At 67.6% G+C, this 108769-nt stretch carries 122 protein-coding genes and 4 tRNA genes; 48 read left to right on the top strand and 78 right to left on the bottom strand.

The annotated features are described in order from the left end of the window. The first annotated feature begins 16 nt into the window (after nt 1–16). Together F6W70_RS13790 and F6W70_RS13785 are read left to right on the top strand one after the other, a co-directional pair. Nucleotides 17–316: a hypothetical protein gene (locus tag F6W70_RS13790; RefSeq protein ID WP_151487030.1), complete on the top strand. Its 300-nt coding sequence runs from the start codon at nt 17–19 to the stop codon at nt 314–316. 105 nt (nt 317–421) lie between these two features. Beyond that, on the top strand, nt 422–1246 hold the full coding sequence (locus F6W70_RS13785) for a CPBP family intramembrane glutamic endopeptidase (protein ID WP_151487029.1): 825 nt from the start codon (nt 422–424) through the stop codon (nt 1244–1246). A gap of 32 nt (nt 1247–1278) precedes the next feature. Here the strand turns inward: F6W70_RS13785 and F6W70_RS13780 are convergent, their stop codons facing one another. Further along, complete coding sequence (locus F6W70_RS13780; protein WP_235563395.1) at nt 1279–2343, bottom strand: zinc-binding alcohol dehydrogenase family protein; 1065 nt, start codon at nt 2341–2343, stop codon at nt 1279–1281. Between the two features lie 80 nt (nt 2344–2423). Next, nucleotides 2424–2759, bottom strand: a complete 336-nt coding sequence (locus F6W70_RS13775; RefSeq protein ID WP_151487028.1) for an L-rhamnose mutarotase — start codon at nt 2757–2759, stop codon at nt 2424–2426. 139 nt (nt 2760–2898) lie between these two features. Between F6W70_RS13775 and F6W70_RS13770 the strand changes: the two genes are divergently transcribed. Continuing rightward, nucleotides 2899–3111, top strand: coding sequence for a hypothetical protein (locus F6W70_RS13770; protein ID WP_151487027.1), 213 nt, complete (start codon nt 2899–2901; stop codon nt 3109–3111). A gap of 67 nt (nt 3112–3178) precedes the next feature. Here the strand turns inward: F6W70_RS13770 and F6W70_RS13765 are convergent. Beyond that, nucleotides 3179–3264 (bottom strand) — tRNA-Leu (locus F6W70_RS13765). 353 nt (nt 3265–3617) lie between these two features. On the opposite strand from F6W70_RS13765, the gene F6W70_RS13760 reads away from it, so the two are divergent. Next, the gene (locus F6W70_RS13760; RefSeq protein WP_318278904.1) at nt 3618–4016 is read left to right on the top strand and encodes a phage antirepressor KilAC domain-containing protein; all 399 of its coding nucleotides are present in this window, start codon (nt 3618–3620) and stop codon (nt 4014–4016) included. A 7-nt stretch (nt 4017–4023) separates the two neighbouring features. Here F6W70_RS13760 and F6W70_RS13755 read toward each other — a convergent pair whose 3' ends face one another. The 4 genes from F6W70_RS13755 to F6W70_RS13740 form a co-directional block, all read right to left on the bottom strand. After that, nucleotides 4024–4362, bottom strand: coding sequence for a hypothetical protein (locus tag F6W70_RS13755; RefSeq protein ID WP_151487025.1), 339 nt, complete (start codon nt 4360–4362; stop codon nt 4024–4026). Nucleotides 4363–4393: 31 nt separating this feature from the next. Further along, nucleotides 4394–4639 (bottom strand): hypothetical protein, encoded by a 246-nt coding sequence (locus tag F6W70_RS13750; protein WP_151487024.1) that lies wholly within the window; start codon nt 4637–4639, stop codon nt 4394–4396. A gap of 54 nt (nt 4640–4693) precedes the next feature. Further along, nucleotides 4694–5188 carry a hypothetical protein gene (locus F6W70_RS13745; protein ID WP_170287918.1) on the bottom strand — a complete coding sequence of 165 codons (495 nt, stop codon included), beginning with the start codon at nt 5186–5188 and terminating at the stop codon, nt 4694–4696. 74 nt (nt 5189–5262) lie between these two features. Further along, nucleotides 5263–5460 carry a hypothetical protein gene (locus F6W70_RS13740; RefSeq protein ID WP_151487022.1) on the bottom strand — a complete coding sequence of 66 codons (198 nt, stop codon included), beginning with the start codon at nt 5458–5460 and terminating at the stop codon, nt 5263–5265. A 26-nt stretch (nt 5461–5486) separates the two neighbouring features. Here F6W70_RS13740 and F6W70_RS13735 point away from each other — a divergent pair, with 26 nt between their 5' ends. From F6W70_RS13735 to F6W70_RS13700, 8 genes are all read left to right on the top strand, one after another. Further along, the gene (locus F6W70_RS13735) at nt 5487–5801 is read left to right on the top strand and encodes a hypothetical protein (RefSeq protein ID WP_151487021.1); all 315 of its coding nucleotides are present in this window, start codon (nt 5487–5489) and stop codon (nt 5799–5801) included. Further along, a complete protein-coding gene (locus F6W70_RS13730; protein ID WP_151487020.1) occupies nt 5798–6100 on the top strand; it encodes a hypothetical protein in 303 nt (100 codons plus the stop codon). The genes F6W70_RS13735 and F6W70_RS13730 overlap by 4 nt, the downstream gene beginning before the upstream one ends. Continuing rightward, the gene (locus F6W70_RS13725) at nt 6097–6351 is read left to right on the top strand and encodes a hypothetical protein (protein WP_151487019.1); all 255 of its coding nucleotides are present in this window, start codon (nt 6097–6099) and stop codon (nt 6349–6351) included. Before F6W70_RS13730 ends, F6W70_RS13725 begins: the two co-directional genes overlap by 4 nt. Before the next feature lie 133 nt (nt 6352–6484). Then, entirely contained in the window at nt 6485–6889 is a 405-nt protein-coding gene (locus tag F6W70_RS13720; protein WP_151487018.1) for an HNH endonuclease, read from the top strand. Between the two features lie 26 nt (nt 6890–6915). Continuing rightward, on the top strand, nt 6916–7260 hold the full coding sequence (locus tag F6W70_RS13715; RefSeq protein ID WP_151487017.1) for a hypothetical protein: 345 nt from the start codon (nt 6916–6918) through the stop codon (nt 7258–7260). A gap of 187 nt (nt 7261–7447) precedes the next feature. Beyond that, on the top strand, nt 7448–7789 hold the full coding sequence (locus F6W70_RS13710) for a hypothetical protein (RefSeq protein ID WP_151487016.1): 342 nt from the start codon (nt 7448–7450) through the stop codon (nt 7787–7789). Beyond that, nucleotides 7786–7986: a hypothetical protein gene (locus F6W70_RS13705; protein ID WP_151487015.1), complete on the top strand. Its 201-nt coding sequence runs from the start codon at nt 7786–7788 to the stop codon at nt 7984–7986. Before F6W70_RS13710 ends, F6W70_RS13705 begins: the two co-directional genes overlap by 4 nt. Continuing rightward, on the top strand, nt 7986–8474 hold the full coding sequence (locus F6W70_RS13700; RefSeq protein WP_151487014.1) for a single-stranded DNA-binding protein: 489 nt from the start codon (nt 7986–7988) through the stop codon (nt 8472–8474). Before F6W70_RS13705 ends, F6W70_RS13700 begins: the two co-directional genes overlap by 1 nt. 12 nt (nt 8475–8486) lie before the next feature. Here the strand turns inward: F6W70_RS13700 and F6W70_RS17845 are convergent, their stop codons facing one another. Then, the gene (locus tag F6W70_RS17845; RefSeq protein ID WP_170287917.1) at nt 8487–8645 is read right to left on the bottom strand and encodes a hypothetical protein; all 159 of its coding nucleotides are present in this window, start codon (nt 8643–8645) and stop codon (nt 8487–8489) included. Nucleotides 8646–8723: 78 nt separating this feature from the next. Between F6W70_RS17845 and F6W70_RS13695 the strand changes: the two genes are divergently transcribed. Continuing rightward, nucleotides 8724–8924: a hypothetical protein gene (locus F6W70_RS13695; RefSeq protein WP_151487013.1), complete on the top strand. Its 201-nt coding sequence runs from the start codon at nt 8724–8726 to the stop codon at nt 8922–8924. Then, the gene (locus F6W70_RS13690; RefSeq protein ID WP_151487012.1) at nt 8912–9529 is read left to right on the top strand and encodes a hypothetical protein; all 618 of its coding nucleotides are present in this window, start codon (nt 8912–8914) and stop codon (nt 9527–9529) included. The genes F6W70_RS13695 and F6W70_RS13690 overlap by 13 nt, the downstream gene beginning before the upstream one ends. 24 nt (nt 9530–9553) lie before the next feature. Here F6W70_RS13690 and F6W70_RS13685 read toward each other — a convergent pair whose 3' ends face one another. The 3 genes from F6W70_RS13685 to F6W70_RS17840 form a co-directional block, all read right to left on the bottom strand. Then, nucleotides 9554–10054 (bottom strand): hypothetical protein, encoded by a 501-nt coding sequence (locus tag F6W70_RS13685; RefSeq protein ID WP_151487011.1) that lies wholly within the window; start codon nt 10052–10054, stop codon nt 9554–9556. A gap of 678 nt (nt 10055–10732) precedes the next feature. After that, the gene (locus F6W70_RS13680) at nt 10733–11467 is read right to left on the bottom strand and encodes a hypothetical protein (protein WP_151487010.1); all 735 of its coding nucleotides are present in this window, start codon (nt 11465–11467) and stop codon (nt 10733–10735) included. A gap of 144 nt (nt 11468–11611) precedes the next feature. Beyond that, entirely contained in the window at nt 11612–11785 is a 174-nt protein-coding gene (locus tag F6W70_RS17840) for a hypothetical protein (RefSeq protein WP_170287916.1), read from the bottom strand. A gap of 105 nt (nt 11786–11890) precedes the next feature. On the opposite strand from F6W70_RS17840, the gene F6W70_RS13675 reads away from it, so the two are divergent. From F6W70_RS13675 to F6W70_RS13660, 4 genes are read left to right on the top strand one after another with little or no spacing between them, the layout of a single operon-like run. Beyond that, nucleotides 11891–12397 carry a helix-turn-helix domain-containing protein gene (locus F6W70_RS13675; RefSeq protein WP_151487009.1) on the top strand — a complete coding sequence of 169 codons (507 nt, stop codon included), beginning with the start codon at nt 11891–11893 and terminating at the stop codon, nt 12395–12397. Next, nucleotides 12387–12662: a hypothetical protein gene (locus tag F6W70_RS13670; protein WP_151487008.1), complete on the top strand. Its 276-nt coding sequence runs from the start codon at nt 12387–12389 to the stop codon at nt 12660–12662. The genes F6W70_RS13675 and F6W70_RS13670 overlap by 11 nt, the downstream gene beginning before the upstream one ends. A gap of 34 nt (nt 12663–12696) precedes the next feature. Continuing rightward, entirely contained in the window at nt 12697–12948 is a 252-nt protein-coding gene (locus tag F6W70_RS13665) for a hypothetical protein (protein ID WP_318278903.1), read from the top strand. An 11-nt stretch (nt 12949–12959) separates the two neighbouring features. Next, a complete protein-coding gene (locus tag F6W70_RS13660) occupies nt 12960–13376 on the top strand; it encodes a hypothetical protein (protein ID WP_151487007.1) in 417 nt (138 codons plus the stop codon). Nucleotides 13377–13424: 48 nt separating this feature from the next. Here the strand turns inward: F6W70_RS13660 and F6W70_RS13655 are convergent, their stop codons facing one another. Beyond that, nucleotides 13425–14222, bottom strand: a complete 798-nt coding sequence (locus F6W70_RS13655; RefSeq protein ID WP_170287915.1) for a M23 family metallopeptidase — start codon at nt 14220–14222, stop codon at nt 13425–13427. A gap of 242 nt (nt 14223–14464) precedes the next feature. Here F6W70_RS13655 and F6W70_RS13650 point away from each other — a divergent pair, with 242 nt between their 5' ends. Next, nucleotides 14465–14707, top strand: a complete 243-nt coding sequence (locus F6W70_RS13650; protein WP_318278902.1) for a hypothetical protein — start codon at nt 14465–14467, stop codon at nt 14705–14707. Nucleotides 14708–15185: 478 nt separating this feature from the next. Here F6W70_RS13650 and F6W70_RS13640 read toward each other — a convergent pair whose 3' ends face one another. The 10 genes from F6W70_RS13640 to F6W70_RS13595 form a co-directional block, all read right to left on the bottom strand. After that, nucleotides 15186–15905 carry a RelA/SpoT-related domain-containing protein gene (locus F6W70_RS13640; RefSeq protein ID WP_170287914.1) on the bottom strand — a complete coding sequence of 240 codons (720 nt, stop codon included), beginning with the start codon at nt 15903–15905 and terminating at the stop codon, nt 15186–15188. 143 nt (nt 15906–16048) lie between these two features. Continuing rightward, nucleotides 16049–16366, bottom strand: a complete 318-nt coding sequence (locus tag F6W70_RS13635; protein WP_151487003.1) for a hypothetical protein — start codon at nt 16364–16366, stop codon at nt 16049–16051. 144 nt (nt 16367–16510) lie between these two features. After that, nucleotides 16511–17116 carry a hypothetical protein gene (locus F6W70_RS13630; RefSeq protein WP_151487002.1) on the bottom strand — a complete coding sequence of 202 codons (606 nt, stop codon included), beginning with the start codon at nt 17114–17116 and terminating at the stop codon, nt 16511–16513. Nucleotides 17117–17345: 229 nt separating this feature from the next. After that, nucleotides 17346–17419, bottom strand: a tRNA-Met gene (locus tag F6W70_RS13625). A gap of 35 nt (nt 17420–17454) precedes the next feature. Further along, nucleotides 17455–17526 (bottom strand) — tRNA-Thr (locus tag F6W70_RS13620). A 68-nt stretch (nt 17527–17594) separates the two neighbouring features. Then, nucleotides 17595–18893, bottom strand: a complete 1299-nt coding sequence (locus tag F6W70_RS13615; RefSeq protein WP_151487001.1) for a peptidoglycan DD-metalloendopeptidase family protein — start codon at nt 18891–18893, stop codon at nt 17595–17597. 121 nt (nt 18894–19014) lie between these two features. Beyond that, entirely contained in the window at nt 19015–19809 is a 795-nt protein-coding gene (locus F6W70_RS13610) for an inositol monophosphatase family protein (protein WP_151487000.1), read from the bottom strand. After that, entirely contained in the window at nt 19806–20825 is a 1020-nt protein-coding gene (locus F6W70_RS13605) for a hypothetical protein (protein WP_170287913.1), read from the bottom strand. The genes F6W70_RS13610 and F6W70_RS13605 overlap by 4 nt, the downstream gene beginning before the upstream one ends. Nucleotides 20826–20944: 119 nt before the next feature. After that, nucleotides 20945–21745, bottom strand: a complete 801-nt coding sequence (locus F6W70_RS13600; protein WP_055877198.1) for an enoyl-CoA hydratase/isomerase family protein — start codon at nt 21743–21745, stop codon at nt 20945–20947. Between the two features lie 46 nt (nt 21746–21791). Beyond that, nucleotides 21792–22283 carry an FBP domain-containing protein gene (locus tag F6W70_RS13595; RefSeq protein ID WP_055870154.1) on the bottom strand — a complete coding sequence of 164 codons (492 nt, stop codon included), beginning with the start codon at nt 22281–22283 and terminating at the stop codon, nt 21792–21794. Between the two features lie 528 nt (nt 22284–22811). Here F6W70_RS13595 and F6W70_RS13590 point away from each other — a divergent pair. Genes F6W70_RS13590 through F6W70_RS13580 form a run of 3 tightly spaced genes read left to right on the top strand, consistent with a single transcriptional unit; the run spans nt 22812 to nt 24903 of the window. Beyond that, nucleotides 22812–23273 carry a hypothetical protein gene (locus tag F6W70_RS13590; RefSeq protein ID WP_055870151.1) on the top strand — a complete coding sequence of 154 codons (462 nt, stop codon included), beginning with the start codon at nt 22812–22814 and terminating at the stop codon, nt 23271–23273. Nucleotides 23274–23302: 29 nt separating this feature from the next. Then, the gene (locus F6W70_RS13585; protein WP_151486998.1) at nt 23303–23920 is read left to right on the top strand and encodes an RNA polymerase sigma factor; all 618 of its coding nucleotides are present in this window, start codon (nt 23303–23305) and stop codon (nt 23918–23920) included. Continuing rightward, nucleotides 23917–24903 (top strand): hypothetical protein, encoded by a 987-nt coding sequence (locus tag F6W70_RS13580; RefSeq protein ID WP_055870145.1) that lies wholly within the window; start codon nt 23917–23919, stop codon nt 24901–24903. Before F6W70_RS13585 ends, F6W70_RS13580 begins: the two co-directional genes overlap by 4 nt. A 24-nt stretch (nt 24904–24927) precedes the next feature. On the opposite strand, the gene F6W70_RS13575 is transcribed toward F6W70_RS13580, so the two are convergent. The 8 genes from F6W70_RS13575 to F6W70_RS13540 all read right to left on the bottom strand — a co-directional run bounded on the left by F6W70_RS13575 (nt 24928) and on the right by F6W70_RS13540 (nt 31202). Further along, nucleotides 24928–26112, bottom strand: coding sequence for an ABC transporter permease (locus F6W70_RS13575; RefSeq protein ID WP_055870142.1), 1185 nt, complete (start codon nt 26110–26112; stop codon nt 24928–24930). Further along, a complete protein-coding gene (locus F6W70_RS13570) occupies nt 26109–26783 on the bottom strand; it encodes an ABC transporter ATP-binding protein (RefSeq protein ID WP_055870139.1) in 675 nt (224 codons plus the stop codon). The genes F6W70_RS13575 and F6W70_RS13570 overlap by 4 nt, the downstream gene beginning before the upstream one ends. Then, nucleotides 26780–27637 (bottom strand): efflux RND transporter periplasmic adaptor subunit, encoded by an 858-nt coding sequence (locus F6W70_RS13565; protein ID WP_151486997.1) that lies wholly within the window; start codon nt 27635–27637, stop codon nt 26780–26782. Before F6W70_RS13565 ends, F6W70_RS13570 begins: the two co-directional genes overlap by 4 nt. A 233-nt stretch (nt 27638–27870) precedes the next feature. Further along, nucleotides 27871–28848 carry a hypothetical protein gene (locus F6W70_RS13560; protein ID WP_151486996.1) on the bottom strand — a complete coding sequence of 326 codons (978 nt, stop codon included), beginning with the start codon at nt 28846–28848 and terminating at the stop codon, nt 27871–27873. A gap of 77 nt (nt 28849–28925) precedes the next feature. Beyond that, nucleotides 28926–29318 (bottom strand): hypothetical protein, encoded by a 393-nt coding sequence (locus F6W70_RS13555; protein WP_055870130.1) that lies wholly within the window; start codon nt 29316–29318, stop codon nt 28926–28928. A 418-nt stretch (nt 29319–29736) separates the two neighbouring features. Next, nucleotides 29737–29961, bottom strand: a complete 225-nt coding sequence (locus F6W70_RS18050; protein ID WP_170287912.1) for a DUF2510 domain-containing protein — start codon at nt 29959–29961, stop codon at nt 29737–29739. Nucleotides 29962–30101: 140 nt separating this feature from the next. Beyond that, nucleotides 30102–30186: transfer RNA gene (locus F6W70_RS13545), tRNA-Tyr, on the bottom strand. An 86-nt stretch (nt 30187–30272) separates the two neighbouring features. Continuing rightward, nucleotides 30273–31202 carry a PfkB family carbohydrate kinase gene (locus tag F6W70_RS13540; protein ID WP_151486994.1) on the bottom strand — a complete coding sequence of 310 codons (930 nt, stop codon included), beginning with the start codon at nt 31200–31202 and terminating at the stop codon, nt 30273–30275. Between the two features lie 86 nt (nt 31203–31288). Here F6W70_RS13540 and F6W70_RS13535 point away from each other — a divergent pair, with 86 nt between their 5' ends. Further along, a complete protein-coding gene (locus tag F6W70_RS13535; protein ID WP_151486993.1) occupies nt 31289–31876 on the top strand; it encodes a hypothetical protein in 588 nt (195 codons plus the stop codon). A 98-nt stretch (nt 31877–31974) separates the two neighbouring features. Here F6W70_RS13535 and rpoC read toward each other — a convergent pair whose 3' ends face one another. The 6 genes from rpoC to F6W70_RS13505 form a co-directional block, all read right to left on the bottom strand. Further along, nucleotides 31975–35850, bottom strand: coding sequence for a DNA-directed RNA polymerase subunit beta' (gene rpoC, locus F6W70_RS13530; RefSeq protein ID WP_055870118.1), 3876 nt, complete (start codon nt 35848–35850; stop codon nt 31975–31977). Nucleotides 35851–35930: 80 nt separating this feature from the next. Then, entirely contained in the window at nt 35931–39434 is a 3504-nt protein-coding gene (rpoB, locus tag F6W70_RS13525) for a DNA-directed RNA polymerase subunit beta (RefSeq protein ID WP_055870115.1), read from the bottom strand. 301 nt (nt 39435–39735) lie between these two features. After that, nucleotides 39736–41442: an ABC transporter ATP-binding protein gene (locus F6W70_RS13520; protein WP_082524382.1), complete on the bottom strand. Its 1707-nt coding sequence runs from the start codon at nt 41440–41442 to the stop codon at nt 39736–39738. Further along, the gene (locus F6W70_RS13515) at nt 41439–42404 is read right to left on the bottom strand and encodes an ABC transporter permease (RefSeq protein ID WP_151486992.1); all 966 of its coding nucleotides are present in this window, start codon (nt 42402–42404) and stop codon (nt 41439–41441) included. The genes F6W70_RS13520 and F6W70_RS13515 overlap by 4 nt, the downstream gene beginning before the upstream one ends. Before the next feature lie 34 nt (nt 42405–42438). Next, nucleotides 42439–43443, bottom strand: coding sequence for an ABC transporter permease (locus F6W70_RS13510; RefSeq protein ID WP_017828176.1), 1005 nt, complete (start codon nt 43441–43443; stop codon nt 42439–42441). Nucleotides 43444–43530: 87 nt separating this feature from the next. Next, nucleotides 43531–45204 carry an ABC transporter substrate-binding protein gene (locus F6W70_RS13505; RefSeq protein WP_151486991.1) on the bottom strand — a complete coding sequence of 558 codons (1674 nt, stop codon included), beginning with the start codon at nt 45202–45204 and terminating at the stop codon, nt 43531–43533. Nucleotides 45205–45367: 163 nt separating this feature from the next. Between F6W70_RS13505 and F6W70_RS13500 the strand changes: the two genes are divergently transcribed. Beyond that, nucleotides 45368–46288 (top strand): sugar kinase, encoded by a 921-nt coding sequence (locus tag F6W70_RS13500; protein ID WP_151486990.1) that lies wholly within the window; start codon nt 45368–45370, stop codon nt 46286–46288. 29 nt (nt 46289–46317) lie between these two features. Here F6W70_RS13500 and F6W70_RS13495 read toward each other — a convergent pair whose 3' ends face one another. The 5 genes from F6W70_RS13495 to F6W70_RS13475 are packed head-to-tail and all read right to left on the bottom strand — an operon-like array spanning nt 46318 to nt 51822. Next, nucleotides 46318–47184 carry a MurR/RpiR family transcriptional regulator gene (locus tag F6W70_RS13495; protein WP_055870098.1) on the bottom strand — a complete coding sequence of 289 codons (867 nt, stop codon included), beginning with the start codon at nt 47182–47184 and terminating at the stop codon, nt 46318–46320. A 14-nt stretch (nt 47185–47198) separates the two neighbouring features. Then, nucleotides 47199–48716 carry a glycoside hydrolase family 3 protein gene (locus F6W70_RS13490; RefSeq protein ID WP_151486989.1) on the bottom strand — a complete coding sequence of 506 codons (1518 nt, stop codon included), beginning with the start codon at nt 48714–48716 and terminating at the stop codon, nt 47199–47201. Then, nucleotides 48713–49546: a carbohydrate ABC transporter permease gene (locus F6W70_RS13485; RefSeq protein ID WP_017828171.1), complete on the bottom strand. Its 834-nt coding sequence runs from the start codon at nt 49544–49546 to the stop codon at nt 48713–48715. Before F6W70_RS13485 ends, F6W70_RS13490 begins: the two co-directional genes overlap by 4 nt. Next, entirely contained in the window at nt 49543–50517 is a 975-nt protein-coding gene (locus F6W70_RS13480; RefSeq protein ID WP_017828170.1) for a carbohydrate ABC transporter permease, read from the bottom strand. The genes F6W70_RS13485 and F6W70_RS13480 overlap by 4 nt, the downstream gene beginning before the upstream one ends. 15 nt (nt 50518–50532) lie before the next feature. Then, nucleotides 50533–51822: a sugar ABC transporter substrate-binding protein gene (locus F6W70_RS13475; protein WP_151486988.1), complete on the bottom strand. Its 1290-nt coding sequence runs from the start codon at nt 51820–51822 to the stop codon at nt 50533–50535. 150 nt (nt 51823–51972) lie between these two features. On the opposite strand from F6W70_RS13475, the gene F6W70_RS13470 reads away from it, so the two are divergent. The 4 genes from F6W70_RS13470 (at nt 51973) to F6W70_RS13455 (ending at nt 55343) form a co-directional block, all read left to right on the top strand. Continuing rightward, the gene (locus F6W70_RS13470; protein ID WP_151486987.1) at nt 51973–53241 is read left to right on the top strand and encodes an LCP family protein; all 1269 of its coding nucleotides are present in this window, start codon (nt 51973–51975) and stop codon (nt 53239–53241) included. A gap of 31 nt (nt 53242–53272) precedes the next feature. Continuing rightward, on the top strand, nt 53273–54133 hold the full coding sequence (locus F6W70_RS13465) for a spermidine synthase (RefSeq protein ID WP_151486986.1): 861 nt from the start codon (nt 53273–53275) through the stop codon (nt 54131–54133). A 149-nt stretch (nt 54134–54282) separates the two neighbouring features. Beyond that, nucleotides 54283–54810, top strand: coding sequence for a hypothetical protein (locus F6W70_RS13460; RefSeq protein WP_017828166.1), 528 nt, complete (start codon nt 54283–54285; stop codon nt 54808–54810). A 44-nt stretch (nt 54811–54854) separates the two neighbouring features. After that, nucleotides 54855–55343, top strand: a complete 489-nt coding sequence (locus F6W70_RS13455; RefSeq protein ID WP_017828165.1) for a SprT-like domain-containing protein — start codon at nt 54855–54857, stop codon at nt 55341–55343. Nucleotides 55344–55350: 7 nt separating this feature from the next. Here F6W70_RS13455 and F6W70_RS13450 read toward each other — a convergent pair whose 3' ends face one another. From F6W70_RS13450 to F6W70_RS13400, 11 genes are all read right to left on the bottom strand, one after another. Further along, a complete protein-coding gene (locus F6W70_RS13450) occupies nt 55351–55764 on the bottom strand; it encodes a DUF3054 domain-containing protein (protein ID WP_055870080.1) in 414 nt (137 codons plus the stop codon). A 79-nt stretch (nt 55765–55843) separates the two neighbouring features. Beyond that, on the bottom strand, nt 55844–56503 hold the full coding sequence (locus F6W70_RS13445; protein WP_055877159.1) for a 2-phosphosulfolactate phosphatase: 660 nt from the start codon (nt 56501–56503) through the stop codon (nt 55844–55846). An 18-nt stretch (nt 56504–56521) separates the two neighbouring features. After that, the gene (locus F6W70_RS13440; RefSeq protein ID WP_055870073.1) at nt 56522–57982 is read right to left on the bottom strand and encodes an ABC transporter permease; all 1461 of its coding nucleotides are present in this window, start codon (nt 57980–57982) and stop codon (nt 56522–56524) included. Continuing rightward, entirely contained in the window at nt 57979–58740 is a 762-nt protein-coding gene (locus tag F6W70_RS13435; protein ID WP_017828161.1) for an ABC transporter ATP-binding protein, read from the bottom strand. The genes F6W70_RS13440 and F6W70_RS13435 overlap by 4 nt, the downstream gene beginning before the upstream one ends. 105 nt (nt 58741–58845) lie before the next feature. After that, nucleotides 58846–59481 (bottom strand): response regulator, encoded by a 636-nt coding sequence (locus tag F6W70_RS13430; RefSeq protein ID WP_055870070.1) that lies wholly within the window; start codon nt 59479–59481, stop codon nt 58846–58848. Continuing rightward, nucleotides 59478–60656 (bottom strand): sensor histidine kinase, encoded by a 1179-nt coding sequence (locus tag F6W70_RS13425; protein WP_055870067.1) that lies wholly within the window; start codon nt 60654–60656, stop codon nt 59478–59480. Before F6W70_RS13425 ends, F6W70_RS13430 begins: the two co-directional genes overlap by 4 nt. 61 nt (nt 60657–60717) lie before the next feature. Then, a complete protein-coding gene (locus F6W70_RS13420) occupies nt 60718–61509 on the bottom strand; it encodes a class I SAM-dependent methyltransferase (RefSeq protein ID WP_141386842.1) in 792 nt (263 codons plus the stop codon). Nucleotides 61510–61535: 26 nt separating this feature from the next. After that, nucleotides 61536–62690, bottom strand: coding sequence for an AMP-binding protein (locus F6W70_RS13415; protein ID WP_151486985.1), 1155 nt, complete (start codon nt 62688–62690; stop codon nt 61536–61538). Nucleotides 62691–62703: 13 nt separating this feature from the next. Further along, a complete protein-coding gene (locus F6W70_RS13410) occupies nt 62704–63624 on the bottom strand; it encodes a 1,4-dihydroxy-2-naphthoyl-CoA synthase (protein ID WP_151486984.1) in 921 nt (306 codons plus the stop codon). Between the two features lie 10 nt (nt 63625–63634). Beyond that, nucleotides 63635–64603 carry a permease prefix domain 1-containing protein gene (locus tag F6W70_RS13405; protein ID WP_127481904.1) on the bottom strand — a complete coding sequence of 323 codons (969 nt, stop codon included), beginning with the start codon at nt 64601–64603 and terminating at the stop codon, nt 63635–63637. 1 nt (nt 64604) lies between these two features. Beyond that, on the bottom strand, nt 64605–64937 hold the full coding sequence (locus F6W70_RS13400; RefSeq protein ID WP_055870057.1) for a PadR family transcriptional regulator: 333 nt from the start codon (nt 64935–64937) through the stop codon (nt 64605–64607). Nucleotides 64938–65029: 92 nt separating this feature from the next. On the opposite strand from F6W70_RS13400, the gene F6W70_RS13395 reads away from it, so the two are divergent. Together F6W70_RS13395 and F6W70_RS13390 are read left to right on the top strand one after the other, a co-directional pair. Continuing rightward, a complete protein-coding gene (locus F6W70_RS13395; RefSeq protein ID WP_151486983.1) occupies nt 65030–66049 on the top strand; it encodes a GNAT family N-acetyltransferase in 1020 nt (339 codons plus the stop codon). Nucleotides 66050–66089: 40 nt separating this feature from the next. Then, nucleotides 66090–67073: an o-succinylbenzoate synthase gene (locus F6W70_RS13390; protein ID WP_151486982.1), complete on the top strand. Its 984-nt coding sequence runs from the start codon at nt 66090–66092 to the stop codon at nt 67071–67073. A 33-nt stretch (nt 67074–67106) separates the two neighbouring features. On the opposite strand, the gene F6W70_RS13385 is transcribed toward F6W70_RS13390, so the two are convergent. Beyond that, complete coding sequence (locus tag F6W70_RS13385; protein ID WP_141386849.1) at nt 67107–67727, bottom strand: helix-turn-helix domain-containing protein; 621 nt, start codon at nt 67725–67727, stop codon at nt 67107–67109. 84 nt (nt 67728–67811) lie between these two features. Between F6W70_RS13385 and F6W70_RS13380 the strand changes: the two genes are divergently transcribed. Further along, nucleotides 67812–69230: an MFS transporter gene (locus F6W70_RS13380; protein WP_318278901.1), complete on the top strand. Its 1419-nt coding sequence runs from the start codon at nt 67812–67814 to the stop codon at nt 69228–69230. On the opposite strand, the gene F6W70_RS13375 is transcribed toward F6W70_RS13380, so the two are convergent. After that, a complete protein-coding gene (locus F6W70_RS13375) occupies nt 69217–69840 on the bottom strand; it encodes a TetR/AcrR family transcriptional regulator (protein WP_055870043.1) in 624 nt (207 codons plus the stop codon). The genes F6W70_RS13380 and F6W70_RS13375 overlap by 14 nt on opposite strands. A 131-nt stretch (nt 69841–69971) precedes the next feature. On the opposite strand from F6W70_RS13375, the gene F6W70_RS13370 reads away from it, so the two are divergent. From F6W70_RS13370 to F6W70_RS13360, 3 genes are all read left to right on the top strand, one after another. Further along, complete coding sequence (locus F6W70_RS13370) at nt 69972–72773, top strand: MMPL family transporter (RefSeq protein ID WP_151486980.1); 2802 nt, start codon at nt 69972–69974, stop codon at nt 72771–72773. Next, on the top strand, nt 72770–74743 hold the full coding sequence (locus F6W70_RS13365) for a YhgE/Pip domain-containing protein (protein ID WP_151486979.1): 1974 nt from the start codon (nt 72770–72772) through the stop codon (nt 74741–74743). The genes F6W70_RS13370 and F6W70_RS13365 overlap by 4 nt, the downstream gene beginning before the upstream one ends. A gap of 120 nt (nt 74744–74863) precedes the next feature. Beyond that, nucleotides 74864–75454 carry a 2'-5' RNA ligase family protein gene (locus F6W70_RS13360; RefSeq protein WP_318278900.1) on the top strand — a complete coding sequence of 197 codons (591 nt, stop codon included), beginning with the start codon at nt 74864–74866 and terminating at the stop codon, nt 75452–75454. A gap of 82 nt (nt 75455–75536) precedes the next feature. On the opposite strand, the gene ccsB is transcribed toward F6W70_RS13360, so the two are convergent. The 5 genes from ccsB to F6W70_RS13335 all read right to left on the bottom strand — a co-directional run bounded on the left by ccsB (nt 75537) and on the right by F6W70_RS13335 (nt 80308). Continuing rightward, entirely contained in the window at nt 75537–76511 is a 975-nt protein-coding gene (gene ccsB / locus F6W70_RS13355; protein WP_141386854.1) for a c-type cytochrome biogenesis protein CcsB, read from the bottom strand. 4 nt (nt 76512–76515) lie between these two features. After that, nucleotides 76516–78300, bottom strand: coding sequence for a cytochrome c biogenesis protein ResB (gene resB, locus F6W70_RS13350; RefSeq protein ID WP_151486978.1), 1785 nt, complete (start codon nt 78298–78300; stop codon nt 76516–76518). Between the two features lie 82 nt (nt 78301–78382). Beyond that, nucleotides 78383–79168: a cytochrome c biogenesis CcdA family protein gene (locus tag F6W70_RS13345; RefSeq protein WP_017828142.1), complete on the bottom strand. Its 786-nt coding sequence runs from the start codon at nt 79166–79168 to the stop codon at nt 78383–78385. A 16-nt stretch (nt 79169–79184) separates the two neighbouring features. After that, on the bottom strand, nt 79185–79841 hold the full coding sequence (locus tag F6W70_RS13340; protein WP_082531512.1) for a TlpA family protein disulfide reductase: 657 nt from the start codon (nt 79839–79841) through the stop codon (nt 79185–79187). A gap of 62 nt (nt 79842–79903) precedes the next feature. Next, complete coding sequence (locus tag F6W70_RS13335) at nt 79904–80308, bottom strand: MerR family transcriptional regulator (RefSeq protein WP_055870033.1); 405 nt, start codon at nt 80306–80308, stop codon at nt 79904–79906. A gap of 6 nt (nt 80309–80314) precedes the next feature. On the opposite strand from F6W70_RS13335, the gene F6W70_RS13330 reads away from it, so the two are divergent. Further along, nucleotides 80315–81271, top strand: a complete 957-nt coding sequence (locus tag F6W70_RS13330; protein WP_318278899.1) for an NAD(P)/FAD-dependent oxidoreductase — start codon at nt 80315–80317, stop codon at nt 81269–81271. A 24-nt stretch (nt 81272–81295) separates the two neighbouring features. Here the strand turns inward: F6W70_RS13330 and F6W70_RS13325 are convergent, their stop codons facing one another. Both F6W70_RS13325 and F6W70_RS13320 read right to left on the bottom strand, forming a co-directional pair. Next, nucleotides 81296–81925, bottom strand: a complete 630-nt coding sequence (locus F6W70_RS13325; RefSeq protein ID WP_151486977.1) for a histidine phosphatase family protein — start codon at nt 81923–81925, stop codon at nt 81296–81298. 1 nt (nt 81926) lies between these two features. Beyond that, a complete protein-coding gene (locus tag F6W70_RS13320) occupies nt 81927–82301 on the bottom strand; it encodes a DUF5684 domain-containing protein (protein WP_017828137.1) in 375 nt (124 codons plus the stop codon). Between the two features lie 143 nt (nt 82302–82444). Between F6W70_RS13320 and aspS the strand changes: the two genes are divergently transcribed. Beyond that, complete coding sequence (gene aspS / locus F6W70_RS13315) at nt 82445–84226, top strand: aspartate--tRNA ligase (RefSeq protein WP_017828136.1); 1782 nt, start codon at nt 82445–82447, stop codon at nt 84224–84226. Between the two features lie 76 nt (nt 84227–84302). Here the strand turns inward: aspS and F6W70_RS13310 are convergent, their stop codons facing one another. Next, on the bottom strand, nt 84303–85085 hold the full coding sequence (locus tag F6W70_RS13310; protein ID WP_055871151.1) for a sulfite exporter TauE/SafE family protein: 783 nt from the start codon (nt 85083–85085) through the stop codon (nt 84303–84305). A 111-nt stretch (nt 85086–85196) separates the two neighbouring features. On the opposite strand from F6W70_RS13310, the gene F6W70_RS13305 reads away from it, so the two are divergent. The 6 genes from F6W70_RS13305 to F6W70_RS13280 all read left to right on the top strand — a co-directional run bounded on the left by F6W70_RS13305 (nt 85197) and on the right by F6W70_RS13280 (nt 90068). Next, entirely contained in the window at nt 85197–85712 is a 516-nt protein-coding gene (locus tag F6W70_RS13305; protein ID WP_151487252.1) for a GNAT family N-acetyltransferase, read from the top strand. A 135-nt stretch (nt 85713–85847) separates the two neighbouring features. Beyond that, nucleotides 85848–86987 carry an ABC transporter substrate-binding protein gene (locus tag F6W70_RS13300; RefSeq protein WP_017828133.1) on the top strand — a complete coding sequence of 380 codons (1140 nt, stop codon included), beginning with the start codon at nt 85848–85850 and terminating at the stop codon, nt 86985–86987. Further along, nucleotides 86984–87922: an ABC transporter permease gene (locus F6W70_RS13295; RefSeq protein ID WP_373695315.1), complete on the top strand. Its 939-nt coding sequence runs from the start codon at nt 86984–86986 to the stop codon at nt 87920–87922. The genes F6W70_RS13300 and F6W70_RS13295 overlap by 4 nt, the downstream gene beginning before the upstream one ends. Next, on the top strand, nt 87919–88713 hold the full coding sequence (locus F6W70_RS13290) for an ABC transporter permease (protein ID WP_055877902.1): 795 nt from the start codon (nt 87919–87921) through the stop codon (nt 88711–88713). The genes F6W70_RS13295 and F6W70_RS13290 overlap by 4 nt, the downstream gene beginning before the upstream one ends. Then, nucleotides 88710–89801 (top strand): ABC transporter ATP-binding protein, encoded by a 1092-nt coding sequence (locus F6W70_RS13285; protein WP_055877102.1) that lies wholly within the window; start codon nt 88710–88712, stop codon nt 89799–89801. Before F6W70_RS13290 ends, F6W70_RS13285 begins: the two co-directional genes overlap by 4 nt. An 87-nt stretch (nt 89802–89888) precedes the next feature. Further along, nucleotides 89889–90068: a YegP family protein gene (locus F6W70_RS13280; RefSeq protein ID WP_021198051.1), complete on the top strand. Its 180-nt coding sequence runs from the start codon at nt 89889–89891 to the stop codon at nt 90066–90068. A 71-nt stretch (nt 90069–90139) separates the two neighbouring features. Here F6W70_RS13280 and F6W70_RS13275 read toward each other — a convergent pair whose 3' ends face one another. The 10 genes from F6W70_RS13275 to F6W70_RS13230 all read right to left on the bottom strand — a co-directional run bounded on the left by F6W70_RS13275 (nt 90140) and on the right by F6W70_RS13230 (nt 95589). After that, nucleotides 90140–90895 carry an amino acid ABC transporter ATP-binding protein gene (locus F6W70_RS13275; RefSeq protein WP_017828128.1) on the bottom strand — a complete coding sequence of 252 codons (756 nt, stop codon included), beginning with the start codon at nt 90893–90895 and terminating at the stop codon, nt 90140–90142. Next, complete coding sequence (locus tag F6W70_RS13270; RefSeq protein WP_055870022.1) at nt 90892–91689, bottom strand: amino acid ABC transporter permease; 798 nt, start codon at nt 91687–91689, stop codon at nt 90892–90894. The genes F6W70_RS13275 and F6W70_RS13270 overlap by 4 nt, the downstream gene beginning before the upstream one ends. A 34-nt stretch (nt 91690–91723) precedes the next feature. Continuing rightward, nucleotides 91724–92542, bottom strand: a complete 819-nt coding sequence (locus tag F6W70_RS13265; RefSeq protein ID WP_151486976.1) for a basic amino acid ABC transporter substrate-binding protein — start codon at nt 92540–92542, stop codon at nt 91724–91726. Between the two features lie 172 nt (nt 92543–92714). Further along, a complete protein-coding gene (locus tag F6W70_RS13260) occupies nt 92715–93017 on the bottom strand; it encodes a Dabb family protein (RefSeq protein WP_151486975.1) in 303 nt (100 codons plus the stop codon). After that, nucleotides 93014–93310, bottom strand: a complete 297-nt coding sequence (locus F6W70_RS13255) for a glutaredoxin family protein (RefSeq protein ID WP_151486974.1) — start codon at nt 93308–93310, stop codon at nt 93014–93016. Before F6W70_RS13255 ends, F6W70_RS13260 begins: the two co-directional genes overlap by 4 nt. Next, the gene (locus F6W70_RS13250) at nt 93307–93609 is read right to left on the bottom strand and encodes a rhodanese-like domain-containing protein (protein ID WP_017828123.1); all 303 of its coding nucleotides are present in this window, start codon (nt 93607–93609) and stop codon (nt 93307–93309) included. The genes F6W70_RS13255 and F6W70_RS13250 overlap by 4 nt, the downstream gene beginning before the upstream one ends. A gap of 78 nt (nt 93610–93687) precedes the next feature. Continuing rightward, nucleotides 93688–93786: a 30S ribosomal protein bS22 gene (locus F6W70_RS13245; RefSeq protein ID WP_003792170.1), complete on the bottom strand. Its 99-nt coding sequence runs from the start codon at nt 93784–93786 to the stop codon at nt 93688–93690. A 153-nt stretch (nt 93787–93939) separates the two neighbouring features. Next, nucleotides 93940–94131: a helix-turn-helix domain-containing protein gene (locus tag F6W70_RS13240; protein ID WP_017204627.1), complete on the bottom strand. Its 192-nt coding sequence runs from the start codon at nt 94129–94131 to the stop codon at nt 93940–93942. A 261-nt stretch (nt 94132–94392) separates the two neighbouring features. Beyond that, nucleotides 94393–95103, bottom strand: coding sequence for a DUF2071 domain-containing protein (locus F6W70_RS13235; RefSeq protein ID WP_151486973.1), 711 nt, complete (start codon nt 95101–95103; stop codon nt 94393–94395). A 69-nt stretch (nt 95104–95172) separates the two neighbouring features. Continuing rightward, entirely contained in the window at nt 95173–95589 is a 417-nt protein-coding gene (locus tag F6W70_RS13230; RefSeq protein WP_055871149.1) for an ArsR/SmtB family transcription factor, read from the bottom strand. A gap of 106 nt (nt 95590–95695) precedes the next feature. Here F6W70_RS13230 and F6W70_RS13225 point away from each other — a divergent pair, with 106 nt between their 5' ends. The 4 genes from F6W70_RS13225 to F6W70_RS13210 all read left to right on the top strand — a co-directional run bounded on the left by F6W70_RS13225 (nt 95696) and on the right by F6W70_RS13210 (nt 100218). Then, nucleotides 95696–97126, top strand: coding sequence for a TrkH family potassium uptake protein (locus F6W70_RS13225; RefSeq protein WP_017828120.1), 1431 nt, complete (start codon nt 95696–95698; stop codon nt 97124–97126). Continuing rightward, the gene (locus tag F6W70_RS13220; protein WP_017828119.1) at nt 97119–97790 is read left to right on the top strand and encodes a potassium channel family protein; all 672 of its coding nucleotides are present in this window, start codon (nt 97119–97121) and stop codon (nt 97788–97790) included. Before F6W70_RS13225 ends, F6W70_RS13220 begins: the two co-directional genes overlap by 8 nt. Nucleotides 97791–97867: 77 nt before the next feature. Next, complete coding sequence (locus tag F6W70_RS13215) at nt 97868–98644, top strand: ABC transporter ATP-binding protein (RefSeq protein ID WP_055871145.1); 777 nt, start codon at nt 97868–97870, stop codon at nt 98642–98644. Further along, a complete protein-coding gene (locus F6W70_RS13210; protein ID WP_151486972.1) occupies nt 98626–100218 on the top strand; it encodes a hypothetical protein in 1593 nt (530 codons plus the stop codon). The genes F6W70_RS13215 and F6W70_RS13210 overlap by 19 nt, the downstream gene beginning before the upstream one ends. Before the next feature lie 15 nt (nt 100219–100233). On the opposite strand, the gene F6W70_RS13205 is transcribed toward F6W70_RS13210, so the two are convergent. Together F6W70_RS13205 and proC are read right to left on the bottom strand one after the other, a co-directional pair. After that, nucleotides 100234–100521 carry a DUF1905 domain-containing protein gene (locus tag F6W70_RS13205; protein WP_151486971.1) on the bottom strand — a complete coding sequence of 96 codons (288 nt, stop codon included), beginning with the start codon at nt 100519–100521 and terminating at the stop codon, nt 100234–100236. Nucleotides 100522–100524: 3 nt separating this feature from the next. Continuing rightward, the gene (proC, locus tag F6W70_RS13200) at nt 100525–101364 is read right to left on the bottom strand and encodes a pyrroline-5-carboxylate reductase (protein ID WP_151486970.1); all 840 of its coding nucleotides are present in this window, start codon (nt 101362–101364) and stop codon (nt 100525–100527) included. Between the two features lie 59 nt (nt 101365–101423). Here proC and F6W70_RS13195 point away from each other — a divergent pair, with 59 nt between their 5' ends. Continuing rightward, on the top strand, nt 101424–102395 hold the full coding sequence (locus F6W70_RS13195) for a cation diffusion facilitator family transporter (protein ID WP_055870002.1): 972 nt from the start codon (nt 101424–101426) through the stop codon (nt 102393–102395). 12 nt (nt 102396–102407) lie between these two features. On the opposite strand, the gene tadA is transcribed toward F6W70_RS13195, so the two are convergent. Next, complete coding sequence (gene tadA / locus F6W70_RS13190; protein ID WP_055870000.1) at nt 102408–102863, bottom strand: tRNA adenosine(34) deaminase TadA; 456 nt, start codon at nt 102861–102863, stop codon at nt 102408–102410. A gap of 81 nt (nt 102864–102944) precedes the next feature. Between tadA and upp the strand changes: the two genes are divergently transcribed. Beyond that, a complete protein-coding gene (upp, locus tag F6W70_RS13185; protein WP_017828113.1) occupies nt 102945–103577 on the top strand; it encodes a uracil phosphoribosyltransferase in 633 nt (210 codons plus the stop codon). 7 nt (nt 103578–103584) lie between these two features. On the opposite strand, the gene F6W70_RS13180 is transcribed toward upp, so the two are convergent. From F6W70_RS13180 to nadE, 3 genes are all read right to left on the bottom strand, one after another. After that, entirely contained in the window at nt 103585–104364 is a 780-nt protein-coding gene (locus F6W70_RS13180) for a hypothetical protein (protein WP_055877096.1), read from the bottom strand. Further along, nucleotides 104361–107831, bottom strand: coding sequence for a TM0106 family RecB-like putative nuclease (locus F6W70_RS13175; RefSeq protein WP_151486969.1), 3471 nt, complete (start codon nt 107829–107831; stop codon nt 104361–104363). The genes F6W70_RS13180 and F6W70_RS13175 overlap by 4 nt, the downstream gene beginning before the upstream one ends. A gap of 84 nt (nt 107832–107915) precedes the next feature. Then, nucleotides 107916–108734: an NAD(+) synthase gene (nadE, locus tag F6W70_RS13170; protein WP_017828110.1), complete on the bottom strand. Its 819-nt coding sequence runs from the start codon at nt 108732–108734 to the stop codon at nt 107916–107918. Nucleotides 108735–108769 lie beyond the last annotated feature (35 nt).

The following is a 108769-nucleotide window of genomic DNA, read 5'->3' as shown; positions in this document are numbered from 1 at the left end:
GACAGCGAGGAGAATGATGGAGCACGATCCTGATCGCAGGTTCACGCTGGTCGAGGTCAGCGCGACCGACTGGACCATCCACGATCTGCAGTACCCGGAGAACGACCACCGTCGCGTCGTCTGCACGATCTTCGAAGACGCCCCGACCGAGGTCGAGGTCCTGTGGCGACGCGACCTGCCGCTCGCGTTGCGCTATTCCACGGCTGCCGACGTTCTCGAGGCCGTGCGCAGATTCCAGGACACCTCACGCGCCACACGTCCGATCCCGATCCCGCATATGCCTCCGGCGCGTGACCCGAGGGGGTTCCGCGGGTGAGCCGTCCGACACCCGCCGGATTCTCCGGATGGACGCTGACCGACGTCGTGCGACAAACTGACCGTTAGTCGGCCGCCCCCACGCGCCGACGGTCTGGAGCATCCCATGTCGACCCCCACGGACGCGTCCCCCTGGAAGAGGTTCTGGGAGAAGGGCGGCTGGTGGCGTGCGCTCGTCCTCGCTGCCGTGTACTTCGTGCTCTACGACCTGCTCTCGCTCGCGTTCACGCCCCTCGCCCTTCAGCTCGACGATCCGACCGGTGCCGCTGCGGTCGTCGTCTACTACGTCCTGCCGCTCGTCGTCGGCGGCCTGCTGCTCGTCGGCTTCATCGCGTCGGTCGGGTGGTGGCGCGACGTCTTCGGTCCGCAGCCGATCCGAGGACGGGGATGGATGTGGATCGCGATCGTCGTCGTGCTCCTGTTCAACATCCTGCGCTTCGCCACGATCGACTACGGCGACGTCGGATTCGACGTCGTGGCCAGCTGGCTGCTGGCCGGACTCCTCATCGGGTTCGCCGAAGAGGTGCTCACCCGGGGGCTGGTCGTCAACCTCGCCCGCAAGGCCGGATACCGCGAGATCGTGGCCGCGGTGCTCTCCGCCGCCGTGTTCGCCGGCCTGCACGCCGGGAACCTCCTGAGCGGACAGTCGGTGTTCGCGACCGCGTTCCAGCTCGTGTACACCTTCGCGTTCGGCATCCTGATGTACCTCGCGCTCCGGGTCACCGGGACGATCCTCGCGCCGATCCTGCTGCACGCCAGCACCGATCCGAGCATCTTCCTCCAGACCGCGCACCCTGCCGAAGGCGCTCTCACCGCGTTCGCCGGCTTCGGGAACATCGTCGTCATCGCCGCTGCGGCCGCGCTGATCTTCTTCATCCGCGGCCGCGTGGGCGACGCCGCCCCCTCCTTCACCGAGGACCGCGCCGCCTGACGGATGCCGAGCGGCCGCGGTCCCCTCGATCCTCAGGCTGATCGATCCCCCTCCGGCCAGTCGGTGACGACGACCTTGCCGATCGTGCGCGACGCCTCGACGATCTCGTGCGCCTGACGCATGGTCGCCGCATCCAGCGGCGTGAGGTGGGTCGTCACGGTGGTGCGCAGCGTGCCGTCGTCCACAAGCGCGGCGACGGCCTCCAGCAGATCGTGCTGGTAGTGGTCTGCGGGGTCGGTGACGGGCCTGGTGAACATGAGCTCCCAGTGCCAGGTCACGCTCTTCGCCTTGAGCGCGTCGATACTGCCACCGGTCTCGTCGATGGAGACCACCTGCCCGCGTGGACGGATGACGTCGGCGATCGCCCGGACGTTGCCAGGAGTGAACGACGTGAACACGTAGTCGACGCCGGCGGGAGCAATCGCCGAGACCTCGGAGACGAAGTCGCGACCCACGACGTGGTCGGCCCCCATCTGCCGCACCCACTCCGCGGTCTCAGGGCGGGAGGCCACCGCGATCACCTCGAGACGCGTGAGCGCCTTCGCGAGCTGGATGATGAGCGAGCCGACGCCGCCTGCGGCCCCGATCACGAGGAGCACGCCCTCGCTCTCCTGGGTGAGCGCGAGCCGGTCGAAGAGACTCTCCCACGCGGTGATGACGGTGAGGGGCAGAGCGGCCGTCTCGGCGACCGAGAGTGTGCGTGGGGCATGCCCGACGATGTTCTCGTTCACGAGGTGGAACCGGGCGTTGGTGCCGGGGCGGTCGATCTGACCCGCGTAGTACACGCGGTCCCCCACCGCGAAGCGCGTGGCCTCGTCGCCGACGGCCACCACGACTCCTGCCGCGTCGTACCCGAGGACCCGAGGCGCCCCGGTGGTGGCGGCTCCCGCACGCACCTTCACGTCGACGGGGTTCACCGAGACGCCCTGCACCTCGACGAGCACATCCCGTCCGGCAGGTCTCGGCACGGGAAGGAAGATGTCGCTGAGAGCGTCGGGGGCCGACACGGGACGCCTGCCGCGGGCGCCGATCGCGGGCATCCGCTCAGGGAGGGACAGCGGGGTGGAAGAGGATTCCGGAAGGTTCGTGGTTGCCATGCGCGCCACGCTATCCGAAGCCCTCTAGTTACCCGCAAGCGCTCCTAGTATCCAAAAGATACCGATCGCTGGCGCAGATCTCAACCTTCGTAGCTCCGCTGCGTCGACAGCGCCCACACCTGCTCGATCGGAGTGAACCCGTCCTCCCCGTCGGGCCCGTGGAACCCCTCGACGAAACGGCCGATGTCGGCCTGCCACGCATCGTTCGCCGGCGAGGCGTTGACCACCCGCATCGCCGCGTCGAAGTCCTCGCACTCGACGATGTGGAACAGGTTGCGACCGGAGCGCCAGATGGTCCAATCCTCGATCCCGGCGACCCCGAACAGGTCCCGCAGCCCATCGGGGACGCGGGCGTGGTGGGTCCGGTAGTCGTCGATCGCACCTGCTGCGATCACCGAGTGCAGTGCGATGCGCATGCCGCTCCTTGTTCGTTCTCAATCGATTCCCCTGCCACGATAGGCCCCCGGGCCGGTCTGCCGCGGGCGGGCGCGCGACACCACCGACACGCCCCGGCACTTGCGGGGGGTGTCGGAACACCGACGTAGCCGCGAGGGCATGACTGTCGAGTACCTCGGGACCGTCGTGTCGTCCATGTGGCTGACCGTCGCCATCCTCGCCGGAGGATTCGCCCGGACGCGCAACAGGTCCGCGTGGGCGTGGTTCCTTCTGACGCTCCTGTTCGGCCCGATCGCCGCTTTTCTGCTCGTCGTGTGGCCTCCCGTCGCGAGAGCGCCCAGGGTGCAGCCCTCGCACTCGCCCGCGGAATAGGTCGCAGGTCGCCGGGAAAGTACCGCCGGAAAGCAGAAAAACCCCGGCGAACCGGGGTTTTCATCTGTAGCAGGAGCGGGGCTTGAACCCGCGACCTCACGAATCTGAACCGGTGTTCTTCGTCATTCCGCAGTGACATCGAACTATCCCGCTTGCCCTACTCCCGACCGGCCTGGTGGTTGTCGTCGTTCTGCAGTGATCGGCACTACTCCGCGTGTATTCCGCTGGGTATTCGCTGGCGAATCTCCCATCGGGTCCAGCTGTGCACGGACGTCCGGCGCGAGCGTCACCCGCGGCAGATAATGCGTCTTGGTGACGCGCTCGTCAGCGTACCCAAGGAGGCCCGCCGCCAATGCAGGATCTTTCACGAGGGCTGCCGCCGTCTTCCGGAACACGTGCGGGTGCACCCACTCGTAGCCGTTCGCCTTCTTGAATTCATCCCACCCCATGCGGAAGTTGTTCGGGTCGCGCTCCTTGCCCCGGGCCGACGGGAACACGAGCACCGGATGCCAGTTCGGATCGTCGGCGCGCTCCCGGAGCGCGATCAGCAGGTCGCCGAGCTGACGCCGCGCGCTGAGGCGTGGGACGAGCTCGCATCGGCCGAGGGCGACTACTCGGTCGCGGACGCCGCGAAGATCCTCGCCCGCGCTGGAGTGAAGACCGGCCCGCAGCGCCTCTTCGAGCAGCTCGCCGGCATCCGGTGGGTGCACCGCGCGCACGACGGGAAGTGGCGCGCGTACGCGACCGCCGTCGACAACGGCTACCTCACCGAGAAGCCGCAATCGCACCACCACCCGCGCACCGGAGACCTCGTTCTCGATGCTCCGCAGGTGCGCGTCACCGTCCGGGGCATTGAGCGGCTGCGCCAGCGTCTCGGAACGATTGAGACAGGAGTAGCAGCGTGAGCGGTGACTACAACCTCACGAGTTCCAGCGGAGTGCGCACCCCATCCGCGTACACCTCTACCGCAAGCGTTGGCTTGTCAAGCAGGACCGCGACCAGCCCGGGACCGGCAGCGAACTGCTGCGGACGGCCCGCGATCGCCACCGCGAAGTCCCGGCCCTCGACCTCGTCCGGCTTGAACACAGCGACTGTGGAGAACCCGTTCCAATACTCCGCGAGCTGCAACGCGAGCCAGCCATCCGGCTCGCGCTCCCTTCGGGCACGGAGGTCATCGAGGCGCTTCTCTGCATCCATCTTCGCGGTGCCGATGTACGGTTCGAAGGGTTCCATGGTCGATTCGTCGGTCATGCCACGCACTCTATCGGGGACGCCTGCCTGTTCAGCGGAAGAAGTCGTTCAGCCCGCTCCATTCGCTAACTGTGCTCGGCGCGCCCGATGGTCCGTTGGTCTGCACAACATCGAACGCTCCGGCCACGTTCGCGCTTCGAGTGATGTAGGTCTCGACGCCCGGCGCCCCCTCGACGATCCATTCGCTGTCATTGATGGTGCGCCAAATGTATGTGATGTTCGCCCCTCGGAAGGTCAGATTGGGCGAGCCAGCAGGAGGCGGTGTCGTAGGAATCATGCCCGCACTCTATCGGTGTGCGGCATCGCGAGCTTGCCGATCTGGAGTGCACCGCTAACGGTCGTCTGTACCAGCGTCAGTTGTCTTGGTGAGCAGCTCGCGTTCCGAACGAACCGCCTCCGCGTACTTCCTGGGGAGATCGTTCGCGCTGATCTCCTCGCGCGCCCATTCGAGCAAAACGGCCTGCAGCGCACGGATCTTTACGGCGGGCGGTACTCCATCCGTAGTGGCCAGCGGAACTGGCGCCGTGTTGTCGATGACATTGCTGAGGATCACCCGCTCATGTGGTGGAAGTTCAAGCAAGAGCTGCACCGCAGCGCGCGACCGCGCTTGCACGGCGGCAAGCGTCCGGTCATTGTCCTGGATCGCGAAGGCGAACCCAAGCGCGCTGTTCGCCTCCAGGAGGCTCACGACAGCATCATGGCGTCGGACTGTTGCGGCTCTGGCCCGCGCGCGCTGGCCCTCGAGTGCGTCCCGAACCCAGGGAACAATAGAGGATCCGATCAACGCGATCACAGCGCCGAGAATGACGGCCCACCCAGAGTTCATCCCCGCACTCTATCGAGGGTGACCCGATGAGCGCGCGCGTCTCTAGCGCGTCCCGTTGCGGACGAGGCGGTCTCTCAGGATGCGGCGTTGAGTCGCGCTTCGAGCTTCTCGATTGCATCGGCGATCTGCTCGATTGCGGTGATCGGGTCCGGGGCGCCGTTGGTTGCCAGAACTTTCAGGCTCGCATACAGATGGGCGGTCACGTCGAACCCCTCGACGCTTGCCTGCTGCTCGCGGGCCAGATAGTAGTCATGTTTCTCGTTCGTCGTCATGCCCGCACTCTATCGGGGGTCACCGGATGAGCGGCGTGCAGGCGTTCCGACGCCGCGCTGCCGAGCCGGAGCGCACGGTCGACGCCGCGGTCGCCGCGGTGAAGGCAGAGCGTGCTGCGGAGTTCGAAGCGTCCAAGCGCGAGCACGCTGCGCGGGAGACCGCTCGTCGCAGGTTCACGCGCGAGGACGTCGTCGGAGCCGCTTTCATCCACGACGGCTTCCAGTGGCGGACGGTAGTCCGTGTCAACAAGGCCAACGTCTCAGTGAAGACCGACTACTCCTGGGTCGATCGGGCGCCGTTCGAGAAGATCCATGCCGTCCGCATGGAAGTGACGCAATGAGCATCATCAGCGAGGCGTTCAACGCGTGGCGGGAGTGTCGCGCCGAGTACGACGACACGCTCTATGCACAGTACGAGGCTGCGGAGGCGGCGACGAATGGCGCGATGCTGAACGCTCGCGGCCGGCAGAAGGGCATCGACCCGTTCTCGCTGTTCATGGGAAACGAGCGCCGCGCGCTCGCTTACGCCTCGGAGGAGCTCGTCGAGCACTGGCAGTCGCACCCGAGGGTGACGTTCGAGAAGTTCGAGAAGCAGTGGCAGGCGCAGCGCGAGGCCGAGCTCATGGAGGACGCGGCATGATCGCGACGCTCGAGGCGAACATCGCCCGTTCTCTCGCGGCCGCCGAGGAGAAGGTGTGGGTGCCGAACCGTGAGGTGACGCTCGAGCGGCTCCGCATCGTCGACATGGTCCATGAGGGCAAGCCGCAATGCCGCCTGTGCGGGCAGGTCGTGAACCGCCTGGACGCGTTCGGCCTGTGCTCGAAGACGTCCGAATCGCACCGGCAGCGCCGCGGCGACTTCAACCCGGCGAAGAAGGGGAAGCGGTCATGAAGAACCTGCCCCCGGGCGCCTCCCCCGACACCCAGCCGCACGAGATCAGGAAGCCCTGCCGTCCGTCGTGCTGCAAGACCCCGTACATGTGCGCCCGGAAGAGGGCGTGCACCTGCCACAGAGAGGAGAAGCGATGATCGGGCCGAAGATCCCGAAGCCGTCCCCGGCGGACGAGAAGCGCGCCTATGAGGCAATGACGTTCCGCGATCAGAACCGCTGCACGCGGTGTCTCGCATACGGGGTGCAGCGCGATCACCGTCAGAACCGCCAGTCGGGGAACACGGTCGTCTCGAACCTGCAGGGACTGTGCCCCGCCTGCCACCAGTGGAAGACGGAGAACCCGTCGGCTGCGATCCTCGAAGGCTTCGCGGTCCCCCGCTGGGCGGACTGGGGGTTCTGGCCGGCATGGCGTGAGGACGTCCGATCGTGGGTGCTCTATTACGACGCCCCCGATTCTGAGGGCCGTTGGTGGTCGGAGATCACCGAGACGGTCGCGGACATGTTGATGCGCGGGACCGCGCTGGAAGAGGGGACCTGATGGCTACCGGATTGCCGTGGGTGCGGATGGATACCGACACCCACGAGAACCCGAAGATCCTCGACTTCATCGAGGAGCACGGGCAGCGTGCGCTTGCAGCGATTGCGGTGTGGAAGTTCGCGATCGGGTACGCCGGCGGGCACGGAACGGACGGAGAAATCACTCGCGCCGCACTGAAACAGGTCCACGGCACACCCGCTCACGCACGACTTCTGGTCGAGGCGGGGTTCTTTGAGCTCACTGAGAAGGGGTGGCAGATCGCGGGCTACGAGACGCATCAGCCGTCGCGGGCGATGACTGATCAGCTCAGGGAGCAACTGTCGGAGGCCGGAAAGAAGGGCGCTGCGGCGCGTTGGGGGAAGGAATCGTGATGGCGCACGCATGGCCTACCCCTATGGCCTGGCCTATGGCCCACCCCAATGGCGTGGCCGAATGCTACGAAACGGGACGGTACGAGACGGAACGAGAGAGCTACCAAGACCCCGATGAAGTTCCTTCTGTTCCTGATGCGTCGGGGGCTGTGGATAAGGGTCTGATCGATCGATTCGAGGTGGCGTGATGGACGGCTATCTGCCCGTGAGGGTGAACGTCCCCCTCGAGGACTACCGGCGCCTGAACGCCGAGGCGGAGGCCCGGGGCATCACGATCGCCGAGCGCATCGCCCAGACGCTCACCCCGCCGAAGCATGGCGGCGCACGCCCGAACTCGGGTCGCCGCAGCGGGTACACCACCCGCGCCGGCGAGGAGATCAGCGCTGGCCGTCGCTTCAACCAGTCGTGGGCCGAGATCAGCCGACACCTCGGGATCTCCGAGCACACCGCCCGCACTTGGGCGGCGAAGTACGCAACCGAAGTCAGAGAACAGAACATGCGCGATCGCGCAGGAAGGACAGCATCATGAGCACCAAGACGGTGTACCTGCATCTGAGGAAGGCGGGGTGGAGCGGGTTCTCGGTCGTGAAGCTCGCGAAGACCCGGGACGCGGCGACTCGCGACGGCGACGTTGTCATGCCGCTCGAGATTGAGCTGCCGCACGACTTCTTCGAGCGCGCCGCGATCCGGGTGCACGTCGAGCCGATGACGGGTGAGAAGCGCTGATGGCCGGCGAGACCGTGATCACCGTGGCGGGAAACCTGACGGCGGATCCCGAGCTGAGCTACACGCAGAACGGGCTGCCGGTGGCGAACTTCACCATCGCATCGACGCCTCGGAACTTCGACCGTGCCGCGAATGAGTGGAAGGACGGCGACGCGCTGTTCCTCCGCGCATCCGTCTGGCGCGAGTTCGCCGAGCACGTGGCGGGTTCGCTGACGAAGGGCATGCGCGTCATCGCGCAGGGCCGTCTGCGTCAGCGCTCCTACCAGGACCGCGAGGGCAACCAGCGCACCGCGATCGAGCTGGAGGTCGACGAGATCGGCCCCTCGCTCCGGTACGCGACCGCGCACGTCACCCGCGCCGCCGCGTCCGGTGGGGCTCAGGGCGCGAACGCGACCCCGGCGACATCGGAGGAGCCGTGGCAGAGGCCAGGCGCTCAGACGGACGCGTGGGCAGCGGCGGGAGGGGTCGGCGATGGCACACCGTTCTGAGCGCCCCTTCCGCTACAACAGCCCAAAGGCGCGGAGGAAGGCCTCGACCACCATCGGGTTCAGCGTCCCGAGCTTGGCTAGCACGCCGAACGCAGCGAGCGTTGCGGCATGCCCGGTCACCACGGCGGCGAGGAAGGCCTGGCCGTTCGTGAGCTGTCTCTTCGGTTCCATGAGGGTCCTGCTTTCTCTGAGGCGACGGTCACCCAGCTGGTCCCTCTATGCGGGCTGCCCAAAGTCGCGAGGTGTGGCGTGACATTCCGGGCGAAGTACAACGGCGTCTGCGGGAACGACTGCGGCGACCGTATCCACGAGGGCGACGAGGTCGAGTACGTCGAGAACGTACTCGCCCACGGCCACTGCCAGCCGTCCGACGAGGACGACCCTGAACCCCGGCCCGTCTGCACGACGTGCTGGACGACCATCGCACTGAACGGAGCATGCCTGTGCTGAACCAGATCCTCTGCGTCGCCGCCTGGCCCGGCGTCCCCTCGGTCGCACCGTGCAAGCAGTCCGACGTGCACCTCGATACGTGCCAGAACGACGACTGCCGCGGGTGTTTCCCTCGGCAGGCGGAGCGCGGGTTCCTGTGCGCGTCGCACTTCGACCGCGTCGAGCATGCGCTCGCCCGCTGGTCGGAGTTCGCGATCCGTGCCGGTCGCCTCGGTCTGACGAAGGCCGTCCAGCGCGACAACGCCGGGGTACGCACCACTGCCGACGGTCACGTGAACCTCACAGGCGTCTACCTCGCCCTCGACGAGTGCTACGGCTTCCTCGGCTTCCGCCGCGGTCGCACCGCCGAAATGTGGGTACAGACCGAGGCGGGCGCCGGCGACGCGATCCAGTTCGCGGCAGCCGCCGAACGCGCCTACCGGTCCCACGAGGTCGAAGAACGCCCCCACCGAGTCCGCCGGGTCCGGTGCCCCGAAAGCCAGCAGCAGATGATCTGGCACCCGCCCGCCTGGTTCGAGGGCCATGTGACCGTGAAGTGCTCGAACGACGAGTGCCGGCATGTGCTGAACCAAGACGAATACGAAGAACTGGAGCACGCATCATGACCAACCATCCTCGAGAAGTGCGGGTTAGCAGCCCCCTCGGACGCCAGACACGTATTCAATCGCCTCGCGCTCAGCCTCGGCCGCAGCGACCTTCTGGGCTTTCCGCAGACGACGTTCCTCGATCAGGTTGTTCGGCCAATGGTGCTTCCCGTCCACCATGTTGCCGAGCCAGAGCATGGTCGCCAGGTGCGCCCTCGCGCCTGTTCCGCCCCAGGCCATCAGGAACCCCTCGCGGCCATGATCAAGCAACCGGCGGTTGTGAAGGTATTGACTCACGTCCTCCCGAAACTCGAAGTCCATCTCGAGCTTCGCCGCGACAGGAGCGAGATCCGCCGGCGGTGTGGAACCACTGTCCCACCACGCCATGAAGTACCCGTCACCTGTTTGTATGGCGCTCCTGATGGCGTCGTACAGGCCAGCGGCCACCCTGCCTGTTGGCGCTCCACGCTCGTACTCGGCCACCCTCGTCGCGAGGTTCTCGACCGTCGCTTTCAATAGCAAATGAGTGCGAGAGAGCTCGCTCAAGATCTCGAACCCTGGAACGAGCCGCGACCCAACACCGCTAGGCACCCCGCTGACTAGGGAACTCACCGACTCCATCCGGCTGCCCGCCGGAACAAGCGAATCTGCTCCGACCCCGGCGTAAACGAAAGACGGACTCAACAACTGAGCTGCGGTCTCCGCGGCCCGGGTCTGCTGATCCGATAGCGCCGTTCGCCGGGAACGACTACCACGCCACCACTCAAATGCGGAGAGAAGAACTCCAATCATGAGACCAGTTCCGGCACCGACAATCATGTCCGGCCAAAACGACGACATGTCCCACCATCCGCCACCAGACGTCCCACTAGAACCGGCAGCAATCACGGAATCCCACATGAGAGAACCCAACCACAAACACGCGCTCGACCAAGAAGGATGGCCAGTTGATGTACGACGCCGCTGTGCGCATGAACCATGCGAACCGCTTCGGAACAGCAGGGAGGAGCGGAGTTGCCTGAGCCGAAGGAGTGGGTGACCGCGAAGGAAGCCGCCGTGCTGATCGGCCGCCACGTGTCCCAGGTGTACCGGTGGATCGATGCCGGCAGGCTTGCCACCCGCACGAACACGGAAGGCGTCACTCAGGTGATGTCGAAGGCCGTCCTTCGCATTGAGCCCTCGGTAAGGAGGGGTAGGCCCCGCCGCACCGCTCGAACCCGTTAGTCAGCCACCTGTCGTGATCTGCAGCAGATCGGCGGCCGCTCCGATCGTCCCCGCGCCAACCTTCGCACCAAACGAGGCGTACGGGACGATCCGTCGGGCGGCGTCCTTGATCTTCTTTGCAAGCTTGCTCGTCTGCGGATCTTTCGCGAGCGTCTCAGCCAGCAGCGACATCACGCCGAGAAGCTCATGTACGCGACCGAGCAGATCAACTGAGCCGAGCACGGTGGACTCTTCGAAGACTCGACGAACTGACGCGATCAGCTCGTACACGTACCGGCGCTCCGCCTCCCTGAGATGCACGGACGGGTCAGATAGTGCTTCAAGGAGTGCGTCCACTGCTGCGAGGCCATCAATCGTCATCTCAGGCGACAGAGACACGCTCAGCTGGGACGAATCCATGATGTCGCCAAGAGCACGCAGCACGTCGATGCTCCCCTGGTCCACGACGCCGCGGGCGCTGCCTGTCACCGCGTCGGACCACAGCATGTCCGGTGCGACCAGGGCCTTCGCCCACTGCGGATAGGCGCGCAAGTAATGGTCGACGTTCCTTCCCCCGAGCTGCGCCGAGGCCAGGTAGCTGTCCACCTCATGGAGAAGGCCGAATGCGCGGACCTGCCCTCGCCACTCATCTGGGGAATCGGCGTGCAGGCTGCGTAGAGTACGGATCGAATTGCCCTTCGAGACGACCCGCCAACCATCGAGTATGTCGGCGAGCTCTTGGGCGGCGTTGGTCATTCCCCGATCGTACCGAGATCCACCGATCTGGCCGTGCATTAATTCGCGAAACCCGCAACGATAGAAGGTAGATGGTGGAGCACTCCGCCCAGAGCGAAGCCCCGGCCCTCAGGGAAGACACCGGGGCTTCGCCCATGCGGTCAATCACTCACCAGCGCCGCTGCCAGGCTGAGGACCACCCGCCGCGTACCGGTAGGCCAGGGCAAGGTCATGCACGACCTTGACCCGAGAGCCAAGCGCGCTCAGTTTGCTCACGTCCGCAAGCTCCGCCTCGATCGCCGCGAACAGCGCGGCTTTGGTGCTTTCCCGATCTGCCACGATCGTTCCCTTCTTCGCCGAGCCCCATGCTCAGCACTTCTCCCCAACGTACGGCCCAACGCCGACACCGCACAGGGCAAGAGGCCCGAGTCGAGGTGATCCGTCATGGCGCAAGCAACATTCGACGCTGAACGCGCTCGGGAGCTCTACGACCAGCAGTTATCTTGCAACGCGATCGCCCGCGAGCTCGGGTGCGCTGCTTCGACGGTGTCGCGGTGGGCGAAAGCTGCGGGTCTGTCGTTCGATCGGTCGAAGACGGCAGCTGCGGTCGCGGCTCACACCGTCGACCTCGCTGCTGGGCGGATCCGTCTGGCGGAGAAGATGCTCGCCGCGTCGGAGGACATGCTCGACGTGATTGATGGCCCGTACGAGGTGTACAACTTCGGCGGGAAGGACAACACGTTCGAGTCGCGCGTGCTGGACTCTGCCCCGGTGGAGGTGCGCCGCAACGTCATCACGACGGCCGGGATCACGTTCGACAAGCTGACTCGCATCGTCGAGCGCGAGAACGGTGGGCTCGAGCAGGCGATCGGTGTGATCGACACTCTCGCTGTCGGGTTCGCTGCTGCCGCTGATCGACTTCGAGCGGAGACGCCGGCTGATGAGGCTTGATGAGCTCGAGCGCATGGTGTCCCCGGCGCAGCTGCTCTCTCTCGTCGACGCGATGAAGTTCAAGCTCGCCCTGTGGTTCGGTGCTGTGTCGTCTGGGAAGACGGTCATCAGCCTGCTCGCTTTTCTGCTCGCCGTGCGTCTCGCGCCGCGTACGGGGATCATCGTGATCGTCGGTCGTACGCTGCAGACGGTGTACCAGAATGTGTTCGTCCTGTTCCAGAACACCGCGATCTTCGGCACCGTCATCTCCTCACAGATCATCTAGACGCCGGGCGCATCGTCAGCGCGAATCCTCGGCCGTGAGGTCATGGTCATTGGTCGCCGAGGTCGTCGCCGAGACCTCGGCGCAGGACAAGCTCATCGACCAACTGCAGGAAGAACTCTCGCGCTACCGCGACGACAACGACCGCAGAATCGGCCGCCTCGAGGACGCGGTCGACGAGCTCACATCCGAGAACCGCGCCTACCGCGCATTCATCGGCGTGCAGCGCGACCACATGGCCGCGCACGGCATCCCACTCCCGCCCTGGCCGGAAGGCCTCCCGAGATAGATCGGAACACCATGAACAAGATCTGGTTCCCGCTGCAGCGGGCCATCCGCACAGCCGTGCAGGTCATCATCGCCGCGGCCGCCATCCTCGCGACCATAGTCGTCATCGCCCCGCAGATCCTCACCGCGATCCAGGACGTGCTCCCGGGCCCCTTCGTCGCGTGGCTCACCGGAGCGATCGCCGTCCTCGCCGGCATCAGCGCCGCAGTCGCGCGGGTGATGGCAATCCCCGCCGTCGACGAATGGCTCCGCAAGTTCGGCGCCGGCTCGGCCCCCTCCGGTGCTGTCGTGGCTCAGATCGACGGCAACACCACCGGACTCACCCGACGACAGTGGCGCGCGCTGCTCGACGGCGCAGACACCGGCACCGACGAGACGGCACAGCTTCCCACCACGATCTCTGAACACAACGACCGCCTCGGACTCTGAACACAGAAGACCCCACCCTGCCCGACGCAGGGTGGGGTCTTCTGTGCTTCACGGGGTGGTTGCTGCCGGATAGATCTGCTGATACCGCGCCGATGTGATCGGCGCTTGAAGTCCGACGACTTCTCGGTATCCGACAGTCTTCAAGTACTCGTACTCGCCCCCGTCGATGTTCCGCTTGGTTCCCGCGGCGGGGTCGATGATCCAGCGGTAGACGCCGGCGTCGGCGTTGGTTCCGTTGATGGGGGTGATGCACAGGAAGGTCATGTCAGCGATTCCAATCGGTTCGTAGCCGGGGTCAGGGTTGGGGTTCGTCACGGGCGGAGATGAGTTGCCCGCCAAGAATGCGAGGGGGCTGACGAAGGCACCGTTCACGAGGATCTCGAAGTGCAGGTGCACTCCCATCGCAGAGTTGCGTGGTCCTCGTTGGCTGTTGCCCATATAGCCGAGCGTCTGCCCCTGTGCGACCGTCGCGCCTCGCGCGACGATGGGTGCCCCTTCGAAGTGGGCATACCGGCTCACCACACTGTTGCCATGGTCGACGACGATGTGGTTCCCCCACCCGTGGGGATCGCTGGGCGTGGACTCCCAGTCGCCTCCGGATACATATCCACCTGCGATTGCGAGGACCGGCATGCCACGGTACCCCCAGGTGTCCAGCCCCATATGGCGTCGCGTGCCCTCACGCGGTGCGTTGAACTGTCCAGCTGCCTCGGTGGATGCTTTGAACGGGTCGGTGGGGTAGATGTATCCGTTCGTGGCGGGGACAGCTGCGGACGCCGATTCACCGGTCAGGATGCCGCGCCCGACGAGCGCTACGCCTGCGGTAATGCCGGTGGCCGCGAGCATGGTCCGACGCGATACGGGGCGATGCGCGAAGCTCGCACCCAGCGGATGTGGTTCTTGAGGAGGACTCATACGCACAACGTATTGAAGAACACGCGCCCCACGCTGTCCCCTCTTTGGCCTACAGACACCCGAGCTCAGACCTCGATACGTTGAGAGACCCCCCACGTGGTTTCGGCCGAGTGGAGGTCTTCTGCCGTTTCAGACGCGGAGTCGCGTCTGCACCCTGCGCCAGGGGTCATGGGATGATCACCACCACGAGCATGGACGGCTGGTGGGCAAACCTCCCCCATGAAACGCGGGAATGGCTGATCGCTCACAACGGCGAGCCGCTGCCCGACAACGTCGCGTCCACCGTCCGCGACGCCGGCACGACGTTCGACTACGCAGCGGGGTGGGACGACAGCGGAACTACGATCACCCTTACGGATCGCGCAATCGACTGGATTGAAGCCGTCGCCAACGACGAGGATCCCACCGCGCCGTGACCTTGCTCGCGCGCGATCGCCCAGATGCGATCGATCTTTCGCGAGCCGACGTTTCGACGCCCCCCCGCTCAGCGCGACCGTCATCGGAGTGGCGACCGCCCGCAAGACGAGGATGGTCTTCACTCCAACCGCGCACCAGGCGGCTGCTCGGCTGATTCGTCCGCGTCCACTCTCGCCACCGACATGGCCACCTGCATGAAAAGACCCCGTCCGGCCGCGGCTGGATGGGGTCTTCTTCGCTGTTGTGCCCCTAGGCGCTCAGGAGCTCCCGCCCCTGGAAGTAGCGACGGTGAGTGCGCTGGAGCATGTCGAGCGATTGGGAGTTCAGAGAGGCAATCTCCCAGTTTCCGTCGACACGCTCGCGTTCGAGAGCGAGTCGATACTGCAACGCTTCGCGGTGACCGTTCTCGCCGGGGAACTCGGTGACCCGCCGGTCCCCGCTTGGCCGGTGATATTCGATGACAAATCCAGGCATCGCTTAGTCCCTTCCTAGCCTTGCGCGCTCGAACGCTGCTTGAACCTCCGAGAGAAGAGCCTGCAGCTCCCGCTCATTGGTCCCATTGCGGCGCCTGAGCAACGCCAGTCTACGCCGCAACCATAGCGGAGGCTCTGCACCGCCTCGCCGAACCGTATCCTCCACTTGAGACTCAAGGTTTGAGATCTCGTTACGGTCACGCTCGATCTTCGATACCCGAAAGAGAGAGATCTCCCGCAGCTCCGTCACGATCCCCGCCTGGATTTCATCGTCAGGAAGGGCATCGTCGTAGCGAATCTCTCGGCCGTAGATGTCTGCGGCGAGTTCGTAGGCGTTCGCCCAGTGCCCCTGCAGATGTGTCCGCACCTGAATCTCAACTCGAGCAGGTAGCTTCAACCAGATGTGCACGGCGCGATAGCCGGAGTGCGGCTTCCCCCTCATGTCACGAACGGCAGATTCGAGGTCATGACCGTACAGGCCGCAGATCGCGTTGACAACACCATCCTGCTCGTCGAGTGACATTTCCGCTTCAAACCGGACACCAGCGATGTCCTGCACGCTCAACAGAGGCGTGCCCGTGTCCCGCCGGAGCTTGTCTCGGAGTGTGTCGATAGTCTTCGGACGCGACGTCACTTCGAACGGTCGCCCTCGAAGCAGCGGCTCCCAAGCGAGCGACGCAATCTCCCGTTGCACCTGCGCCGCGAGGTCGTTGTACCAGACCATCACCTCGCTGTATGACGGGTCCCCCGGTGTCAGCGGGGCGCCGTCACGGATGTGGTTACTGAGCCTCCGCAGCTGCGCGTTGGTCCAGGGGCATCGCAGCATGCCCGAATCCTAGCCGAGGCCCCGGCGAGCGTGGTGGATTCTCAGGCGACCTCGTCGAGTTGCACGGCGTTGCCCCATACCCAGCATCGGAATGTCTGTTCGCCGGCGCAAAACTCGATGCCGGCGGCGAGCGGGGTGGAGCGTACGATCTTCGCGTCGACGCGCACCGCCTCGGGCCCGAACCGCACCCACGCACGGACGCGCTTCGGTCGCGGGTAGATCGTCATCGGCTGCTCGCGCACGTCCATCTCACGATCGGTGAGCGACTGCAGCGGGCCGTGCTTCGCAGCCTCCAGGATCGATCGTTCCTGTGACTGCTTATTCCGGTACGCGGAGAGCGTCGATCCAGGGTTCCCCATAGCCGGTGATTCCTTCCTCCGGCCGAGGAGACGATTCTACGTCGAGGGCTACGACGTTCGACAGGACGGTCGAGCGCGCAAGATCCTCACGATTTCTCCGCTGGCAACTGCCCCGCATGCCTGCACGTGGAAGGGCGGTGAAATCTAGAAAGACCATTCCCAGGAAAGCCCGGGTTCCGGCTCCCAGACCATGACTCCGTGCGCAGTAGGAACGTCGAGGATCACAGCTCCCGCGACGCGTTCCCCAGGACCTACGATGCTCGGGAACCTTTCGGCGTCGTTCTGGCAGCTGATCGCTGCAATGCTCCACGGATCGCCGTTGAACGTAGTGCCGTTCTCGGCTATGGCTGTCCAGGTCCCACCGGCGAAGTAGAGGTCACCGGGGAGCTCGGCGGTCGTTTCGCCTTCGATCGCGAGTCGCACGAAGTGCCCGTGTTCGGGCGCCGTTGCGAACTCTGCAGCGCACACAGGGTCGACGTCAATCGCGGTGACGACGAAATCAGCGACGGAAGCGCCGTCGGTACCGCCACCGAGACCAAAGGTCTCCCCAACCGTCTTGATGAGGTTCCCTCTCTCACTCGTGGCGGGAGCGGCGCTCGTCGGCGTCGGCGAGGAGCTCGACGTCGGCCCGGCCTCCTCGACCGTGGGGGCCGGCGCAGGTGATGCAGTCTCGGCGCATCCGGCGAGCAGGAGAACGGCGATCAGAAGCGGCGCAGCCGTTCTCGCTTTGTTAGTCATGATCGTGAGCATAGCGTCGGAGACCGATGTAGGAAGGCATCGTCATGATGATGGCATGGACGAAAACACTCAACCGAAGGATGGGGTCGGAGTATCCCGACCTCCCACCAGGCAAGAGTGTCTGATCGAGCTGGTCGACTTCCTCATCGCGATTGCGGATGAGCCGGACAGCTCCGCATTTGTTTCCGCTGGGTAAACGCTGGCCCGCGAGGTGAGATTCACCCGCGGGCCTAGTGTTTTGTAGCAGGAGCGGGGCTTGAACCCGCGACCTCACGATTATGAGTCGTGCGCTCTAACCAGCTGAGCTACCCTGCCGCGAGGCATCCGTCCGCGTGAGAAGAATGCTTGCGAGCCCCGAGTCAGGATTGAACTGACGACCCCTTCCTTACCATGGAAGTGCTCTGCCACTGAGCTATCGGGGCGTGCTGCCCCTCGCGGGGCAACCGTACGAGAATACCATCACTGTGGCGTCCTCATGAAATCGAGCCGGTCAGTACGACGTTCGACCGGCATTCTCCTTGAGCCACGGCATCGGGTCGATGGTCGATCCGTTGACGATGAGCTCGAAGTGCAGGTGCGCGCCGTAGGAACGGCCCGTGTTGCCGGTCTTGCCGACGACGGTGCCGACCTTCACCGTGTCGCCGGCCTTGACGTTGAGGGAGCCGTACTGCATGTGCGAGTAGTGGCTCGTGATGACCTGGCCGTCGATGACGTGGTCGATGTAGACGGTCACACCGTAGGCGCCGCCCTGCTCGGTCGCGATGCGGACCGTGCCGTCGGCGATGGCCTGGATGGGGGCCCCGTCGCCGGGCACGAAGTCGATGCCTTCGTGGAGGCGGCCGCTGCGCATGCCGTACCCGTAGCTCATGCCCACGCCGACGAGGAACGGCCACTGGATGGCGGCGTCCGGGTCGTTCGTGAAGATCTCACCCGAGTAGTTGATGCCCTGTTCTGCCGCGACCTCGGCGAGCGAGACCGTGCTGAAGTCATCGGCGCGAGTGAGCGATTCGCTCTCGACACCGGACGGGGCGACGAAAGCCTGGATCTCGTCGTCGGCGGCGTCCTTCGCGGCGGCCGCGGAGGAGGAGACCAACGACATCGATGCCGCCGAGGCTCCCTGAACGCCGGCAACGGCCTCAGCGGGGAGCGTCATGGACACCGCGAGGAGACCGGCGAGGCTCATCACACCGACGGTCGCGCCGAAGGTGACGGCCTTGCGGATGCTGCGAGGACGACGAGGCGCCACGTGCGCGGAAGCGACAGGCTCGTCACTCGACCCCTGCTCCGGCTGCGACGGGTCGGCGGCGGCGGAAACCGTCGGCACCGAACCGGTGACACGGAAGGCGCGGGATGCGCGCTCGAAAGCATCGACCTCGTCGTCATTCCCGGAAACGGGATACGGGGCTTCTTCGGGAGAGGCTGAGGGTTCGATCGACTCGGGAGCCTCTTCGGCTTCGACGTCGACGTCGACGTCGACGTCGACGAGCTCGATGGTCTCGTCGACGTTCTCGGCCGCGACGGGCACGGCGGGAACATCGGCGATGATCGGCTCGGGGCTCGCCGCCGTGAAGGGCTCGATCAGCGCTTCGGCTGCGACGTCGTCGGGCGCCTGGCGCTGGCGGGCGGCGCGTCGGGAAGGAGGAGCGACGGCAGCGAGGGCGATAGCGGTGGACTCCGCGGCAGAAATGGGTGCCGTCGGTCCCGCCGCGGGGGCCTCAGAGGCCGCAGTGCGGAGTCGGCTGGACCGGCGCGTGGGCGCAGAGGCAGCCTGGGAATTCTCGAAGGGCAAAACGTTTCTCTCGGTCGTGCGTCAAGCTCGGGGGGCGCAAACTTTGACTTTCACCTTCGGGTGGCGAAAGTAACGATCCCGTAAACCCTACCCTGACCAGGCTGGGAATGCCATGAATCGTTCACGCTTTCTCGTCGAGGATCGCGAGCAGTCGGGCGTGCACATCGGGTCCACCCGCGATCAGCATCGGACGCGGGGAGTCGACGTCGATTCGCGAAACGACGCCACCCGCCTCCTCGACCAGGAGGGCGCCGGCGGCGAAGTCCCAGGGGCGGAGTCCTCGTTCGAAGTACCCGTCGAGTCGTCCGGCCGCGACGAAGGCGAGGTCGAGCGCCGCAGCGCCCATGCGACGGAGGTCACGGGCCATCGGCATGACTCGGGCCACGGTCGCGATGTCCCCCTCGTGGGTGGTGGGGTCATAGCCGAACCCCGTCGCGAGCAGAGCGCCTGCCGGGGTCGCGGCGGTCACCGCGAGCCGGCTCCCGTTCACCCACGCGCCATGGCCGCGGGCAGCCGTGAACGTCTCGCCCAGTGCCGGCGCGTTGACGGCCCCGGCGAGCGCTTCCCACGTCGCCGGGTCGGGTTCACCCCGGACGGCGGCGATGCTCACGTTGTACGCCGGGATGCCGTAGGCGTAGTTGACGGTGCCGTCGATCGGATCGACGACCCAGGTGATCCCACTGCTGCCGACCTCGGCGCCCGACTCCTCGCCGAGGAAACCATCGTCGGCTCGTGCTGCGCGAAGACGTGCGCGGATCAGCGCCTCGACCTCTCGGTCGGCTTCGGTGACGATGTCGGCCAGGGACGATTTGGTGGCCGCCAGGCGCACACCCTCCTGTCGACGTGTGCGCGCGAGTCGTCCGGCCTCCTCAGCGATCTCGGTGGCGAGTTCGCGGAGTTCGAGTTCGAGCGTCACCGTGCAGGCTGCTGCGGGGCGGGCGGAGGCGGCGGGAAGGCCGGCGACGGCTCCTGAGGAGAAGCCGTCGACTGCGCGGCGGTCGGTGCCGGCGGTACCGGGTGCTCTCCGGAAGCGACGGGTGCGGGCACGACAGGCTGCGCGAACTGCGGGGCGGCCGGGAGCGGCGGGGCAGGCTGCGGGGGCAGGGGCTGGGGCGCGACAGGGAAGGCCGATGCGGGCACCTGACCGAGAGCCTGCTGCGGCGCGACGGTCGGATACCCGGTGTAGTAGGCGTTCCAATCCGGAGTCGCGTCGGGGAGGGCAGGGAGCGGCGTGATGCCGTCTGCGTAGGTGGGCCACGCCGGCGCCGCCGCCACCGCACGATCGGCAGGCGTCTTCTTCTTCGGTGCGAAGAGCGCGTTCAGCAGCGGGATCAGAGTCGTGCCGACAGCCACGAGGATCGTGAGCGCGACCACGATGCGCCAGTACAGCTCGCCGTAGTCGAACGTGTTCGGGAAGGCGAGGAAGAACACGAGCATGCCGACCAGGCCGACGAGGAACGTGACGGTGACGATGTAGATGATGCGCGTGAACGTCGTGACATGTCTCTGCGCGGCCGGAGTGAACAGGCGCACATGCAGCAGGGCGAGCTGGAGGATTCCGATGACGAGGAGCAACTGGAAGAACCGCTCCGCGCCGAAGTAGAAGCCATCCTCCGGCAGCCAGATCTTCACGGCGCCGACGAGGAGAGCGACGATCCAGCTCACCATGCTCGCCAGCTGCAGCCAGTCGGGGCGATTCGGCGCCAGCCCTGCTTCGAGGATCGCGATCCCCGCGAAAGCCGCCAGCAGGAGGATCGTGAGGAAGGCCCGACCGATCAGACCGTCCTGATCACCGATGAGCACCCAGACCACGCACACGAGAGCCGCAGCGATCAGAGCCCCGATGGCGATCCACAGAGAGCCCCTGATGAGCAGCGACATGTTCTTCTTCTCACCCTGCGTCTGATGCGTGGTGATGTCCGGATGGGACATGGCGATCCTCTCGTCGAGCGGCGATGCCTTCATCCTGCCACGCGCGTCGACGGTTGCCACGGCTCCCGCCCCATCCCGAGGAAGCTCACTCCTCCCCTGCGCCTGGGCAGGAGAGGTCGTCAGCCCGCCTTCTTCGCCGACGCCGCGGCGAAGGCTGCGACCCTGGCCTGCGCGTCGGGCGTCTCCAGAGCCGCACCGATCGAACGCGCCTCTTCACTCAGCTGCTCGACGAAGGAGCGCTCGGGCTGGGAGCGCACCAACCGCTTCGCCTGACCGTAGGCCTCGGCCGCTCCTGCCAGCCAGAACCGCGCGATCTCCTCACCGCGTGCTCGCACGCTCTCCGCCTCGGAGACGGCATCCGCGCCCTCGACGGCTTCGGCGACGAGCCCCCATTCCACGGCCTCCGCCGACGAGAGCAGTCGGTCCTGCAGCACGAGCTGCAGGGCGCGGCGCTGGCCCACGGCGCGGGCGAGTTGAGCGGAGACGGACAGATCCGGAGTCAGACCGATGTTCGCGTAGAGGCTGCCGAGCTTCGACCGTGAGCCGACGACGGCGTAGTCGCTGCACAGCAGGATGCCGAGACCGCCGCCTGCGGTCGTGCCGTGGGCAGCCGCGACGACGGGCACCGCAGACTCCGTGAGCGAGCGGATACCGGCGTTGATCACCTCGGCGAGCGCGGTGATCTGCCCACCGGACGCCCCCATCGTCGTCGCCATGTCGATCACGTCGCCGCCGGCGCAGAACGCGGGGCCGGCGGCATCGATGAGAATCGCCTTCACGTCGGCCCTAGAGGTCGCCTCGGCCGTCGCATCCTTCCAGGCGTGCGCCAGGTCGGCATTGAAGGCGTTCAGGCGAGCGGGGCGGTTCAGCGTCAGCCGGGCCATTCCCTCTTCGACGGCGAACAGGATGGCATCACTCATGGCTTCTCCTTCGAGCGCAGGACGTGTGGGACCAGCGTAACCGCGATCAGACCCGCTCCCAGACCTGCGAGACGAAGCTCTCCATCCGCCGACGGGTGCCGTCGAGGCGGAAGTCGACCTGCCCCGGAGTGCGCACCTCGTTGGGCGCGAGCGGGTGGGCGAGGCGCACATTCTCGTGGCAGGAGAGGTCGGCGCACATGTAGGTGCCGAACGAGTCCCCACGCGTGCCCGCTTCACCGGCCCGACGTGCGGAGAGGAGCGCGACCTGGTTGCCGGGCTGCATCGTGTGGCAGATGTTGCACATGCCCGAACGGGCGCGGCCGGGCTCCGTCGCGCGCAGCACGATGCCGACCACCTCGTCGTCGTGAGGGATCACCACGTAGCCTCGACGGCTCGCACCCGGATCCTGCCAGGCGAAGAAGTCGAGGTAGTCCCAGTCGACGAGCAGGAAGTCGTGCGGCATCTCCATGAGGCGCAGTTCGTCAGCATCCGCATTGACGAACGATGCGCGGACGTCGGCTTCGGTGAGCGGTCGCATCGCTCCAGTCTATGAATCGTTCGCGGTCCCGGGGCCACGTCACATCTGCCGCGTCGTAACCATCCAGAACACGGTCTCGAACGTCTGGGCGACGAACACGGATGCCCAGACGGCTGTCGCACCCTTGTCGTCGACATACCAACCCGCGGGCGCGGTCACGAACGATCTCGGAGGTCGGTGCGAGCACACGTCGTCGTGACCACGCTATTCATGGTGAGGGCCACGGTGACGAGAGAACGCCCCCGCCCAATCTTCTCGGTGGGAGTCACCCATCGCGCGACCACGAAAGTGAGACCTGACACCACGAGCACGTCGCGCGAAGACAGCTGTGAACTTAGCTGGGCTCAGTCATCGAACAGGTGTGTCAGGAATCGCCCTCAGCCGCAAAGAAGGAGCGGATGGGACCGCTATCCCGCGCGGATACTGAAATCGGAGGGCACCCGTACTGAGATCGGAGGCCATTCGCGCCCCTCGGCGGGGTGCTCGGTTGGCCCCCGGGTTCCCTCGCATCCTGAGCCTGGGGGCAACATGAAACGCACCATCACCACCATCGCGGCGCTCGTCCTCGCACTGGTTCTCACACCTGCCACAGCCAACGCAGACTCCGACGAACTCCACCCGGATGTCGAGTACGCCTTGGAGGCGTTGCCCGGCGGCTTCGCCGTGAACGACACCACCGCCGTCTGGCCGGCACTCGGGATGATCCTCGAAGCGGGGTCGGAGTCCGCGTCGCTGCGCGCTGTCGGCAGTTGCGCCACCGGGACATACTGCGCATACGCCTCGCCCAATCTTCAAGGCTCGAAGTTGACGTTCACCATCTGCACCACCGTCAGCACAGCCGCATTGCAGTCCGTCGGATCCATCGCCAACGGCCGCTCCTTCGGCAGCGTTCGCGCGCGCAACTCCTCAGGCACAACGCTCGCGACGGCCGGGGCGAACGGTTCCGCGAACGTCGGCGCTGGCACCACCAACTTGCTCTGCACGCTCTGAGCACCCGATAACCTGAGGAGACGAGCGAGATGAGCGGGGCGTCTTCGATGGTGAGGCTGGGGCTATTCGATACCGTCCGCGTCGTTCTTGCCGGAGCTGAGAGCTTTCCCCTTCCGGCTGAGGCGCATTCCAGCACCTCGACGAGCGCCCCGGCTCTCAACAAGGCCGTCGTCTTCCGCCGATTGTTCGATGAGTATTGGCCTCTCGTGCACCACCACCTGTCGGGTTTCCTCGACAACCAGGAAGAAGTCGACGAGATCACTGCGGAGGTGTTCGTCGTCGCATGGAGGAAACTGCGTCCGGAGACGCCGATGGGCTTGCGCTGGTTCATCCGCACCGCAGACAACAAGGTCCGCGATGTCGACCGAAGTGCCCGTTCGCGAGGGAGGGCGCTTGACGCGATGAGCCGGGGCTTGGAGAACGCCGCGGAGCGGCTTCATCCGCTGGAGGCGCTCGCGCTGCGTCAGGCTATGAAGAAGTTGAACGCCCGTGAGCGTCAAGTGGTGGTACTCACATACTGGGACGAACTCACCGCCGGTGAGGTCGCGGCTGTGCTGCGTTGCAGTTCTGCGGCGGTATGGACCACACTCACCCGCGCGAGGACGAAGCTGCGTATCCAGCTTGAGGTGAAGGAGGACGGGCGATGAACGTCTCCGACGAGGAGCTGGACCAGCTGTTCCGAGCAGTGAGCCCTGCGCCGGGCGCACGCTTCGCTCCGCTCACCGCGCGCGACATCGCTATCCGCGAGGGCATCATCCGCGGGACGTTCGAACTATCACCGGAGCCTCGCCGTCGCGCAGGGCGGGTCTGGGGCGGCGTGACCGCCGTGGTGGCATCCATCGCTGCGGTCACCATCATCGCGGTCAACGTACTGGGTCCGACGCAATCCGCTGTCGCGCTCACGCCCCCGCCACTGCAATACGCAAACGCGCAGCCGCTGTCTGCCGTCGTCACAGCCGCTGAGCTGAAACTCGATCTGCCAGACGACGTCGTCCAGGAGTCGCGGGTGCAGACGCTGAGCTGGGGGTGGAACATCGACATGGCGAAGGGGCGGGTGGAGGTCGTGCCGCAAAAAACAACCTTCGACTGGTCGCCGGAGACTGGCTCCATCAGCACGGTCGTCGCCGCCGAATCGTATTGGTCTGGCGATGCGCGGCCTGAGGGCATCGCTGAGAGTCCGTATCGACCTGGTGACATCATCAGCGAACTCACGACCAGCGCCGCAGACCTCGACATCCCGCCCGGGGTTGTGAGCCTGAAGGGGTCGAGTCGCGAGGAACTGTTTGCAGCGCTGGGAGAGCTTGGCGCGTCAGCCGACTCTTCATCCGGAGACCTCCTCGTGGCCATCAGCCAACTGCTGAGCTACTGGACCTTGACCGACGAACAGCACGCGACCTTAATCCACATGCTCGTCGATGCAGGCGATGTCACGGTTCTCGGCGAATCGACCGACCGACTGGGACGAGCGGTCGTCGGGCTCCGCACAACCATCGACGACCGCGGTTATCAGAACACACTCCTCATCTCTCGGGATACGGGGCGGATAGTCGGTACCGAGAACGAACTGACCAAGGCGATGGAGTTCATTCCTGCTGGTGTCGTCGGGTACACGCTGTGGGACGTCAAGTGAGACAGAACGAAATCGAATAGACGTTCATCGACGGAACGCCTCTACCGGTTCGATCCTCGTGGCTCGAATCGCCGGATAGAGCCCCGCGATCGATCCGATGGCCACACCCATGACCGGCCCCATGATGAGCGACCATGGTTCGATGACGGCCGTCCACTGCTGACTCACTGCGATGGCGGTCACGGCTGCCATCGCCAACGCCGTACCCACAAGCCCACCCAGGAGCCCGCGCACGACTGACTCTCCGAGGAACTGCATCGCTATATGTCTGGGCAAGGCGCCGAGCGAACGCCGAAGTGCGATCTCTCGCGTGCGGGCGATGACGCCGAGCAATGACACGTTGGCGATTCCGACACCACTGACGAGAACGCAGATGCCTGCGAGTGCGAAGAAGAGCGCCTGCGTCGACGTGTTGACCCGGTCTTTCACGACCGTCGGCTTCGGAGGTGGGACGATCTGAAACGCGGTGAGTTCCGCGGGGTTCAAGGCGACCGCGAGCTGGTCGGCGACAACCTCCGATGCCCCCACCTCGGTGGCTACGACCATCGTCTCCCGCTGTCCTGGTGCAGTGAAGTGTGTCCGAGCGAACCCGTCGGGGATGATGACGCTTGTCAGCGCAGCGCTCGAGCCGGTCGTGTCATCGATGACGCCGATGACAGTGACCCGAAGATCGTTGAGCACGATGACGGGTTGATCAGCGATGTCGCTGATACGGAGGTCGCCGGCCAGCTTGTCTCCGATGACCGCAACCGGCTGATCCTCATGGAACTCATCGAATGTGCGGCCGCTGGACACCTCAGCGCCGACGAGATCGAAGTACCCCGGTGTCGCTGCCAGCAACGAAGGTTGGGAGGAGCCGGGGTCGATCGACGGAGGATTTACGCTGATGGTGACGCCGGGGACGTTCCACCATCGTCCGGTCGCGGTGACCCCGTCGATCTGACCGACACGGCGGTCGGCGTCCGTAGCGAAGAGAGGTTCGGTCCCGGTTCCCCCAGTGCGGGGAGTCACCGTGATCTGGGTGGCTTCGACTCTCAGGAACTCGTCACTGATCTGTCCGTTGGCGCTGGCGGTCACGCCGAGCACCGCCACGAAGGACGCGACGCCGATCGCGATTCCGACAATCGTCATCCCCGAGCGAGACGAGCGTTGCACAACACCGGCCATCGCCTCGTTGAGCAACCGCCTGCGCACCGGGTGACGGGTCATGACTCCTCGCTCAACGCGCCATCAAGCATGTGCAGTGTTCGATTGCCGTGGCGGGCGACGTCGGCGTCGTGGGTGATGAGCACGACCGTGCGGCCGACGGCGTTGAGGTCGTCGAAGAGGGTGAGGATGGCCGATGCGGTTACGCTATCCAGGTTTCCGGTCGGTTCATCGCACAACAGCACCGCGGGGTCGGATGCCAACGCTCGGGCGATGGCTACTCGTTGTTGCTGTCCGCCCGAGAGTTCGGTCGGCAGCCGGCGGTCGAAAGCCCCGAGTCCGACTGCCTCCAACGCCTCGTATGCGCGAGCGCGAGACTCTCGCTCCGTCGTTCCGTTGTACAGGTCGCTGAGCATCACGTTCTCTAAGCAGGTGCGTTGTTCGAGCAGGTGGAAGGACTGGAAGACGAACCCGATGTCGGTGCCCCGCACACGCGCCCGCTCGTTTTCCGAAAGCGGCGTGACGTCCTGGCCTCTCAACGCGTAGGTTCCCGCCGTCGGCTTGTCGAGAAGGCCGAGAAGGTTCAGAAGAGTCGATTTCCCAGAGCCGGACGGGCCGACGATGGTGACGAAATCGCCTTCATCGATGGTGACGGAGGACGTTACCAGCGCGTGCACCTCGGGTGGCCCAGGGTAGACACGCGAGACGTCTCGCAGTTCGACGACAGCTGTCATTGCACGCCCAGCACGACCAGGTCACCGACAGCGAGATCTCCGTCGCTGGCGGTCACTCGCGCCTGTCCGCCTCCCGTCTCTTCGACAGTCACCATGACGCGATGAGGGTTCTCCCCGTGCACGTGCAGTACATATGTTCCGCCGGTCGCGTTCGAGCGGATAGCGGAGAGCGGAACGATGAGACCGACCTCAGCGTCCGCGCCGGTCAAGACGGTGATCTCCACCTTTCGGTCAATAGCCGCGGCTGGCAACGCAACATCCGGCTGGACTGTGACGGTGGCCCGGCTGACTCCATCGTCTCCCGTGACCAAGCCGCCCACCGCGGTGATCGTGCCGTCCTGCGCACCGCCGATGGCACTGCCTGTCACGGATACGCGGTCACCGATGTGAACAAGCTGCGACGTCGCATCGGCGACTTCTGCTGTCACTGTCGGATCGGATGTGGTCGCCCGAATCAGCGGACTCTCGACCGCTCCTCCGAGCGGGGACGCGACGCTGAGAACCGTAGCCGTGGCCGCGGCGCCGAATACGAGCTCCGCCTGGAGAGCGGCGCTGTCCACAGGAGCCACATACCCTGCAGCTTTGTAGAGGGCCTGCAGAGCACGGGTCGTCGCCGTCCCCCACGTGCCATCGGGCTCGCCGCTCAGCCACGGACGCAGCCCTTCCTGCAGGCGCCGAACATCCTCACCCTTGTCCCCGGGGCGCAGGTCCCGCAGCAGCGGTATAGAGCCTTGCAGGTAGATCACGGGCCTGTCGTTCACCTCGGCGATGACGGTACCGGCGGTGAACTGCGCTCCGAGGGCTACCGGCAGACCTGTGACAACACCTCCCCCGTTTGGCGTGAGGTCGGTCACGCTGCCGAGAGCAACGACTCCGGACAGGAGAAGCGGGTCGGTGATAGTGCCCTCTTCGACGGCAACGGTCAGCTCACTGTGCGCGGGCGGGGCAGCATCCGCCGCAACTTGTGCGGGCGAGCGCACGAAGAAGCCGGCCGCACCCCCGATGGCCGCAGATACGAGAGCTGTGACGAGGATCAGGGTGCCTACTCGACGTGTCGGCGTCATCCGGGGCTTGTCGTCCATCGTCTCTATTTGCCCAGGAGTGTGTTCACGGCCTCGAGTCGCTTCCGCTCTCCGTCCAGCGCTGATTGGAACGTGTCCGGCTGCTTGTCTATCGCTTGCTGCTCGTAGTCGGCGAGGACGTAGTAGAAAGTGTCCGGCCAGCGGCTTTCCTTCGTGCACTCGACATCTGCCAAGGCCACGGCGATAGTGTCCGCGCTGATCGCGCCCGCATTCGCAGTCGGAGCTTCCTCGAAGCGTGCGTAATCGAAGCCGGCATCCTTCATGCATGCCGACCAGGCGCTGGCTTTCTCTTTCACCGCATCGTGACTGAACGTGAGGCCGTAGACGTCGGACGTCAGGTCGCGGAGGTCGACGAACGGAACTCCGATCTCGTCTTCGACGACTCCGTAGCACCCCTTCGCGGATGGCGCATTGCCTTCGACGTCTGTCGGGATGAGCTCTGAGGAAAGTACCTGGTCATCGCCCCCCTCGCCGGGGATCCTTCCTTGCTCGGGGCCGTACATCACCGCCGCCAGCTGCGCGGCCTCCGTCGGATCGCTCGGCATAACCGGGTTCAAGTTCTCCGCGCTGGACAGGTAGATGCCGGCCCCATTCGACCACTCGCCTCCGGGAGGTGCTGCGTAGCCGTACTCTTCGGCCTGGTCACGCGGGAGAGTACCGAGCCTGCCTCCCCATTGGTAGATGAGAGGCACGTCCGGATCTTCACTCAGCTGCTGGATGTAGTCGCCGCTGAACGTCGCAGAGAGACCGAAGTCGGCGATGCACCGGTTCAGTAGAGCGGCCGTGCCCTGTTGCAGCTGCTCACGTTCGGAGTTGCTCATCGCGAACGAATCGAACGGCAACGCTGCGAGCGCCTGCGTCGCGGAGAGTTCTGCAGGAAGGTCCGGGGTGGTCCATCCCTCTTCCGACGACGCGTTGGAGCATCCCGAGATGACGAGTGCGGCAATGGCGAGCAGGGGCAGTGTGGGCGCGAGGCGTTTCATGGGTTCGGGGCGTTCCTAATCTCGAGACGGTGGGGACGTGAGACCGGGCACGCAGTAGGCCCGGTCTCACGCGTGGGTCAGACTCCCGAGAAGCCCGACCAGGACCCGCAGCCGAGCTGCGTGCCGTTGTTGATGGAGCACGCCTGGACGCGGAACTCCCAGCCAGGAAGCACCCACAGGGTGCGCGACTCGGTCGTGCCGGCGCCCTTGATGTTGTCAACGTACTGGTTGCTGGTATTGCCACGGAGGTTGTACGCGGTGCGGGAGCCCCACCCGTCGTTGTAACGGTCGGTGCTGGACATCGTGTCCGAGGATGCATTCCAGTACGCGGTGGCGCGCGCCTGGCCGCCTGTCGTGTACGTCGCCGTGGCGTCGGCCATCGCCGCAACCGACGGCGTGACGATCAGGGCGGCGGACACTGCCGTCGCGGCGGCGAACTTCGCCAAGCGCTTCTTCGTGCTCAACTTCATTTTCTCTCCTCATGGATGCGAGGCCTGGATCAGTATTGACCAGTTTCACCTCGGTTCCCCCTGAGTGTGAAAGACAGCGTTTCGGAGTGTCTGTCCCCCTTTCGGAGGACACGGTGGTGGCCTTTTGCAGGCACAAGGAACACCTGACACACATCTTTCCTGCCCTCACTTCGGCGTATTCCTGCGGCCAAATGCGGACGATGAGCGGGCGCCGTGCTGCCGTCGCCGCAGCCGCCGTCACCGCTTCTCTTTGCGCCTGTCGCGTCGATCAGAAAAATGTCTGTCAGGATTTTCCGTCTCGCGCAAACACCACTCCATCGACGTATGCCGCTCAGCGGGGCTCGAGAGTCTGACATCCGAGCAGTGAGTTCTTCTCCACCGACACCACCCAGTCGCGCAGCGGGAGCTTGCCGCGCGTCTATCCGACTCGCCGTGCGGCCGACGGATCTCGCAATTGCGCGACTGGATCCGTGAAGCCAGCGACACCCGGCCACACCCACACCGTGGTCGTGCTCGTCCCCTCCGGGACCGAGGGGAACTCCGTCGATGGCGCTGCGACCGAAGAGTCCTCACCCCACCGGGAACCGTCCCACCACCGGGTCGCACCCTTATCGTCGACATACCAACCCGCGGGCGCGCTCACGAACGATCTCGGAGGTCGGGGCGAGCGCAAGTCTTCGGTGGCATGTGGCCACCCGATTCTGGTGAGGGCCACGGTGACGAGAGAAGGCCCCCGCGGTAATCGCGTGGGCCTTCGAGTTCCGCGGCGTTCCGCGGATGTGGTGGTGGCGAGTGAGGGATTCGAACCCCCGAATGCTGAGCAGTCTGATTTACAGTCAGATCCCTTTGGCCGCTTGGGTAACTCGCCAGAGCGCACCCGTCCGACTTGGACAGCCAACCGGGGGCACGAGAGACAAGCATACCTGCCGGAGGCGGGTGCAAGAAATCGAACGGTCAGCTGCCGTTCGCGCCGCGCCTGGAGTCCTCCAGCGACTCGGGTGTCCGCAGCAGACCACCCTCGGCGCGACAGGTCGCGGCGGCGACGTCCATCGCGCGCAGCAGCAGTGCACGCCACTCCCCCAGGTCGGACGGAGACGCTGTGACCAGGCCCTCCGAAACCGCCGCGAGAGTCGCGTCCCCCGCGCCGACGGTGTCGATCACGACACCGGGAAGCTGCGCGATGGGAGCCGAGACGATGCCGGCATCCGCATCGATGGTGGCGCCGTCGGCACCCGCGGTCGCGAGGACGGCAGCAGCGCCGAGGGCCCGCAGACGGGCGCGCAGGGCGTCGAGGTCGCCGTCGTAGAGGATCGTCGCGTCATCCGCGCCGACCTTGACGATGGCGGCCGAAGCCGCGAGCCGCTCGAAGCCGCGGACGAACTCCTCACGGTCGCTGAGCATTCCGGTGCGCGGGTTGGGGTCGACGGCAACGCGCGCGTCCCCCAGGGCATCGGTCAGGGCGTCGACCTCGACCGGCACGTCGAAGGGGAAGCAGCTGATCGCGACGAGCCCAGCGTCGGCGATCGCCTGTCGAGCCTCGTCGGAGTACCGGATGCTGCGCTTCTGTGCGGCATCGTTGAAGACGTACTGCGGCTCACCGTTCGCCGCCCGCTGCACGATCGCCCGAGAGGAACCGAGCGGCGCCTCGCTCCCGATGAGCCGCACGCCGTGGTCGGAAAGGTACTCGCGGATGTGCGCGCCGGCCTCGTCATCTCCCACCATCGCGATCAGCGTCGTCACGACTCCCAGGCGCCGCAGTCCGACGGCGACGTTGAGTGCGGCACCGCCGACGAGCTCGCGCACCCCCGAATCGTCGCGGATCTCATCGATCAAGGCATCGCCGATCACGACCACGGAACCGGCGGAAGAAGTCTGGTTGCTCACCCGCCGACACTATCGCGGCACGGGGAGCCGACGGCAACACCGCGATCCTCTGCCATCCCGACACCGATGCGCAGTACGGTGTGGCCATGAAGCCCCGACTCACCGGCGCTGCCGCGGCACTCCTCCTCCTCGTCGCACTGACCGCCTGCACCCCGCAGACGGGCGGCGCGAGCGCTTCGCCGAGCCCGGCAGGGAGCGAGACGGCCGACCCCGAGCAGACCGGCTCGCCGTCGCCCAGCCCCACGCCGACCAGCGCACCCGTCGCGCTCCCGACCGACTGCCGTGCGATCCTGTCGGACGCCGTCCTGGCCGAACTCGGGGAGACACCGCTCAACGACGCCGCCTTCGGCCCTTCCGGTGTGGGCTCCGACGGCACTCTGACGTGCATCTGGGCCGACCCGGGCGCCGACACGACCGGTCTCACGACCACGATCTCCCGGATGAACCGCGGACCCGCGCTCGACATGTTGAACGCTCTCGCGAACGATGAGGGCTTCTCCTGCTTCACCCCGGACGGCGGCACGCGCTGCGAGAAGACCTGGCCCAATGCGCAGTACCCGGTGACCGACGGCCGCACCCTCTTCTGGCGGGAGGATGTGCTCATCGACACGCGCTACTCGAACCTGGCGCCGAGCGGGTACACCTCGAGCATCGTGGAGCACATCTTCGGCTGACCTCGTCCACCGCGCGGCTGCCAGGCACCACGCGACTGCACCAGGGCACGAAGAAGGCCCCAGGCGAATCGCCTGGGGCCTTCTCAGTCACTCAGCACTCAGTTATAAGTGCCGGGGGTGATGTCGTCCGTCGAGAACGCGTCGAAGTCGACGTAGCCGAAGTCACCGTCAGCGTACGCGCCGTCGGATGCGAAGATCCGGTTCGGGTAGCGCTCGCTCTTGGCTTCCTCGGTGGCCTCGACCGTGACGTCGCGGTACTTCGAGAGACCGGTTCCGGCCGGGATGAGCTTACCGATGATGACGTTCTCCTTGAGACCGACCAGCGGGTCACGCTTGCCCTGCATCGCAGCCTCGGTGAGCACGCGGGTCGTCTCCTGGAAGGAGGCGGCCGACAGCCACGACTCGGTCGCGAGCGACGCCTTCGTGATACCCATCAGCTCCGGACGGCCCGACGCGGGGCGCTTGCCCTCTGCCACTGTCTCGCGGTTGATCGACTGGTAGCGCTTGAGATCGACCATCTCACCCGGCAGCAGGTTCGTGTCGGCGTGATCGACGACGGTGACCTTGCGGAGCATCTGACGGACGATGACCTCGATGTGCTTGTCGTGGATCGGCACACCCTGCGAGCGGTACACGCCCTGGACGCCGCCGACGAGGTAACGCTGCACCTCGCGAGCACCCATGACGCGCATGATCTCCTTGGGGTCGAGCGTGCCCACCAGGATCGGCTGACCGACCGTGACGTGCTGCCCGTCCTCGACGAGAAGCGTCGCACGCTTCAGCACCGGGTAGATGACCGGCTCGTCACCGCTGTCGGGCGTGAGGATGACCTTCTTGCCCTTGTCGGTCTCGTCGATCGTGATGCGGCCATCAGCCTCGGCGATCGGCGACGCGCCCTTGGGGGTACGCGCCTCGAAGAGCTCCTGCACACGGGGAAGACCCTGCGTGATGTCATCCGCCGATGCCGAACCACCCGTGTGGAAGGTACGCATCGTCAGCTGGGTACCGGGCTCACCGATCGACTGGGCCGCGATGATGCCGACGGCCTCTCCGATGTCGACCGTCTTGCCGGTCGCGAGCGAACGGCCGTAGCACTGCGCGCAGACACCGACAGCGGAGTCGCAGGTCAGGACCGAGCGCACCTTGATGCTCTCGACACCGAGTCCGACGAGCTTGTCGATCAGCACATCACCCACGTCGTCGCCGGCCGAGGCGAGAACCTCGCCCGACTCGTTCACGACGTCGGAGGCCAGCGTACGAGCGAACACCGAGTTCTCGACGTTCGCGTCGCGCACGAGCTCACCCTGCGAGTTCGGAGCGGCGATCGGGAGCTCGAGGCCCTTCGACGTGCCACAGTCCTCTTCGCGGATGATGACGTCCTGCGAGACGTCCACCAGACGACGGGTCAGGTAACCCGAGTCGGCGGTACGCAGAGCGGTGTCGGCCAGACCCTTACGGGTACCGTGCGTCGCGATGAAGTACTCCGCAACCGACAGACCCTCGCGGTACGAGGAGATGATCGGACGCGGGATGATCTCACCCTTGGGGTTGTTCACCAGACCACGCATACCGGCGATGTTCCGGATCTGCAGCCAGTTACCACGAGCACCCGACGACACCATGCGGTTGATGGTGTTGTCCTCGGGGAAGTTCGCCTTCATGGCGGCCTGAACCTCGTCGGTCGCCTCGGTCCAGATCTTGATGAGCTCCTGGCGACGCTCGGAGTCGGTCGTCAGACCCTTTTCGTACTGCGACTGGACCTTCGCGGCCTGCTTCTCGTAGCCGGCGACGATCTCCGCCTTGTTCGGCGGGGTGAGGATGTCGCTCAGGGCGACGGTCACACCGGAGCGCGTGGCCCAGTAGAAACCGGCGTCCTTGATGCGGTCCAGCGACGCAGCCGTCTCGACCTTGGGGTACTCCTCGGCCAGCTTGTTGACGATCTGCGACAGCTTGTTCTTGTCAGCCTGCTCGCGGACGAACGGGTAGCCCTTGGGCAGCGTGTCGTTGAAGATCGCCTGACCCAGCGAGGCGTCGACGAGACCGTGACGCTCGTAGCCCTCGGGAGCTTCGCCCTCGAGGAAGGTCAGACCGGGGATGCGGATGCGGATCTTCGCCTGCAGGTCGAGGGAACCCTCGTCCTTGGCCAGGATCGCCTCGCCCACAGAACCGAACGCACGTCCCTCACCGGCTGCACCCTCCTTGACCGTGGTCAGGTGGTGGAGGCCGATGATCATGTCCTGCGAAGGCAGGGTGACCGGACGACCGTCAGACGGCTTCAGGATGTTGTTCGACGCGAGCATCAGCACGCGGGCCTCGGCCTGAGCCTCGACCGACAGCGGCAGGTGGACAGCCATCTGGTCACCGTCGAAGTCGGCGTTGAACGCCGCGCAGACGAGCGGGTGCAGCTGAATGGCCTTGCCCTCGACGAGCTGAGGCTCGAACGCCTGGATGCCCAGACGGTGCAGGGTGGGTGCACGGTTGAGCAGAACCGGACGCTCGCGGATGATCTCCTCGAGCACGTCCCAGACCTCGGGACGGGTGCGCTCGACGGCGCGCTTGGCCGCCTTGATGTTCTGCGAGTGACCGAGGTCGATCAGGCGCTTGATGACGAACGGCTTGAAGAGCTCCAGAGCCATCTGCTTGGGCAGACCGCACTGGTGCAGCTTCAGCTGCGGGCCGACGATGATGACCGAACGGCCAGAGTAGTCGACACGCTTTCCGAGCAGGTTCTGGCGGAAACGACCCTGCTTACCCTTCAGCATGTCGCTGAGGGACTTCAGGGCACGGTTGCCGGTACCGGTGACGGGGCGACCACGGCGACCGTTGTCGAACAGTGCGTCGACGGCCTCCTGCAGCATGCGCTTCTCGTTGTTGACGATGATCTCGGGGGCACCGAGGTCGATCAGACGACGAAGACGGTTGTTGCGGTTGATCACGCGACGGTACAGGTCGTTCAGGTCACTGGTCGCGAAGCGTCCACCGTCGAGCTGGACCATCGGGCGCAGCTCCGGGGGGATCACCGGGACGACGTCGAGGACCATCGCGGCCGGGCTCATGCCGGTCTCGAGGAACGAGCTGACGACCTTGAGGCGCTTGATCGCACGGATCTTGCGCTGGCCCTTGCCCTCGGAGATCTGCAGACGCAGGTTCTCCGCCTCGGCGACGAGGTCGAAGGCCGCAAGGCGGCGCTGGATCGACTCGGCACCCATGTAGGCCTCGAAGTACTGTCCGAACCGGTCCTGCAGCTCGTGGAAGACGTCGTCCTCCGGGCGCAGGGCGCCGACCTCGAGGGTGCGGAAGTCCTCCCACACGCGCTCCAGCTTCAGGATCGCCTCGTCGGCACCCTTGCGGATGAGCGACATCTCCTTCTCGGCGGCGTCCTTGACCTTCTTCTTGGCGTCGGCCTTGGCACCCTCCGCCTCGAGAGCGGCGAGCTCCTCCTCCAGCTTGGCCAGGCGCTCCGCGATCTTGGAATCGCGGCGGTCGCCGAGCGTCTTCAGCTCGAGACGGATGTTGTTCTCCTGCGTGCCCAGGTCACGGTGACGAGCTTCCTCGTCGACCGAGATGACCATGTAGGCGGCGAAGTAGATGACCTTCTCGAGGTCCTTCGGCGCCATGTCGAGCAGGTAGCCCAGACGCGAGGGCACGCCCTTGAAGTACCAGATGTGGGTGACGGGAGCGGCGAGCTCGATGTGACCCATGCGCTCACGACGGACGGAGCTCTTGGTGACCTCCACGCCGCAGCGCTCGCAGACGATGCCCTTGAAGCGGACACGCTTGTACTTGCCGCAGGCGCACTCCCAGTCGCGGGACGGGCCGAAGATCTGCTCTCCGAAGAGACCATCCTTCTCCGGCTTCAGGGTGCGGTAGTTGATGGTTTCGGGCTTCTTGACCTCGCCGTAGGACCACGCGCGGATGTGGTCTGCGGTCGCCAGGCCGATGCGAAGCTCATCGAAAGTTGTGGACTCGAGCACTAGTTCTCCTGTGTCGGAAATTCTTTTTGAGAAGTCTGCTGGGGTGTGCCCGGGAGTTGGATCCCGGGCACACCTGCGGATTAGATCTCGTCGATCGAGGCGGCCTCGAAGCGGCTGGAGATGTTGATACCGAGCTCTTCTGCGGCGCGGAACGCCTCATCGTCGGTGTCGCGGAGGTTCACCAGCGTGCCGTCGGCCGAGAGGACCTCGACGTTCAGGCAGAGCGACTGCATCTCCTTCATGAGCACCTTGAAGGACTCGGGGATGCCGGGCTCCTGGATGTTCTCGCCCTTGACGATCGCCTCGTACACCTTGACGCGGCCGAGGATGTCGTCGGACTTGATCGTGAGGAGCTCCTGGAGCGCGTATGCGGCGCCGTAGGCCTCGAGGGCCCACACCTCCATCTCACCGAAGCGCTGTCCACCGAACTGCGCCTTACCACCGAGCGGCTGCTGGGTGATCATCGAGTACGGACCCGTGGAGCGTGCGTGGATCTTGTCGTCGACCAGGTGGTGCAGCTTCAGGATGTACATGTAGCCCACCGAGATCGGCGCCGGGAACGGCTCGCCGGAGCGGCCGTCGAACATCTGGGCCTTTCCGGTGGAGTCGATCAGACGCACACCGTCGCGGGTCGGGATGGTCGCGTCGAGGAGACCTGCGATCTCCTCCTCGCTCGCACCGTCGAACACCGGGGTGGCGACCTTCGTGCCGGGAGCTGCCTCGAAGGCCTGCTCCGGCAGACGGGATGCCCACTCCGGGGTGCCCTCGACCTTCCAGCCCTGCTTCGCGATCCACCCGAGGTGGGTCTCGAGGACCTGACCGAAGTTCATTCGACCGGGGATACCGAGCGGGTTGAGCACGATGTCGACCGGGGTGCCGTCCGCCATGAACGGCATGTCCTCGATCGGGAGGATCTTCGCGATGACACCCTTGTTGCCGTGACGGCCGGCGAGCTTGTCACCCTCGGTGATCTTGCGCTTCTGAGCGATGTAGACCACGACGCGGCGGTTGACGCCAGAGCCGAGCTCGTCGTCGCCGTCCTCGGCGTTGAACTCCTTGACCGCGATGATCGTTCCCTGCTCGCCGTGAGGCACCTTCAGGGACGTGTCGCGGACCTCGCGGCTCTTCTCGTTGAAGATCGCGCGGAGCAGACGCTCCTCGGCCGACAGCTCGGTCTCACCCTTCGGCGTGACCTTGCCGACGAGGATGTCGCCGGGGCGGACCTCGGCACCGATGCGGATGATGCCGCGCTCGTCGAGGTCCTTCAGCAGCTCCGGGCTGACGTTGGGGAGGTCACGGGTGATCTCCTCCTTGCCGAGCTTGGTGTCGCGAGCATCGACCTCGTACTCCTCGATGTGGATCGAGGAGAGGGTGTCGTCCTTCACCAGGTCCTGGCTCAGGATGATCGCGTCCTCGAAGTTGTAGCCCTCCCACGTCATGAAGGCGACGAGGAGGTTCTTTCCGAGGGCCAGCTCACCGTTCTCGGTGGCGGGGCCATCGGCGATGACCTCTCCGACCTCGACGCGCTCACCGGCGTTGACGACGACCTTCTGGTTGTAAGACGTGCCCTGGTTCGAGCGGTCGAACTTGCGGAGGTGGTACTCCTGCGTTCCGCCCTCGTCGAGCATGACGACGACGCGGTCTGCGGAGACCTCGGAGACGACACCGGCCTTCTCGGCGGTGATGACGTCACCGGCGTCGATGGCCGTGTAGCCCTCCATACCGGTTCCGACGAGCGGCGAGTCGCTGCGCAGCAGCGGCACAGCCTGACGCTGCATGTTGGCACCCATGAGGGCGCGCTGTGCGTCGTCGTGCTCGAGGAAGGGCACGAGCGAGGTCGCGACCGACACCATCTGGCGCGGCGAGACGTCGATGTAGCCGATGTCCTCCGGGAGGAACATGTCGACCTCACCGCTACCGCCCTTGGGACGGGCCAGGACGTGGCTCTCGATGAAGCGACCCTTGGCATCGAGCGGGGCGTTGGCCTGCGCGATGTTGAAGTCGACCTCTTCGGAAGCGGTCAGGTAGTCGATCTGGTCGGTGACGACGCCACCCTCGACCTTGCGGTACGGGGTCTCGATGAAACCGAACGAGTTGATGCGCGCGAAGGTCGCGAGAGCACCGATCAGACCGATGTTCGGGCCTTCAGGAGTCTCGATCGGGCACATGCGGCCGTAGTGCGAGGGGTGGACGTCACGGACCTCGACGCCGGCGCGGTCACGCGAGAGACCACCGGGGCCGAGCGCGGACAGACGACGCTTGTTCGTCAGACCCGCGAGCGGGTTGTTCTGGTCCATGAACTGCGACAGCTGCGACGTTCCGAAGAACTCCTTGATCGCGGCGACGACGGGGCGCACGTTGATCAGGGTCTGCGGGGTGATCGCCTCGATGTCCTGCGTGGTCATGCGCTCGCGGACGACGCGCTCCATGCGGGACAGACCGGTGCGGACCTGGTTCTGGATCAGCTCGCCGACCGCGCGGATGCGACGGTTGCCGAAGTTGTCGATGTCGTCGGTCGCGAGACGGATCTCGGCCTTCTTGCCACCGCGGATGCCCGTGAAGGTCTCCTCGGTACCGGCGTGCAGACGCACGAGGTACTTGATCGTGGCCACGATGTCCTCGACGGTCAGCACCGAAGAGTTCAGCGGCTGGTCCAGGCCCAGCTTGTGGTTGATCTTGTAGCGACCGACCTTGGCCAGGTCGTAGCGCTTCGGGTTGAAGTAGAAGTTGTCCAGCAGCGCGCGCGCGGCCTCGGCAGCGACCTGCTCGCCCGGACGGAGCTTGCGGTAGATGTCGCGGAGCGCATCTTCCTTGGTGACGATCGTGTCCTTCGCGAGCGTCTCCTCGATCGAGGTGTAGCCGGCGAACTCGGCGAGGATCTCCTCGCTGGTCATGCCCAGCGCCTTGAGGAAGACCGTGACCGACTGCTTGCGCTTGCGGTCGACGCGCACGCCCACCTGGTCGCGCTTGTCGATCTCGAACTCGAGCCATGCTCCACGGCTCGGGATGACGCGAGCCGACACGATGTCCTTGTCACTCGTCTTGTCGGGGGTCTTGTCGAAGTAGACACCCGGCGAGCGCACGAGCTGCGACACGACGACTCGCTCAGAGCCGTTGATGATGAACGTGCCCTTGTCGGTCTGCAGCGGGAAGTCGCCCATGAAGACCGTCTGGGTCTTGATCTCACCCGTGAGGTGGTTCATGAACTCGGCCTCGACGTACAGCGGAGCGGCGTAGGTCTTGCCACGCTCCTTGCACTCCTCGATCGAGTACTTCTCCGGCTCGAGGTAGGGGTTCGTGAACGACAGCTGCATCGTCTCGCCGAGGTCCTCGATAGGAGAGATCTCCTCGAAGATCTCGCCCAGACCGCTGTTCTCGTTGACGTCGGTGCGACCCTGCTTCTTGGCCTCGGCCACGCGCGCCTTCCAGGCGTCGTTGCCGACCAGCCAACCGAAGGATTCGGTCTGCAGGGCGAGAAGGTCAGGGACCGTCAGCGTGTCGGAGATCTTGGCGAACGAAAGACGGGATGCTCCGCGTCCGTTCTTGGTGGTGGTGGATGTGGATGCGTTGCGAGCAGCAGCCAAGGGAATAACCTCCGTGAGCCCCGCAGGGCTTCTCGATTCCTTTGTCGTCAGGTGGAGTGTGCGCCCGGGAACTCAACAGATGCCGACCACCATATGAGGGCAGGGAGAAGCGAGCGCAACTACCTACTATACGCACGATTCTGCGACATGGCAAGCGCAGTCCTTGACCAATCTCGGAAGCTGCGGTATGAGTGCCCCTGCGGGGACGCCGAGACCCACCTTCTGTGTCGAGACCCACCCCCGCAGACGACTGCGGAGATGGGTCTCGACGAGCGGGGTGGGTCTCGGCGGACGACCGTCGTCAGGAGGCGATGCCCAGCTCGTTGCCGGGAATCGACGCCAGCAGACGCCGGGTGTACGGGTCGCGGGGGTTCGTGAAGATCTCCTCCGAGGTGGCGGCCTCGACGAGCTTGCCGTCCTTCATCACGCACACGTAGTCGCTGATCAGTCGCACCACCGCGAGGTCGTGCGAGATGAACAGATAGCTCAACCCGTACTCGCTCTGCAGGTCGCCGAGCAGCTTCAGGATCTGGTCCTGCACGAGCACATCGAGCGCCGACACCGGTTCGTCGCACACGATCAGATCGGGCGAGAGGGCGAGGGCACGGGCGATCGCGACGCGCTGCCGCTGCCCACCGGACAGCTCGGACGGGTACCGACGCAGCATCGACTGCGGCAGAGCCACGTCATCCAGCAGCTGACGCACGCGCCTGCGTCGGTCGGCGCCACTTCCCCTCTTGTAGAACTCCAACGGTTCGGCGATCAGGCGCTCGATCGTGAACATCGGGTTCAGGCTCGAGTACGGATCCTGGAAGATCGGCTGCACCTGCTGCCGGAACTCCTTCGTCTCCGCCCGAGTCAGCGACGCGATGTCCTTGCCCTCGTAGCGGATCAGCCCGCTGGTCGGCTCGATCACCTTGAGCAGCATCCGTGCCGTCGTGGTCTTGCCCGAGCCGGACTCGCCCACGATCGCCACGGTCTCGCCGCGCGGGATCACCAGCGACACGTCGTCGACGGCCACGAAGTCCTCCCCGCGTCCGCGCACCGGATACACCTTGGTGAGGTTCTCGATCTCGACGATGTTGTCGGCGGGAGCCGTCTCGGCGACGGTGCTCGCCTCCGCTGCCCTCTCCTGCACGCGGAACGCCTCCGGCTGCAGGCGGGCCGCGGCGACCGAGGGGGCCGCCTTCACGAGCGACTGCGTGTACGGATGCTGCGGGTCCTCCAGGATCTGCCGGGCATCGCCCTGCTCGACCACCTTGCCGCGATGCATAACGATCACACGCTCCGCACGCTCTGCCGCGAGCCCCAGGTCGTGTGTGATGAGCAGCACGGCCGTTCCCAGCTCGCGAGTCATCTGCCCGATCTGGTCGAGGATCGTCTGCTGCACCGTGACGTCGAGGGCGCTCGTGGGCTCGTCGGCGATCAGCAGTCGGGGCTTGCACGCCAGCCCGATCGCGATGAGCGCGCGCTGACGCATGCCGCCGGAGAACTCGTGCGGATACTGCTTCGCACGTCGCGCCGGGTCGGGAAGGCCCGCGGCGGTCAGGGCCTCGACCACCTTGGTCTGCACGTTCTGCCGTGTGGCGAGGCCGTGCGCGAGCAGCGTCTCCGCCACCTGGGTGCCGATCTTCGCGACCGGGTTCAGGTTGGACATCGGGTCCTGCGGCACGAGACCGATGTCACGACCGCGGATCGCGCGCATCTCATGCTCCGACGCGCGCGAGATCTCCTTCCCGTCGAGGCGGATGCTGCCGGAGGCGATCTTGCCGCCCCCGGCGAGCAGTCCGATGATCGCCATCGCGGTGGTGGACTTGCCCGAGCCGGACTCCCCCACGATCGCGACGGTCTCGCCGGGGCGGATCTCGAGGTCCACGCCCTCCACGGCGTGCACGACACCGTCCATGGTGGCGAAGTCCACGGCCAGCCCCTGGACCGACAACAGCGGTTCGGTCGACATCTGCTTCTCCTTCGCGGCGCTCACGGCGCCGTCTTCCCGCGCGTTCATCGTGCCCTCGTCCGGGGATCCATCGCCTCGCGCAGCGCCTCACCCAGCAGGGTGAAGCCGAGCGCGGTGACCGCGATGCAGATACCGGGGAGGAAGGCGAGCCACGGCGCGATGGCCAGCTCGGACTGCGCGTAGGTGAGCATGCGGCCCCACTCCGCCGTCTCCGGGCGTCCGCCGCCGAGACCGAGGAACGACAGGGCCGCCGCATCGATGACGGCGGTGGCCAGCGTCAGGGTCCCCTGCACGATCACCGGACCGATGGCGTTGGGCAGCACATGCGACATGGTGATCTTGCCGCGACCGAGACCGAGGGTCTGCGCGGAGAGCACGTAGTCGCTCGAACGCTGCTGCAGCATCGACGCGCGCAGCAGGCGAGCGAAGATCGGCACCTGCGATGCCCCGATCGCGATCATGATCGCGAACGGGGTCTGACCGAGGATCGCGGCGATCGACACCGCGAGCAGAAGATTCGGCACCGACAGGATGATGTCGACGATGCGCATGATGAGGGTGTCCACCCATCCGCCGAACGTGCCGGCGAGCAGGCCAAGGATCATGCCCCCGACCAGACCCATCGCGGTGGAGATGACGCCGATCATGAGCGACGCCTGCGCGCCCCAGATGAGCTTGGACAGCACGTCGCCGCCGAAGCGGTCCAGGCCCAGAGGGAACTGCGGCAGCTCTCCCGGACCCGGGATGTAGGTGGGCGTGATGTACTTCGCACCCGGCAGCGCCGTCTCCGGATAGGGAGCGAGCAGGGGCGCGAGGGCTGCGATGAGCAGGAAGGCCACGACGATGGCCGCGCCGATCCACGCTGTCGGATTGCGACGGAGGCGACGGAACACGTCCCGCCAGAATCCGCCGGAACCGTTCTTCAGATCGGCCTGGGCGATCGCGACGGTGTCGATGCTGCCGACGCTCTCTGCCGAAGGGCCCTGGGCGGGCGGGAGGGCGATGCTCATACGACCGCCTCCTTTCGCACGGTGGGGAGTGACATCACTGCACCCTCACTCTCGGATCGATGAAGCTGTAGGAGACGTCCACCGCCAGGTTGATCAACGCGTAGGCGATCGCGATGAAGATGATGAACCCTTGGAGGACGGGGAAGTCCCTGGTGAAGATGGCTCTCGCCAGGAACGAGCCGATGCCCGGGAAGGCGAACACCGTCTCGGTGAGCACCGCCCCCGAGATCAGCAGCCCCGTCTGCAGGCCGATCGTGGTGATCACCGGGAGCATGGCGTTTCGCAGGATGAAGCGGTTGCGCAGCGTCGGCGACCCGACGCCCTTCGCCCGACCCGTGCGCACGTAGTCCGCGTTCTGCACCTCCAGGACACTCGCCCTGGTGATGCGGACGATGATCGCAAGTGGGATGGTGCCCAGCGCGAGCGCCGGCAGGATCAGATGCAGGATCGCATCCCATGCGGCATCGAACTCTCCGGTGATGATGCCGTCCCACACATAGAACCCGGTGGGATGGGTGGCATCTATTCGTGGATTCTGGCGTCCGTCCGAAGGCAGCCATCCCAGCTGCACCGCGAAGACGTACTTCAGGATGAACGCGAGGAAGAACACCGGGATGGTGATGCCGATCAGGCTCAGCACGACCGAGGCGTGGTCGGTGAACTTGCCGTGACGGCGAGCCGCCCAGTACCCGAGCGGGATGCCGATGCCGACGGCGAAGATGAGCGCCATGACGCTCAGCTCCAGCGTCGCGGGGAACCGGCGGAGGAACTCCTCCGTCACCGGCCTGTTGGTCTGGATCGAGGTGCCGAAGTCTCCCTGGAGAAGGCGTCCGATCCAGATGAAGTACTGCTCGATGAGGGGCTTGTCGAAGCCGTAGAGCTCGTTGACTCTCGCGACAGCCTCTGGCGTGGCCTTCTCGCCGAGCAGGGCGACCGCGGGGCCGCCGGGGAGGGCCCTGACCCAGGCGAACAGCAGGATGCTGAGCCCGAACAGGGTGGGAATGAGGAACAGCAGTCGCCTGCCGATGGTGCGCAGCACGAAGATCTCCGTCGATCAGAAGGTACGCCGTTCCCCCGGTCCCGCCGAATGCGCGGGACCGGGGGTCGACATATCAAGTGGTCAGGCCTACTTGGTGAGGACGATGTCCGTGAAGACCTCGTCGTTCACCGGGCTGGCGGGGTAGCTCTTCACGCGCGGGTCGAACGCCAGGGTCGGCGCCGGGTGCGCGAGCGGGACTCCAGGGATGAACTGGGCGACCATCTCGTTGATCTCCTCGTACAGCGCCGTCTGCTCCTCGAGGTTGGAGACGCCGCGCGCCTCGTTCAGCTTCTGGAACAGCTCGGGGTTGTCGAAGCCCCACTCGGAGCTCTGCTGGCCGAAGAAGACGCCGACGAAGTTGTCGGTGTCGTTGTAGTCGCCGGTCCAGCCGAGCAGGTGGATGCCGTGATCCGCGGTGCCGGTGGTGCGGTCGAGGTATTCGACCCACTCCTCCGAGACCGGGGTGGTCTCGACGCCGACCTCGGACAGCTGGGACGAGAGCACCGTGAAGATCTGCTCGGGGTCCGGCATGTAGGGACGCGAGACGTTGACCGGGTAGTTGAAGGTGAGCTTCAACGGGTTCGCCTCGGTGTACCCGGCCTCGGCCAGCAGCGCCTTGGCCTTCTCCGGGTCGTAGTCGTAGGTCGTGACATCGGGGTTGTAGCCGTTGACGGCCTCGGGCACGAACTCGATCGCCTTCTGGGTGCCCTCAGGGAGCACCTGGCTGATCAGCGCGTCCTTGTCGACCGCGTAGGACAGAGCCTCACGGACCTTCGGGTCCTGCAGCTCCGGGACCGCCTGGTTGAAGGCGAGGTAGAGGATCGTGAACGGCGGGCGCGACACCATCGTGAAGCCGTCGTCTTCGAGGGCCTTGGTGTCGGCCGGTCCGACAAGGTCGTACCCGTCGATCGAGCCGGATTCGAGCGCCTGACGGCGAGCGGTCGGGTCGTCGATCGTGCGGAAGATGATCTCGTCGATCTGTCCGGCGTCGCCCCAGTAGCCGTCGTAGGCCTTGAGCGTGACCTGCTCGCCCGGTGCCCACTCGTCGAACGCGTAGGGACCGGTACCGACCGGGTGACCCATCGCGTACTCGGACAGCTGCGGGGACTCCGCCGAGCCGCTGACCTCGTCCGCACCGAACTCCTGCATCGCCGAAGGGCTCTGCATCGAGAAGGACGGGAGCGAGAGGGAGGCGACGAAGCCGGCGAACGGCTTGTTGAGGTCGATCGTGACCGAGTAGTCGCCGTCAGGGGTGCAGGACTTGTACACGGCGTCGGCCGGGTTGGAGGCGTACCCCTTGAAGAGCTTGTTGTAGTAGTAGCCGAACGCCTCGGACGCGGCGAGGCCGGTCCAGTTGAACCAGCGGTCGAAGTTCACGCAGACGGCTTCGGCGTTGAACGGCGTTCCGTCCTGGAACGTGACGTCCTCCTTCAGCGCGAAGGTGTGGGACATGCCGTCCTCCGACGACTCCCACGACTCGGCGAGCAGCGGCGCAGGGTCCGCGGTGCCGGGTTCGGTGCCGACGAGGCCTTCGAAGATCTGACGCGAGACGCGGAAGCTCTCGCCGTCCTGAGCGAAGGCGGGGTCGAGGCTCGCCGGGTCGGAGGAGGCGGCGAAGACGAATGTCCCGTCGACGTCGCCCGAGCCTTCGGACCCTTCATCGCCACGCTCGCTGGCGACGCAGCCCGCGAGGGCGAGCGCCGCGATCGTGGCTCCGGTTACGGCGATGAGTCCTCGCCGACGCTTGACTGATTGGTGCATTGTGTGACCTTCCCTGTCGGGCGCTTCATTGCGCGTCCCGAGGCTTCTTCGCCTCGGGGACGGTGATGACTCGACGGTACCCAGCAGATCCTCAGATGCCAAACGCATCCAGGTTGCAATCCGATATCGGCGCGACAGACATCGATCCGGTAGTGTCCAGATCGTGCCCGACACCACCCCGCTCGCCGTCTGCTTCGGCGAGGGCATGGTCGCCCTCGTCGCCGCCACCGCCGGTCCTCTCGAGGGATGCCGGACCTTCCACCGCTCCCTGGCAGGGGCCGAGTGGAACACCGCGATCGCCCTGGCATCGGCGGGCATCCGCACCTCGGTCCTCTCCCGGGTGGGAGACGACGGCTTCGGACGCTTCCTCACCGCCGAGCTGCGCGACCACGGCGTCGACGACTCCGCGGTCGAGGTCGACGGAGATGCGCCCACCGGCCTGTATGTGAAGGAGCTCTCGGCTCGAGACGACGGCGCGGTCGACGGAACCATGCACTACTACCGCGCCGGCTCGGCCGCTGCGGCGATCTCGCCGCAGACCTTGACCACGCCCGTGGCATCCGCTCTTCTCGCCGAAGCGGCGCTCGTGCACACCTCGGGGATCACCCCCGCGCTGTCTGCCTCGGCGCTCGCTGCGCAGGAGGCCCTGTTCACGCAACGGCACCCCGACCGGCTGCTCAGCTTCGACCTGAACTGGCGACCCGCGCTCTGGCGAGGCCGCGAAGAGGAGGGTCGGACGATCGTCTCCGATTTCGCTGGTCGCGCGGACATCGTGTTCTGCACCCGCACCGATGCGGAGGTCGTCTTCGGAACGAGCGACCCGCACCGGCTGCGCTCGCTGTTCCCCCGGCCACGGTACCTGCTCGTGACCGACCCGAATGGTGCGGTCGCCTTCGACGGCACGGAGACCGCCGACAGCGACGCCCTCGACGCCCCCGTGGTGGAGACGATCGGAGCAGGAGACGCCTTCGCGGCCGGCTTCCTCGCCGGCATCCTCACCGGCCTGTCGCTCACGGGAAGCCTCGCGCGCGGGCACCGCATCGCGACGCGCGCGCTGGTCAGCACCCGCGACCACGTCGACTGACGCCCCGGCCGGACGGAGAATCCGGAAGGTCAGGTGCGGCGGCGCGCGGGGACCGCGTCGTGGGTCCGTTGCAGCGAGACCGCGACCGGCTCGCCGCGGTGCTGCACGACGCGCACGAACAGCACGTCGACGAGGGCGAGCTGAGCGATGCGGCTCGACATCGCGGCCATCCGGAACGGGGATTCGTGCGCATGCGTGAGCAGCACGACATCCGCCGCCAGCGCCAACGGCGAGTCGGGGGCGCTGGTGACCGCCACTGCGAGGGCGCCGGCATCGCGGGCGACCTCGAGCGCGCGCAGAGTCTCGGCCGTCTCGCCGCCGTGGGAGAACGCGATCGCCACATCGTCCGCAGTGCGCAGCGAGGCCGTGGTGACCGCGAGGTGCGGGTCCGACGAGTGCGAGACCGAGCAGCCGATGCGCGACAGCTTCAGCAGCAGATCCTGAGCCGTCAGTGATGACGCCGCCTGTCCGAAGAGATCGATGTGACGGGCGTCGACCACCGCACGCGCGACCCTGTCGAGGGCGACCGCATCGAGGGCGAGCGCCGTCTTCTCGATCGCGTCGATCTCCTGCGCGGCGAGCTTGGCGGCGATCGCCGTCGGACCGTCGTCGGGGTCGATCGCCGTGGTGTCGAGACCGAACCGGGCCTGCTGCGCCTGTTCCAGCGTGACCGCACGTGCCACAGCCACCCGCAGCTCGCGGTATCCGCTGTACCCGAGTGACTGGGCATAGCGGGCGACCGTCGAGAGCGAGGTGTGGCAGAGCTGGGCGAGATCGTTGATGGCCAGATCGACGACGAGTGTCGGGTCTCCCAGGATCGTCTCCGCGACGCGCGCCTCGGCAGCGCTCACCTTGGGGAGCGAGCGTCGCACCCGAGCGAGAACGTCATCGTCCATGAGGGATCCCTGTCTCAGCCGGCGCTGGTCATCCTCTGCTGCACAGTGAAGCACCCCAGGAGTGCTTCACGCGCCGTCTGCGCACCGAGCCTACTGGCTGCGGCGACCTCCACGGTCGGCAGCGGCAACGGACTCACAGTGGGAAGACCCACGTTGACGACGACGGCGCGGGGATCACGCACAGCAGCGCGTTCGACGAGCGCACGCTGCGCGGCATCCGTGTCGGGCCGATCGATCAGGAGCACGGTGGTCCCTGCCCCTGCCGTGACCTCGTCGAGCACACGATCCTGTTCGGACTCCGGTGCGGATGCCACGTCGAGGCGCACGCGCAGCCCCTCCTCCGCGAGCGCGCTCGCGACGTAGGAACCGGCGCTGTCGACGGCGAGCGTCGATCGGCGACGCGCATCGATCACGGCGAGCTCGGATGCCGTCTCGAGGGCGCCGCCGGAGATCGTCACCACACGGCGCACGATCTCGGCCGCGTCGAAGTCGTCCGTCGGCTCCTCCTCGTCGGCGGCAGCGGCTGCCGCACGGAGCTTGGTCGCGAGAGCCGCGACCCGGCCGGCGGCCTCCTCGACGCGCGCCCGGGAGAGCGAACCGTCACGCAGCGCGGCGATGATGCCGTCTCTGGCCGCACGGAAGTCCTGCTCATCCTGATCGGGAAGAGCGGCATCACCGGGGTTGGTGGGGTTCCCGATGCAGAGGAGGTCTGCTCCGGCTGCGAGTGCCAGGGCTGCTCCCCCACCGAGTCCCACCGTCTCTCGGATCGCGGCCATGTCGAGCGCGTCGGTGATGATGACGCCGTCGTAGCCCCAGTCGCGCAGCATGCCGAGCACCCGCGGGTTGAGCGTCGCGGGCTGCTCCCCCCACGCCGGGACGACGATGTGCGCGGTCATGACGGCGTCCACTCCGGCGTCGATCGCCGCGCGGAAGGGCTCCAGGTGCACCCGCTCGAACTCCTCGAGATCGAGCGTGATCTCGGGGAGCGAGTGATGCGAATCCATGTGGGTGTCGCCGTGGCCGGGGAAGTGCTTGACGCAGGCGGCGACCGCCCCGTCCTGGATGCCGTCGATCGTCGCGACCACGTGCCGGGAGACCAGCGCCTCGTCATCGCCGAACGCCCGCACGCCGATCACCGGGTTGCGGGGGTCGGTGTTGACGTCGGCGACCGGACCGAGCACCACATTGGCGCCGACCGCCCGCACACGTCTGGCCAGCTCCGCACCGGTCTTCTCGGAGGCGACGAGGTCGTCGAGCAGACCGAGCTGGGCGGCTCCGGGGACGGTCGATCCGGTGGCCGACTCGAGCCGGGTGACGCTGCCGCCCTCTTCGTCGATGCCGATCAGTGCGTCGGGGTTCGCGTCGAGGATCGCGGCGCTGAGAGCCGGAAGCCCCTCGCCGACGTTCTGCCCGAAGTACACGACTCCGGCCAGGCCCTCACGCAGTTCGTCACGCAGCCACTGGGGCGCTTCCGTGCCGAAGAAGCCCGGCCACAGCACGCCGTTGGCGAGACGTTCGAGGTCGTCGGTCATCCCTTCACCGCTCCTGCCACCATGCCGGAGGCGAGCTTGCGCTGCACCAGCACGAAGAAGATCATGACGGGGACGGTGATGATGGTCGACGCGGCCATGATGCTGCCCCAGTCGTTGGAGTGCAGTCCGAAGAACGACTTCAGACCGATCGAGACCGTGTACTGGTCGGTCTGAGCGCCGAGGATCGTCATCGCGAAGATGAACTCGTTCCACGCCGTGATGAAGCTGAAGATGCTGGTCGCCACGAGGCCGGGCATGACGAGCGGCAGCAGCACCGAGCGGAACATGCGCCACCAGCTCGCACCGTCGATGTACGCGGCCTCTTCGAGCTCGACCGGGACGGCGGCCACGAAGCCGCGCAGCATCCAGATCCCGAAGGCGAGCGACAGTGCGACGTAGACGACCATCAGGCCGAGGATGCTGTTGAGCAGCCCCAGGCTCTTGACCTGCAGGAACAGCGGGATGACGAGCGCCTCGAGCGGCACCATCTGCACGATCAGGATCATCATCAGGATCGTGGTGCGGAACTTGAACTTGAACCGTGCGACGGCGACGGCGGCGAGCAGACACACGAGCGCACTCACGAGCACGGTGACCAGCGCCACGATCGCCGAGTTGCGCAGGTACGTGCCGAATCCGCCGTCGGTGAGCACGAACGCGAAGTTGTCCCACGTGAACTCCTGCGGGAGCAGCGACTGCCCACCGCTGGAGGCCTTGCCGTCGAAGGCACTGGAGACCATCCAGTAGACGGGGAACAGCGTGAAGATCAGGACCGCGGCGACCGCGATTCCGATTCCGATGCGGGAGCGGAGCCTCGGGCGCGGGTTCACAGCTCGTCCTCCTTCATGAGGGAGCGGATGTAGACGATCGTGATGCCGATCAGGACGAGCGTGAGCAGCACGGCGAGCGCCGCGCCGAAGCCGTAGCGGTTCTGACCGAAGGACTCCACGTACGACCAGACGCCGAGGTTCAGCACCTGACGGTTGCCACCGCCGCCGCCGGGCATCAGGTACACCTGGGCGAAGACCTTGAAGTCCCAGATCGTCGACAGGATGATCACGACCGAGAAGACGGGCTTGAGCGTGGGGAAGATGATCTTCCAGAATCGGCGCCAGGCGCCGGCGCCGTCGAGGGCTGCAGCCTCGAGCATCTCCTTCGAGACGCCGAGCAGTCCCGCGAGCACGGTGATGGCGACGAACGGGAATCCGTGGTGCACCACGTTCAGGAGCACGATGGCGTAGAACGACCACTGGTTCGTGAACCAGTTGACCGGGTCGTCCATGAGACCGAGGTCACGCAGCACGGCGTTGAAGATGCCGCGGTCGGCATCGAAGATGAATGTCCAGACGTAGGTGCCGGTCACGGCGGGCATCGCCCAGGCGACCATGATGCAGCTGGAGACGATGACGCGCCAGGTGGTGCCCAGACGCGCGAGCAGCAGAGCCACGAGCGTGCCCACGGCGACGGTGACGAACACCGCCACGGCGGCGAAGCCGACCGTGTTGGGCAGCACCACCGTCCAGAGAGTCGGGTTGGTGAGCGCCTCGACGTAGTTGTCGAGACCGATCCAGTTGTTCTCCCCGGTGTTGATCTCGCGCAGGCCGTAGTCCTGCAGCGAGTAGATGAACACCTGGATGAGCGGCCAGAGCATGAGCACCGCGAGGATGGCCAGCCCGGGCGCGAGAAGGAGCCAGGGGCGGGCCGCGACGATCGAGAGACCGCGTCGCTTCCGGCCGCCGGCCACGGAGGCGGAGGTGGACTCCGCCTTCGTGGCCGGCAGTGGCGCTTGCACCATCGACATGGAAGGAGTGCTTCCTTACTTCTGGTTGAGCAGTTCGGTCATCTCGGCTGCGGCGTCCTTCGTCGCGGTCGCGACGTCCTTCTGCCCGCTGAGGATGGCCTGGATCATGGAGTTGGTCGTCTTCTTCGCCTGCACGGCGCCGAAGTTCGGGGTGACCGGGACGGATGCGCCGCCATCGACCATCTGCTCGGCGAACGGTGCGACCAGCGGGTCGGTCGAGGCCAGTGCCTCTTCCATCGCGGACTGGACGCCCGGGAAGTACCCGGTCTCGTTCGACCACTGCTCGGCGAGGTCGCCCGTGGTCACCAGCTTGACGAACTCCCACGCCAGGTCGGCGTTCTTGGTCGTGTTGAAGATCGAGAGGTGCGATCCGCCGAGCACGGAGGGAGCGATGCCGCCGTCTTCACCCGGGATGACTGCTGCACCGATCTTGCCCTCGAGGTCGGGGTTGGTCTCGATGAGCTTGTTCGGCGTCCAGGAGCCGGAGAGCATCATCGCGACATTGCCCTGGGTGAACGCGTCGCTGAGGTCGGTCTCCTTCCAGGTGGTGGCACCTGCGGAGGAGAAGCCGTGCTCGGTGGCCAGGCCCGTGTAGAACTCGATGCCCGCCTGCGATTCCTTGCTGTCGAGCTCGCTCGTCCAGGTCTTGCCGTCCTTCGTGGCGATCTCGCCGCCCGCGCCCCAGACCCAGGGGTAGACCTGGAACTCGGCGTCACCGGGGACGGGGAAGGGGAGCATGTCGGGCTTGGCGGCCTTGATGGCCTCACCCGCTGCGACGATGTCGTCCCACGTCTTCGGAGCCTCGAGTCCGAGCTCCTCGAACACGTCGGCGCGGTACACGAGCGAGCGGACGCCGGCGTACCACGGCATGCCGTACAGCTCTCCGTCGTAGGTGCCGGCGACTTCGAGACCCTCGACGAGGTCGCCGCGGAGGCCCTTCTCGGCGTCGACGTACTCGTCGATCGGCAGCAGCGCGCCGGCATCGGCGAACTCGGCGGTCCAGGTGGTTCCGGTCTCGGCGATGTCGGGAGTCGTGCCACCGGCGATGGAGGTCACGAAGCGGTCGTGGGCGTCTGCCCACTGGATCTCCTCGATCTTGACCGTCGCGCCGGTCTCCTCCTCGAAGGCGTCGGACACCTTGTCGTAGAAGGCGGAGGCGTCGGGGTTGGTGCCCTTCATGATCCAGACGGTGAGCTCCTGGCCCTTGCCGTCGGTGGAGGCGGCGTCGGTGCCGCCGGCGCAGCCGGCGAGGGCGAGCGTGGCCACGGCGCCGAGCGCCACGGCCGAGAGAATGCGCTTGTGCATTGCGGGGATCTCCTCTTTGAAAAGTCCTGGCAAGCATCGGGTACTCACCGGGGGTTAGGAAAAAGTATCCACGACTAACTAATTACCTGCAAGTTCCTCTCACAATCGTCATGCGGCCGTAACATCAGGTTCCCCCGGTAGGCTCCCCGGATGGTTCGCCGCACCCCTGACAAGGACCGTTCGACGGTCGCCCGCCACGCGACGCTCCCCTCCCCCGGGCCTGCCAGAGGATTCCTCAAGATCGCCGGGATCACGCTGGGTGTCGTGCTGGTCTCCGCGATCGCTGTCGCCGCGTTCGTCGTGACCGACTACTTCAACCGCTTCAACGAGGGCGCCGTCACGCTGGAAGACGCTCCCGAGGTCGAACCCCCCTCCATCAGCGCCTTCCCCGGCGAGTTCAGCGTGCTGCTGATCGGCACCGACGAGTGCGGCGAAGTGTCGACGGGCCTGCTGGGCGAGCGCTGCTCGGAAGCGGACGGCGGGATCCTCAATGACGTGAACCTGCTCGTGCATGTGTCGGCGGAACCGCGCAAGGTCACCGTGATCTCGTTCCCCCGCGACCTGATGCTCGAGACCCCCGAGTGCACCCTGCCCGACGGCTCCGTCGCCTCGGCGACGCGCAAGACCCAGATCAACTCGGTCTTCCAGCGGGCGGGCATCTCATGCGTGGCGAAGACCATCACCGACCTCACCGGTGTGGAGATCCCCTTCGCCGCCAAGATCGACTTCGACGGGGTGATCGACGTCACCGACGCCATCGGCGGGGTCGAGGTGTGCATCGGTGGCGAGGGCATCCGCGACGACCAGACGGCCATCGACTGGGAGCCGGGACCGCGCACGGTCTCGGGCTACGAGGCGCTCCAGTTCATCCGCACGCGGCACGGCGTCGGCGACGAGAGCGACATGGCACGGGTGTCGAACCAGCAGCAGTACATGTCTCGTCTGGTGAAGAAGATCATGAGCGACGAGGTGCTCTCCGACCCGGGCAAGGTGCTGGGGCTCGCGAACACCGTCGTCGACAACATCGACCCGAGCGACAAGCTGGCCAACCCGGTCCGGCTCGCCCAGCTCGCACTGTCGGTCAAGGATGTGCCGTTCTCGGAGTTCGTCTTCCTGCAGTACCCGGTGTTCGCCGACCCCGACGATTCCGACCGCGTGATCCCGAACCGCGACGCCGCGGCCACCATCTGGGACGCCCTGAAGGCGGGCCAGCCCGTGCAGCTCACCGGCGATGTCAGCAACAACGGAGGCGTCGAGCTCGTCGAACCGGCACCGGGCGCCGAGGCGGAAGTTCCGGCGACGGATCCCGCGACCGACGCCCCCGCAACGGAGGCTCCGGTGCCGCGCGCGACGCTCGACTCCGCCATCTCCGGGCAGACGGCCGAGCAGGAGACCTGCGCGAACGGCAGGCAGCGCTGACGCTCTCCCCCCAGCGCGTAGGCTCGTGCCCATGGGCCGGACGAGATCGCGAGACACCGAGCACCCCCAGACCCGACTCGATCACGGCGGCATCGCCAGCATCATTCCGTCGGAGTTCACGAGCGGTTTCGAGCTGATCGTCGACGGCACCCCGCAGTCGCACGTCGACCTGGACGACCCGACGCACCTGCACTTCGAGTACATCGTGCGCATGGGAGCGGTGATCGACCAGCTCGCACCGGGTGCGCTGACGGCCGTGCACCTCGGTGCCGGTGCGCTGACGATCCCCCGCTATATCGAGGCCACGCGCCCGGGCTCGCGTCAGCAGGTCATCGAACTCGAAGCCCCGCTCGCGCAGCTGGTGCGGGAGCACCTCCCGCTGCCCAAGGGCGCACCGATCCGGATCAGGATCGGCGATGCCCGCGAGGGAGTCGCGAAGCTGCCGAGCGCGCTGCGGGCGCAGTGCGACCTCGTCGTCTCCGACGTGTATTCGGGGGCGCAGACGCCGGCCCACCTCACCAGCGTCGAGTTCTACCGCGAGCTGGCGGAGCTGCTGTCGACCGACGGTGTGCTCCTCGTCAACGTCGCCGACGGTCCCGGGCTCGCGTTCGCCCGCCGGCAGGCCGCGACGATCGCGCACGTACTCCCCGAGATCGGCATCCTCGCCGACACCCAGGTGCTCAAGGGGCGACGCTTCGGGAACCTCGTCATCGCCGCTTCGGCCACTCCCCTGCCGACGGAGTGGCTGCCGCGCATCCTGGCCGCGGGTCCCCACCCCGCGAAGATCGCGCAGGGCGCAGAGGTCGACGCGTTCGTTCAGGGCGCACGGATCGTCACCGACGTCGACGCCGTCGCCTCCCCTCGGCCGGACGCTTCGCTCTTCCTGCGCTGAGCCACGACGCGGTCATCTGGCACCCCGGGAAGAACCGACGCAGCGGGGCGACGGCGTGTCGAGGACAGGATGCCGCGACCAGGGCGCGCCGCCCCCACGAGCCCACGACCGGAAGGCAGACTGGTAGGGGACGCTGCGGAAGGAGAGCAATGAGTTTCATCCGGGGATACGACCAGGAGACCCTCCGCGAAAAGGTCGATCTCGATGAGTGCGAGACACGTCTCGCGGAGATCGATTCGCAGCGCAGCCTGCCCGCTCTGCTGGAGCGCGTGTGGCTGCTGAAGGTGCTCGACCGCCTCGACGAGGCGCTCGATCTGGCAGATGAGACGGTGCGCCAAGCACGCATGGCCGGCACTCGCAAGGACGTTCTGCGCGCCCGCGTGCTGCACGCGACGATCCTGCAGTACCGTGGCGCGCATGCCGCGGCCGAACAGGAGCTCTCGACCTGCGCGACCGAGGCGGAAGGGCAGCGTTGGCTGTCGATCGCTGCCTTCGCCTATCAGCACCACGGCAAGAACGCCTACGACGCGGGCGACTACGAGACCGCCAGGGAGAGCTTCAAGCAGTCGCTGTTCCTTCGCCGTGAGTCCGGCGCGCAGGACAGCGAGCTCGAGACCGCGCTCCTGGCCATCGAGGCCGTCGAGCGGCGTCGCCCGCCGCAGCTCATCGCGGGCTGACCCCGTGCCGCGACGATGTCGGCGGCATGGCTTAGCCTGATCGCATGGCGGAACTTGACCGTGTGCGCGTCTGGGGCGAAGCACTGATCACGCTGCATCTCGACGACAGCTGGTCCTTCGGCTTCGACAATGCCAAGCGTCGGGCCGGCCAATGCGACTACACGAAGAAGCGCATCACCGTGTCGCGCTACCTCGCCGCACGCTTCGAAGACGACGACATCCACCAGGTGCTGCTGCACGAGGTCGCGCACGCCCTCGCCGGCCACGCGGCAGCGCATGGACCGGTATGGAAGCGCGTCGCCCGCGACCTCGGCTACGTCGGCGGCACGACCCACCACGGTGAGACGGCCGTGGAGCTCGCGCCCTGGGTGGGCAGCTGCCCCGCGGGGCACGTGACCTACCGGCACCGTCGCCCCACGAGACCCACATCGTGCGCGCGCTGCTCGCGGACGTTCGATTCCCGGCATCTGTTCGCCTGGACCCGACGCGAGATCTCGACCGACGTGCGCCTCGCTGCGCAGATGCCGCGCTGACGGCGACTCAGTCGTTCGGCTCGTCGAGGCTTTCGGACCGCGTGGCCTCCGCCGCATCGGGGGAATTGCGCCGGCGACGCAGCAGCGCGGTGATCGCGCGCCAGCCGACCAGGAAGGCCCCGAGCACGAGGGTCGCCACGATGATGAACGGCACCTCGGCGGTGTCGCCGCTGAGCACGCGGATGAGCATTCCTCCCGCGACCGTCACGATCCAGACCACGGCACCCCACAGCACGGACCAGGGGCGGCGTGGCCGACCGGGCAGCAGCGCGGCGAGGAGATGCCCGATGAGCAGGGCGATCAGGAAGGGCCACGCCGTGAGCAGGAAACCGGCAGGGTTCTCGTCATGGGAGGCGCGGCCGATCGCGGCGAAGATCAGCACGAGCACGACATCGACGACGACAGCGGGAAGGTACCTCATGCCACGACCCTACGTGCCTCGAACCGAAGCAGCGCCCGCCCCGCGGCATCCGGCGGAATAACCGCACCCGAAGCGGGCGTCACTCGAAACGGGTGAACGATCCGTCGCGCAGCACCGGTACGAGATCGACCGCGTCGAGCACGGCGGCGTCCGCCACCGATGTCGGCACCAGTCCCGACGCTTCGATGCGGGCGGTAGCGATGACTCCGTCGGCGAGCTCGCGGCCGGAACCGCTCGCACCGACCATGTGCCGCACGGCGCCGCGGAGAGCATGGAAGCCCTCCGCGGCCACCGCAGCATCCGGAGCCGTGTGATCGATGCCCCGAGCAGAGAGCGCCGACACGATCGCTCCGGCTCCGAGCTGGTCCTCGACCGCAAACCGCAACGTCCCCGCGGAGTCGAGCTCACCCGCCGCGATGACGGCGACCGAAGTGCGTGCCTGCCGTCGTTCCTGGATGGTCTGCACCGCCCGCGCGACAGCCGCCGCGTTGCGGATGCCTCCCACGAGCACCGTCGAGTCCGTGGAGGCCGCGGCGACCACGGCTGCACCGTTGCGGGACCAGCGCTGCGCCTCTTCCAGTGCGACGGTGACGCCCGAGGCCGTGGCATCGATGACCGTAGAGGAGAACCGCAGCACATCGACGACCACGACGACATCGGCGGTGGCGAGACGGGCGAGACCCGCAGTGCCCCAGTCGAGGCGGACCTGGTACGTGGACTGATCGAACGGCGACGGCATCCGACCAGCCTAGAGGCGTCAATCCGCTGCGAGCGCCTCGACCGGAGCCACCCTGGTGGCCAACCTCGTGGGCGTCGCCGCCGCCACCAGCGTGAGCACCGCCGTCGCGACGACGATGATGGCGACCGGGATCCACGGGATCTGCGGAGCCACGAGCCCCGCCGGGGTGAACTCCGGCAGCGTCGGCACCGAGCCCAGCAGCGACTGCGCGGCGATCCAGCCGTACGCGACGCCCAGCACGAGCCCCGTCAGAGTCGCCGCGACCGTGATGTGCGTGGCTTCGAGCAGCACCATCCGTCGCACCTGGCGGTTGGACAGACCGATCGAGCGCAGCAGTCCCAGCTCCCGGCGCCGCTGCACCACCCCGATCGTGAGCAGGTTCACCAGACCGACCGCGGCGATCACGGCCGAGACGGCGACCAGCACCATCATCACCGCAGCGAACGCATCCATCGGGGCGAAGAACTCCTCCGGGACCTCGCCCGTGACCTGGCTCATCATCAGACGCTTGGCCGATTCGAGGGCCACGGCGAACATCGTCACCAGGGTCACCCCCATCACCACGCCGATCGCCATCCGCGACGAGCGCTCCGGGTAGCGCAGCGCGTTCTCGGCGGCGAGGCGCGCGGTCGCACTCGACCCGAACATGCGTCCCACCAAGCGCAGGACCGGCGGCATGAACAGGACGGATCCGAGAGCGAGGCCCGTGAACGAGAGCACGCCCCCGAAGAAGGCGACCACGACGCCGAGCGGCGTGAGGAGTCCGACCAGCACGCCCCCCACCAGGAGCGCGGCGCCGGCGATCAGCAGCACCCAGGCGCCGATGTGCCGCCCCGCCTTGCCGGAGACCTCGTCGTGCGTGCGCTCGACCGAACCGCCGAGTGCCTGCAGCGGGGTCACCGACAGCACGCGCCGGGAGCCCGCCCACGCCGCCGCCCAGGTGGTGAGGGCGACACCGATCGCCGGCAGCGCCACGAACGGCTGGGCGAGCGAGAAGTCGGAGGGGGCGTTGTCGATCAGCTGCCCTCCGATCTGCACCCCGATCACCGCGAGCAGGAGGCCGGCGAGCAGACCGATCGCCGCGCCGAGAAGCCCGACGACGAGTCCCTGCTTTCCGACCTCTGACCGCTGCGAACGCGCAGTCGCCCCGATCAGACGCATGAGCGCGATCTGACGGGTGCGTCCGGCGATGATCGTCGAGAAGGTGTTCGCGGTGACGATGGCGGCGACATACATCGCGACCACGGTCAGCAGCACCGACAGCAGGGCCACCACGAAGGCGAGCGTCCCGCTGTCACCGATGAAGGGGTCGGCCTGCAGCACGGCGCCGATGTAGGCGGTGATCTCGACGAGGAGCACACCGAACGCGGCAGACAACGCAGCGACCAGGATGCTCGCGCCCATCCCCCGATCGCGCAGCCACGCCAGCCGGGGGCCGGTCGCCCGCGATTCGGGGACGACCGTGGCGACGGCGGTCATGCCGCCACCTCGGCGGCGAGCATGTAGGCCGAGATCTCCTCGGCGCTCTGGCGCGGGTGGTCGGCGACGATGCGGCCGTCGCCGAGGTAGAGCACGCGGTCGGCGTGGCTCGCGGCGATCGCGTCGTGCGTGACCATCGCGATGGACTGGCCGTGCTCGCGGCTCGCAGTGGCGAGCAGTCGCAGCACCTCGCGCCCGGTCTTCGAGTCGAGGTTTCCGGTGGGCTCGTCGGCGAAGACCAGATCCGGTGCGGTGGCGAGGGCGCGGGCGATCGCCACGCGCTGCTGCTGACCGCCGGACAGCTGGTGCGGACGATGAGCGAGCCGCGAACCGAGCCCGAGCGTCTCGACAAGTCCGTCGATGCGCGCCCGCTCGATCGCACTCGGCCGACGACCGTCGAGCTCGAACGGAAGCATGATGTTGCCGAGCGCATCGAGCGTCGGGACCAGGTTGAACGCCTGGAAGATGAAGCCGACGCGTCGACGCCGCAGGATCGTGAGGTCGATGTCACCGAGGCCGGTGATCTCGGTGTCTCCGATCCAGGCACGTCCTTCGGTGGGACTGTCGAGTCCCGCCATGATGTGCATCAGGGTGGACTTGCCGGAACCGGACGGCCCCATGATCGCGGTGAACTGCCCACGGCGGATGCCGACGCTCACATCGTCCAGCGCACGGACGGTGCCCTCGCCGGAGCCGTAGGTCTTCTTCAGGTGCTGGACGCGGGCGGCGAGCCCCAGGTCGGTGGTCGTGATCTCCATGACTCCGACGCTATTTCCGCGGCCCCGCGCGGGTCATCGCTCCCGGGGACCCTTCCGCATACATCGCAAGGATGATCTGCGGGGCCCGCCGGAGCGCGCGGGGGATCAGGCGAGGCCGTGCTCGAAGGCGAAGACCACCAGCTGCACGCGGTCGCGCAGCGCGAGTTTGCTGAGGATGCGACTGATGTGCGTCTTCACGGTCGCCTCGCTCAGATACTCGCGAGCGGCGATCTCGGAGTTCGAGAGCCCGCGGGCGGCGAGCGCGAAGATCTCCCGCTCACGGTCCGTGAGGTCGGTGTACTGCGCGGGCACGGGCTTGGGTGCCTCGGCGAAGTGCTCGAACAGGTCGCGCGTCGCCGAGGCGGCGATCACACTCGACCCCGAGTGCACGGTGCGGATCGCGGCGAGCAGGAACTCGGGGTCGGCGTCCTTGAGGAGGAAGCCGCTCGCCCCCTGGCGGATGGCCCGCGCCGCCGCCTCGTCGAGGTCGAACGTGGTGAGCATGACGATGCGCGGCGGCTCCGGGCGTGCCAGGATCTCGGCGGTCGCGGTGAGCCCGTCCATGACGGGCATCCGGATGTCCATCAGCACCACGTCCGGGCGGGTCATGCGGACGACGTCGAGCGCCTCCTTCCCGTCGCCGGCTTCCCCCACCACTTCGAGGTCGGGCTGGGAGGCGACGAGCATCCGGATGCCGGCACGGAAGAGCGCCTGGTCGTCGACGAGCACGACTCTGATCATTCGGAGACTCCGATCGGGAGCGTGGCGTGGACGACGAACTGTGTCCCTCGGCGCTCGGCTTGCAGACTACCGCCGACGAGCTGCGCGCGTTCACGCATGCCGATGACTCCGTGTCCGCCCGGCGCGACGGTCGCCTCGCCCGTGACCGTGTTGCGCACGTCCACGTCGACGCGATCCGGCAGCCAGGCGAGGTTCACGTCGACCGCGCCGTCGCCGTGTCGGATCGCGTTCGTGAGTGCTTCCTGCAGGATGCGGTAGACCGCGAGCTGGATGGCGGCGGGCGGCTCCCCCGGCGGCGTCGGATCGACCGTGACCCGCGGTTCGATGCCCGCCTGTCGCACCTGCGCGAACAGCGCTTCGAGATCGGCGAGCGTGGGCTGCGGACCGTCGCCCTGCCGGTGCCGCAGCTGCGTGAGGAGCATCCGCACGTCGCTCAGAGCGCCGCGTGCCGTCTGGGCGATGGTCCCGAGTGCCTCGGTCGCGACCTCGGGTTTCACGGCGGCGGCGTATCGGGCGCCATCGGCCTGCGCGATCACGACCGCGAGCGAGTGCGCGACCACGTCGTGCATGTCGCGCGCGATGCGCACGCGCTCCTGCTCCTCCGCGGCGAGCGCCTCCGCCTGCAGCTGAGCCGACCTGGTGCCGCGAGCGCGCAGCACCACACGCCACAGCAGTCCGCACACCCAGGCGAACCCGAGCGCCATGACCGAGACGACGAGGAGGAGCGTGCCCGCGGTGACCTTCTCCCAGCCGGACCCGGTTCCGAAGGCGACGCCGTTCACGATGATCATGAAGACGGCCGCGACGAACCCTCCGAACAACGCGGATCCGAAGCCCCACCAGAGCACGCGGCGCGTGCCCCACGCCGAGGTGGCGTAGAGCACGAGCAGGATCGCGAAGTTCACCGGGAGCGGCCCGAAGCCGGACAGCATCTGCAGCACGGCACCGGCCCACGCAGCGGCGAGGGCCCACCCCGGGGCGAGCCGGCCGATCGCGACGCCACCGCACATCAGCACGCTCGCGATGAAGACACCCACGACCGCGAACCCCCCGATCGCGTCGTTGCCCGTCCCCGGCCCGTAGAACACGAGCGAGGTCGGCACGAGCACGAGGAACAGCAGCGCCGCCCCGACGATGTCGAGGATCAGCGCGGTGCGGGAGAGCGGGCGGATCACTCCCCCACGCTACGCGAGGGCCTGGCAGCGGGCATCCGTCGCGGGATGTATCTCCGCCGTGTCAGGCCCGGGCGATGATCTCGCCGTGCGGCACCAGGTACCACCCGTCGCCGTCGTCGGCCCAGCGCTTCCAGGCGTCGCTGATCTCCTGCAGATCGGCCCGCGTCGCCATGTCGCTGTCGACGAGCTGCCGCGCGAGCGCCGACTCGAGGATGCGGTCGGCCCACATGCCGCCCCACCAGGCCCGCTCGGCGGGAGACGCGTAGCACCAGGTGGATGCCGTCGCGGTGATGTCCGTGAATCCCGCGGCGCGCGCCCAGGACAGCAGCCGGCGTCCCGCATCCGGCTCCCCGCCGTTGGCCCGTGCCGCCGCACGGTACAGGGTGAGCCAGCGATCGAGCTCCGGCAGTTCCGGGAAGCAGAGGAAGCCCGCGTAGTCCGCGTCTCGCGCGGCGACGATCCCCCCGGGAACGGCGACGCGGCGCATCTCGCGCAGGGCCGTCACCGGGTCGCCGACGTGCTGGAGCACCTGGTGCGCGTGCACGACATCGAACGAGTCGTCGGGAAAGCTCAGCGCGTGCACGTCCTCGATCGAGAACGAGAGGTTGGTGAGCCCGCGCTCTGCCACGAGTCCCTGCGAGAGCGACAGGGCGCTCTCATCGATCTCGGTGGCCGTGACGTGGGCGACGATGCCGGCGAAGTCGGCCGTGATACTGCCCGGCCCCGCACCCACGTCGAGAAGACGGGTCGTAGCGGTGAGGTGCGGGCGAAGGTACTCGGCGGAGTTCGCGATGTCGCGCACGTTGTGGGAGCGGAGGACGGATTCGTGATGTCCATGCGTGTACGAGGCCATGCGGCCCAGTCTGGCAGAGCGTGCGCTCAGTGCAGGTCGGCGACCATACGACGGATGGCCTCGCGGTCGGGCTTGCCCGAGGAGAGCACCTCGATCTCGTCCACCATGATCAGCCGGACGGGACGGGCGTGCTTGCCGAGTTCGTCCTCGACGGCGTCGCGAGCGTGCGCGAGCTGCTCCGACTCGCTGCGGCGGAGCACCTCGCCCCGAGCCGCGACGATCACGGACGCCTCGCCCCAGCGCTCATCCTCCACGCCGACGACCACGGCCTCATGAAGGCCCGCGATCCGGCGGACGATCCGCTCCACACGGTCGAGGGAGATGTTGATCCCCCCGGACACGATCACGTTGTCGGCGCGGCCGTGCACACGGACGACACCGTCTTCGACGAGGCCGAGATCGCCCGTGCGGTACCAGCGGATGCCGTGCTCATCGCGCACGAACGTGCGGGCGGTCAGCGACCCGTCGCCGAGATACCCCTCGGCGAGCATGGGACCGGCGATGCGCAGCTCACCGTCGACCGTCCGCACGCCGACCGTGTCGAGGGGCACACCGTCGTAGACGCATCCCCCACTGGTCTCGGTCGAACCGTAGGTGCGCACCAGTCGCACACCGAGGTCGGCCGCCCGTTCCCGCAGCGGCTCCGGGAGGGCCTGGCCGCCCACCAGGATCGCCCGATAGGCCTGCAGTGCCGCCCGCACGGCGGTGTCATCCGCCGCGTCGAGCAGGGTCGCGACCTGAGCGGGGACGAGGGAGGTGTACAGGTCGGGGATCCCCGCGTTCGACGCAGGCCGCAGCATCTCGAGAGTCGCCTCGGCGAACGACACCGGCGAGAACCGGCCCTCTATCCGTGCCGGTCGCGTGTCGGCGAGGATCGACCGCACCAGCACCTGAAGCCCCGCGACATAGCCGGCCGGCAGCGCGAGCAGCCAGCGTCCGCTGCCGATGCGCGCCGCCGTGGCCTCGGCACTCGCCCGCAGGGCCTCCCCGCTCAGGGCGACCCGCTTCGGGATGCCGCTCGATCCCGACGTCGCGATCACGGCGGCGAGGCCGTCCGCCACGTTCTCCGGGGCGCCGTCCACCATCCCGAGTCCCAGAGCAGGGCCCCCGTCGAGCGCACGCCGCAGGGCTTCCCGCAGCAGAACCGGATCTTCGGCATCCGTGGGGATCAGGGCGGTCATGCGGGTCTCCGACTCAGTAGTGCCAGGGGAAGGAGGACCAGTCGGGGTCGCGCTTCTCGAGGAACGAGTCGCGACCCTCGACGGCTTCGTCGGTGCCGTAGGCGAGGCGGGTGGCCTCTCCCGCGAAGACCTGCTGACCGACCAGCCCGTCGTCGACGGCGTTGAAGGCGAACTTCAGCATGCGGATCGCCGTCGGCGACTTGGTCAGCACCGTGCGCGCCATCTTCAGCGCCTCGCGCTCGAGCTCGGCATGCGGCACCACGCGGTTCACCGCACCCATCTCGTACGCACGCTGGGCGGAGTACTCCTCGGCGAGGAAGAACACCTCGCGGGCGAACTTCTGCCCCGTCTGGCGGGCCATGTAGGCGGAGCCGTAGCCGGCGTCGAAGCTGCCCACGTCGGTGTCCGTCTGCTTGAAACGCGCCTCTTCCGCGGAGGCGATCGTGAGGTCGCAGACCACGTGCAGGGAGTGTCCGCCGCCGGCCGCCCATCCGGGCACGACCGCGATGACGACCTTCGGCATGAAGCGGATGAGCCGCTGCACCTCGAGGATGTGCAGACGGCCGACGGCGGCACGGCCCGCGCCGTCGACGATCGCGGTCTCCGTGTCGGAGTACTTGTAGCCGTCGCGACCGCGGATGCGCTGGTCACCGCCCGAGCAGAACGCCCAGCCGCCATCCTTCGGGCTCGGGCCGTTGCCCGTGAGCAGCACCGCACCGATGTGCGCATCCTGCCGAGCGATGTCGAGCGCGCGGTAGAGCTCATCCACGGTGTGCGGACGGAACGCGTTGCGCACCTCCGGCCGGTTGAACGCGATGCGTGCGACTCCGCCGTCACGTGAGACGTGCGCGGTGATGTCGGTGTAGTCCTCAGCACCGGGCGCGAGCACCCATTCGGCCGGGTCGAAGAGGTCGGAGACGAATGCGGTGGTCACAGCATCCAGCCTATTCCTCGCGCCCGCGGCGAGCGCGCCAGGCCTTCATCCAGCCGTCGATGATGGTCCAGGTCTGGACGGCGATGATGCCGACTCCGGTGATTACCGCGAGGATGCGCAACGTGTCGGCGTCCACCCCGTTGTCGGCGAACACGAACTGCACGAACTCCGGGTTCAGCAGCTCGTCCCGCACGAGAAGTGTCACCGCCCAGGTGGCGAACGCGATCGAGAGCGCCGTGTTGACGACGGCGAGACCGACCGTCCACCGGCGTCGGCGGTACACGGCGACAGCCAGGACGGCGTCGGCGAGCATGATGGCGAGGAGCACGGTCATCCCCCACGGCCAGAGCCCGGAGTTCAGGATCGGGATCGGATCGCCGCCGGTCGGGAAGAACCCGCGGGTCGCATCCCACACCACCGCGGCGACGCCGATGCCGAGGAAGACGAGAGTGGCGATCATGTCGCTGCGCGCGGCGCCGTTCTCGGTCGGCACGGGCAGCTGGTCGACGTCCCACTTCTCCCCCGTGTCGGCACCGGTGCGCTCGAGCACGACGAACACCAGCGTCACCCAGAAGCACACGTGAACGACGACCGAGAGGGTGACGGCGACGATTGCGCCGATCACGTCTCCGACCGGTGCCCCCTCGATCAACTTCGCGATCGCGACACCCACGGCGGCGCAGGCCGGAACGATGATCAGCAGCAGCTTGAGCAGCCGCCACCAGGTCAGGTAGTAACGGGGGCCGATGAGGTGCAGAGGGCGATCCGCATACCCGGCAGCCAACACCCCGGGGTCGCCGAGATCGGTGAGGACCGCGCGCTCGGCGGCCTCTGGCGCCTCACCCTGCTCGACTCGCGCCTCGACCGCATCGGTGATGGAGGCTTCGAGCTCGGCGCGGACATCGTCCTGCGCATCCGGCCGAAGACTACGGATCGTGGCACTGATGTACCGCTCGGTGAGCGTGGCGGTGGTGGTCATGTCAGTTCTCCTCTGCAGTGAGGGACGCGATCGCCGTGGTGAGCGATCGCCATTCGTCGGTGAGGGTGTCGGCGAGGCGGATGCCGGCGTCCGAGGTGCGGTAGAACTTGCGCGGCCTCGCCTCCTCGGTGTTCCACTCGCTCGTGAGGTACTCCTGCTTCTCCAGGCGGCGCAGCAGCGGATACAGGGTGTTCGCATCCGTCGCGAAGCCGCGCTTCTCGAGCTGGTCGAGCAGCGAATAGCCGTAGCCCGGCGTGCGCAGCAGCTGCAGGCAGGCCAGCACCACGGTGCCGCGCCGCAGCTCCTGCAGGTGCGTGTCGAGCGTCTCGTTCATGCAGCCCACATTACTGTGTGTCACACACTATTGTCCAGCGTACGTCTCGGACAGTCCCGGGGCGGACGGGAAGGGGGAAGTAGCGTGGAGTCATGACGCTCGAGATCACGCGCATCGACCCGTTCGACGCCGCGGAGGTGGACGCCTGGTGGGATGCCTATGCAGCCGCCGAACGTGCCGACCGCGGATCCGACATCCCGGTCTGGTCCCGCGAGGAGACGCGCAACGCGATGCAGCAGCAGTCCCAGACTCTCGAGCGACGCCCCCTCCTGCTGCGCGACGACGGCACTGTCGTCGGCGCAGCGGGCCTCGCACTCCCCCTCAAGGACAACACACACGTCGCGCACCTTGCCGTCCACGTGCCGCCGGCGCATCGACGGCGCGGAGTCGGCAGCACCGCCCTGGCCTTCCTCGAGGCAGAAGCCGCCGAGGCCGGACGCACCACCGCGCAGGGCGACACCTCGTGGCCGTACGAGCTCGGATCCGACGGCAAGGGCGCACCCGGTCGCGAGTTCGCCCGCCGCCACGGCTACGCGCTCGCGCTCGGGGACGTGCAGAACCGGCTCGCACTCCCGCTCGACCTCGAGGTGCTCGACCGGATCGACTCCGACATCGCTGCGGCGACCCGGGGCTACTCGGTCCGGAGCTGGATCGGACCGGTGCCGGACGACGTCGTCGAAGGCTGGGCGATCCTCGACGCCTCGATCGATACCGAAGCCCCCAGCGGCGATCTCGACATCGCACCCGCGAAGCCCGACGTGGAGAGCATCCGCGAGCAGGAGGAGCTCCTCGTCAGGCAGAACCGTCTTCCGATCGGCACCGTCGCGCTGACGCCGGAGGGCCAGGTCGCCGCCTACACCCAGCTCGTCGTGTCGGGCGACGACGGCAATGCGTACCAATGGGGCACGCTCGTGCGCCGGGCCGACCGCGGCCACCGCCTCGGCACGGCGGTGAAGATCGCGAACCTCCGCCTGTTGCAGCACCGAGCTCCTCATGCACCTGCCGTCTACACGTACAACGCGGAATCGAACGCACACATGCTCGCCGTGAACACGCTTCTCGGGTTCATTCCCACCGAGCGGATGGGCGAGCTGCAGAAACACCTGGCCTGACGTGCAGCGGTCGCAGGCCTCCCGGGGACAGAATGGGCACATGATCCCGCCGCTCTCAGACCTGCTCGACTCGGCCAGGGTCGTCGCCCTCCCGATGCACAGTCGCTTCCGCGGCGTCGACGTGCGGGAGGCACTGCTCTTCGAGGGACCGGAGGGGTGGGCGGAGTTCTCACCGTTCGTGGAGTACGAAGACGCGGAGGCGGCCACATGGCTCGCGGCCGCGATCGACTTCGCCTGGCGCGAGCAGCCGGAGCCGCTACGGGATCGGATCGGCGTGAACGCCACGGTGCCCGCGATCGAGGCGTCGCGCGTGCCCGAGCTGCTGGCGCGATTCCCCGGCTGCCGCACGGCGAAGGTCAAGGTCGCCGAGCCGGGGCAGACCCTCTCCGACGACGTGGCGCGCGTTCGCGCCGTGCGCGAGACGATGGGCCCCGAGGGCCGCATCAGGGTCGACGCGAACGGAGCCTGGAACGTCGACGAGGCCGAGCACGCCGTGCATGCGCTGGGCGAGTACGACCTGGAATACGTGGAGCAGCCCTGCGCGACGGTGCCGGAGCTGGCGGATCTCCGCAGGCGCGTGAAGTACATGGGCATCCCGGTCGCCGCCGACGAGAGCGTGCGCAAGTCGTCCGATCCGCTCGCGGTCGCCCGTGCCCGCGCGGCCGACCTGCTCGTGATCAAGGCGCAGCCCCTCGGCGGCATCACTCACGCGCTGCAGATCGTCACCGCCGCGGGGCTCCCCGTCGTGGTCTCGAGCGCCCTGGACACCGCTATCGGCCTGTCTCAAGGAGCCGCCCTCGCTGCGGCCCTCCCGACACTCGACTACGACTGCGGGCTCGGCACGGCGTCGCTGTTCCTCGACGACGTGGCCGACCTGCGCCCGGTCGACGGCTCGATCCCGGTCGGCCGCGTGACACCCGATGCGGAGGCACTCAGTCGTCTCGCCGCATCGGACGAACGACGCGAATGGTGGCTCGCGCGCCTCGCCCGCTGCCACTATGAGCTCTCGACCGCCGCACACTGAGGCCGACTGCCGCGGCGAGGACCCCGTCGCACGTCACCGCGGAGGCCCGCCGAGCACCTCGGCGAGGTGGCGCGTGGCGAGGTCGGTGCTGCGCTGACCGTGGCCGCCTTCCGCGCCGAAGATCGTGAGGATCTCGGCGTCGTGCTCCCCATCGGCGCCGAACCAGTGCGGCGTGCGTGTATCGAACTCCGCGACCTCTCCGGCCTCGAGCATGATGTCGCGGTCACCCACGATGAGCCGGATGCGTCCGGTGAGCACATACATCCATGACGACCCCTCATGCGAGGTGAGCTTCGGCTCCGAGGCCTCGGAAGGCACGATGATCTTCCACGCATGCCTCTCGCCCGGCTGGCGTGTGAGCGCCACCACAGTGCGCCCGTTGACCCGCCGCGGGCGCAGCCGCACCCGCGGGTCGCCGGTCTCGGGAGCGCCCACGAGGTCGTCCAGCGACACCCGGTACATGCGCGCGAGCGGCAGGAGCAGCTCCAGGCTCGCGCGCCGCTGACCCGTCTCCAGGCGCGAGAGAGTGCTCTTCGAGATACCCGTGGCCGACGCGACCTCGGCGAGTGTCGTTCCTCGTCGAAGGCGCAGCGCCTGGAGCCTCGGACCGATCTGCTCCAGCGTCGCGTCGATGACCGCCTCGTGTTCGTCCATGGCCTCATCCCATCACCGCCATCCCGCTTTCGGCAACTCGTGTTGCTGTTCAGTGAAGACGCGATCGATGCTGAGGACATGACCGTGACCACGACTTCCCCCCTTCGCTCAGGCACGGCCGGGCTCGCTCTCAGCGTGCTGGTCGCGTCCCTCGGCACCAGCGCCGCCAACGTGGCGCTCCCCACGATCGCCCGACACCTGGATGGCACCTTCTCCCAGACACAGTGGGTGGCGCTCGCGTACCTGCTGGCGATGACAGCGACCAGCCTCACGGTGGGATACCTGGGCGACCTCCTCGGGCGAAGACGCATCCTGGGGATCGGCATCGTCATCTTCACCCTCGCTGCCGTGCTCTGCGCGCTCGCTCCGACGCTGGGGGTGCTGATCGGCGCCCGCGCTCTGCAGGGTGTCGGCGCTGCCGTGATGATGGCGCTCCCTCTCGCCCGTGCCCGCGACATGGTCGCGCCGGAGCGCCTCGGACGTGTCATGGGTCTGCTGGGGACGACGGCCGCAGTGGGCACCGCCTCAGGCCCCGCGCTCGGCGGCCTCCTGATCACGGTGGCGGGGTGGCCGGCGATCTTCGCAGCAATGGCGCCGCTCGGCGTGCTGGTCGCGGTTCTGACCGGCATGACCGATCGCGGTACTTCCGCGGCGAGCGGGCCCCGACGCGGATTCGACATCGGCGGCGTGCTGCTGCTGACGGCGGCCGTCACCTTCTACACGCTCGGCGTGACCTCGCCCGGTGCCGACGGATCCTGGCCGACGATGCCGCTCCTCGGCGGCGCGATCGTCACTGCCGCTCTGTTCGCCCTCCGGGAGGCCCGCGCTTCCCATGCGCTCCTGCCGCCGGCTCTGCTCCGCAATCGCGACGTCTCGATCGGGGCCGTGCTCAACCTGATCGTGGGCACGGTCATGATGAGCACTCTCGTGGTCGGCCCGTTCTTCCTCGCGGGAGGGCTGCACCTCGCTCCGGCCGCGATCGGGGCGACCATGGCCGCGGGACCGCTCGCCTCCATCTGCACCGGTGTGATCGCCGGCCGCGCGGTCGACCGGTTCGGCACGCGGCTCATGACCACGGCGGGGCTCTCGGCCATGGTCGCCGGAGCCCTCGCGCTCGCGTTGCTGCCCTCCTGGTGGGGGCTCATCGGATACATCACGGGCACTGTGCTGCTCGCCCCCGGGTACCAGCTGTTCCTGGCGGCGAACAACACCGGAGTCCTGAGTGCGACGCCGACAGAGCACCGCGGTGTGACGTCAGGATTGCTCGGCCTTTCCCGCAATCTCGGGCTCGTCACTGGCGCCTCCGTGCTCGCGGCACTCTTCGCCGCAGCCTCCGGCGCAGCAGAGATCGCAGCAGCCACGCCGGAGGCGCTCACCGCAGCACTGAAGGTGACGTTCCTCGTGACGGCTGCGCTCCTGGCCGGTGCCGCACTGCTCTCCCTCGCAGCGAGCCGTCAGACCTCGAGGGCTCGGGGAACGGCGACGCCGACTACGGCTCGATGAGCAGCTGCACCAGGCGGCCGAGCTCCTCGCCACCGGAGTGCCGAAGCTGCGCGTCGTCCTGGCCGGCCATCGCTCCTCGCACGGTCATGCCCTCCCAGATGATCATGAGCATGCGCGCGGCGATCTCGGCCGGGAGCCGCAGCCGCAGCAGGCCTGCCGAGATGATGTCGTCGACGATCTGCGCGATGCTCGAGACCATCTCGCGCTCTTGGGCGAGATACGCCTCGCCGAACCTCGCGTCGCGCAGGGCACGGATGCGGATCTCGCTGAGCAGCATGACGCCGAGGCGGTCGTCTCCGCCGAGCTCCATGATCTGCTGCACGAGATCGATCGGATCGCACCCCTCGACGAGGGCACCGGCGGCGGTCAGCTCCTCGACACGGGTGCGCACCGCGTTCACGCGCACTTCGGAGACGCTGGCGGCGAGCATGAGGAACAGCTCGTCCTTGGACTCGAAGTTCGAGTAGAACGCGCCGCGGGTGAAGCCGGCTCGCTCGCAGACCGCTTCGACCGATGCTCCATCGAGCCCGACCTCGGCGAAGACCTGCGCCGCCGCTTCGAGCAGACGGGCACGCGTGTTCTCACGGCTGCGGGTTGCGGGTGTCGACATCGAAACCTCCTGACCCTTCACTCTCGCATGATTCACACCCTGCACACAGGCTTGGCCGGGCGGGTCACCTTACGATACATCTATGTATCGGATACACCTGTGTATCCACCCCGCACCCCTCGGAGGATCGCGTGTCCACACTCCTGTCCTCGCTCGGACGCTGGTCCTTCCGGCACCCGTGGCGAGTCCTCGTGTCCTGGCTGCTCGCGCTCGGCATCGCCGGCGCCGGGGCACTCGTGCTGGGAGCGGGAACAGACAACACGTTCTCCATCCCCGGAACCGAATCGCAGGCCGGTCTCGAGCAGCTCTCCCGTTCGTTCCCGCAGGTGAGCGGCACGAATGCGCAGTTCATCGTGGTCGCCGCCGACGGCGACAAGATCACGGATGACGACTACCGGGAACACATCGAGGACGCCGTCGACGAGCTGGGCGACCTCGACGGTGTGCTCGCCGCCACCTCGCCCTACGACGAGATGGTCAAGGGCATGATCAACGAGGACGACACGGCGGCCATCGTGCGCGTGCAGTTCGACGGCGAGGCCACCGACGTCTCGGACACGACGAAGGATGCGCTGCGCTCGGCCGTGAGCGACCTCGACTCCGTGCTTCCTTCCGGCTCGCAGACCTCGCTCGGCGGCGACCTCTTCGCGATCTCGATCCCCGGCGTCACCCTCACCGAGGCGGTCGGGCTCCTCATCGCGCTCCTCGTGCTCATCGTCACGTTCCGTTCATTCGTGGTGGCCGGGCTCCCCCTGCTCACCGCGATCCTCGGCGTGGGCATCTCGATGGCCGGCATCTTCACCGCGACCGCCTTCGCCACCGTCTCCTCGACCACCCCGCTGCTGGCGCTCATGCTGGGACTCGCGGTCGGCATCGACTACGCGCTGTTCATCATGGCGCGACATCAGGATCAGGTGCGAGAGGGCGTGGATCCGGAGGAATCGGCATCCCGTGCCGTCGGTACCGCCGGATCGGCCGTCGTCTTCGCCGGCGTCACCGTGCTCATCGCACTGATCGGCCTCGGCTTCGCCGGCATCCCGTTCCTCACCACCATGGGTATCGCGGCCTCCGCCGCCGTCGCCGTCGCCGTCGCGATCGCCGTCACCCTGACCCCCGCTCTGCTCGGATTCATGAAGGGCAAGGTCGTCGGTCGCCCGAAGAAGGTCAAGGCGCCGAAGACGAAGAAGAGCGCGGCATCCGAAGCGTCGGAGGAGCCGAAGCCCGTCACGGCCCCGGCGAAGGGCAGCGCCCGCTGGGTCGGGGGCGTCATGAAGCACCCCGTGCTGGTGTCGCTCGCCGTCGTCCTCGGACTCGGGATCGTGGCCGTGCCCGCGCTGAGCCTCGACCTCGCCCTCCCCAACGCCGGCGTGCTGCCGAAGGACTCCGAAGCCCGGCAGAACTACGACCTCGTCGGCGAGCAGTTCGGACCCGGGTTCAACGGTCCGCTGATCCTCACCGGCACGATCGTCACCTCCACCGACCCGCTCACTCTGATGGAAGACCTCGGCGACGCGGTCGCGAAGGTCCCCGGCGTGAAGGAGGTCGCCCTCGCGACGCCGAACGAGACCGCCGACACCGGCATCGTGCAGATCATCCCCGAGACCGCACCCGACGATCCGGCGACGGCCGACCTCGTGCGTGAGCTGCGCAGCCACCACGAGGAGTGGCTCGACGAGTTCGGCATCGACCTCAAGGTCACCGGCTTCACCGCCGTCGGGATCGACATCTCCGACCAGCTCGGCAACGCGCTGCTGCCGTTCGGCATCTTCGTGATCGGCCTCTCGCTGATCCTGCTGACCATCGTGTTCCGCTCGCTGTGGGTGCCGATCACGGCTGCGGCCGGATACCTGCTCTCGATCGTCGCCGCCTTCGGCGTGGTCGGGGCGGTGTTCGAATGGGGATGGTTCGCCGACCTGCTGCACGTCGCCAAGGTCGGGCCCATCATCAGCTTCATGCCGATCATCCTGATGGGCGTGCTGTTCGGTCTGGCCATGGACTACCAGGTCTTCCTCGTCTCCCGCATGCGCGAGGACTTCGTGCACGACAAGGATGCGACGAGCCCGAACCGTGCCACCCGGCGGGCCGCCGCGCTCCGGGCCGTGCGCAGCGGTTTCACCGGCTCGGCGAAGGTCGTGACCGCAGCCGGGCTCATCATGTTCGCGGTGTTCGTCGCGTTCGTCCCCGAGGGCGACTCGTCGCTCAAGCCGATCGCGCTCGGCCTCGCCGCCGGCATCGCCTTCGACGCCTTCCTGGTGCGGATGACGCTGATCCCCGCGCTCATGGCGATCCTGGGCGAACGCGCCTGGGAGCTCCCGCGCTGGCTGGAGAAGATCCTCCCCCGCGTCGACGTCGAGGGCGAGGCCGTCGAACGCGAACGACACCTGGCCGCATGGCCAGGCGACGGGTCGATCGTCGCCGCCGACGACCTCGAGATCAGCGCCGATGCGCCGCTCATCGAGGGTCTCTCGGTGCGGATCCCCGAGGGCGGTGCCGTGATCGCGACCGGTGGCGACGTGCGCACCCGCCGGGCTCTGGCCCTGACGATCGCGGGACGCCTGACCCCCGCGGACGGCAAGCTCAGAGTCGCGGGGCACCTGCTCCCCGGACGCGCCGCCTGGGTGCGCTCTCACGTCGGCTGCGTACTGGTCGACGATGCGGATGCCGCGCTCGGCGACCTCGCCGAAGCCCTGCGCGGAATGTCGCAGATCGTCGTGATCGACGGGATCGACCGCCTGAGCGGCGGACAGCGCGACCAGGCGACGGCGATGTTGCGCGATGCCGCGGCCTCCCGCACGCTCGCGGTGTTCGCCACTGCCTCCGACGCCGATTCGGCACGGACCACCCTCGCCGAGGCCGGACGGCCCGACGCACAGACTCTCGACACGCGTGCTCCTCGCCGGAGCGCCGCAGAATCCACCGAGGTGACCGCATGACCCTCCCCATCGAGCGCGCGCGCTCCCGCAAGCCCATCACGTGGCTGACCATCCTCGGCGTGCTGCTGCTGCCGGCGGCGGTCGGCGGCATCCTGGTCGCGGCCCTGCAGAACCCGACGGAGCGCCTCGACTCCATGACCGCGGCCATCGTCAATCTCGACGAGCCTGTGACCATCGACGGGCAGATGACTCCGCTCGGGCGCCAGCTCGCCGCGGGTCTCGTGGAGGGGTCGGACGATCTGGATTCGAACCTCACCTGGGTGATCTCGAACAAGGACGACGCGGCCGACGGACTCGCCGACGGCTCCTACCAGGCCGTCATCACGATCCCCGAGGACTTCTCGACCGCGGCCACCTCGGCCGGCACCGCGATCTCCGACGGCGGAGGCAAGGCCGAGCAGGCCACCATTACGGTGACCACGCCGAAGGACGGACTCGTCGCCGACGACCTCATCACGGGTCAGCTCGCCGATGTCGCCGCGTCGACCATGGGCACGATGCTCTCCGAGGCGACGACCGAGAACATCCTGGTCGGCTTCACCACCATCGGCGACCAGATCGGCGACGCGGCAGACGGCGCGGTGAAGCTTGCGAGCGGGGCGCGGGATGCCGCCACCGGAGCCGCCGCGATCGCCGACGGCGCCACGAAGCTGGCCTCCGGGGCGGGCGAGCTCGGGACGGGTGCGTCGTCGCTCGCCTCGGGCCTCGACACGATCGCGGGCAAGACGCGTGAGGCCGCGGCAGGTGCGGCGCAGATCGGATCCGGGCTGACGGCCGGCGGTGCCGCGCTGCAGCAGAACATCGGCGGCACGCAAGAGCTGGTCGGTGCGATCCAAGGCGCCTCGGCATCGGCGAAGTCGGCGGCCGACGGCTCGCTGGCCCTGGCGGGACGGCTGGGGACGCTGCAGCAGACGGCATGCGCAACCCCGGTGAGGGACCAGGCGCAGTGCGATCTGTTCACCTCCCTCGCATCCGATGCGGGTGCGGTGGCCCAGAGTGCAGGAACCGCGTCCGGCACCCTCAACAACGAGAAGGTCGCCGGTGGCGTCGCTGCCCTCCCCGGCACCTTCAGCACTCTTGCGTCCAGCATGACGCAGGCCGGTGCGGGCGCCACCCAGCTGTCCTCCGGCCTCACTCAGCTCGCAGACCAGGGCATCGGCGCATCCGCCGCCGGAGCCCGTGGCCTCGCGTCCGGTGCGACCCAGCTCTCCAGCGGAGCGACCGCTCTCGCCGATGGTGCCACCGAGCTCACGACCGGGCTCGACACCCTGGCGACCGGTACGGGTGACCTCGCCGGCGGGCTGCGCACGGCATCCGATTCGCTCCCCTCGTTCAGCGACACCGAGTCGAAGTCTCTCGCCTCGGTGATCGCAGACCCGGTGTCGTCGAACTCGTCGATGAACACGATCTTCGGCCCGACCGCCATCCCGCTGCTCGCTGCGGTGGTGCTCTGGTTCGGCGGACTCGCGACCTTCGTGGTGATGCGCGCCCACACCGCTCGCACCCTCACCTCTCGCCGGTCGTCGGCCACGCTCACGCTGCGGGCGTTCGCTCCCGCGGCACTGATCGGCGCGGGTCAGGGGCTGCTGGTGTCGCTGATCGTGCAGGTCGTGGCCAGCTACGACGCCGGCACCTGGTGGGCCTTCGCAGGTACCGCTGTGCTCGCCGGTGTCGTGTTCGCCGCCGTGAACCAGGCGCTCGTCGCCCTGTTCGGCGGGATCGGACGCTGGATCTCGGCCCTGGTCGGAGTGCTCGCGGTCGCGACGGGTCTGGTCTCGACGGTGCCCGGCTGGCTCGCCGGTATCGGGGCCGCCCTCCCGACGGCTCCGGCCTTCGCGGGGTTGATCACCGCCAGCGGCTCGGCGGTCGCCGCTCTGGTCGTCTGGGGCGTGCTGTCTCTCGTGGCCACGACCCTCGCCGTGACGCTGCGGCGCACGACCTCGGCCAAGGCGGTCCTCGCCACGGCCTGACTCCTCGCCCCGCAGCGAAGACCATCCACGCCGGCCCGGCGCGTCGAAGTATGACGCACCGGGCCGTTCGTGTGTCAGCCTCCGGTTTCGCACCCTCGCGACGCGTCCTAGGCTCCTGACATGCGCCGGCCGTTCATGGACACCCCCGACCAACTCGCGAGCCTGGAGGGACAGCAGTACCTCGTGCTCCGGCCCACCGCGGCGGTCGGCACGGTCTATCGCGATGTCCAGGATGCCGCCGTCTCCCGCCTCGGCGTCCCGGCACGGCGCCCGCACACCGGGCACGTCACACTGCGAGGGTTCTACGAGCCCGAGCGACGCGACGCACTCACCGAGCTGATCCGCTCGTGGGCAGCGCAGCAGGGCCCGATCGAGGTCGCCGCCGAAGCCGTCGACGAGTTCCCCGTGCCCTGGCAGATCCTGATCGTGCGCCTCGCCCGCAGCCCCTCGCTCGTGTCGGCGTATTCGTCGCTGACCGCCGCACTGGATGCCACGGACTTCCGTCGTATCGGCGAGCTGCCGCTGGAGGACTGGACGTTCCACCTGTCGGTGCTCTACGGCAAGACTCTCGATGGGGCCGAGTGGTCGCGCTTCGCGCGAGCCGAGTCACGACCCTTCGAGTCCGCGCCTGTCGAGAGCATCACCGAAGCCGAACTGGTCTGGTACCAGGACGGCATCGAGCACGCCGAGGTCCTCCCGCTGCGTGGCTGACCCGAGTAAGCCGCCTCCGCGACGCTGGTGGCACCGCGGGTCGGCTCAGCTCACAGCTCAGCTCAGCTCAGCTCAGCTCAGCTCAGCTCAGGCCGGAGTAGGCGTGCAGGCCCTTGAAGAAGACGTTCACGATCGTGAAGTTGAAGATCACGGCCGAGAATCCGACGATCGCCAGCCACGCCGAGGGGTTGCCGCGCCAGCCGCGGGTCGCGCGGGCGTGGATGTATCCGGCGTAGATGACCCAGATCACGAAGGTCCAGGTCTCCTTCACGTCGAAGCCCCAGAAGCGGCTCCAGGCGTAGTAGGCCCAGATGGACCCGGCGATGAGCGTGAAGGTCCAGAGGATGAAGCCGATGATCGTGAACATGTACGCCAGGCTCTCCAGGCGCACCGCGTTCGGGAAGGTGCGGAGGAAGCCGGGACCGGTCTTCGTGGCGTTCTCGCCGAGGAGTCGCTCGCGGCGCGACTGCATGAGCTGGATCACCGAGAGCGCGAACGCGAGAGCGAAGAACGCGGTCGCGAGCGAGGCCACGAACACGTGGATGACGAGCCACACGCTCTTCAGCGGGTCCATCAGCGGTGAGACGTCGACGTAGAAGTTGGTCGCCCCGAGGCCGAGCAGCACTACGACGAGGCCCGTGATGAACGTGCCGAGGAACCGCAGGTCGATGCGGGTGAGCACGACAAGGAACACCGCGATGATGAGCAGCGTGCCCATCATGGCGAACTCGTACAGGTTGGCCCACGGGACTCGTCCGGCCGCGATGCCACGGGTGATCGCAGCGGCGAGGTGGAAGAGGAACCCGAGCACGGTGAGCGAGGTGCCGATCCGGGCCATCACGAATCGCTGCGGGGCGGTACCGGAACCAGACGCGGGTGCGGATGCGGTGGTGCTTGCGCCACCCGCTCCGACGAGCACCGACTCGCGGACGTTCTGCGCGTCGGCTGTCGCCTGCGAGCGCCGTGCGAGATCGAAGGCGTAGGCAACGAAGGCCGCCGCATAGATCGCGATCGCCGTCCAGAGCAGAACAGGCGAGATCACGTTGAGCTCGAGCATGGTGTCAGTCTACTTTCCGGGTGTCGGTTGCCGGGGCTTCCGGCTCGGCGGACTCGTCCGCGGTGTCATCGATCGTGGGGCGCGCCGTGGTGCCTCCGGCCGCGTCGAGCAGTCGGGCGTGCCCTGCGACGAGGTCTTCCACGGCTGCGGCGAGGGTCGGGTCCTCGCCACGGGCGAGCGCGGCGTACTCGAGGGCGATCTCGCCGTCGTGCGCTGTGGCCTTGACCCACACACGGCGACGCGGCACGAACAGCGCGATCATGAGACCGCCGAGGGCGAGCAGCGCGAAACCGAGCACCCACACGCCGGACTCGTCGCGGTGGATCTGCAGCGAGGCGAAGCGCTTCACCGACTGGGAGGCGTCCGCGGCGCCGGCCGGAGACTCGTCCTCGAAGGTCACCGAGCCGAGGCCGTTCGGCAGCTGTGCGGTCTGCCCCGGTGCCAGCTCGATCGACTCTACGTCGGTGGTGCGGCCCGTGAGCTTGGTCATCCCCGTGGTGTCAAGCACGTAGACGGAACGCGGCACCCCCTCGTTGATCCCGAGGTCTCCGGTGTACACGTCGAGAGTGAGCGTCGGGTTCGTGAGGTCGCCGTATGCGGAGAAGAACGCACCGCTCTCGAGCACGCCCGTGGTCGGGTAGAAGAACCCGACGAGTCCGACCTGCTCCGCAAGCCCGTCCGGCACCTTGAGCACACCGAGCGAGGTCATGTTGTTGTCCTGAGGAAGGAACGGCGTGCTGTTGGTGAACACCACGTTGCCCTCGGGGTCGCGCACTGTCACGGTCGGCGCGTAGCCGTTGCCGAGGAGGAACACGTCATCGTCGGCGACACCGAGGGGCTCGTTGACCTTGACGGAGCCGGTGCGCTCCTCGCCGTTCTCCTGCACCGTGACGTTGGCAGAGAAGTCTCCGGCCTGCCCGGAGCCGGGCTCACCGAACGGCTGGTACGTCACGTCGAAGGAGTCGAGGCGCATCGAGTACGGAGAGAACGCGTCGTCGCTTACGAAGCGTCCGCGGTTCATCGAGTCGTAGTCCAGGAGCGTGTTGGCGAAGGTCTCCCCCTCCACCAGCACGCGCTGACCGGTGTACGAGAACCCGCCGCCGATACCGACCGTGACCAGCACCCCCACGAGCGCGAGGTGGAAGAGCAGATTGCCGGTCTCGCGCCAGTAGCCGCGCTCCGCGGAGACCGAGAACGTGCGGCCGCGGTCGTAGCGCTCCACACGGTAGCCGAGAGCCTTGAGCTGTTTCGTGGCGACGTCGATCGATGCGGCGGCCTCGGCTTCGGCATCGCCGGTCTTCGTGCCGGAGTCTGCCGCAGGGTCCCGAGTGACCGTGCGGTAGTCCTCGAGCCGCTGCAGTCGCGCGGGGGTGCGCGGCGGGCGCGCACGCAGCGCCTTGGCGTGGTGCTTGATGCGCGGGATCACGCAGCCGACGAGCGAGGCGAACAGCAGCAGGTAGATCGCCGAGAACCACGGCGACAGGTACACGTCGAACAGCTTCAGCCCGTCGAGCACCGGGAAGAGGTCGGGGTTGTCGCGCTCCCACTGCGTGACGCCGTTCGGGTCGGCCATCCGCTGCGGGAAGATCGAGCCGGGGATCGCGGCGATCGCGAGCACGAGCAGCAGGATGAGCGCCGTGCGCATCGAGGTCAGCTGACGCCAGCCCCAGCGCAGCCAGCCGACGAACCCGAGCCGCGGCTGGGTGATCGAGTCGTCGCCGTCGACGTGGTCCGACGGACGGAGCGGATCGCTGGAGTCGCTGTTCGCGGCGCCCTTGTTCTTGGTCATGGCCTTCTCAGTGCGGGGGTTCTTCTCGGGACGGGTGGGCTTGACGGGACGGGAATCGGGTCGCGCGCCCGCCTCCGGATCGTCAGAGCGGGAGGATGACACTGCCGATCACCGCCGTCAGTCTCGACATGATGTCGGTCCAGAGCCCGGTGACCATCAGCACGCCGAGGAGGAGAAGCATCACGCCACCGATGATGTTGACCACCCGGATGTGCCGACGCAGGAAACCGATCGCCTTCGTGGCCCAACCGAAGCCGAGGGCGACGAGCAGGAAGGGGATGCCGAGGCCGAGAGAGTAGGCGAGACCGAGGAAGCCCGCCCGCACAGGATCACCGGCGTTGAACGACAGCGCGAGGATCGCCGCGAGCGTCGGGCCCATGCAGGGAGCCCATCCGATGCCGAGCGCGATACCGAGGAGCGGGGCTCCGACGACGCCGACCTTCGAGTCGACGTGGAAGCGGAACTCCTTCTGCGCGAAACCGAAGAGCCCGAGGAACACCAGCCCCATCGCGATGATCACGACCCCCAGGATGCGCGTGATCAGGTCGCCCCACTGCAGTAGGAAGACCCCGGCCGTTCCGCCGAGCACGGTGTAGAGGATGAAGACGATCGTGAACCCGAGGATGAACAGCAGCACGCCCCCGACGAGTCGCCCTCGCGTCGCGGTCTCGGTCGTCTGCGTCGTCGTCCCGCCTTCCGCACCGGCAGCAGCGGTCGACCGAGGTGCGACGGCACCGCCGAGGAAGCCGAGGTAGCCGGGAACGAGGGGGAGCACGCACGGGGAGAGGAAAGAGACGAGTCCCGCGAGCATCGCGACCGGGATCGCGATCCAGAGGGCCCCGGAGCCGATGATCGCTTCGGGGTTCACAAGGCTCCCCTGATGGTCACGAGTCCTCCGCCAGGGCGTCCTTGACGAGCGTGGAGAGGATCGACTTGCCGTCGATCGGGCCGATGATGCGGGCAGCGACCCGGCCCTGCTTGTCGAGCACGAGGGTCGTCGGCGTCGCAGTGATCGGCGTGGCCTCCGCCTTCGCGAAGGCGAGCTTGGCCTGGGCGGTGTCGACATCGATCAGGCTGGGGTAGGTGACGCCGTACTCGTTCGCGAAGGCCACAGCGGTGTCTGCCTGGTCGCGGGTGTTGATGCCGACGAACGCGACGTCCTCATCGCTGAAGTCCTGCCACACCGCTTCCAGATCGGCGGCCTCGAGGCGGCACGGCGCACAGCCGGCGTACCAGAAGTTCACGACCGCGACCTGTCCGGCGATGTCGGCGCTGTCGAACTTCTCGCCCTCCTCGGTCACCCCGCTGAACACGACGGGTTCGCCGCGCTCGGAGACCGGGATCTCGACGATGGCACCGTCGGCGGCGACATAGCCCGTATTCTCGCCGTTCAGGAACGATTCACTCACCGGATCGGGAGCACAGGCGCTCAGACCGATGGCGAGCACCGCAGCGAGCGCGGCACCGACCGCACGGCGCGAACGCCGGGTGCGGGAGGAGCGGCCGCTGCGGATCTGACGGACCGTCGAATCGCTTGGCACGACTCCGAGTTTACGCAGAGGATCCTATGCGCGAGCCGGAAACGGGCGCCTCGCCGAGGGTCTCAGAAGCGTGCCAGAACGTCGTCCACACCCGCCCGGAACCGCGGGCAGGTGGCGATGTCGTGCGCCCGGCAGCCCATCGCGTGCTCGGTCATCTCGCGGGATCGGCGCATCTCCTCCATGCGCCGATCGATGTCGTCCAGATGCTGCTGCAGCACCTGGTGGCGCCCGGCGCTGCCGTCGTCGAGCAGTACCCCGATCTGTTCGAGCGTCATCCCCGCGGCCTTGCTGCGCTGGATCACGGCGATGCGCACGACCTCGTCTTCGCCGTAGCGCCGTCGCCCCGCGGAGTCTCGAGGCGGCCGGAGCAGACCCACCGATTCCCAGTGCCGCAGCACGTTCGTGGGCAGTTCGACGCGGGCGGCCACATCGCCGACGGACCAGGGGTGCGCATCGCTTGACTTCATGTTGACATGAAGTCACAGACTGACGAGGAACGCAACAACGTCATCGGAAGGACCACCATGTACGACGCCATCGTGATCGGCGCAGGACCGGCAGGACTGCAGGCCGCTCTGACCCTCGGGCGGATGCACCGCTCCACGTTGCTCCTCGACTCGGGCGAGTACCGCAACGGCACCGTCCTGCACATGCACAACATGATCGGCGCGGACGGCACTGCCCCCGCCCAGCTCCGCGCGACCGCACGGGCAGAGCTCTCCGCCTACGACGACGTGGAGATCCGCGACGCCGCAGCGATGAGCGTCTCGGGCGCCGAGGATGCCTTCGTCGTTGGCATCTCCGACGGCTCCGTGGTCGAGGGGCGCCAGGTCATCCTCGCCACGGGCGTCGCCGACGACCTTCCCGACGTCCCCGGCCTGCAGGACCTGTGGGGCACACTCGCGTTCAGCTGCCCGTTCTGCGACGGACACGAGCACGCGGGAAGACCGATCGCCATCCTCGGCGCCGCACCTCGGGCCGCGCACATCATCGGGCTGCTGGGCCGGATCGTCGGGGACATCACCGTGTTCCCCGTCGGGGAGATGTTCGCCGACGAAGACATCCAGATGCTCGAGGCGAAGGGCGTGCGGGTGAGCCCTGCCCCTGTCTCCTCCCTCGAGAAGGTCGACGGAGGCGTGCGCATCCGCACCCACCACGATGAGCACGTGGTCGACGGCATCTTCGTCGCGGCGGGATCGATGCGCCAGCGGTCACCGTTGGTCGCGCAGCTCGACCTGCAGATGCTCGAGTCCGGCTGCATCGAGATCGACGAGTTCGGACGCACCTCGCTCCCCGGGGTCTTCGCCGCGGGCGATCTCGCCCACCGTGCGACCCTTCCCGGCCCGATGGCATCCGTGCTGCTGGCGGCCGCCGCCGGTCAGCTGGCCGCGGTCGGCATCATCCAGTCGCTCCTGGCCGCCGAGCACTGAGCGGGGCGCGTCGCGAGGACCGGCTCAGACCGCGCCGACGTCCACGGCGCCGCCGGTCGCGGCGGGCTCGGCGTAGGCGACCTCTCGCCAGACGTCGCCGACGCGCTCGAACGAGGTGACACTCGACAGGGCGCAGCGACGCGTGCGCGGGTCGTGCTGCAAGGGCAGGCCCGCCACCCGGAGGTGGGTGATCCAGATCGGCGCCTGGTGCGAGACCATCACGACGTCGCCGTCCGGTGCCGCATCCCACGCTTCGTCCATGATGCCGAGCATCCGCTCCGCGATGGAGGAATACGGCTCACCCCAGCTGGGAACGGACGGCTGGCGCAGGTGCCACCAGTTCAGCGGGTTCATCAGGGAACGGCGCATCTGCGTCCCCTCGAACACGTTGGTCGGCTCGATCAGGCGGATGTCGACCTCGGGCACGAGGTCGAAGCGCTCCGCGAACGGCTCGGCCGACTCCTGCGCACGCTCCAGCGGCGAGGAGTACAGCGCGCGCACGGGACGCTCGAGCGAGGCCACGTGGTCGGTCGCCGCTGCGGCCATCCCCCGGCCCGCCGTGCTCAGGTGGTAGTCGGGAAGACGACCGTAGAGCACGCGGGCCGGATTGTGCACCTCGCCGTGTCGGACGAGGTGCAACCGGGACGCCGTCATGTCACGCCTTGCTGTAGCGCGAATCCCCGAAGCCGAGGATCAGGTACCCGATGTACGGGAAGAGGAAAAGCAGGAAGAACGAGAAGAGCCCGCCCTTGTTGAAGCGCTCACCGAGCTTGAACGCGACGATGATCGCGAGGATCAGGTTCGCGACCGGGATGAGGTACAGCAGTGCGAACCAGCCGGACATTCCGGCGATCTTCACCAGGAAGACGAGGTTCACGATCGGGATGATCGCGAGGATGCCGGGGTATCCGGCCTTCGTGAACACCTTCCACAGCCCGATGGCGACGAGGATGTAGAAGACGAGCGCGATCAGGCCCGTAGTACCGGAGAAGATCGATGCGTAGAGATCGGCGATGCCGTTGTTGTCCACGGTGCATCCTTTCTGTGTAAGAGCTGTGTCGTGGCGATCCTACTGACATGCCGCCCCGGACGCCGCCGACGGGGCCGATGACCTCCCGACCGCCCCCGTAGAATGGGCGGGTTCCCCATTTCCCAGATCAGAAGGAATACTCCGTGCTTCGCACCCACTCGGCAGGCTCTCTGCGAGCCGAGCACATCGGTCAGACCGTCACTCTCTCGGGTTGGGTCGATCGCCGTCGTGACCACGGAGGAGTCGCTTTCATCGATCTGCGGGACGCCTCCGGCATCGCTCAGGTCGTCATCCGCGACGAGGAGATCGCGCACCCGCTGCGCAACGAATTCGTGCTGAAGGTGACCGGCGAGGTGTCGCTGCGCCCCGAGGGCAACGCGAACCCGAACCTCCCCACCGGCGAGATCGAGCTCATCGCGACCGACGTCGAGGTGCTGAACGAGTCCGCTCCCCTCCCCTTCCAGGTCTCCACGGCGCTCGCCGACACCGAGACCGTGGGCGAGGAAGCCCGTCTCAAGTACCGCTACCTCGACCTGCGTCGTCCGGCCCCCGCATCCGCTCTGCGCCTGCGCTCGAACGTCTACAAGGCGATCCGCGACGTACTGCACGCCGACGACTTCACCGAAGTCGAGACGCCCACCCTCACGCGCTCCACGCCCGAAGGCGCGCGCGACTTCCTGGTGCCGGCTCGCCTGAGCCCCGGCAGCTGGTACGCCCTGCCGCAGTCGCCGCAGCTGTTCAAGCAGCTGCTGATGGTCGGTGGCGTCGAGAAGTACTTCCAGATCGCCCGCTGCTACCGCGACGAGGACTTCCGCGCCGACCGTCAGCCGGAGTTCACGCAGCTCGACATCGAGATGAGCTTCGTCGACCAGGAAGACGTGATCACGCTCATGGAGTCGCTCATCGTGGCGATGTGGGCGACGATCGGTGTCGAGGTGGCCACGCCCCTGCCGCGCATGACCTACGCCGACGCCATGGCCAAGTACGGCTCCGACAAGCCTGACCTGCGCTTCGGACTCGAGCTCGTCGAGGCGACCGAGTACTTCAAGGACACCCCGTTCCGCGTCTTCCAGGCGGAGTACGTCGGCGCGGTGCGCATGCCCGGTGGCGCCTCGCAGCCCCGCAAGCAGCTCGACGCCTGGCAGGACTGGGCCAAGCAGCGCGGCGCCCGCGGCCTCGCCTACGTGCTGTTCAACGAGGACGGCACGCTCGGCGGCCCTGCCGCGAAGAACCTGTCCGAGGCCGAGCAGGCCGGACTCGCCGAGCTCGTCGGTGCCGAGACCGGCGACTGCGTCTTCTTCGCCGCCGGTTCCACCAAGGAGAGCCGTGCGCTGCTCGGTGCCGCGCGCGTCGAGATCGGCCGCCGCCTCGGCTACCTGAACCCCGATGAATTCGCCTTCACCTGGGTCGTCGACGCTCCGATGTTCGAGCCGGCAGCCGACGCCGTGGCCTCCGGTGACGTCGCCGTCGGCGCGGGCGCCTGGACGGCCGTGCACCACGCCTTCACCGGCCCCAAGCCCGAGTTCCAGGACACATTCGACACCGACCCCGGATCCGCCCTCGCCTACGCGTACGACATCGTGTGCAACGGCTCGGAGCTCGGCGGCGGCTCGATCCGCATCCACCGCGAAGACGTGCAGAAGCGCGTGTTCGAAGTCATGGGCATCAGCGACGAGCAGGCCGACGAGCAGTTCGGCTTCCTGCTCGACGCGTTCAAGTTCGGCGCACCGCCCCACGGCGGCATCGCGCTCGGCATGGACCGCGTGCTACAGCACCTGACCAAGACCGAGTCGATCCGCGAGGTCATCGCCTTCCCGAAGTCGGGCAACGGCTTCGACCCGCTCACCTCCGCTCCGGCGCCCATCACCGACGCGCAGCGCGCCGAGGCCGGCGTCGACTACGAGCCCGAAGACGACGAGGCCTGACGCCCACCGCCACGCGGACTCACGCCCGGGTCGCACGCAGTCCTCGGACTCGTGCGGCCCGGGCGCTTTCGGTCGTTCAGCCGAGTGACGCGAAGGCGGGGAGGATGTTCTCGTTCCAGACGTCGACGCCGAGCTTGCCGATCAGGACGATCACGACCACGAGGAAGACGACCCGGATGAACGTGGTCCCGCGGGAGATCGCCATCCGCGACCCCAGGTAGCTGCCCGCGACGTTCGCGACGGCGAGGATGCCGCCGAGCAGCCACAGCACGGCACCGTGCGGGATGAACAGCATCAGTGCGCCCGCGTTCGTGGCGAGGTTGACGATCTTGGCCTTGGCGCTGGCCTGCAGGAAGTCGTAGCCGAGCAGTGCGACGAGCGTGATGACGAGGAAGGTACCCGTGCCCGGACCGATCATCCCGTCGTAGAAGCCGATGCCGAGTCCTGCCGCGCCCGCCATGATGTGGTGCTTGTGCCCGTGGAACCGCAGCTGGGTCGCCGCCCCCATCTGCGGCCGGAACGCGGTGAACAACGCCACCACGAGCAGGGCGATCACGATGATCGGCTTGAAGGCGGCCGGCGGTAGCACCGTCGCGACGGCCGCGCCCCCGAACGAGCCGATCAGTGCGACGATCGCCATCGGCACGGCGGTGCGGATGTCGGGTTTCGCGCGCCGATAGTAGGTGGCACTGCTGGTCGCGGTGCCGAAGACCGAAGCGAGCTTGTTCGTCGCAAGGGCCTGCACCGGCGAGATACCGGGGATCAGCAGCAGCGCGGGCAGCTGCAGCAGTCCTCCCCCGCCGACGACGGCGTCGATCCAGCCGGCGCAGAACGCAGCGACGACGACGAGCAGGAGCATCCCCCACGTGAGCTGCTCCAGACCGAGCACGGCGCCGATATCCACCTCGCCATGATTCCAGAGAGTGGACGCCGCTCCGGCATCCGCTCCGTGCGCTGGCAGACTGGAGCCATGCTCGACGCCCTCCCGCTGCCCCACTCTTTCGAATCGCGCATCGGGACGGCACTCCTGCGGCGTGCCACGCTCGATGACACGGATGCCGTGATCGCCCTGCTCGCCGACGACCCGATCAGCGCGGCCCGCGGCGATGTGGCCTCCGAGGAGGACCGACCGGCCTATCGACAGGGTCTCATCGAGATCCTGGCCGAACCGTCGAACGACCTGCTCGTCGTCGAGCACGACGGCGCGATCGTCGGCACGCTGCAGCTCACCTCGATCCCCGGGATGGCACGTCGCGGCGCCCGACGGCTGCTGGTCGAGGCGGTCCGCGTGCAGAGCAGCCTGCGCTCGTCGGGCATCGGCTCCGCCGTGATGCGCTGGGTGTCGGAGGCTGCTGCCCCTGCGGTCGGCGCGAGCATGGTGCAGCTCACCTCGGACGCCTCCCGCACCGACGCGCACCGCTTCTACGAGCGGCTGGGCTACGTCGGCTCGCACCGCGGCTTCAAGTACAGCGTCCCGCAGGGCTGAGACGCCGTGGCCCTGTTCGGCCACCGCCTCGCCACCATCCGTTCACCAGACCCGCGACGGGCGGCAACCTCCGCCTCATAGTGTCCTCTCGCAACCCGAAACCGGCTCACAGCGCCGGACACCGAGAGGACACTCATGGCTCGCTTCACCCGCCGCGCGCGCATCGGCGCCGGCATCGCCCTTGCCACCACGGCCGTACTGGCGCTGACCTCCTGCGCAGGCGCGACCGACGCGCCCGCCGCCGGCGGCTCCGACGTGGACGCCTCCGCCGCGACCTCGGTCGCCGACTTCGGCACGTTCGCCGATCTCGAGGCCGCGGCCAAGGCCGAGGGCTCGCTCAACGTCATCGCGTTGCCCCGCGACTGGGCCAACTACGGCGAGATCCTCGATCTGTTCGCCGAGAAGTACCCCGAGATCACCATCAACGAAGCGTCCCCCGACGTCTCGAGCGCCGAGGAGATCCAGGCCGCGAAGACGAACGAGGGCCTGGACACCGCGCCCGACGTGTTCGACATCGGCCTCACCGTCGCCCTGCAGAACACGGATGTCTTCGCTCCCTACAAGGTGCAGACCTGGGATGACATCCCCGCGGAGCTGAAGGAGCCCACCGGTCTCTTCGTCGGCGACTACGGCGGGTACATGTCGATCGGCTACGACTCGTCGAAGTTCGACGCTCCCGCCGAGCTCTCGGACCTGCTCTCGGCCGACTACAAGGGCGCGGTCGCGATCAACGGCGACCCGACCCAGGCCGGAGCCGCGTTCGCAGCTGTGGGACTCGCCACCGTGCAGTCCGACGGCACCCTCGACGACTTCCAGCCGGGCATCGACTTCTTCTCCGAGCTGCAGAAGGCCGGCAACCTGCTCAAGGTCGACGTGACGACCGCGACCATCGCGAGCGGCGAGACCCCCGTCGTGTTCGACTGGGACTACCTGAACGCCTCGCACACGGCGGACAACAAGGACTGGAAGGTCGTCGTGTTCGACGGCACCGGTTACGCCGGATACTACAACCAGGCCATCAACGCCGACGCCCCGCACCCTGCTGCCGCACGTCTGTGGCAGGAGTTCCTCTACAGCGACGAGGTGCAGAACCTCTGGCTGAAGGGCGGCGCCCGTCCGGTGCGCATGGAGGCCATGACCGACGCCGGCACGATCGACGCCGACCTCGCCGCCGCACTCCCCGAGGCTCCTGAGGAGACCGTGGTCCCGACCGAGGAGCAGTCGACGAACGCCGGCACGCTGCTCGGCGAGAAGTGGGCTTCGGCGGTCCAGTGACCACCCTTTCCGCAACGGTGGCGGATGCTGCGGCATCCGCCCCCGCCACCTCCGCCGGGTCCTCGCCGCACGCGAGGACCCGGCGGTCCGCTCCGTCCTTCGCGTGGCTCGGGCTCGTCCCCTTCGCCGCCTACGTCGTGCTCTTCCTGGCGGTGCCGACGATCCTGTCGATCGGTTCCGGCTTCTTCACGAAGGACGGCTCCTTCACCTGGACGAACCTGTCGGCCCTCGCCGACCCCGTCGTGCTGAACACGTTCGCGAACTCGGCGGGACTCTCGCTGCTCACCGCCGTCGTCGGCGCGATCGTCGGCGCCCTCGTCTGCTACGCCCTGCTCGGCATGGACCCCGAGAGCCGAACGCGCTCGGCAGTGGACGCCGCAGCGGGTGTGCTCGCGCAGTTCGGCGGCGTCATGCTCGCATTCGCCTTCATCGCGACCATCGGCATCCAAGGCGTCGTCACCGTGTTCCTGAAGGAGTCCTTCGGCGTCAACATCTTCGAGAACGGCACGTGGCTCTACGAGCTGCCCGGCCTCGTCCTCCCCTACTTCTACTTCCAGATACCACTGATGGTCATCACCTTCATGCCCGCCCTCGCCGCGCTCAAGCCGCAGTGGGCCGAGGCGAACCTCACCCTCGGCGGCACCCGTGCGAGCTTCTGGCTGCGCATCGGCATCCCTGTGCTCGCGCCCTCGTTCCTCGCCAGCCTGCTGCTCCTGTTCGCGAACGCGTTCTCCTCGTACGCCACTGCCGCCGCCCTCGCCAGCCAGGGTGCGCAGATCGTGCCGCTGCAGATCCGCACGGCCCTCACGAGTGAGACCGTGCTCGGACGGGAGAACCTCGCCGGTGCTCTCGCGCTCGGCATGATCGTGATCGTCGGGATCGTGATGGCGCTTTACTCCTTCGTGCAGCGACGAGCAGCGAGGTGGCAGTCGTGAACCGACTCGGCCCCTCTCTCGCGACCCGCTGGGCCATCGGCATCCTGGTCGGTGCGTTCTTCGCCGTTCCCCTCGTGTCGACTTTCCTCTTCACCCTCCGCGACCCCGAAGGCGGGCTGTCGTTCGCACGCTGGACCGCGTTGTTCGACCCCGCGGCCGCGGCGACGCTCAAGCCGATCTGGACGGGGTTGGGCAACTCCCTGGTGCTCGCCGTCGTCACCGTCGCGATCGTGCTGTTGCTGCTCGCGCCGACGATGATCCTGGTGAACCTGCGCTTCCCGAACCTCAAGCCCGCTTTCGAATTCGCGGTGCTGCTGCCCATCTCGATCCCGGCGATCGTGCTCGTGGTCGGGCTGGCCCCGATCTACGTGCAGATCGGCCGTGCGTTCGGCACCGGCACCTGGACGCTCGCGTTCGCCTACGGGATCACCGTGTTGCCGTTCGCGTTCCGGTCGATCCAGGCATCGATCGACGCCGCCGACCTGCGCACCCTCTCCGAGGCCGCACGTTCGCTCGGCGCGAGCTGGCCGACGGTCGTGCTGAAAGTGCTCGCCCCGAACCTCCGCCAGGGGCTGCTCGCCGCATCTCTCATCTCCATCGCCGTGGTGCTCGGAGAGTTCACGATCGCCTCCCTCCTGAACCGCCAGGTGTTCCAGACCGCCATGGTCGTGGTGAACAAACAGGATCCGTACGCGCCGGCCATCTTCACCCTGCTCGCGATGGTGTTCGTGTTCCTCCTGCTCCTCCTGATCGGCCGCGTCGCGCGCGGCACCGGAAAGGCCCGCTCATGACCGTCGACCACGCGCTGCCGCGCACCAAGGACAACCTGCTGCTCGCCCAGGCGGGTGAAGGCACTCGCGTCGAGCTGCAGGGCATCGTCAAGAGCTACGCCGGCAACCGGGTGCTGCACGGGGTCGATCTCGACATCGCTCCCGGTGAGTTCGTCTCCCTTCTCGGTCCCTCCGGCTGCGGCAAGACGACTCTGCTGCGGGTGCTCGCAGGCCTCGAGGGCGCCGACGAGGGTGCGGTGCTCCTGGGCGGTGGCGACGTCTCGCGGGTGCCCACGAACAAGCGCGACATCGGGATGGTCTTCCAGTCCTACTCGCTGTTCCCGCACCTGCGGGTTGCTGAGAACACTGCTTTCGGCCTGCGCCGGCGCGGGATCGGCAAAGCCGAGGCAGCGCGCCGCGCCGTCGATGCTCTCGCTCTGGTCGGCCTCGCCGACTTCGCCGACCGGTTCCCGCACCAGCTCTCGGGCGGACAGCAACAGCGGGTCGCGCTGGCACGCGCGCTGGTGACCGAGCCCAAGGTGCTGCTGCTCGACGAGCCGCTCTCCGCGCTCGACGCGAAGGTGCGGGTCCAGCTGCGCGACGAGATCCGCCGCATCCAGCTGCGACTCGGCATCACGACCGTCTTCGTCACCCACGACCAGGAGGAGGCGCTGGCCGTCTCCGACCGGATCGCCGTGATGAACGCCGGCCGCATCGAGCAGATCGGATCGCCGGAGGAGCTCTACACGATGCCCTCCACAGCCGGCGTCGCCGCCTTCGTCGGGCTGTCCAGCGTCGTGTCGGGGGTCGCCGAGGGCGATCACGTCATGGTGTGGGGGCAGCGACTTCCCCTGCAGTCGCCGGCCGACGGCCCGGTCGATGTGTACCTGCGACCCGAGAACGTCTACTTCGCTTCCGAGAAGGATGCCGCAGCCGACGCCCTGGTTGAGGAGAGCACCTTCCTCGGGAGCATGCGTCGCACGCTCGTGCGCACCGAGTCCGGTGAGCTGGTGCGCGTGCAGCATGCCCCGGGAACCCACCCGGCGTTCGGTGATCGGGTGCGCATCGCGATCGCTCCCGAGCCGGTCGCGGTTCATCCCCGCGGCTGACCCCCGCTCTTCCCCGGACCCTCGCCGAGCGCTAGCGTGAGGCCCGAGGGGCGGGGTTCCCTCCATCCGAGAGAGAAAGGACGCCTCATGGCAGGCAAGTTCGAGCTGTACACCGACAAGTCCGGCGAGTACCGGTTCCGTCTGAAGGCCGGCAACGGCGAGGTCATCGCGATCAGCGAGGGCTACTCGTCGAAGTCCGCCGCGCTGAACGGGATCGACTCCGTCCGCCGGAACGCCGCAGACGCCGAGGTCGTCGAAGCCGACTGACCTCCTTCCACGCTTCACGACGAGACCCCCTGTCGCAGATATCTGCGGCAGGGGGTCTCGTCGATCCCGGATCAGAGCACGCGCGAAAGGAAGTCCTTCGTGCGCGGGTGCTGCGGGTTGCCGAGAACCTCGCGCGGGTCGCCTTCCTCGACGATGTGTCCACCGTCCATGAAGATCAGGCGAGACCCGACCTCGCGCGCGAAGCCCATCTCGTGCGTGACGACGAGCATCGTCATCCCCTCATCGGCGAGCGAGCGCATGACCTGCAGCACCTCGCCGACCAGTTCGGGGTCGAGCGCCGATGTCGGCTCGTCGAACAGCATCATGTCGGGGTTCATGCACAGCGCACGCGCGATCGCCACACGCTGCTGCTGTCCTCCCGACAGATGCCCGGGGTAGGCATCGGCCTTCTCCGCCAGCCCGACGCGGGCGAGCATCTCCTTCGCGACCCTCGCCGCCTCAGCCTTCGAGCGCTTCTTCACGCGCTGCTGCGCGATCGTGAGGTTCCCCATCACATCGAGGTGCGGGAAGAGGTTGAAGCTCTGGAACACCATGCCGATGCGGGTGCGCACGCGGTCGATGTCGACGTCGGGGTCGGTGATGTCGATCCCCTCGATCAGCACCTTGCCGCCGGTCGGCTCCTCGAGCAGGTTCACCGACCGCAGCAGCGTCGACTTTCCCGAGCCCGAGGGTCCGATCACGCACACGACCTCGCCCTTGGTGACGGTGAGGTCGATGCCCTTGAGCACCTCGTTGTCGCCGAACGACTTCACGAGCCCCTGCACATCGATCGCGGGGGCGTGGACATCAATCAGATCGGTGATCATCGCTGCTTCGCCATCCGTCGTTCGAGCCACGCGCTGAAGCGCGTGAGCGGGATCGTCACGATCAGGTACAGGATCGCCGCCATGATCAGCGGCGTCGCGTTGGTGTTCTGCGTCGATGCATCACGGGCGAAGTTCGTCAGCTCCTTCGACCAGATGAAGGAACCCGCCACGAACAGCAGCGACGTGTCCTTCAGCAGCAGCACGAACTCGTTGGTCAGGGGCGGGATGATGATCCGGAACCCCTGCGGCACGATGATCCAGAACGTCGTCTTCATGGGCGACATGCCGAGCGAGCGCGCGGCCTCGGTCTGCCCCTTGGGAACGGCCTGGATACCGGCACGGATCGTCTCGGCCATGTACGCCGAAGCGACGAGGATGAGACCGATGAGTCCGAGCACCACCGGCCCACCGAGCTTCGTGCCGGGGACGCCCAGTGCGATCGGCAGGATGAAGGCGATGCCGAAGATCGTGAGGATCGCGGGAAGCCCGCGGAACAACTCGATCCACACCGTCGCGATCCACCGGAACGGCGCGATGGTCGACAGCTTCATCAGCGCCAGCACGACGCCGAGCAGCAGGCCGCCAGCGAAGGCCACGGCAGTGAACCACAGCGTGTTGACCAGGGCGGTCGTGATGATCCCGGGGAACATCTTCGCCGCGACCTCAGGATTGAAGAACAGCGGCCCGATCTTCGCCCAGTCGGTGCTCACGATCGCCCAGACGGCGATCGCGAGCAGCACGACGTAGACCGAGTACCGATACAGCTTGCTCTTGGTGGTACGCCTCAACGCCATCGTCGAGGTCCTCCCGTTCTACCGACGCCGCCGGTCACTTGGCCGCGAGGTACTTGTCGTAGATCTTCTGGTAGCCGCCGTCGTCCTGGAGCTCCTTGAGCGCCTTGTTGACGGCATCGCGCAGCTCGTCCTTCTCCCCCTTGGCGAAGGCGAAGCCGTACGACTCGTCGGTCGGGTACGTCTCGACGATCTTGTAGTCGGGGTCATCCTGCTCGTGCACGTAGTTGACGGGCTGGTCCTGCAGGATCGCGTCGATCTGACCCGCCTGCATGGCCGGCCACAGCTCACCGTCCGAGGGATACTGCACGAGCTGCGCGCCCGGAGCGTTCTCGCCCGCGTAGGTCTCGCCGGTCGTTCCCTGCTGCACACCGACGTTCTTGCCGTCGAGGTCGTCGATCGACTTGATGTCCGAGTCGGCACGCACGAGAAGCGACTGCAGCGAGTCGACGTACGGGTCGGAGAAGTCGAGGTTGGCCTTGCGCTCGTCGGTGATCGTCATCGCGGAAGCGCCGATGTCGCACGTGCCGGCGGCAAGCGTGGTGCCCGACTGCAGGGCGTCGAAGCCCACGTCCTGCACGGAGAGCTTCAGGTCGATCTTCTCGGCGATCGCGCTGAGCAGATCGATATCGAATCCGGAATAGCCGGTCTCGCTGGACGGGTCCTCGACCTCGAACGGCGGGTAGGGGACATCTGAGCACACGGTGAGCGTTCCGGCCTCGACGAGACCGTACTTGTCGTCGGCGGCGGGAGCGTCACTGCTGCCCGCGTCGGATGATCCGGTGGCGCAGCCGGCGAGCGCGAGGGTGGCCGTCGCCACGAGGGCGAGACCGGCGATGAGGTTGCGACGAGGCATGTCGGCTCCTGTGAGTCGAGGGCACGAAGGCCCGCTGACGGATAGGAGTTCATCTAAACATGCGGCTCGTCGCGTGACCAATGACATCGGCATAGACGCGCATTACGTTTGTGTTGCAAGTACGCCCCGGTCACGCGAAGAAACCGAATTCCGGGGCCGGCGCGACGCGGTCTCAGACCTCGAAGTCGACGGCGACGCGAGACGCGACCACGGTGCGGATGTACGCGGCCACCTCGGCGTGTGCGGGGTGCATCTGGTACTCCTCGATCGCCGCGATCGAGGCAAAGTCCGCGACGAGCGTGACGTCCCAGTTCGCTTCCGGGTAGGCGACGTTCGCTCCCGCGGAGATGGAGAGGAGCTGCGGAACGACGCCGTCGAGGGCGTTCAGACGGCGAGCGACCTCAGCCGCCTGCGCACCGCGCTCTGCGACGTCTTCGGCGGTGAGCTTCCAGGTCACGACATGGCGGATGGTCACAGAGATTCCTTCGTTCCGGTCAGCGCGTCTGCGCGAAGAGACTCCTCGAGCGCGTCGCGCAGCCGATCGGGCGCCACCCGCCAATGCGCGTGCAGCTCGCCGTCGATGAGCACGACCGGGATCTTCTCCCACCACAGCTCGTACAGCGCGGGGTCGTCCTGGATGGAGGCCTCGACGATCTCGATCTGCTCGGCCGCGGCATCGGGCAGCTCGGCGACGACGGCATCGATGACGTCGGAGGCGACGTCGCAGAGGTGACAGTCGGGCTTGCCGATCAGGGTCAGCGTGGTCACGCCGACGGCACCTCGACCTGGCGCCCCTGGGCGATCCACTCGCCGGTCCCACCTTCGACGTTCGTGGCGTCGTAGCCGCGCGACTCCAGCGCCTCGACCACACGCGCCGACCGCCCACCCGCCTGGCAGATGACGTCGAACGCCTCCGCGGGGAGCTCTTCCAGCCGGTTGCCGATCTCGGACATCGGGATGTTGACGGCCCCGGGCACGTGGCCTGCGGCGAACTCGTCCACCTCCCGCACATCGATGAGCGGGATACCGGTGCGCTCGGCGAGCTCGGTGACGGTGATCGACTTCATGACATCCTCTCGGCGGGACGGAGATGCGGCCGGAGACACAAAGCGCCCGTCCGAAGACAGGCGCTCGTGTCTGGTCGCTTACTTCTTGTTGCGACGCTGGTGGCGAGTCTTACGAAGCAGCTTGCGGTGCTTCTTCTTCGCCATGCGCTTGCGGCGCTTCTTGATGACAGAACCCACGGAAACCTCACTAAGTCAGTGGCTGGGTGTCGCCGAAATCGGACACCCGGGTACGGGCACGGAAAATGCCTCGGGTCAGTCTAGCAAACCCGAAGGCACTGGCTGTCACGCATCTTTCGCCCGGGGCGACGGAGTTCGAGACAGCCGGCGACGTCAGCCGACGTCGGCGATCGGGCGCTGCAGCGCGTCGGCTACGGCAGACTCGGGCACGCGATAGCTGCGCCCGAAACGGACGGCCGGCAGCTCGCCCGCGTGAACGAGCCGATACACGGTCATCTTGGACACGCGCATCAGCTCCGCGACCTCAGCAACCGTGAGGAATCGGACGTCAGGAACTTCGGGCATCCCACGTACCCCTTTCTCGATGAGCACACTCTATGGGGTAGCTGGGACGCGTGTAAACCTCTGTGGCTCGTGTGATCAGTGGGACGACACCGCCGACGAGCGCGCTCCGCCGGGCAGCCGTCCCAGCACAGACATAGACGTTCTGCGGCATTCGCTCATCCCGCACTGCGATCGTGATCTCAGGGCTCGCGCGGCACCGCCGAGTCCGCCCCGGGTGTGGGGACCCGCACCTCGCCCCTGACGACAAGCCCCCCCCTGTCGTCAGGGGCAAGTCGTTGCGGGTCTGCGCCAACTGACGGGGAGGTCGCGCATCACGAGAGCACTGTCGATCTGCGCAGCCCCTCGCGGAAGCCCGTCGAAGAACGACGACCCGACCTCGTTCACGCGCCCCGCCTCCGCGACCCACCGCGTCGTCGACAGCTCCACCGCCTCCGCTCCCCTGCCGTCCCGCCGCGGCGACCAGCCGATCGAGCCCGCCCGGTAGAACTGCGAGGCGTCGTCGACCGTCGGGAAGAGCGTGCTCTCCCATCCGTCGGTCACTTCGACGTCAGCGAACACGCTCGCGTCGGACGCCTCCATCCCGACCCGGAATCTTGCACCGGTCTCCTCGATCACGAACCGTGCGCGCCGCTGGATTCCCGGGAAGAACCTGCCGCCCCCGACGACCGGCACGATGTCGGAGGAGTGCCGTTCGATGACGTACACGCCCGTGCGCGTCGCCCCGCCCTCGTCCCACTCGACCGCGAATCGGTGCGCGGCGTTCTCCGTGGAGATGCCCCAGCGCGGACGCACCCAGCCGGGACGCAACTCCGTCAGCGCGATCAGGCACACTCCCCCGACGGCGCTCCCGTCGACGAGTTGGGGTCGAAAGGGGGCGGGAATGATCCCGCCCGCGACCGCGGGATCGACCCGATAGGTCAGCAGCAGACGGCGCCGCATCCGGCCACGGAGAGTGCGCAGGAGAAGGTTCATGCCTTCAATTTAACAGCTTCGCTAAATAGCTACAAGCCTTCGGCGAGAGAGGGGCCGGCCACTCGGCCGTCAGGCTCCGAGCCGCTTGAGGGCGTTGGCGACGACGTGCTTCGCGGATGCCGCCGCACGTCCGACGACCTCGGCCGCATGGGTGGCGCTTTCGTTGAGCGGGATGCCCGGGTAGACGATGTCGGGAGCACCGTCGCCGAAAGCGTCGACCAGGAACGGCACCAGCCAGTCGTCCACGGCCTCGAGCGGCTCGACCGCGAGACTGTAGAAGCGGCGCTGGCCGTCTTCGCGCACGGTGACGAGCTCGGCGTCGCGCAACACCTTCAGGTGCTTGGACACGGTGGGCTGGCTGATGCCCAGATCGGCGACGATCTGGCTGACGCTCGTGCCCGCCTCTCCTTCGGTCGTGCGCCGCAGCAGGAGCTGGAGGATGTCTCGCCTCGTACCGTCTGCGATCACGTCGAAGATGTCCGTCATGAGTTCAGGGTAGTCGTCCCCGGCACGGAGTACCATGACGAAGGCTCGGCGACAGGCGCCGTGCGGCCGCTGTGCGCGGCCGAAGGAGAAACCACAGGGGGCAGCGATGTCGGGCATCGTTTCGGCGTCGTCCCCGCGGCAGAGCCTCAAGAGCGCGGCCGGTTGGGTCAAGCACCTCGTCACCTCTTCGCCGTCACGCTTCGCGATCGTCATCTTCGCACTGCTGATCCTGGTCTTCACCGTGCTGCTCTCCCTGCCGATCGCTTCCGCGAGCGGAACCGTGACGCCGCTGAGCGATGCCCTCTTCACCGCCGTCTCCACCATCTGCGTCACCGGACTCGCGACCGTCGACATGGCCAACTACTGGTCGCCGTTCGGCCATGTCGTGGTGTTCCTCGGCGTGAACATCGGCGCGCTGGGTGTCCTCACCCTCGCCTCGCTCATGGGCATGCTGATCTCGAAGCGCCTCGGCCTGCGCGCCAAGCTGATGGCCGCCGGCGACACCAATCCGATGCGGGCGCACGGCGGCGTGGTCAACGAGAGCCAGACCGTGCGGCTCGGCGAGGTCGGCCAGCTGCTGACCACGGTCGCCGTGTCAGCGCTGATCATCGAGGCCTCGCTCGCGATACTCCTCTACCCCGCGCTCGTGATGGCCGAGGTCGACCCGATCGCGGCACTCTGGGAGGCCCCCTACTTCGCGGCGATGGCGTTCACGAACACCGGGTTCGCGCCGAACGACGGCGGCGTCGCCGTGTTCGCCGACGACTACCTCGTGCTCTCGCTCCTCATGGTGGGCGTCTTCCTCGGCAGCATCGGCTTCCCCGTCATCTACACCCTCGCCAAGCACGTCTGGCATGTGAAGCGCTGGTCGCTGCACACCAAGCTCACGCTCGTCACCACCATCCTGCTGTTCATCCTGGGTGCCGCCGTGTTCGTGGTCCTCGAGTTCAACAACCCCAAGACGTTCGGGTCGATGGATGCCACCGACACCACGTTCCAGGCCTTCTTCCTCTCGGCGATGACCCGCTCCGGTGGCTTCAACGTCATCGAGATGGACGATCTGAACGGCTCATCCCTGCTCGCCGCGAGCATGCTGATGTTCGTCGGCGGCGGCTCCGCCTCGACCGCCGGCGGCATCAAGGTGACCACTCTCGCGGTGCTGGCGATCGCGGTGTGGTCCGAGGCCAAGGGGCGCCAGTCGGTCGAGGCCTTCGGTCGCCGCATCCCGAGCGATGTGCAGCGCGTCGCCCTCAGCGTCGTCGCATGGGGCGCGACCATCGTCGCCCTATCGACGATCGTGATCGCCCAGATCACCAAGGCGGACATCAGCCATGTCCTGTTCGATGTCATCTCGGCGTTCGGCACTGTGGGGCTGTCGACAGGGCTCACCGCAGAGCTCCCCGATTCGGCGTCGTACGTCATGGCCGCGACCATCTTCATGGGCCGCGTTGGTACAGTGACTCTCGCCGCGGCAGTCGCCGCGACATCACGAACGCAGTACTACTCACTGCCCGTGGAAAGGCCGATCGTTGGTTGAAGTCCTCCGGGGCGACGCTCCCGTCCTCGTCATCGGCCTCGGCCGGTTCGGCGCCGCCTGCGCCGGAGAGCTCGACCGCCTCGACCGCGAGGTGCTCGCGATCGACGACAACCTCGAGCTCGTGCAGAAGTGGTCCGAGCGCGTCACGCACACCGTGCAGGCCGATGCGAAGAACATCGATGCCCTCCGGCAGATCGGCGCACAGGACTTCCAGGTCGCCGTCGTCGCGGTGGGTTCCTCGATCGAGGCATCGGTGCTGATCACGGCCAACCTCGTCGACCTGAAGGTGCCGCAGATCTGGGCCAAGGCCGTCTCGCAGTCGCACGGCAAGATCCTCGCCCGCGTCGGCGCCAACCACGTCATCTATCCCGAGCGCGAGGCCGGCGAGCGCGTGGCGCACCTCGTGAGCGGACGGATGCTCGACTTCATCCGCTTCGACGACGACTTCGTCCTCGCCAAGATGTACCCGCCGAAGTTCATCCGCGGTGTCGGCCTGAACGAGTCGGGCGTGCGCTCGAAGTACAAGGTCACCGTCGTGGGCGTGAAGAGCCCCGGCAAGCCGTTCCGCTATGCCGAGGCGAACACGATCGTCACGAACCACGACCTCATCATCGTCTCGGGCACCAACAGCGACATCGAGCGCTTCGCCGGCCTCGATCGCTGACGCCGCCCCGGCTTCGTTTCCCGGCTCCCCCTCGCGGCGGATGTGCGGGGCCTCACAGCCGTGGTGGGATGGGAGTCATGACCGACCCCACAGCGGCCCCTCCCGTCCTCGCCCTTCGCGGGCTTCGCAAGCAGTTCGGGCAGAAGGTCGCCGTCGACGGTCTCTCCCTCGATGTGCCCGCCGGATCCATGCTCGGCCTGCTCGGCCCGAACGGCGCCGGCAAGACCACGACGCTCGCGATGGCCACGGGCCTGCTGCGTCCGGATGCGGGAACCGCCTGGGTGCTCGGTGCGGACGTGTGGCAGAACCCCGCAGAGGCGAAAGCGCGCATGGGTGTGCTCCCCGACGGCATCCGCATGCTCGACCGGCTGACCGGCGCCGAGCTGCTGCGTTACACCGGGCTGCTGCGCGGAATGGCCGAGACGGAGGTCGTCTCGCGGACCGGTGATCTCCTCGATGCGCTGGGGCTCGCCGATGCGCGGGACACGCTCGTCGTCGACTACTCCGCCGGCATGCGCAAGAAGATCGGGCTCGCCTGCGCGCTGATCCACGCACCTCGACTGCTCATCCTCGACGAGCCGCTGGAGGCGGTCGACCCGGTATCAGGCGAGACGATCCGTCAGATCCTGCGCTCCTTCGTCGACGGCGGCGGCACGGTCGTGCTGTCCAGCCACGTGATGGAGCTCGTCGAGTCGATGTGCGACAGGGTCGCCATCGTCGCCGAAGGACGCCTGCTGGCGCACGGCCCGCTCGACGAGGTGCGCGCCGGCCTCTCGCTGCAGCAGCGATTCCTCACGCTCGTGGGGGCGCACGACCTCGGGACGGAGACGCTCGCATGGTTGCGCTCCTCGTAAGCCTGCGCTGGCGGCAGCTGCGTCATCAGCTGTCCCGCAATCCCTGGATGATCGTCACCCTCATCATCACCGGGATGATCGCCCTCGGCCTCCTGGCCGTTCTCACCGCCGGGCTCGTCGCTCTGCGATTCGCCGCGCCGGAGGGTGCCGTCACCGCCCTCGTGCTCACCGGGGCCGCGATCGTCATCGGATGGTGGATCGGCTCGATCCTGGTCAGCGCCGACGACTCACTCGCTCCCGAGCGCTTCGCGCTGCTGCCCGTGACCGCGCCCGCACTGCTGCCCGGATTCGTGATCGCAGGGGCCACGACCATCGGCGGCATCGGCACCACGGTCGCACTGCTGCTGATGCTGGTGGGCTGGTCGGTGAGCCTGCCGGCACTGTTCACCGCCCTCCTCATGATCCCCGTGGCCGTCGTCACCTGCGTGCTCGGTGCGCGCGTGGTGAGCGGCCTGCTCGCCGGCTGGCTCGCGCGTCGCAGCACGCGTGATCTGGTGCTGACTCTCGGTGTGCTGCTCGCCGCCTCGTCCGGGCTGATCCTCAACCTCGGGATCGGTGCGCTCACCACGGTGACCGACGTCGGCGGAGCCTTCTCCATGGTCGCGGACATCGTCGGATGGACACCGGTCGGTGCCGTGTTCGGGGTTTCCGCATCGGCCGCGCAGGGCGACGTCGTCACCGCGGCGCTTCGCCTGGCGATCGCCGTCGCGACGGTCTTCGTCCTGTGGTTCGCGTCGCAGCGCCTTCTGGCCGCGCGTCTCGTCTCGCCGATCCAGAGCAGCGGTGGCGGACGGGTGCGCTCCGGTGGCCTGCTCGATCGGATACTGCCGGCGAACTCGACCGGTGCGGTCGCCGCCCGATCTCTGCGCTACTTCCGCCGCGATCCGCGACAGCTCGTCAACATCGTGATGCTCCTGCTGCTGCCGGCGATCTTCATCGGCATCGCCCTCATGAACGGTCTGCAGGAGGAAGCGATCGGCTTCGCCCCCGCGATCACCCTGATCCCCGCGATCAACGCCCTCCTCGCCGGAACGATCGTGCAGATGGCGATCGCCTACGACAACGACGCCGTCGCCATGCACATCCTCACCGAAGTCACCGGGGCCGCCGACCGCGCGGGGCGCCTGCTCGGCTTCGGACTGATCGCGGTACCGGTCACGGTCGCGCTGTGCGTGGCGACCTGCCTGCTCGCAGGACGGCCGGACCTGCTGCCCGGCAGCCTCGGTGCGTCGCTCGGCCTCACGGCGATCGCCGCCGGCGCCGGAGCGTGGGTGGGCAGTTTCCTCCCCGGGCGGGCACCGGCCCCGGAGGCGAACCCCTTCGGCCGCGGATCCTCCGGCGGGGTGCAGTCGCTGCTCGCGATGATCATCATCGGCCCGATCACGCTCGTGCTCGGTGCACCGGCGCTCGGATTCGCCATCGCAGCGATCTGGAATCCCGGGCTGGGGTGGATCAGCCTCGCCTGCGGCATCGTCTTCGGCGGTCTGGCGCTCTGGGGCGGAACCGTGCTCGGCGGGAAGATCCTGGATCGTCGCTGGCCCGAGGTGCTCGCCGACGTGTCCAGCGAGAGCTGACCGCGGCGGACCGGGTCAGGCGTCGATGTCGAGCACGACCTCGATCACGTCGTCAACTCCGAGACCCTCGCGGTCCTGGAGCGCCTTCTTGATCGGCACGATGTACCCGCCGTCCTTCGGCCAGAGCGCCGTGGTCACCGTGCTGGCCCCGACCGTCACAGATGCCGGGATCATGCCCCATCCGTAGGTCACGACGGAGGCGACCTCGTGGATCATCTCGCTCTCGACGGGCGGCACGGTGACGAAGTGGAACGGCGCGGGACCGCGCCAGTACCAGATCGCACCCTCGATCCGCAGTCGCATGGCTCAGGCTCCGGCGGCGAGCTCCCTGGCCCGTGCGAGTGCGGCGTCCGCAGCCTGGGCGAAAGTGCGATCGAGGTGCGCGTCCTGCAGCACGGCGATCGCCCGTTCGGTCGTTCCCTTCGGGCTCGTGACGCGACGGCGCAACTCTGCCGGCTCCTCCCCCGAGGCATCGATCAGGGCTGTCGCCCCGATGAACGTCTGCTCGACCATGAGCCGCGCATCCGCATCGGCGAATCCCATGCCGACGGCGGCCTTCGTGAACTCCTCGATCAGCAGGTAGACGTAGGCGGGCCCTGAGCCCGAGATCGTCGACAACGCATCGATCTGAGACTCCGGCACCTCGACGACAGCCCCGACGGTCTCGAAGAGGCGGCGGACGAGAGCGAGATCCTCGGCCGGGACCGCAGCGCCGGCGGCGAGACCGGTGACGCCCTTGCGCACGGTCGACGGAGTGTTGGGCATCGAGCGGATGACTCGGGCTTCAGGACCGAGCACATCGGCGAAGGTCTGCAACGTAACGCCGGCGGCGACACTCACCACGATCGCGTCGGCGGCGAGGTGCGGGGCGATCTCGCGCAACAGATCGGGCACCATCGCCGGCTTCACGCCGACCAGCACGATCCGCGCTCCCGCGGCTGCCTCGACGTTGCCCTCCGGACGCTCGGCGAGGGCGACGCTCGTGACGCCGTCGAGGTCGGCGAACGCCTCCGCCTTCTCCGCGGTGCGGTTCGTCGCGGTGATCCCGCCGTCGATCCGGATGCCCGAGGCGACCACTCCGCGCAGGATCGCACCGCCCATCGAGCCGGCACCGAGGAAAGCGAGGGAAGGAAGCGAATCAGCCATGTCGTCATCCTACGGCGGGCACTCCGACATCCTCAGGCGGGCGGTTCTAGACTCATCCCATGAGTGCATCCGGAGGCAACAAGGCCATCGTCGCGGCGTTCCTGGCGAACATGGGCATCGCCCTCGCGAAGTTCATCGCCTGGGCTCTCTCCGGATCCGCCTCGATGCTCGCCGAGGCCATCCACTCCGTCGCCGACTCGGGCAACCAGCTGCTGCTGATGCTGGGCGGACGCAAGGCCCGGCGCGAGGCCGACCGAGCGCACCCGTTCGGCTACGGCCGAGAGCGCTACGTGTACGCCTTCGTCGTCTCGATCATCCTCTTCTCGGTCGGTGGCCTCTTCGCGATCTACGAGGGCGTCGAGAAGCTCACGAACCCGCACGAGCTCGACAAGACATGGTGGTGGCTGCCGCTCGTGGTGCTCGTCGTCGCCATCGGACTCGAGTCGTTCTCGCTGCGCACCGCCATGCGCGAGAGCAACCTCGTGCGCGAGAAGGGCCAGTCGTGGGTGTCGTTCGTGCGACGCTCCAAGGCACCGGAGCTTCCCGTCGTGCTGCTGGAAGACGTGGGCGCACTCACCGGCCTCACGTTCGCGCTGCTCGGCGTCGGCCTCACCCTCATCACCGGCAACCCGATGTTCGACGCGCTCGGCACCGTCATGATCGGTGTGCTGCTGGTGCTGATCGCGATCGTGCTGGGCGTGGAGACGAAGAGCCTCCTGGTCGGAGAAGGCGCCACCCAGGCCGACCACGACCGCATCGTGGACGCGATCAACGCAGGCGATGAGATCGAGAAGATCATCCACATGAAGACCCTCTACCTCGGCCCCGACGAGCTGATGGTCGCGGCGAAGATCGCCCTCAACGCCGACAAGCCGCTGCGCGAGGCCGCCGACGACATCGATGCGATCGAGGCGCGGATCCGCGAGGCCGTGCCGGTGGCACGGATCGTCTACATCGAGCCGGACGTCTACCGCCCCGCGATCGACCCCGAGCCCTCGACCGACGTCTTCGTGCTCAAGTCCTCGGACTGACCGCGGGAGCGCTCAGCGCCGCTGCTCGAAGAACGAGCGCAGGAGCGCCGTCGCCGCATCGGCCGCGACACCGCCGATGACCTCGGCACGGTAGGGCAGCCGCCGGTCGCGCAACACGTCGTACATCGAGCCCGCCGCGCCCGCCTTGTCGTCCCAGGCACCGAAAACCACGCGACCGATACGGGCCTGCAGGACCGCCCCGGCACACATGACGCACGGTTCGAGAGTCACCACGAGCGTGTGCCCCTCGAGATTCCAGGAGCCGACCACTGCCGCGGCACGTCGGAGCGCTTCGATCTCGGCGTGACCCGTCGGATCGTGGGTCTCCTCGCGGGTGTTGCGACCCTCGGCGATGATCCGCCCGTCGGGGTCGAGGACCACCGCGCCGACGGGGATCTCCGAGGCCGCCGCAGCCTCGGCCGCGAGCACGAGGGCGCGCGCCATCGCGAGGTCGTCGGCAGCGGTCATGCGTCGAGCCTACGACAGCCGCCGAGCGCGGCCGGAGCATCCGATGTCGTGCCTGGCCCCGCAGCGCATTACCCTGTATCCATGCGTGTTCACGTGGCCGACCACCCTCTCATCACCCACAAGCTCTCGGTGTTGCGCGACGCGCGCACGCCGTCGCCGGTCTTCCGGCAGCTCACAGAGGAGCTCGTCACGCTGCTCGCGTACGAGGCGACTCGCAACGTGAAGGTCAGCCCGATCGAGATCACGACCCCGGTGACGACCACGATGGGTGTGAAGATCTCGGAGCCCCGCCCGATCGTGGTGCCGATCCTGCGCGCCGGTCTCGGCATGCTCGAAGGCCTCGTGAAGCTGCTCCCGACGGCCGAAGTCGGCTTCCTCGGCATGGTGCGCGACGAGACGACGTTCGAGCCGACGACCTACGCCGAGCGCCTGCCCGACGATCTGAGCGATCGCCAGTGCTTCGCGATCGACCCGATGCTGGCTACCGGTGGCTCGCTCGCCGCGGCGATCCAGTTCCTGTTCGACCGCGGCGCGAAGGACGTGACCGCGATCTGCCTGCTCGGAACCCCCGAGGGCGTCGCCGCGATCGAGGCCATGGCGGGCGACCGCGACGTGACTCTCGTGCTCGGCGCACTCGACGAGCGCCTCGACGAGAAGGGCTACATCGTTCCCGGGCTCGGCGACGCCGGCGACAGGCTCTACGGCACCGTCTGATTCGGCTCTACGCCGCCGGATTCAGGCGGTACGCCCGTTCGTCGCCGTAGTGAGTGAATCCGGCGCGCGCCAGGATGGGCGCCGATGTCGAGATGCGACCCTTCACGAGGGCCGTCTTCGCTCCCCAGGTGGCACTCCGGCGCAGTCGCTCCGCGAGCACCGCACGGTACGCCCCCCGACCGCGGTCCGTCGCAAGCGTGGATGCACCCCAGAGTCGGACGAATCCGTCGTCGATGGTGCACCCTCCGGTACTGACAGCGCGGTCGCCGATCCGCGCGAGGACCCGGAACCCCTCGCGCGCCTCGAGTGCTGCGGTCACTTCGGCGAACTCGGCCTGCAGACCTTCCGCATCGAGCGGTCGCTGCTGCCACACCGGCACGTTGACGGTGTCCACAGCGCGCACCTGCTCCAGCGTGCGCACGACCTCGACGGTCACATCCGCGGGCACGTCAACGGTTGCACCGTCGAGAGGGCGAGCGAATACCGCCACCGTGTCGATGTGTTCTGCGCCGCGCCGACGCAGTTCCTCCTCGAGGTCAGGGCGGTCGGCGGAGCTCGTCCAGAATGTGAATCGCTGCGCGCCCCACGCTCTCGTCCGCTCCAGCGCATGATCGACCACCTCCGCGGGGCTGAGACTCGATTCCACCTGGGAACCGCGCACCCCGCCGCCGAACCTCTCCGGATCACGCACGAGCAGCAGGTGCTCGCGCACATGCTCGCTGTCGCGGGGGAACCAGACCCATGCGGCCGAGGCGGCCAGGATCTCGTCGACCGTGTGGGCGCTCATCCCGCTGCCCCGACGAGACGGGCGAAGGCGCTGAGGCGAGCCACACCCTCCGGCGTGTACGGCAGATCGTCCAGCAACGCGGGCGAGTGGATCAGGTAGGCGACGACCTGGGCGCGGGAGATCGCCACGTTGAGTCGATTCTGCAACAGCAGGAATTCGGGCCCGCGTGGCGCATCCCGACCGCTCGATGCTGCCAGGGAGGTGATGGAGACGACGGCCTCCTTGCCCTGGAAGTTGTCGACGGTGCCCACCGGGACGTCGGGGAACCCGGCATCGGCGAGCGCATCGAGGACCAGCTGACGCTGCGCGTTGTAAGGGGTGACGACGATGATGTCGGACTGCGTGAGAGGCCGCTTCGAGGCGCCGGGGTCGTTGTCCGTGAAGGTGCGCCCGACCAGGTCGGCGACGAGCCGCACGACCTCCGCGGCCTCTTCGGGAGACTGGGTCGCATTGCCGCGATGACGAAGAGGCATGACGTGAAGGCCCGGGTCGATGCCGTCGAGCGATCGGCGCTCCGTGCCAGGGGCCGAGGCGAGCTGTCCGGCATAGGCGAGCTTCGATACGGGCGCGGCGACGAAGGGATGCATCCGCCACGATCGCGCGAGGAAGTAGCCGTACTCGGGACGCACGACCGGATCGCCGTCCATCACCCAGCCGAGAGCGGATGTGTCCACCGGCTCGGGGTGGGCTCCCTGACTCACCTGCGGCAGCTGCTGCGGATCGCCGAGGAGGAGCAGCCGCTTTGCCCCGGCCGCGACCGCGATCGTCGAGGCGAGCGAGAACTGCCCCGCTTCATCGATCACGAGGAGGTCGAGTCCTGCCCGACCGACGCGCTGGGTGTTGCTGAAATCCCACGCCGTACCGCCGACGACGGCCCCCTCGCCGGCGTGCTCCCCGAGGAACGACGCCATACCGCTCTTGGGGATCACGGTGTAGGGCGGATCCGCATCCGGGTCCTTCGGCGCCTTCGCCACCTGTGCCGGCGAGACGCCGTCGGCGACGACCCTTGCCAGGAGAGTCTCGATGATGGCATGCGACTGCGCGACGACACCCACCTTGAAGCCGTGCTCATTCACCAGGCGTGCGATCACCCGCGATCCTGTATAGGTCTTGCCTGTGCCGGGAGGACCCTGCACGGCGAGATAGCTGCGGTCGAGATCGAGCACACCGCGCACGATGGCATCGACGGTGTCATCACCGGCCTCCGGCAGTGCGCGTCCCGACACCGTGCGTGGCGGGATACGGCGCAGGATGTCGGTCGCGGCGTCTTCTGGGAAACCGGGAGCGGCCAGGTGCACGGCGTCGGCCCACTCGTCGATGGCTCCCTGGAGTGAGACCACACGTGGGGGCGCCGCCGGCGTGAGCGCGAGCGGCAGCTCGTCCCAGGTCTGGCCCTGCACGGCCGTCTCGGTGACGAGGTAGCCGTCGTCGAGCACCTCGGAGACCGTGACCGTGTGCGGTACATGGACCGCACGAGACGGCACCTCGGTGTCGAACGGAGCCGGGACCTCGTAGAGCGCGAACGGCTGAGCCCCCGGGCCGAGCGTCGTGCCGGGTGACACCTCGCCGCGGATCTCGATGTCGCGCGACATCACCCGTCGCCCCTCGCCGATGCTCCACTCCCGACGCACGACCGATGAGGGACGGTCGATCCGCACCACGTCTCGCGTGCCGTCCCACATCGTCACCGGTTCGCGCAGCCGCTGGAAGTGCGACACCCAGAAGCTCTTCGCCTCGCGGGGGAAGTAGTCGATGGCCGCAGCGGCGATCCGGTGCACCACCCCGTCGTCGCCGTCCTCGACAGCGCGTTCCGCGTCGGCGAGGAGCGCGACCGAGCGGGGCGACGGCTCGTAGATGACCTCGTCGGCGTCGTCGGGCGGTGCGGGCGTCACGCCCTGCTGTCGGGCGATGTCGATGAGCCAGTTGCGCAACCGCCGCGTCGAGACGCAGTCGTAGCGGTTGTAGTCGGCGAGGTCGGCCAGAACGGCGTCTGCCTCGGCCCTCTCCCCCGCCGCCGCGAGCTCGCGGGCCGCGACGTACTGCACGATGGAGTCGTCGCCCTTCTGCACGTCGCTGGTGCGCACGTCTTCGCCCATGTAGAGCGGTTCGAGCTTCTTGATCGAGTACGAGCGGGACCCGACCCGCACCGTCCGCAGCACGAGCGGGTAGAGGTCGACGAACACCCCCTCGCGCAGCAGCCGGTCGACCTCGCCCTCGCGCACACCGTGCCTCGCAGCCATGGCCACCAGGTGCGAGGTCTCGTAAGGCGCATAGTGGTAGATGTGCATGCCGGGGTGTGCGAGCCTGCGTGCGTTCACGAAGTCGAGGAAGTCCTCGAGCGCGCGCTTCTCGTCGGCGAACGTGTGCGCCCACAGGGCCGAGTACTGGTCGGCGTTGTCCACCCAGCCGAACAGGTAGTCGATCCCCCAGTGGGCCTCGCCGTCGGGAGCAGGCTCGGTGTACAGCGGATCGCCCTCGAAGTCGAAGAAGATGTCGCCGTGACTGGGCAGCGGAAGAGTGTGGATCGCCTGCGCGTAGTGAACGTCGAACGTCGGCACCCCCTCGGCGTCCGCCTGCAACTGCAGACGGGCCTGTGCGCGAAGGGCCTCGAAGGTGTCGGCGTTCATGCCCGCCGGCGCCTCGACGGCCGCAGCCAGTGCGTCGATCGTCTCGATGCCGGAGGCCCGCAACCGGGCCCGCTGCACCGGTCGCATCCGCGCGACCATGAGAAGGTCCCGGTGCGCGAGCACCTGCTCCTCGCAGGTGGCGCAGCGCCCGCAGGCCACGACCTGGAGGTCGCCGCGATCGTCGCCCCACGCCAGCGGAGCGCCCGTCGCACCGTCGGCGATGCGCCGATCGGCGATGAGTGCGCGCAGCCGCGCGCGTCGCACCTGGAACAGCGGGAGGAGATCGTCGACGGCGTGCGTGCTGAGCGTGCCGTCGCCGAGGATGAGGTCGACCTCATCGGCACGCGCGATGCCGAGGCGATCGAGCTGGTCGACATATGCCGCGAGCTGCATGAGGGCGGTGACACGCGCCTTGCGCGCCAGCTTCGAGTCCTGCACCCGCCAGCGCCCGTCGTCGTCTTTGCGGAGGAAATCGGCGAAGCCGACGAACTCCTCGGTTGCGAAAGCGGCCTGGAAGACGACCTGTACGTCTGAGCGCAGCGCGGTCACCGTCTCATCGATCGCCGCGGCCAGTGCTTCGGCGTCGACCGACGAGACCTTCTCGACACGGTGGACGTTCTCGTCACCGAGATCGTCGATGTAGCGGGCGAGCACGTTCTGCTCGTGCACGTCGCCGAGCTGCGCCGCGCGCTTCAGCGTGGCGTCTTCCGGTTCTTCGACGGCTGGCACCCGCCCCAGCTTCGCGTCGATCGCCCGACACCATGCGAACTCGCATTCGGCGGCCGCCTTGAGGTCGCTCGCGCTCCAGATGACGCGCTGCGCCTGAGTGTCGATCCGCACGATGCTCCCGTTCTGTCGGATCCTTCGACACTATCCGCGGCATCCGACACGGGCGAACGCGTGCGCCTGTCGAGACGACCGGCGTCAGCGCCACCAGGTGTCGTCGGGAGTCACCGGAAGATGCCGCTTGTGCTGCGTCGCGAGGTACCTCGCCTCGATGCGGCCGGCGACCTCGGGGTCGACGTCGCGCCCTTCGAGGAAGTCGTCGATCTGCTCGTAGGTGAGTCCGAGCTCATCCTCATCGGCGCGCCCCGGTTGACCGTCGAGCAGGTCGGCGGTCGGCACCTTGAACGCCAGCCGATCCGGAGCGTCGAGGAACTGCAGCATCGAGCGCCCCTGCCGCTTGCTGAGCCCGGAGAGCGGGAGGATGTCGGCCGCGCCGTCGCCGAACTTCGTGTAGAAGCCGGTCACAGCCTCGGCGGCGTGGTCCGTGCCGATCACCAGCATCCCGTCATGGCCGGCGAGCGCGTACTGCGTGACCATCCGGACACGCGCCTTGATGTTGCCCCGGTTGAAGTCGCTGATGTCGCTCGTGACCGCGAACTCGATGTCTTCCTCGACACCGTCGACGCCGTTCTGGATGTTGACCTCGACCGAGGAGTCGGGCGCGATGAAGTCGAGGGCGGCCTCGGCGTCTGCGGCATCGTGCTGCACACGGTAAGGCAGGCGCACGGCGAGGAACTTCGCCTCCCCTCCCTCCGCCCGCACCCGCTCGACGGCGAGCTGCGCCAGGCGACCGGCCAGCGTGGAGTCCTGCCCACCGGAGATCCCGAGCACGTAGCCCTTCGCCCCGGTCGTTCGGAGGTAGTCGACGAGGAATCCGACCCGACGCTCGACCTCGGACTCGGGGTCGATCTCGGGCCTGACGCCGAGGTCTTCAGAGATCTGCTTCTGCAACGACATGTCATCCTCCGTCTTGTCCTCGAATCAGTATCGCC

The organism is Microbacterium maritypicum (assembly GCF_008868125.1).
In the GTDB taxonomy this organism is placed as follows: Bacteria; Actinomycetota; Actinomycetes; order Actinomycetales; family Microbacteriaceae; genus Microbacterium; species Microbacterium maritypicum.
This window is presented reverse-complemented; position numbering and strand designations above follow the sequence as displayed.

Coding starts and splice junctions, on each gene's coding strand:
- F6W70_RS13445 (WP_055877159.1), bottom strand. CDS start 56,503: ATGCCGTCGCCGTTCGATCAGTCCACGTACCAGGTCCGCCTCGACTGG.
- F6W70_RS13395 (WP_151486983.1), top strand. CDS start 65,030: ATGACGCTCGAGATCACGCGCATCGACCCGTTCGACGCCGCGGAGGTG.
- F6W70_RS13405 (WP_127481904.1), bottom strand. CDS start 64,603: ATGACCACCACCGCCACGCTCACCGAGCGGTACATCAGTGCCACGATC.
- F6W70_RS13335 (WP_055870033.1), bottom strand. CDS start 80,308: ATGAAGTCAAGCGATGCGCACCCCTGGTCCGTCGGCGATGTGGCCGCC.
- F6W70_RS13430 (WP_055870070.1), bottom strand. CDS start 59,481: ATGATCAGAGTCGTGCTCGTCGACGACCAGGCGCTCTTCCGTGCCGGC.
- F6W70_RS13735 (WP_151487021.1), top strand. CDS start 5,487: ATGAGCGGCGTGCAGGCGTTCCGACGCCGCGCTGCCGAGCCGGAGCGC.
- F6W70_RS13305 (WP_151487252.1), top strand. CDS start 85,197: ATGCTCGACGCCCTCCCGCTGCCCCACTCTTTCGAATCGCGCATCGGG.
- F6W70_RS13680 (WP_151487010.1), bottom strand. CDS start 11,467: ATGACCAACGCCGCCCAAGAGCTCGCCGACATACTCGATGGTTGGCGG.
- F6W70_RS13390 (WP_151486982.1), top strand. CDS start 66,090: ATGATCCCGCCGCTCTCAGACCTGCTCGACTCGGCCAGGGTCGTCGCC.
- F6W70_RS13635 (WP_151487003.1), bottom strand. CDS start 16,366: ATGGGGAACCCTGGATCGACGCTCTCCGCGTACCGGAATAAGCAGTCA.
- F6W70_RS13285 (WP_055877102.1), top strand. CDS start 88,710: ATGACCGTCGACCACGCGCTGCCGCGCACCAAGGACAACCTGCTGCTC.
- F6W70_RS13475 (WP_151486988.1), bottom strand. CDS start 51,822: ATGCACAAGCGCATTCTCTCGGCCGTGGCGCTCGGCGCCGTGGCCACG.
- F6W70_RS13780 (WP_235563395.1), bottom strand. CDS start 2,343: ATGGCAACCACGAACCTTCCGGAATCCTCTTCCACCCCGCTGTCCCTC.
- F6W70_RS13580 (WP_055870145.1), top strand. CDS start 23,917: ATGAACGTCTCCGACGAGGAGCTGGACCAGCTGTTCCGAGCAGTGAGC.
- F6W70_RS13655 (WP_170287915.1), bottom strand. CDS start 14,222: ATGCTCGCGGCCACCGGCATTACCGCAGGCGTAGCGCTCGTCGGGCGC.
- F6W70_RS13770 (WP_151487027.1), top strand. CDS start 2,899: ATGACTGTCGAGTACCTCGGGACCGTCGTGTCGTCCATGTGGCTGACC.
- F6W70_RS13555 (WP_055870130.1), bottom strand. CDS start 29,318: ATGAAGTTGAGCACGAAGAAGCGCTTGGCGAAGTTCGCCGCCGCGACG.
- F6W70_RS13675 (WP_151487009.1), top strand. CDS start 11,891: ATGGCGCAAGCAACATTCGACGCTGAACGCGCTCGGGAGCTCTACGAC.
- F6W70_RS13360 (WP_318278900.1), top strand. CDS start 74,864: ATGCGCCGGCCGTTCATGGACACCCCCGACCAACTCGCGAGCCTGGAG.
- F6W70_RS13460 (WP_017828166.1), top strand. CDS start 54,283: ATGAGTTTCATCCGGGGATACGACCAGGAGACCCTCCGCGAAAAGGTC.
- tadA (WP_055870000.1), bottom strand. CDS start 102,863: ATGACCGCTGCCGACGACCTCGCGATGGCGCGCGCCCTCGTGCTCGCG.
- F6W70_RS13570 (WP_055870139.1), bottom strand. CDS start 26,783: ATGACAGCTGTCGTCGAACTGCGAGACGTCTCGCGTGTCTACCCTGGG.
- F6W70_RS13450 (WP_055870080.1), bottom strand. CDS start 55,764: ATGAGGTACCTTCCCGCTGTCGTCGTCGATGTCGTGCTCGTGCTGATC.
- F6W70_RS13660 (WP_151487007.1), top strand. CDS start 12,960: ATGAACAAGATCTGGTTCCCGCTGCAGCGGGCCATCCGCACAGCCGTG.
- F6W70_RS13560 (WP_151486996.1), bottom strand. CDS start 28,848: ATGAAACGCCTCGCGCCCACACTGCCCCTGCTCGCCATTGCCGCACTC.
- F6W70_RS13465 (WP_151486986.1), top strand. CDS start 53,273: ATGGGCCGGACGAGATCGCGAGACACCGAGCACCCCCAGACCCGACTC.
- F6W70_RS13690 (WP_151487012.1), top strand. CDS start 8,912: ATGCCTGTGCTGAACCAGATCCTCTGCGTCGCCGCCTGGCCCGGCGTC.
- F6W70_RS13730 (WP_151487020.1), top strand. CDS start 5,798: ATGAGCATCATCAGCGAGGCGTTCAACGCGTGGCGGGAGTGTCGCGCC.
- F6W70_RS13235 (WP_151486973.1), bottom strand. CDS start 95,103: ATGAACCTTCTCCTGCGCACTCTCCGTGGCCGGATGCGGCGCCGTCTG.
- F6W70_RS13505 (WP_151486991.1), bottom strand. CDS start 45,204: ATGCACCAATCAGTCAAGCGTCGGCGAGGACTCATCGCCGTAACCGGA.
- proC (WP_151486970.1), bottom strand. CDS start 101,364: ATGGCTGATTCGCTTCCTTCCCTCGCTTTCCTCGGTGCCGGCTCGATG.
- F6W70_RS13230 (WP_055871149.1), bottom strand. CDS start 95,589: ATGACGGACATCTTCGACGTGATCGCAGACGGTACGAGGCGAGACATC.
- F6W70_RS13440 (WP_055870073.1), bottom strand. CDS start 57,982: ATGACCGCCGTCGCCACGGTCGTCCCCGAATCGCGGGCGACCGGCCCC.
- F6W70_RS13400 (WP_055870057.1), bottom strand. CDS start 64,937: ATGAACGAGACGCTCGACACGCACCTGCAGGAGCTGCGGCGCGGCACC.
- F6W70_RS13790 (WP_151487030.1), top strand. CDS start 17: ATGGAGCACGATCCTGATCGCAGGTTCACGCTGGTCGAGGTCAGCGCG.
- F6W70_RS13225 (WP_017828120.1), top strand. CDS start 95,696: ATGTCGGGCATCGTTTCGGCGTCGTCCCCGCGGCAGAGCCTCAAGAGC.
- nadE (WP_017828110.1), bottom strand. CDS start 108,734: ATGTCGTTGCAGAAGCAGATCTCTGAAGACCTCGGCGTCAGGCCCGAG.
- upp (WP_017828113.1), top strand. CDS start 102,945: ATGCGTGTTCACGTGGCCGACCACCCTCTCATCACCCACAAGCTCTCG.
- F6W70_RS13720 (WP_151487018.1), top strand. CDS start 6,485: ATGATCGGGCCGAAGATCCCGAAGCCGTCCCCGGCGGACGAGAAGCGC.
- F6W70_RS13495 (WP_055870098.1), bottom strand. CDS start 47,184: ATGGACGATGACGTTCTCGCTCGGGTGCGACGCTCGCTCCCCAAGGTG.
- F6W70_RS13330 (WP_318278899.1), top strand. CDS start 80,315: ATGAAGTCACAGACTGACGAGGAACGCAACAACGTCATCGGAAGGACC.
- F6W70_RS13745 (WP_170287918.1), bottom strand. CDS start 5,188: ATGAACTCTGGGTGGGCCGTCATTCTCGGCGCTGTGATCGCGTTGATC.
- F6W70_RS13600 (WP_055877198.1), bottom strand. CDS start 21,745: ATGAGTGATGCCATCCTGTTCGCCGTCGAAGAGGGAATGGCCCGGCTG.
- F6W70_RS13535 (WP_151486993.1), top strand. CDS start 31,289: ATGAAGCCCCGACTCACCGGCGCTGCCGCGGCACTCCTCCTCCTCGTC.
- F6W70_RS13420 (WP_141386842.1), bottom strand. CDS start 61,509: ATGGCCTCGTACACGCATGGACATCACGAATCCGTCCTCCGCTCCCAC.
- F6W70_RS13670 (WP_151487008.1), top strand. CDS start 12,387: ATGAGGCTTGATGAGCTCGAGCGCATGGTGTCCCCGGCGCAGCTGCTC.
- F6W70_RS17845 (WP_170287917.1), bottom strand. CDS start 8,645: ATGGAACCGAAGAGACAGCTCACGAACGGCCAGGCCTTCCTCGCCGCC.
- F6W70_RS13755 (WP_151487025.1), bottom strand. CDS start 4,362: ATGACCGACGAATCGACCATGGAACCCTTCGAACCGTACATCGGCACC.
- F6W70_RS13715 (WP_151487017.1), top strand. CDS start 6,916: ATGGATACCGACACCCACGAGAACCCGAAGATCCTCGACTTCATCGAG.
- F6W70_RS13180 (WP_055877096.1), bottom strand. CDS start 104,364: ATGAGCGCCCACACGGTCGACGAGATCCTGGCCGCCTCGGCCGCATGG.
- F6W70_RS13375 (WP_055870043.1), bottom strand. CDS start 69,840: ATGTCGACACCCGCAACCCGCAGCCGTGAGAACACGCGTGCCCGTCTG.
- F6W70_RS13740 (WP_151487022.1), bottom strand. CDS start 5,460: ATGACGACGAACGAGAAACATGACTACTATCTGGCCCGCGAGCAGCAG.
- F6W70_RS13310 (WP_055871151.1), bottom strand. CDS start 85,085: ATGCTCCTGCTCGTCGTCGTCGCTGCGTTCTGCGCCGGCTGGATCGAC.
- F6W70_RS13650 (WP_318278902.1), top strand. CDS start 14,465: ATGATCACCACCACGAGCATGGACGGCTGGTGGGCAAACCTCCCCCAT.
- F6W70_RS13515 (WP_151486992.1), bottom strand. CDS start 42,404: ATGAGCATCGCCCTCCCGCCCGCCCAGGGCCCTTCGGCAGAGAGCGTC.
- F6W70_RS13595 (WP_055870154.1), bottom strand. CDS start 22,283: ATGCGACCGCTCACCGAAGCCGACGTCCGCGCATCGTTCGTCAATGCG.
- F6W70_RS13470 (WP_151486987.1), top strand. CDS start 51,973: ATGGTTCGCCGCACCCCTGACAAGGACCGTTCGACGGTCGCCCGCCAC.
- F6W70_RS13195 (WP_055870002.1), top strand. CDS start 101,424: ATGAGTGCATCCGGAGGCAACAAGGCCATCGTCGCGGCGTTCCTGGCG.
- F6W70_RS13760 (WP_318278904.1), top strand. CDS start 3,618: ATGCCAGTTCGGATCGTCGGCGCGCTCCCGGAGCGCGATCAGCAGGTC.
- F6W70_RS13705 (WP_151487015.1), top strand. CDS start 7,786: ATGAGCACCAAGACGGTGTACCTGCATCTGAGGAAGGCGGGGTGGAGC.
- F6W70_RS13630 (WP_151487002.1), bottom strand. CDS start 17,116: ATGCTCACGATCATGACTAACAAAGCGAGAACGGCTGCGCCGCTTCTG.
- F6W70_RS13325 (WP_151486977.1), bottom strand. CDS start 81,925: ATGACGGCGTCCCGGTTGCACCTCGTCCGACACGGCGAGGTGCACAAT.
- F6W70_RS13435 (WP_017828161.1), bottom strand. CDS start 58,740: ATGGAGATCACGACCACCGACCTGGGGCTCGCCGCCCGCGTCCAGCAC.
- F6W70_RS13280 (WP_021198051.1), top strand. CDS start 89,889: ATGGCAGGCAAGTTCGAGCTGTACACCGACAAGTCCGGCGAGTACCGG.
- F6W70_RS13490 (WP_151486989.1), bottom strand. CDS start 48,716: ATGACCGACGACCTCGAACGTCTCGCCAACGGCGTGCTGTGGCCGGGC.
- F6W70_RS13480 (WP_017828170.1), bottom strand. CDS start 50,517: ATGTCGATGGTGCAAGCGCCACTGCCGGCCACGAAGGCGGAGTCCACC.
- F6W70_RS13365 (WP_151486979.1), top strand. CDS start 72,770: ATGACCCTCCCCATCGAGCGCGCGCGCTCCCGCAAGCCCATCACGTGG.
- resB (WP_151486978.1), bottom strand. CDS start 78,300: ATGACCAAGAACAAGGGCGCCGCGAACAGCGACTCCAGCGATCCGCTC.
- F6W70_RS13275 (WP_017828128.1), bottom strand. CDS start 90,895: ATGATCACCGATCTGATTGATGTCCACGCCCCCGCGATCGATGTGCAG.
- F6W70_RS13785 (WP_151487029.1), top strand. CDS start 422: ATGTCGACCCCCACGGACGCGTCCCCCTGGAAGAGGTTCTGGGAGAAG.
- ccsB (WP_141386854.1), bottom strand. CDS start 76,511: ATGCTCGAGCTCAACGTGATCTCGCCTGTTCTGCTCTGGACGGCGATC.
- F6W70_RS13590 (WP_055870151.1), top strand. CDS start 22,812: ATGAAACGCACCATCACCACCATCGCGGCGCTCGTCCTCGCACTGGTT.
- F6W70_RS13240 (WP_017204627.1), bottom strand. CDS start 94,131: ATGCCCGAAGTTCCTGACGTCCGATTCCTCACGGTTGCTGAGGTCGCG.
- F6W70_RS13750 (WP_151487024.1), bottom strand. CDS start 4,639: ATGATTCCTACGACACCGCCTCCTGCTGGCTCGCCCAATCTGACCTTC.
- F6W70_RS13585 (WP_151486998.1), top strand. CDS start 23,303: ATGAGCGGGGCGTCTTCGATGGTGAGGCTGGGGCTATTCGATACCGTC.
- F6W70_RS13725 (WP_151487019.1), top strand. CDS start 6,097: ATGATCGCGACGCTCGAGGCGAACATCGCCCGTTCTCTCGCGGCCGCC.
- F6W70_RS13215 (WP_055871145.1), top strand. CDS start 97,868: ATGACCGACCCCACAGCGGCCCCTCCCGTCCTCGCCCTTCGCGGGCTT.
- F6W70_RS13575 (WP_055870142.1), bottom strand. CDS start 26,112: ATGACCCGTCACCCGGTGCGCAGGCGGTTGCTCAACGAGGCGATGGCC.
- F6W70_RS13710 (WP_151487016.1), top strand. CDS start 7,448: ATGGACGGCTATCTGCCCGTGAGGGTGAACGTCCCCCTCGAGGACTAC.
- F6W70_RS13265 (WP_151486976.1), bottom strand. CDS start 92,542: ATGCCTCGTCGCAACCTCATCGCCGGTCTCGCCCTCGTGGCGACGGCC.
- F6W70_RS13300 (WP_017828133.1), top strand. CDS start 85,848: ATGGCTCGCTTCACCCGCCGCGCGCGCATCGGCGCCGGCATCGCCCTT.
- F6W70_RS13250 (WP_017828123.1), bottom strand. CDS start 93,609: ATGAAGTCGATCACCGTCACCGAGCTCGCCGAGCGCACCGGTATCCCG.
- F6W70_RS13605 (WP_170287913.1), bottom strand. CDS start 20,825: ATGTCCCATCCGGACATCACCACGCATCAGACGCAGGGTGAGAAGAAG.
- F6W70_RS13775 (WP_151487028.1), bottom strand. CDS start 2,759: ATGCGCATCGCACTGCACTCGGTGATCGCAGCAGGTGCGATCGACGAC.
- F6W70_RS13415 (WP_151486985.1), bottom strand. CDS start 62,690: ATGACCGCCCTGATCCCCACGGATGCCGAAGATCCGGTTCTGCTGCGG.
- F6W70_RS13455 (WP_017828165.1), top strand. CDS start 54,855: ATGGCGGAACTTGACCGTGTGCGCGTCTGGGGCGAAGCACTGATCACG.
- F6W70_RS13270 (WP_055870022.1), bottom strand. CDS start 91,689: ATGGCGTTGAGGCGTACCACCAAGAGCAAGCTGTATCGGTACTCGGTC.
- F6W70_RS13640 (WP_170287914.1), bottom strand. CDS start 15,905: ATGGTCTGGTACAACGACCTCGCGGCGCAGGTGCAACGGGAGATTGCG.
- F6W70_RS13210 (WP_151486972.1), top strand. CDS start 98,626: ATGGTTGCGCTCCTCGTAAGCCTGCGCTGGCGGCAGCTGCGTCATCAG.
- F6W70_RS13520 (WP_082524382.1), bottom strand. CDS start 41,442: ATGAACGCGCGGGAAGACGGCGCCGTGAGCGCCGCGAAGGAGAAGCAG.
- F6W70_RS13385 (WP_141386849.1), bottom strand. CDS start 67,727: ATGGACGAACACGAGGCGGTCATCGACGCGACGCTGGAGCAGATCGGT.
- F6W70_RS13205 (WP_151486971.1), bottom strand. CDS start 100,521: ATGCGACTGCGGATCGAGGGTGCGATCTGGTACTGGCGCGGTCCCGCG.
- F6W70_RS13700 (WP_151487014.1), top strand. CDS start 7,986: ATGGCCGGCGAGACCGTGATCACCGTGGCGGGAAACCTGACGGCGGAT.